Raw genomic sequence first — 114300 nt, forward strand, 5'->3', positions numbered from 1 at the left:
CCCGTGCTGGATTAAGCGTCACGGTATATGAAGCCAACGACACCATCGGCGGGGCCGCCAGAACGCAGCCGCTGAATGGTTCTGCAGCGAAATTCGATTTGGGCAGCGCAGTGCATCCGATGGCCATGCAATCCCAAGCCATGCATGAACTGGGCGTCCACGACAAGGTGGAGTTCATCGTCCCCGAGCTGTCCTTCGCCCATGTGCTGGATCGCCGGACTGCCTACGCGTACAAGGATCTGGAACGCACCGGGCAGGAACTTGGAGGCGCGGACGGCGAGATGTACACCCGGCTCCTGGGCCCGCTGGTCAAGCAGATTGACGGGGTCAGCCAGACACTGCTCAATCCTCTGCTGAGGGTTCCCTCGAACCCCGCAGCGTTGGCGACCTTTGCCGTGAGCACGGTGGCGGGCATGGCCGTCAAGGAACTCTTTTCTGGAAAGTTTGAACGCGCCGCCGCGCTCTACGCAGGCTGTTCCGCCCACGTTGCGGGAGGCTCTCGCGGACCGGCCAATGCCGGGGCAGGACTGTTCCTTGCAGCAACAGCGCACGGCAAGGGATGGGCCATCCCGCGTGGAGGTTCCCAAGCCATCAGCGACGCCTTGGCCGAAGAAGCGATGGCTCATGGAGCAAAAATCCTTACCGGCACCCGCGTCAACCATGTTGATGAGCTTTCTGCGCAGAGCATCCTCTTCGATACCTCCGCCGAAAACGCTGCCAAGCTTTCAACAGGACACCTGCCTGAACGGCTCTCGCACGCGTTGAGCAGCATCCGGCGCTCGCCGGGAAGCTGCCTGGTGCACTACGTCCTTTCGGCACCGGTTCCATGGCGCGACGAGACTCTGGGCAAGGCCGGCACCGTGCACCTGGGCGGCACCGCGGCGCAGGTCGGGAAGGCCGAACGCGCCGCAGTGCGCGGGGGAGCGGCGAAGCCGTTCATGATTGTTGCCCAGCCCTCGCAATTTGATGATTCGCGGGCACCGCAGGGCCAGCACGTCATCTGGGCCTACTGCCACGTGCCACTGGATTCTCCGGTAGACATGAGCCGGGAACTGAAGGAAATGATTGAACAGGCAGCCCCTGGTTTCAGCGAGACAATCATTGAATCCCATGTTGTCACCGCCCAGGACTTGGAAGTGCAGAACTCGGCACTGGTCGGTGGCGATCTTTCCGGGGGAACCATGGACCTGCTGGGCAGCATCAAGCGGCCTCGGATCTCGGCCGACCCGTGGTACCTGCAGTCCAAAGGACTGTACTTGGTATCCTCGGCTGCGCCTCCGGGGCCGTCGGTGCATGGCATGGGCGGATTCCTCGGAGCGCAATCGATGCTCAAACGGGAATACGGAATCGCAAACTGGAAATCGGTGAACTGAGAGGCAATGGAATCAGTGCTCGCGCAGCTCGTTGGCTGGGTCTTCCTGGCAGCACTCTGGTGGCTGTTTATCCGGCAATACCGCAAGGACCCACGCCGCTTGGGTCTGGCTGCACTTCTCTTGCCGCTGGTGTTCTTCACCATTTCGGCGGTCGTCGACCTGTTGACCAGTGTGATCCCCGGGTTTGGGTTCCTCTTCTCCATAGTGCTGGTGCTGACCCCGCTGATGGTCGTTGTCTTCGGTGCCGCGCTGATCTACAACGGGATCCTGATGTGCCGGCGCGAAGGAGCCAAACCTGCGAATCTGCTGTCATTGGCAGCCGGGCTATCCGTCTTTGTCCTGCCAGTCATTGCGGTGCTGCTGATTCGCATCGAATCCTGGTGGACCTATTCGCTGGCTTTCGTCCTGTTCATGGCCTCCGTCTTCACGGCGAGCTTGTTCGCCATGCTGTTGCTGTACGCATGGGTGCACGCCAGATACCCATCCAAGGGCGAAGCCGCCGCCGTGGTGGTCCTTGGTGCCCGCACAATCAACGGCAAGGTCACCCCGTTGCTGCGTGGCCGCTTGGACAAGGGCATAGACCTGCATCAACTGCAGGCATCTGCTCGCCCCTTCATGGTTCCGACCGGGGGACAGGGCCATGATGAGGAAGAACCAGAGGGCGTAAGCATGGCCCGCTACCTGCGTGAGCAGGGCATTGCCGATGAACAGATTCTGGTTGAAGACCGGGCCAGGGACACCCTTGAGAACCTGGAGTTCTCCGACGCCTTGGTCCGTGCCCAGCGTCCGGATGGCCAGCTGTGGTTGGTCACCAGCGACTATCATGCGCTGCGTGCAGCGATGGCGTCACGCAAGCTCGGCTTGGATGCCCGTGCCTTCGGCGGGAAAACGGCGGCCTACTACCGTCCGAGTGCCTTCCTCAGGGAATGCGTTGCGATCGTGCGGGATCAAAAGAAGCTGATGGTTTTGCTGGCCCTGCCCTTCGCATTAGCCGTCGCAGGGATGATGTTCGTGCTCACGACGACCTTCTAACTTCCTTGGCACCCTGGGACCATGCACCATCTGGTGCATGGGCCCAGTTTTCGCTTCCCTGCCATCACCCTTTTGGTTGAGCCATAAATCAGCACTGGGGGCGGTGAGAGCTGGGCTCGAATTCCTTAGGCTGGAAATATGATCCAGGCAGAGCAGTTGACGAAGAAATACGGTGGAAAAACCGTGGTCGATAATGCGTCGTTCACGGTCCAAGAAGGCATGGTGACTGGGTTCCTCGGCCCCAATGGTGCCGGCAAGTCCACCACCATGCGCATGATCGTGGGATTGGCCAAACCTACCAGCGGTGAAGTGCTGGTCAACGGGCACGATTTCAAAAAATCACGTCACCCGTTGACCGAAGTCGGCACCCTGCTGGAAGCTAAGTCGGTGCACAAATCCCTGACTCCGCTGGCGCATTTGCGTGCCATGGCGGCTACCGCGGGGATCCCGAAGTCCCGAGTGCACGAAGTGCTCGATCTGACTGGCTTGTCTAGCGTGCAGCGCAAGAAGGTCGGCGGCTTTTCGCTGGGCATGGGGCAGCGGCTGGGCATTGCCACGGCCCTGCTTGGAGATCCGCAGGTGCTGATCCTCGATGAGCCGGTCAACGGCCTGGATCCCGAAGGCGTGGCTTGGGTCCGCAACCTGGCCCGCCAGCAGGCGGCCGATGGCAAAACCGTTTTCATCTCCTCCCACCTGATGAGTGAAATGGCCCAGACGGCGGATCACCTGATCGTGATTGGCCGTGGCCGCATCATGGCCGATGCGCCGATCACTGAATTCATCGACAACGGTCTTGACCAGACCATTGTGCGTTCAGCCGACATTGAGATCTTGATGAATGCGTTGAATGGTGAAGGTATTCAGCTACGCCGGATTGATGAGCATGGCCTGGAAGTTACCGGCCCCGATTCAGAAACCATTGGCCGCCGTGCCTTGGAATACGGGGTGGTGCTCAGCGAATTGCGTCCGCTGCAACGCACCTTGGAAGACGCCTACATGGAATTGACCCGCGATGCCGTCGAATACCACTCGAACACAGTTGCCGAGACTGGCGGCGGGAAGTAAGGACATGTCTAACCATCTAGCAACCGCACCACATGGCAAGGTCACCCTCTTCGGCGTGCTGCGCAGTGAGTCCATCCGTTTCTTCTCCCTGAACTCCACCCGCATCCTGGTTCTCTTGGCCATCGTGTTCTATGTGGGCATTGCAGCCGTGGCCACTTGGGGCATTGGTTCGCTCAGTGCCAGCATGGGCGACACGGATCAGATGCCGGGCATGGAAGGCCTATCGGCCCCGGGATTCGCCGCTGAGCTCATCGGCTCGGGCCTGGTCTTCAGCCAGCTGATCCTCGGCGTGCTTGGTGTCCTGCTCTTCAGCGGTGAATTCACCACCGGTTCAGCGGTAAGCACGTTCCTGGCCAGCCCGCGGCGACTGCGTGTCCTGGCCGCCAAGGGCATCTTGATCATCCTGCTCACTGCCGTCGTCCAGATCATCAGCTCGCTCTTGGCCTTCGCGATCAGCAAGCCGATTGCCGAGAACTACCAGATGAATCTGGAATTCAGCAGCGATGCCTTCCAACGGGTGCTCTGGTACGGGACGCTGGCGGTGACCATGGCGGCGTTGATCGGTTTGGCGTTGGGGATGCTGCTGCGCAACTCGGCCGGCGGCATCACCAGCCTCGCTGCCCTGTTCTTCGTGCTGCCGATCATCCTTTCCATCCTGACCACCTTGACCGATTGGGCGCAGGATATCGCGAAGTTCACCCCTGACCAGCTGGGCATGGGGTTGGCGACGCCCGCAAGTGTTGTCACCGACTTGGAGACCTGGCAGCAACTGCTGGGCGTGGCGGGTTGGATCGTGTTTCCACTGGTGTTGGGTGCAATCCTGCTGACCAAGCGGGACATCAAGTAGCGCAGGGATTGATCAAGAAAACTAGACTGGAAACATGAGCCAACCGACGCTGCAGGAAACTGTGGTTTCCTTCGATGAACTGGCCGCCAAGCGCATGGGCCGGATACGCCGTTATTTGCGTACCCACCCGCGTTTGGTGGTCATCGGTGCGGTAGTCATCTATCTGCTGCTCACACTGCCCGGTGTCCTGGTCATGGCAGCGATGCCAGAAGCCAACGCCACCGGCCTGCTGGTCGTCACCCTCGCCGTCAGCGCTGCCTTGTTGTACCGGCGCCGGGCACCGATGACGGTGATCATCCTGGTGTTCATTTTCGAATGCCTGGCCCTGGTGATTGCTGGTCCGCAAGGTGGACTGGGCGGGGTAGGCATGATTATCGCCCTGTACACGGTCGCCACCAGCTATTCGGCCAAACGCACCATCCCGCTGGCCATCCTGGCCGGCAGCTTCCAGACGGTCCTGATGGTGCTGATGGGCTTCCCCGACATGGCCGGAATGGAATTCGACCCGCAAGATGGAATCGACGAAACCATCTTCACGCGCGTCATCATCGCCGTCTCGGGCAGCTTCGTCATCGGTTTCTACATTGCCGCAGCCGCGGTGGGCATGAATGTGCGCAACGCGCGCATCCACGAAGCTGAACTGAACCACTGGGCCTCGCAGGTCTCCGGACTGGCCCAGGTGCAAGAGCGCAACCGCATCGCCCGCGAAATGCACGACGTTGTCGCCCATTCGCTTTCGGTGATGATTGCCTTGTCAGAGGGGGCACGAGTGGTGGCCAAGCGCGATCAGGTCCGTGCCGACGAAGTGCTCAATGAGCTCTCTGGAACCGGTCGCGCCGCCCTGGCGGATATGCGCCGCATGCTGGGCGTGCTTCGCCAAGAAGAATCCGGAGAGCTGGCCCCGCAGCCTACCGGCGGGAACGTGGAGCAATTGCTCGAAGGATTCCGTACCGCAGGTCTGCCGGTCTCATTTACCCATACGGGCGATCCGCTGCCGGAGGACACCACCTTCCAGCTGACCGTCTTCCGTATCATTCAAGAGTCCCTGACTAATTCCTTGCGCTATGCCCGTAACGTAAGTGATGTGCAGGTTCGCCTGGAACGGCGCCGCGAAGAACTGCGCATGGAAATCATGGACAACGGAGATGCAACGAGAGTTCCGAGTATCGGCAGCGGACGCGGTCTGCGCGGCATGCGCGAACGAGCCGCGCTCTTTGGCGGAACGGTTGATGCCGGACCGGTAGCCAGTGGCGGATGGATTGTGAAAGCGGTCCTCAAGCTACCCGAATGCAGCTTGCAGAACGAAAACCAGAAGGCAGTGAAGGAATAAGCGTGGAAGACAAAATCAAGGTACTGCTGGTCGATGACCAGCCCCTCTTACGCATGGGATTCCGCCTCATCCTCGAAGGTGAAGACGACATCGTCATCGCCGGCGAAGCTGTCGATGGACTCGATGCCCTTGCCCAGACGGCCGCACTGAAACCCGATGTGGTCCTGATGGATGTGCGCATGCCCAAGATGGACGGCTTGGAAGCGACCGAACGCATCGCCAAGGACCATCCGGAAACCAAGATCATTATCCTGACGACCTTTGACCTGGACGAGTACGCCTTCTCAGGGCTGCAGGCAGGAGCCAGTGCGTTCCTGCTCAAGGACGTGGCCCCGGAAGAACTGGTCCAAGCGGTGCGCCTGGTAGCTTCCGGCGACGCTGTGGTGGCACCCCGGGTGACTGCCCGCCTGCTGGAAACCTATGTGCGCAACGCTGGCGCCGGGAACCGGAACCAGCCGGCCGAAACTCCGCATGACCCGCTGCTCGATGATCTCACCCCGCGTGAGCAGGAAGTGCTGCGTGCGCTTTCCGAGGGACTATCCAACGCCGAGATTGCACACCGTTTCTTCCTTTCCGAAGCAACGGTGAAAACCCACGTGCGGCGCATCCTGACCAAATTGCATCTGCGCGACCGTGTTCAAGCGGTGGTGTACGCCTACGAGACCGGGCTGGTCATTCCATCCCAAGGCCTGGACTACTAGGCATCGCTGAGGCAGCAAAATGGCCGCCGGGTGAAACCCCATGGGGTTCCGCCCGGCGGCCATGGAGCTTTCTAGCGCTTATTGGCCTTGCGCTGCTTCTTCGCCGTAGAGCGCAGCTGTATCACGCGGGCCACCCCGGCGATCGCGACCACTAGGGCGCCACCAATAGCGGCAAAGAACAATGCCAGCCCGAGGTTGACCTGTCCCTGATACGCGAAGTAGTTCAGGGTCACCTGCTCCTGGTTCTGGGCAATGAAGATGATCAGCAGGATCAGCACGAGCAAGCCGAAGATCGTAGCGGTCCAGATACGACCCAACTTGGTCGCTGGGAGCTTATCTGCACCGGCAGGTTTGGCCCGTTGGACCTTGGAATCCATCGGTACGGTGGTCTCCACTTCGACCTCGCGTGATTCTGCTGGAATGTTCTCTTGCTCTGGTGTTCGATCAGCCGTAGCCATGATGAACTCGCTTTCCTTGTCTCCGGGACTGCTTTCAGCTTCGTCGAGAGCGAGGTGCCAAGTCAAGACCCGGATAGGGGTGTCTGCCAGGTTGCCAGGGCGGAGGCAGGCTCAGCAGGACATCAGCAAATGTGGTTCAGGCTACTAAGCTGGGAGGCAACTCGACTTTTCAGGCGGGAACCAAAACCTGAAGAACCGTCTGACAAACATCTCTTGACAGAAAGAAGTGAGTAACCAGCCATGGCACAAGCCGCAGCAATGGCCCACATTGCAGATCTGGCCGAATACGTCGCAACCTCGCCATCGAGCTACCACGCCGCGGCCTCGGCCGCGCAGCGCTTGGACGCTGTTGGATTCACCGGTCTGGACGAAAAGCAGGCTTGGAACCTGGTCCCGGGTTCCTACTACGTGGTCCGCGACGGTGCGATCATCGCTTGGGTGCAGCCAGAAGCTGCCACTGCGACCAGCGGATTCCATATCCTCGGCGCCCACACCGACTCGCCGGGCTTCAAGCTCAAGCCGAAGCCAACCACCGGTTCCAACGGCTGGTGGCAGGCAGGGGTCGAAGTCTACGGCGGACCGCTGCTGAACTCCTGGCTGGACCGCGAACTGGTGCTCGCCGGCCGATTGGTACTCAAGGACGGTTCCGAGCACCTGGCGAAGACCGAACCAATCCTGCGCATCCCGCAACTAGCGATCCATCTGGACCGCCAGGTCAATGAGGGCCTGACCCTGGACAAGCAGACCCACACCAATCCAATCTTTGGCGCCGGCGATCTGGCGGATGCCGACATCCTGGCGATCCTGGCGAAGTCTGCAGGTGTCGACCCGGCCCAGGTAGCCGGCTACGACATCCTGACCGCGCCCGCGCAGCGCGGCGAGGTCTTTGGCGAGGGCAAGAACTTCTTCGCCAGCGCCCGGCTGGATAACCTCACCTCGGTGCACGCAGGCCTGATTGCGCTGACGGGCCATTCCCGCAAGCCAGCAGGCAACCGCATTGCCATGCTTGCTGCCTTCGACCACGAAGAACTGGGTTCCTCCTCGCGCTCGGGCGCTTGCGGCCCATTCCTGGAAGAGCTGATCAACCGCATCCAGGCATCCATGGATGCTTCAGTTGAAGACACCGCTCGCGCCCTGTCGAATTCTGTATGCCTGTCTGCCGATGCTGGCCACGCGGTTCACCCGAACTACCCAGAGCGCCACGACCCAGCCAACCGTCCGCAGCTGAATGCCGGCCCGCTGCTGAAGATCAATGCGAACCAGCGTTATGCCACCGATGCGGTGGGTGCTGCCGCATTCGCCAACTGGTGCGAGTCGGCGGGAGTTCCCTACCAGGAGTTCGTGTCCAATAACCGCGTACCGTGCGGATCCACCATTGGACCATTGACCGCGACCCGACTGGGCATTCGCACCCTGGATGTGGGAGTCGCGCTGCTGTCCATGCACTCGGCCCGCGAGATGTGCGGCGTTGACGACCCTTGGTATCTGTCCAAGGTCTCTCGCGAGTTCTTCGGAGCCTAGCAAGTCCAACCTGAAAAGCCGGCCTGCGGGCTGGCTTTTCGCCTCCCCGGGGGATCTTCGCCCGATGTGCCTAATCGATGGCATAATCGGCACCATGACGATCCTCAACCAGAACACGTTGATCTTCCAGCAGACGAAGAACATCTCGAAGAACGACTTCGCGATTCTTGATTCTTCCGGGATGCAGATTGCCCACGTGGATACCGGCGGAAGCGCGCTGGGCCGCATGTTCGTTGGGGCTCGCGAACTCACGGTCTTCGATGGACCAGGCAATCCGGTTGTCATCGTCAAGGACACGATGACCATGGGCCGCGATCGTTTTGAAATCCTTGATGGCAACGCTGCCCCGCTGGCCAGCCTGGTCAAGAGGATCACCTTCTTCAAAACAAGGGTCTCCATCTCGATGCTGGGCGAAGAGCTCGAATTACTGGGCAGCATCTGGGACTTCGACTTCCAGATCACCGGTCCCGGCGGGGTTCTGGGAACCGTGACCCGAGAATGGTCCGGGATGGGCAACGCATTGCTCGGCAAGTCGACCTATGCCCTGCGCTTGGCGGAAAACCTCAACGCACAGCAACGCCAGGCAGTGATCGGCTCGGTGCTGGCACTGGATTTGATCCGTGAAAAGCAACAGCGCAATTCTTAACGGAGCTGAGGTAGTCGCCGCCAGGAATACTTCTTCGTCGCAGGCCAGCCTTGGTTCTTGGCCGCTGTCGTGTTGCAGTCGGGTAACTGTCACGTCGATGTCGTGGTGCTTTCGGGGCGCCATTGGCTAGCGTAAGTGGCATGAATGAATCACGGATTGCAGAGCTTCGCCGTGCCAAGGGCTGGACGCAAGAACGTCTAGCCGCCGAAAGCGGCATCACTGTCAGAACGGTCCAACGGCTCGAAGCCGGAAATGATGCGAGCTTGGAGACTATCTCACTGGTCGCCAAGGCCTTGGAGGTGCCGGTTGGAGACCTGTTCAAAAGCGTCCAGACTCCGAAGTTCTCCGAGGCCGTGGATGGGCTTGAAGCGCGGGCCCAAGCAGATCAAGATCGTCGGGATTCGGCAACCAAGGGGATCCTGGCCGTGTTCCGCGGGCTGGGCATCCTGGTCACTTTCGGCACGGTCATCTTGGCTACCACCGGCAACTTTGGGTGGTACATCTGGTTGCTGATCCCGGTGTACTGGGGCGTCGGGCAGCTGCTGCTTGAGGCTGCTTTCCGTCTGAGCCTGGATGCCAAACTCGACGCCAAATACCCGCTGTCCACGGCAAATCGGAAACTGCTGGGCTAGGTCCATGCTGCGAAGCGCAAACCCAGGCACCGCCCATGAGGTTCCCACGGGTCGTTAGACCGACTGTTGCCCATTGATAACCTGCTGTTTACCCCCTGCTGGTCTGATCAATGACTATGAGTTCGAATTCCCTGCAGGTCAAGAATTTCCGCCCGGAGATCCAAGCGCTCCGCGCCTTGGCGGTTCTGCTGGTCGTCGCCTATCATCTTGAGCCATCCGCAGTTCCAGGCGGTTATATCGGGGTTGACATCTTCTTCGTCATCTCGGGCTTCCTGATTACCTCGCACCTGCTGCGTGAAGCCGAACGCACCGGCCGGGTCAGCCTCGCAGCCTTCTTTGCCGGCCGAGCGCGAAGAATCCTCCCGGCTGCCATGCTGGTGATCCTGGTAGTTGTCGTGGCAAGCCTGCTGATCTTTCCCAAAACCCAGTGGGGTGCCTTGGGCACCCAGGCCATCGCCTCTGCCTTCTCGGTGCAGAACTGGGTTCTCGCCGCCGACTCCGTCGACTACCTCGCTTCGGATCAAGCACCCGGGCCGTTGCAGCACTTCTGGTCCCTGGGCGTGGAGGAGCAGTTCTACCTTTTCTGGCCGTTGCTGGTTTTGGCCGTGTGCCTGTTGGCCAAACCGAATGCGGACGCTAGCAGTGGCGATGGATTTGCCCCGCGGCGCCGCATGCTCTGGATCATTTTCTCAGCCACCGCACTTTTGTCGCTGGGATACTCGGCCTATGCCGGTTACTCAGGCAATAGCGCCGGATACTTCATCACCACCACCCGCATTTGGGAACTGGCCGTCGGCGGACTGCTGGCCTTGGCAGTCCAGGCGCACGCCAACGGCGCCTTGAAGCTTCCACCGTGGGCAACCAGCTGGCAGTTCAGAAATCTTGCCGTACTCGTGGCTTTGGCGGCGATCTGCTTCGCGGCATTCAGCTACAACGCCACAACAGTCTTCCCGGGGATTGCGGCGGCCCTCCCGGTTCTTGGCTGCGCCGTGGTGATTGCCGCAGGCAGTACGCGAGGACCTGGTTCCCTGCACCCGCTGGTGAACTGGGCTCCCGTTCAATGGGTCGGCCTCGCCTCGTATTCGCTATATCTGTGGCACTGGCCGCTGATCGTATTCTTCATCGAACTGGCCGGGGGCAACCCGGACCCATTGCAGTCGCTGGCCTTGCTGGCCGGGTCCCTGCTCTTGGCTTGGGCCAGCTTGAAGTGGGTCGAAACTCCCATGCGCCACTTCCGCCCCATAGCCGGTTCTCCTGCCCGCTCCTTGATTGCAGGGGCGGCGATGGTCGGGCTGGCCGCGTCCATCGCGCTATTGCCAGGTGCCATGCAGCAGCATCTTGTGGGCCAGGAGCAGCGTGAGCTGGGCGCGATGATGCAAAACCCGCCAGCTGGTTTTGGCGCGGCCTCCGTGGGCCAGGGCGCACCTGCGTACCTTTCCGGCCATCGCCAGGTCGTCCCGCTTCCTGCGACGGCCGCCGAGGACCAGCCCGAACTGGGAGATTGCGTCCAGGAACCGAAATCCACGCAGATCAAGGAATGCGAATTCGGCAGCGAGGACGCCAGCTACACCGTGGCCCTGGTGGGTGATTCCCATGCAGCCCACTGGTTCGAGGCCGTCAGCCGATACGCCCAAAGCAAGGGCTGGAAAGTGGTGACCTATCTGAAGAATTCCTGCCCGTTCTCCGAGGCCCAGCGCAAGGCGGATCGGGATGGCAGCATCAACTGCGAAGAAGCCATCGACCAGACCATGGAAGCTCTGGCTGCGCGCGATGACATCAACGCGGTGATCACCTCGAGTTGGGGAGGAGCCACCTTTACCACTGACGCGGCACAGGGGCTGGCTTCGACGTGGTCCACCCTTGAAGACGCGGGCCTGCCGGTCTACGCCATTGTGGACACCCCGCGGCCGCCGCAGGATTCCTATGCGCGCGACTGCGTGGAAGAAAACGTGCAGAACCCGGATAAGTGCGCCTTCCCGGAAAAGGGAGCCTATGAAGTGGGCGATGCCACCAAGCAGGCCGCCGAACTGGAGCCGCGCGTCGAAGTGCTCGACTTCAGCGATTACTTCTGCATGGATGGAACCTGCCCGGCAGTGGTGGGGAATGTCTTGGTCTACCGGGACAAGCACCACATCAGCGATACCTACATGCGCACCTTGGCCCCGATCTTTGGCGAAAGGATCGAGGTTGCCTTGGATTCCGAGTAGCCCAGCATGATTTAGGACACCAAGGCTTATGCAAGTTCGGGTCTCTCGGGTAGGATTGGAAGGTCTGTGCCACTGCATGCCCGAAAGTTGGGCGTCTGGTGCACAGATAACGCAAGAACCTCCTGTTGCGGAAATACCGCGACCGTTTAGCCCAAAGGAGGTGGGTTCACATGCGTGCTTATGAACTTATGGTCCTCATTGATCCAGAGGTCGATGACCGCACCGTAGAGCCAACCATCGAGAAGTACCTCGAGGTTGTCCGCTCCAACGGTGGCACTATCGAAAAGGTTGATGTCTGGGGTCGTCGCAAGATGTCCTACGAGATCAAGAAGAAGGCAGAAGCCACTTACGTAGTGGTGAACTACACCGCAGAGCCAGCAGCTTCCGCTGAGCTTGAGCGCCAGCTCAAGATCAACGAACTGATCCTGCGCCACAAGGTCACCCGTCCGGAAGAGGCACGCGTTTAATTACGCGCAACCTTCCGTCGTAGGAATTAACGTTCAATCTTTTTAAGGAGAGTCAATGGCAGGCGAGACTGTTATTACCGTTATCGGAAACCTGACTGCCGATCCGGAGCTGCGTTTTACGCCGTCCGGTTCAGCCGTAGCGAACTTTACGATCGCTTCGACTCCTCGCACCTTTGACCGCCAGTCCAATGAGTGGAAGGACGGGGAAGCCCTGTTCTTGCGCGCATCGGTGTGGCGCGAAGCTGCAGAGAACGTTGCTGAAACGCTGACCAAGGGCATGCGTGTCATCGCCCAGGGCCGGTTGCGTTCACGTTCTTACGACACCAAGGAAGGCGAACGTCGCACCGTCATGGAGCTTGAAGTCGATGAAATCGGCCCATCGCTCCGTTTCGCGTCCGCCAAGGTCACCCGTACCCAGCGCTCCGGCGGTGGCAACGGTGGCTTCGGCAACGGTGGTGGAGGTTTCTCCAACGCACCGCAGCAAAGTGCACCAGCTCAGGCGCCGCGTCAGCAGCAGCCTCAGCAGGGTGGCGGATGGAATGCTCCAGCCGCAGACCCATGGAGCACCGGCGGAAACAACGGTGGCGGCTGGGGCAACCCGGGCGCAGACGAACCGCCTTTCTAAACAATATTTATTCACCATCCCGCAGATCACTCTGCGGGCTCCAAAGCTAAGGAGCTCCACGATGGCTAAGGCTGAAATCCGTAAGCCCAAACCAAAGTCCAACCCATTGAAGGCCGCTGACATCACTGTCATCGACTACAAGGACACCGCACTGCTGCGCAAGTTCATCTCCGACCGCGGTAAGATCCGCGCTCGTCGTGTAACTGGCGTTTCCGTTCAGGAACAGCGCAAGATCGCACAGGCAATCAAGAACGCACGTGAAGTAGCCCTGTTGCCTTACTCCGGCGCTGGCCGCGGCTAAGGAAGAGGGATAGCAAAATGGCAAAGATCATTCTGACTCACGAAGTATCCGGTCTCGGTGCTGCTGGCGATATTGTCGAGGTAAAGAACGGCTACGCCCGTAACTACCTGCTGCCACGCGGCTTCGCAATCGTCTGGACCCAGGGCGGTGAGAAGCAGGTGGAGTCGATCAAGGCTGCACGTGCTGCTCGCGCCGTTGCAAACCTTGAGGATGCTCAGGCACTTGCAGCTAAGCTGAAGTCCCAGCCGGTGAAGATCACCATGAAGGCTGGCTCGAACGGTCGCCTGTTCGGCACCGTTAAGACCACCGAAATTGCTGCTGCCGTAGAGGCTGCCGGTCTGGGTAAGATCGACAAGCGCAACATCGAGGTCAACGACCAGATCAAGTCGACTGGCAACTACACCGCAACCGTTCGCGTTCACGCTGACGTTCTTGCAAACCTGCGCCTGCAGGTTGTAGCTGCTGCCAAGAAGTAAGTCTTCTAGACTCAGCTTCTGTCCAAGAGGTGGCGTGCACTCCGCAAGGAGAGCACGCCACCTCTTGGCGTTAACCCGCCGTCCAGTCTGCTAGCGCCTTGGGTTCAGCCGTTGCTTGAGGTGCGTCCGCTGGACGCCGGGATTAACGGCTGATGGCCACGATGCATTGGCATCGCAGCCACCGATCGGGATTACAGTTTCTCAGTGCGCCATCCGGGATCCGCCAGTTTCATGGCGCATCTGAATGGCAGGGGCAAGCGCGAGCAGGCCGGCAACGACGCCGACGCCACCGCAGATCCACGACATCCAGGCGATACCAGCGGAATCCGTATACGATCCCATCCATGGCGAGGCGAATAGCAAGGCGCTGGCGATGGTCAGTGCCCATTCCATTGAAACCAGGCGTGGCATCATGACGCTCCAGACGCCGGTGATCACCATGAGCAGGCCGAAGGCCACCATCAGCATCATCGAAGTGCTGGTTCCATCGAGCCACGTGGTTGAAACTGCGGCCGCAATACCTGCCGCGACGCCGACCCAGTCTTGCCACCGAGTCCATTTCTTCATTGCAAATACCTCCAACATTCATCGCAGAGGGCTCCTAAGCGGGAGTCGATTTAAAGGTAGGCTCGCGATTGCCGATGCGCAATCCACTTTTGGGAGCATTTTGGTAAATCCTTGGCCCCCATGGCGCCATTTCCCGCCGGCCGCTGGCCGATGCCTTCCTGTTCCAGGATTCGTACCGCCTATGGCGCTTCGGGTCGCTCGTACTGTGGAGCCACCGCGGGTTTGCGCATAATTCACCAGATCGTCTCGCGCAAGGCGCGTCTTAATCGTTGGCGTTGGCTTCGCAGGATCGTAGCGTCGAAGATGAGTACGTCCAAAGCCAGCACGATCGAGAGAAACGGTGGAACAAATGGGTTTTGCGTATGCGGATCCTGAAGTATTGACCGAGGCGCAACGCGAAGCTGTGGCAGAGCATCAGCGCCGTGTCCAAAGCGACTCCCGGCGCCTGTCGTTGCGTGCGCTGCGCGAAGAAGCGGAGCTGAGCCAGGTAGAACTTGCCACCGTGCTGAAGCTGAGCGTAGACCGCATTGCCCGCATGGAGACCGGCGACCTGGACCGCGTCCAGCTGGCCACTTTGCGCCGCTACGCCGAAGCCATGGGTGCCCGCCTGCAAGTAAAGGCGATCCGCGAGGACATGCACGCCGAACTTGGCTAGCGATTCAAGCCCCCGGCAATCACTGCCAAGCCGCCATTCCTTTCCGACCGGTCAACGCAAATAGCGCGCACCTCGTCGATAAATATGCCACCCATCGCTCAGACGCGCCCAGTGAGGTCTGACTCACTGCGCCGACCAGCTAAAGTATTCCGGTGAGATGCGGGTTATAGACCTGTGTCACAAGGAAGTTCTGAAGGGGTTATTTTGCACGAACGTATTCACCACCGGGCCTTTGCTGATCGCTTGATGAGCGCCGAGCAGGCTGCAGAGTTCATCAAGCCGGGCATGACCGTAGCCATGAGCGGCTTTACCGGTGCAGGATACCCGAAGGCCGTGCCCGGGGCACTGGCTGCGCAGATGGAGCGCCAGCACGCTGCAGGCAAGGACTTCAAGATCAACGTGCTTACCGGCGCTTCCACCGCCCCTGAGCTTGATGGCGTGCTGGCCAAGGCCGAGGGCATGAACCTGCGCCTGCCATACATGTCCGACCCTGAGCTGCGCCGCCGCATCAATGACGGCAACATGGAATACATGGACATCCACCTGTCCCACGTTGCCCAGCACGCCTGGTTCGGCTTCTACGGCAAGATCGATCTGGCCATCGTCGAGGTTGTCGGCGTCACCGCCGAGGGCGATTTGATCCCTTCCAGCTCGGTGGGCAACAACAAGACCTGGCTGGAGATGGCCGACAAGATCATCATCGAGGTCAACGCCCAGCAATCCGCGGCCATGGAAGGCATGCACGATGTCTACTACGGCACCGCACTGCCTCCGCACCGCAAGCCAATCGACCTGAGAACCGTGCGTGACCGCATCGGCCAGCAGTACATGGACGTCGACGTCAACAAGATCGTCGCCGTCGTGGAAACCGACGCGCCAGACCGCCTGAGCCCCTTCGCCCCGGTGGACGAGACCAGCGAGAAGATCGCCGATCACCTGCTGACCTTCCTGGATTCCGAGATCCGTGCCGGACGCCTGTCCGAGAAGCTGCTCCCGCTGCAGTCGGGCGTGGGCAATATCGCCAACGCAGTGCTCGCTGGCCTAGCCCGTGGCGGCTACAAGGGCCTGACCGCCTATACCGAGGTCATCCAGGACGGAATGCTGGAGCTGATCAAGGACGGGACCATCGAGTTCGCCTCTGCCACCAGCTTCTCGCTGTCTTCGGAGGGCATCGAGGAATTCAACCGCAACGTCGACCACTACCGCGAGCGCATCCTGCTGCGCGCCCAGGAAATCTCGAACCATCCGGAGATCATCCGCCGGCTGGGCTGCATTGCGCTGAACGGCATGATCGAAGCCGACATCTACGGCAACGTGAATTCCACCAACGTGCTGGGATCGCACGTGATGAACGGCATCGGCGGCTCGGGCGACTTCGCCCGCAACGGCTACCTGTCGGTATTCATGTCCCCATCGACCGCCAAGGGCGGCAAGATCTCGGGCATCGTTCCTTTTGCTTCGCATGTGGACCACACCGAGCACGACACCATGATCCTGATTACCGAACAGGGCCTGGCCGACCTGCGCGGCCACTCGCCAAAGCAGCGTGCGCAGCTGGTCATCGATAACTGCGCCCACCCGGAGTACCGCCCGATGCTGCAGGACTACTTCGACCGTGCGTGCAAGGAAAGCTACGGCAAGCACACCCCGCATCTGCTGGGCGAGGCCCTGTCCTGGCACCAGCGCTTCCAGGAGACCGGAGACATGCGCCCGGCCAGCTAGTCGCCGGCCAGACGGGGCGCGATGCGCAGGATGCGGTCATCGCCCGCCCCTGGCTGGCCGCGCCCGTCGGTATTGTTGGTCAGCACCATCAGTGCGCCGTAAGGATCCACTAGCACGTCGCGTAGCCGGCCGAGCCGGCCATCGAGCAGTTCATGCTCGGTGGCCGGCTCGTCCAGTTCCACCGCGCGCAGCACTTCTCCGCGCAGATTCGCCAGATAGAGGGTGCCATCGAGGATCGCGATGCCGCTGGGGCTGGCCTCGGACGGGGACCACTGCGCAATCGGATCGGTGTACGACGGATTTCCGCCGCTTTTTCCCTCGGCTTCGGGCCAGCCGTAGTTTCCCCCGGCTTCGATGATGTTCAGCTCGTCGAAGGTGTTCTGCCCGAACTCGCTGGCGAACATGGTGCCATCAGCACCCCACGCCAAGCCCTGCACATTGCGGTGCCCGTAGCTGTAGACGAGGGAATTCTCGAACGGGTTGTCGTCCGGGACGCTGCCGTCAGGTGCCATGCGCAGGATCTTTCCGCCCAGCTGCTGCAGGTCCTGGGCTTGCTGGGGATTGCCCGCATCGCCCACGGTGGCATAGAGCATCCCGTCCTGACCGATGGCCAACCGCCCGCCGTTGTGGATGCTGGCCGAGGGCAACCCGTCAATCAAGGTGCGCGGGGCCGACAGTGAAAGATTCCCGGCGCTGCCTTGCAACGTGAACCGCTGGATGCGGTTGCCGAATTCCGCGGTGGAATACGCATAGAGCCGGTCCGGTGCGAGGAAGGCCAGGCCCAGCAATCCGCCTTCTCCCGTCGCTACGAGATCGTCGATCCGAGCCACTTCGCGGCCTGGTCCGGATCCTGGAATCTCCACGATCCGCCCAGAATTACGTTCGCTGACCAGCAGGCTGTCTTGGGCGTAAACCATGGACCATGGGGCGTCCAAGCCGGTGGCCAGGGGAGTTGGAACAGTTTGCGATTCGGTAGCTGGAGCTGAAGGCGGGGTTGGCGCGGAGCATCCGGCGAGGAACACTGCGCCGAGCACTAGGCAGGTACCCAGAATGCGCTTCATCGAGCTGCTATCCATGCGCTGGTTGATGGCGCGTCGGGCGATAAGTCAGTTCCTGGATCCGTCCGTCCAGCAGCTTGGACTCGACAAGTTCCAGATCGTAGTCATCGACCCCGCCAAGTACCGGGGCAGAACCGCTATGCCCGGTCAGTACCGGGAAGATGGTCACCTGGATGAAGTCCACAAGACCTGCCGCCAGCAGGGAATGGTTCATCGCCAAGCAGCCGTGGGAGCGCAGCGGCACATCTGAAGCTTCCTTGAGCTGTGCGACGACTTCCAGTGCATCAGCTCGCTCCAGCGTGGGGTTTGGCCAGGACAGCGGCTCTTCCAGGGTGGTGGAGATGACGGTGGCGGGCTTGTCGTGCAGGGCCACACCCCACGCGTCTTCAACCTCGGGATTCGCCTCGATTTCTGCCCAGAAGCGGCTGAAGAGACGGAAGGTGTTGGCTCCGAAAACCATGCGGCAAGCCGGAGTGTAGAGCGCGAGGCGGTGAGCTAACAGCTCTGGCCCCTGTTTTCCCCAGTAGCCGCCCCAATCGCCGGCGGCGCTGCCGAAGCCATCGAGGCTGCTGAACACATCGAAGGTATAGGTCGCACTCATGGCGAATCTCCTGGAGCTTGAGCGTTAGATGCCATCTACCGTACGCCCGTGCTCGCGGTGTGAAAACCAGCTAGGCCGGATTCTCAGGCAAATCCACATTCTGGGTGCGCAACTGGCCGCGGGATAGCTGCTTGCCGGTGGATTCATCGGTGATGATGACCTCCCAGAGCTGCTGGGTGCGCCCTTGGAGTAGCGCGGTGGCGATCACCTGGACCCGTGCTCCGGTGGAAGGGCGCAGGAAGTCGGTGGCGTTGTGCACGCCGACTGCGAATTGCCCGCGTTCGGCCACCGCGTAGCTGGCGCCCACCGATCCTGCGCTCTCGATGATCGAGGTGTACACGCCGCCATGGACTACGCCCCAGGGGGTGTGGTGGTTCTCGTCCAACTGCGCGTGGCCGCGTACTTCAGTGGCTGTGATTTCATCGAATTCCAGTCCGATGCTTTCGCTGAAACGGCTGGACTTGTTGGGAATCCGTGGTGCTGGGTTATCCAATTGGTGATCCTCGGGCTAGTTCGGTGTGCTGGCTTCTAGCGCCTGGGCGCGCAGGACATTCTTCTGCACCTTACCAGTGGAGGTGCGCGGCAGATCCTGCGGGAAGACGATGGTGCGCGGCACCTTGAAACCGGCCAGCTTTTCGCGGGCGAATTCAATCAGCGTTTGCGCGTCCAGGGAGGATCCGCTGGCGCGGATGACATATGCCACCGGACGCTCGCCCCATTTCTCGTCCGCTATGCCGATGACGGCCAGGTCCAGCACCTCAGGGTGCGAGGCCAGCGCCTGCTCCACCTCGATGGTGGAGATGTTCTCGCCGCCGGAAATGATGATGTCCTTGGCCCGGTCGCGCACCTGGATGTAGCCATCCGGGTGCATGACACCCAGATCGCCGGTGTGGAACCAGCCGCCATGGAAAGCTTGGGTAGTGGCCGCTTCATCGCGGTAGTAGCCGATCATGACGTTATTGCCGCGCAGCACGATTTCGCCCATGGTCTGTCCATCCGCCGGGACATCGTTCATGTTCTCGTCAACAATGCGTGCGGACTCGGCGGTAATCATGCCAACGCCTTGGCGGGCGAGCTTCGCGGCCCGGTCCGGGCCATCGAGGGCATCCCACTCATCCTGGTACTCGCACACCGTGTACGGTCCGTATACCTCGGTGAGGCCATATACATGGACTACCTCGATGCCCAGCTTCTGCAGCTTGGAGATGATTGCCGGGGACGGGGGAGCTCCTGCGGTGGTGATGCGCAGTGGCGCATCGAGCTGGTGGGCGCGGGTGGAGTCGGCGATGATGGAGCAGACGGTCGGAGCGCCGCACAAGTGGGTGGTTCCAAGATTCTCGATGGCATCCCAAACGGAATCTTCGCGCACGCCGCGCAGGCACAGGTGGGTTCCTCCCGCTGCGGTGACGGCCCATGGAGTGCACCAGCCGTTGCAGTGGAACATCGGCAGGGTCCACAAGTAGCGGGTCTTGGCCGTGAAGCCCTGGTGGTGCGCTTCGCCCAACGAGTTCAGGTAGCTGCCGCGGTGCGAGTAGAGCACGCCCTTCGGCTTGCCGGTGGTGCCCGACGTGTAATTGAGAGTGATCGGAGCCCGCTCATCGGCGATGGCGTAGGGAAGTCTTTCATCCGAGGCTTGTGCGATTAGCTCGTCCAAGGTGGCGTCCACGGGCACGTCCGGACGTTCTCCGGCGTACTGGTCATCGGTGATCTCGATGAGCGCCTCCAGCGTTGGGTTCTCGCGGCGCAGGGTCTTCGTGTTCTCCAACAGCTCTGTGTCGGCAAGCATCAGCTTGGCAGCAGAATGATCAATGATGTATTGCAGCTCGTGGGCCGAGAGTCGGGTGTTCAGGGCAACGAGGACTGCGCCTGACAGCGGTACGGCGTAATGCGCCATGAGCATTTCGGGAGTATTCGGTGCCAGCACGGCCACGCGGTCGCCCGGCTCAATGCGAGCCTTCAGCGCCTGGGCAAAGCGGTGCACCCGTGCTTCGAATTCTTCATAGGAGAAGATGCGAGTTCCATGGATGACGGCGGTCTTCTTCGGATAGGCCTCGACTGTGCGTTCCAAGAAACGCAGTGGGGTCAATTCTGAATGGTTGGCCTGAATCTCTACCATGGTGTGGCTATTCCTCAATCGTCATCGATGGTTACGGAGAACAATAAGCAGGAGTGTGACTCAATGCACTCCATGACCAATAGTGGCATGAACCTCAGCGTCATGCCGGGAAACCAAGTTTCATTACGGTGGGCGGTAGGGGATTCGCGCCAGGGCCCCGAGCCCAGGGGAGGCGTTAGTGTTCTGCCGAATCAAGGGCGGCGGAAGCCTGCTGCGATCATGGGGGCCGAGGGGTTCAAGAAGCGCGGCGCATAGCGAATAAAAGGCTGCCCAAGGACTTCTGGTGGGGCCTTGGATCGAATATTGCGTCGAATATTGCGATTTGCGAAGTGAAATGTTTGACGGCTGTTCGTCATGAGCCATATCGTTTTAAACAGAATCAAGAGCATCAGCTATAAGCCCTGGCTTGCTGATCGGCAACCCTCTCAACGGTAGTGGGGTGCTCCAGGTGAGGATTCGGTTCCACGCAAAATGTGCTGGAACAAGTACCGCACACGGCGCGGAACTTCAGCCCAAGCGGCTTCGAGTAACGAGAAGCCAATGCTTGCAGGCTACTGCGCGGTGGGCAAGACCCAAAGGAATCGAGCCATGTCATTGAATCTTGAACTTGACCCGTTGACCCTGCGCAAGGTTTTCGCTCAGCATCCATCAGGGGTAGCCGCCCTCTGTGCAGAACTGGATGGCGTGAAGACGGGACTTGTCGCTTCATCGTTTACCGTGGGAGTTTCCCTCGAACCTGCACTGGTGATGTTCGCCGTGCAGAAGTCCTCGAACACTTGGCCAAAGCTGCGCGAAGCTGGCCGCATTGGCGTCTCGGTGCTGAGCGAACGCAATGATGGTGTCTGCGCTCAGATTGCCTCGAAAAATGGCGACCGGTTCCGCGGAATCGATACCTATTCCTCGGATCAGGGCGCGCTCTTCGTCAACGACTCAACGTTGTGGTTGGAGACTTCGATCTACAACGAGGTCGAAGCGGGGGATCACTGGGTAGTCCTGATGGAAGTCCACGGGCACCGCACCTCCGAGCACTCGCCACAGATCTTCCATGATTCGCGGTTCCATTCGCTGCCGATTCCTGAGCTCGTATAAGCGCTTCGCATCTTCCAAAGCTCCGGCCAGATCAAAACATCGATCTGGCCGGAGCTTTTTGAATTCCGGTTAGGCGGGTTGAGCCGTTCCCCGCAGCCCTCGACACCGGCAATGCCCGTTCTCTCACGCCACCCAGAAGACGTGGCAAGATGGCTGGCAATCTCATGGCCTGCCTTCTTGGGCCAGCTGCCCCAGGCATTTGGCGATAACCTCGTCATCAAAGTATCTGTCGCGAGAAACCTTGAACTCGCCATATCCGCCACCCGTCTGGGCCGTCGAACAGAACCACGCAGATAGCTCATGGATCCTCGCTGCACGCTGGACCAGAGCGGCAGAGAATTGCCGGCAACCCTCGCATGGGGCTTCCGAGCCATGCAAAGGCTGCGCATCACAAATGAAACCGGCGCTTTATGGCGTCTTCACTGGCGCGCGTCGCGGACGCGAAGTGGCGAGAGTGCGCCGGCAGCCCAGTCGCTGATCCAGGTTCGCCCGCCGAGTCGTTGCACACATTAAGTTATCCACCGCCCCCGAACGCAGAAACCCTAGCCGATTGTGGACTACTGGAAGATCCGGCCTTGCTGGCGAATTTAATCCACGGTGACTTAGGGTTTTGTAAATTCACCAGTATCCACAAGGTTATCCACAAAACTGTGGACAAGACGTGGGCAAATGTGTACAAAGGCTGAAAAACCCCGGGAACTGGGCGATTAAGGGTGTTGATAACCTTGGGTCGGTTGGCGTGAGCTTCAATGAATTAAGTTTCTGTCCACAGGTGTGCGAATACAAACAACCAAGTCAACAGATATTAATGATACGTAGAGTGGGGTAATCCACAGAGTTCTCCCCAGACTGTGAACAGGGAAGTCCACAGGTAGAGGAGTGTTATCCACATATTCTGTGGATAATGAGGTTTACGCCTGTTAATAACAGCCCTAGTGTTGGGTTCGGGAGAGAAATATCCACAGGCGCCTGACATCCAAATGTCCGTATCGACTGACACGATGAAGCGTTGCCATGAGGCAAGGATAATTTTTCCCAGCGGGTCAATAGGGGATGGAAGTGTCTGCAATGAGTGCTGAGCCGGTTTACGAAGGACGAGATTCCGACGCAGGGCGCAAGCCGCCACAGGATATCGAGGCCGAGATGTCGGTCCTCGGTGGCATGATGCTCTCCAAGGACGCCATTGCTGACGTCGTTGAATCCATTCGCGGCACCGACTTCTACCGTCCCTCCCACGAATCGATTTACGAGGCGATTGTCGACCTCTACGGTCGTGGCGAACCAGCCGATGCGGTCACCGTAGCCGACTTGCTGACCAAGCGCGGCGAAATCTCGCGCATTGGTGGCGCCGCCTACCTTCACAATCTCATCCAGCAGGTTCCAACTGCAGCCAACGCCGGGTACTACGCAGAAATTGTGCGCGAACGCGCCGTGCTGCGCCGATTGGTTGACGCTGGAACGCGTATTGTCCAGATGGGCTACTCGCCAGATGGTGAAGTTGACGCAATCGTCAACGAAGCCCAGGCAGAGGTCTACAAGGTGGCCGAGAACCGCAGCAGTGAAGACTACGTGCGACTTTCGGACATCATCGAAGACACCGTTGATGAAATCGAGAACGCGGCCAACGCGGGCGATGGCATTACCGGTGTGCCCACCGGATTCTATGAATTCGACGAGCTGACCCAGGGCCTGAAGGGCGGCCAGATGATCATCATCGCCGCCCGTCCTGCGGTGGGCAAGTCAACCTTCGCGCTGGACTTCGCCCGTTCTGCTGCCATCAAGCACAATATGGCCACCGTGTTCTTCTCCTTGGAAATGGGCCGCAATGAAATTGCGATGCGCCTGCTCTCGGCCGAAGCATCCATCCAGCTCCAGGATCTGCGCAAGGGCTCGGTGGAAGACGCACAGTGGACCAAGATCGCCACGACCATGGGCCGGCTGAACGAAGCCCCGTTGTTCATTGATGATTCGCCGAACATGTCCATGATGGAAATCCGTGCCAAGTGCCGTCGCCTCAAGCAGCGCAATGAGCTGCGCATGATCATCCTGGACTACCTGCAGCTGATGAGCTCGGGCAAGCGTGTGGAATCGCGCCAGCAGGAAGTTTCCGAGTTCTCGCGTAACCTCAAGCTGCTCGCCAAGGAACTCGACGTTCCGTTGATTGCGCTGTCGCAGCTGAACCGTGGTTCCGAGCAGCGTACCGACAAGAAGCCAATGGTTTCGGACCTGCGCGAATCGGGCTCGATTGAGCAGGACGCCGACATGGTGATTTTGCTGCACCGTGATGACGTCTACGACAAGGAAAACCGTCCGGGCGAAGCTGACGTGATTATCGCAAAGCACCGTGCCGGTCCGACCAAGACCATCACCGTGGCCTTCCAGGGCCACTACTCGCGCTTCAACAACATGTCCACCGAGGGTTAGTCCCAGTCAGAACTCATATGGCACCTACTAAGCCAGCGAATTGCTGGCTATAGTGGGTGCCATGTTCGCTTCGATGCAGGCTTTGCTGTGGGGCACTGTGGCCGGCTCGGCCCTGTTGCTGGGATCCGGCGCGGCCTGGTGGCTGAAGATCCCCAAGATCTGGGTCAGCGCCATCATGGCCTTCGGTGCCGGGGTCCTGGTCAGCGCACTGGCCTTCGAGCTGGTGCTCGAAGCCTATGAAACCGGCGGCCTCGTTGCGACGCTGGGCGGCGTGATCGTGGGCGCTGCCTTGTATTTCGGCGCGAACCGGCTGCTGGCCTGGAGAACCTCAAAGCGGCAGGCGCAGCGCGCAGGAGAGCAGGAGTCATCGGGAACCGCGCTCGCGGTCGGTGCACTCATCGACGGCATTCCCGAGTCCGTGGCCCTTGGACTTTCCGTGGTCGCCACCGCGAGCATTAATCCGGCGATGCTCATCGCCATATTCATCTCCAATGTCCCCGAGGGACTGGCGAGTACCGCACAGATGAAAGCGTCCGGGCGCAAGGGGTCCTCGATCGTTTTGCTCTGGGGATCGATAGCCATTTCCTGCGGCATCGCTGCCTTCCTCGGAGCGCTGCTGCTGGAATCCATGCCCGGTGAAGTGCTGGCCTTCGCCACCGCGGTCGCTGCCGGAGGCATCTTGACGATGATCGCCGACACCATGATCCCGGAAGCCTACAAGGTGGAGCACGACTACACCGGGTTGCTGGTGACCTCGGGCTTCCTGGCGGCCTTCAGCCTGCACGTGATCGGCGGCTAGGGGAAACCTGAGATCATGGATGCATGCCCCTGAACCGCAGCAGCCAATCAGCCGAGCGCGCCGAGTCCACGATCTATGCTCCGCAGTATCTTGCCACCACCCTTGGCATGTTCGTGCTCGTCTTCCTGGTCGCTTTCGAATCCATGGCCGTGACCACGGTAATGCCACTGGTCAGCGAGCTGCTGGAGGGCGAACGCTACTTCGCCCTGGCCTTTGCCGCGCCAATCGCCAGCGGGATGCTGGGGATGGTTGCCGCCGGAGAAGTCACCGACCGGTGGGGGCCCAAGCACCCGCTGTCCATCGCCGTGGCCGTTTTCTGCATTGGGCTGCTGATCTGCGGTTCAGCCGAGAACATGCAGGTCCTGATTGCCGGGCGCATCTTGCAGGGAATTGGCGGTGGCGCGATCACCGTCGCCATCTACGTGCTCATTGCCCGCGCGTATCCTGCGCATCTGCATTCCAAGATCTTCGCCCTGTTCGCTACCGCCTGGGTGGTCCCGGCGCTGATCGGCCCCTGGCTGGCCGGCTTGATGGCCGTGCACCTCGGTTGGCGCTGGGTGTTCTCCGGCGTGGCGGTGCTGGTTGTTCTCGCGTTCTGCGGGATCGTGCCGGCGTTGAAGTCGCTGAGCTCCCAGCGCAATCCGGACCTGGGGCCGATTTCCAAGAAGCGGCTGATGCTGGCCGGCCTGGCTGGACTGGCTGTCATCTGCATGAACTTGCTCGGCAATGCGCAGGGCAGCTGGTCCCTTCTGGGACTGGTCTTGGCATTGGCGGTAGCCCTTGCAGCAATTCGCCCGTTGCTGCCCAAGGGCACGTTCAGCTTGGCCAAGGGGCTGCCGTCCACCATCATGACCCGCATCTTCGTGGCCGGGGCCTTCTTCGGCGTGGAAGTCTATCTGCCGTACCTGCTGCGCGAGGATTACCAGCTGGGTCCCGACCGGGCGGGCCTGATCCTGACGGCCTCGGCATTGTGCTGGTCGGTGGGTTCATGGCTGCAGGGAAAGCTGGGGGATAAGGTGGAATCCTCCACCTGCATCACCGTGGGTGCGATCGCCGGCAGCGTAGCGATTTCAAGCGCATTGGCCACCGCGATCTTCCATCCGCCGGTCCTCGTGCTGGTCTGCGGATGGGCCGTGGGCGGCTTCGGCATGGGGATGATCTTCCCGCGGCAAAACGTGAACATGCTGGCCCTGTCTGCCAAGGATGAACAGGGATTCAACTCATCGGCAATGACCGTGGCCGACTCCCTGGGCAACGCCGGAACCACCGCCATCGGTGGCGTCATCTTCGCGATGGCCGCCACCGGGATGGAGTTCATCTCGGTCTTCAGCTTCAGCCTCTTGCTGATTCTGGTCCTGATCGCGATCTCGCCGCGCACCAAACCTGTTGCGCAGCCAGCAGCCTGACTACGCTGGGATCATGGACACAGAGCTTCCCAAGACGAGCAACCCCGCCGCCAGGGCTTTCGAGCAGGCCGGCATCACCAGTCTCGAGCAGGCGGGGCAAGCCGGCACCGCGGCGCTGCTCGCGCTGCACGGCGTCGGCCCGAAAGCCATCCGCATCCTCCGCGACGAGCTGGCCGCACGCGGCCTCAAGATGAACCCCTGAGATCTCCGGTTTAGCCGCGCGGCAGGATGCCCAGGTGGTCCTTGTCCGGTTCCACGATATGCTGCGCATACTCGGTGTGCTTGGCAACGTAGGCCTTCACGTACGGGCAGACCGGAACGATCCTGGCACCGCTGGCGATGGTGTTCTCCAGCGCGAATTTCACCATGACGCTGGCTAGGCCCTGTCCGCCGTATTCCTCATCCACGGTGGTGTGGAAGAAGATCCGCTCGACGCCTTGGGCCCCATCAAAATCGCGGTAGTGCGCCGCTCCGATGATCTTGCCGTCATCGTCGAGGGCGAAGCGCTGGCGCTCGGGCAGGAATACTGGTTTGATGTCGCTCATTGGGAGTTCCTTATTGGTTAGGCGGGGTTCACGCGCGGGCGCAGGCGAACGGTGGGAAGTGCTGGAGCCGGCAAGGCTGCCGGAGTATTAGGCGGGAAAGGCCCGAAGCGATCCTCGGAGGCATCCCCGGGCTCGGCCCCGATCTCGGCCTGCCATTGCGCGCGGAACGCGAGGACTTCCTCATGGGTGCGGCCTACGAAGTTCCACCACATCAGGATGTCTTCCTTCAGCGGCTCTCCGCCGATGAGCAGCGCCAGAACCGGCTGGTCCCCGGACTTCAGGCGCAGGGTCGTGCATCCCGCACGCACGAACCCGAGATCGCGTGGAGCGAGTTCATGGCCGTTGACTTCAAGATTGCCGGAGTCCAGGAGGATCCCGTGCTCATGGTGCCCGGGGACAACCACTTCGATCTCGGTGTTCGGTTCAAGGCGCAGTTCGGCGCCACCGAGCTCGGTGTGCGTCTTCACCGGGGAGGTGGACGACTTGCCCGACACCCCGTAGGTGCCAAGGAAGACCGACAGCGACCAGCCGGGAGCGGTGAGCGCTTCCGGGCGGTAGTTCTCAAAAGTATGTTCCATATCCCGTGCATGACCCGGCAGCGCGGTCCATAGCTGGGCGCCGTGAAGGATGGTGGTGTCTTCGGTGAGGATCTCCGAATGGCTGATTCCGTGCCCGGCGGTCATCAGATTGACCTCGCCGGGTCGCACGGTCGCCTTGAACCCGGCCGAATCCATATGGTTGATCTCTCCGGTGAAGAGCCAAGAGACAGTCTGCAGTCCGGTGTGCGGGTGACGGGGCACGTTCATCCCGCCGGTGACTGCGACATCGTCAGGACCGTAATGGTCCAGGAAGCACCAAGCGCCGATCAGGCTGCGCTGCTTTTGCGGCAGTGTCCGGAAGACCGTCATTGCCCGCGGACCGCCCAAGGGCACTTCGCGTGGTTCCAGGATTTCAACCTCTGCCTGGGAACGCACTGCACTGCAGCCGATCTCCTCAGGCCGGTGCTCAAGATTGCTCATATGCCAAGGCTATTCACTGTGGCCCGCTTTGACTACTTGCGCCACCGATTCGAACGCAACTGGAATTGGCGCTGCGACCCGGGGCAGCTTTCGGCCCGGGCACGGTATTCTCGACCGCGGTACGATCAATGCAGTGGTATTAGGCATCTTTCAAGGAGCTTGCGACAACGTGGACAGTGCTATTCTTCGCGACGAAGATCTTCTCAAGCTGGAAAAGCAGGTGTGCTTCGGCCTGGCCGTAGCCTCGCGCTCGGTGATCTCGGCATACAAGCCCGTGCTGGATCCGCTGGGGCTGACGCATCCCCAGTACCTGGTGATGCTGGCCCTTTGGGACTTGGGGCCGATCAGCGCCCGTGCCCTCAGCGGGCATCTGCACCTGGATCCGGGAACGCTTTCCCCGTTGGTCAAGCGCCTCGAAACTGCCGGTTTGGTGGCAAAGACGAAGAACCCGGACGATGAGCGGGCCGTCATCATTCAGCCCACCGAGAAGGGTGCCGCGCTGCGTGCTGAAGCGGTGGAGGTGCCGCGCGAAATGATGGCCCGGCTTGCCCTGACCGACAAGGATGTGCTGGAGCTGCGCGGCATCCTGGACCGCATTATTGCTGCAGGTTCGAACGCTCCGAAAAGCTAGAACCCCATTTAGTTGGTGCACCAACTAATGACGTATGATTGAAGTGCCAGTGCTCGCAAACCCAATGACCGAAGAGGACGACGATCATGGATGAATCACCCCTGCCGATCATTTCCGATACCACCGGACTAAGCGTCGGCTACCGCATATTCTGGCGTCTGAAGTACTTGGGATTGTCCATCTTCGGTCCGGCCGAGCGCCGTGTCCTCGCCAGCCCTCGCGAACGCATCAAATGGGACCGCGCAATGAAGGTCATGCGCGCCCATGAAGCTGCCGGAACCTCGCCGGATGAGCAAACGCTGTACACCGCGAGCCGCATGGAGCCTCGCCGTCCGCAGGGGTAGTTGCCCCTGCGGGTGCACCTGATGGCGGGCCGCGATAATATTGACCTTATGGAATCGATGACTGAACTCGTAGTCGCCCGGCAATTTTCCGCACCGAAGAACGCCGTTTGGGCTGCCTTCGTCGAGCCGGAAATCATCGCCCAGTGGTGGGGTCCCGATGGCTGGCTTGTCGAGGAAGATTCCGTCGTATTCGAAGCCAAGGTCGGCGGCCGGCATGAGCTGAATATGGTGCAGGCTGATAACCCGGATGCCAAGGTGCCGCTCAAGGCGGTCCTGACGTCTTTCGACGAGTACGAATGCCTGGTCAGTGCCGACGGCCCGCACGAAATGACCTTGGACCTCGTGATCGAAACCCGTATCGAATTCAAGGAATTCGCCGGGCAGACGATGCTGACGCTGACCCAAACCCCATTGCCTTATGAGGTTATCGAATCCAGCACCAAGGCATGGAATTCCGCTTTTGCGAAGCTCGAAGCGCTGCTGGCGGAATTCTTCTAGGCCTTTAGTACGGCAGGGGAAGAACCAGCACAGCAGCTGCGAACGCCTGCCAGTTTCGCGCTCTTGCCGGCGGAGTCAAAGCGCAGCACGTGGCTGAAAGGCGTTTCGCTGCGGATACTGGCGCAGTTCTGGCAGGTTCATGCCGTGTAGCGCAACCAGAATCCCATGATGATCTGATGGCGCGGGGCATTGCCGCACGCAACCGGAGCATCGACTTGCACGCCAATTCCTTCCTCCGGTTGCCTGCGCCCTAGCCTCGCCCGATGTAGGGCATTCCGCCAGCAGTGATGGTGAATTGGTTGATGGAGGTACCGAGCGGAACCCCGGCGATGTACGCAACGGCCTCAGCGGCTTGGGCCAGCGGGAATGTCGGCTCGACGAGCCGCTGGCCGCCCGGTTGCAAGGCACCCTGGGTGGCACCGAAATCATCGAGCAGGTCACTGGCGGTGTTGCCGATATCGAGCTGCGTGGCCCTGATCCGGTGCTCCCGTCCATCAAGTTCAAGGCATTTGGTCAAGCCGGCGATGCCGTGCTTGGTGACGGTATAGGCAACGGAGTTCACCCGCGGAACCTGCGCTGAAATCGATCCATTGTTGATGATGCGTCCGCCGTCGTTGGCCTTGAAATGGGCAAAGGCCGTGCGGGCCGCGTTGATGGCCCCGGTGAGGTTGATCCGGCAAACCTCATCCCACTGGGCCGGACTCAGCTCATCGATGGCTGCCGAGGGACCGAAAATCCCGGCATTATTGAACAGCGCATTGACCGTGCCGAAACGTTGCGCCGCTTCGGCAAACAGGTGTTCCACAGCCTGCGGATCACTAACATCCGTGGGAACCACCAAGGCGGAACCGTGGCCTTGCGCCGTCTCATGCAGGTTAGCCGCGGTGCGCCCGGCGAGCACCACATTCCATCCCTGCGCCAGCAGCAGGCGTGCGGTGGCGCGGCCAATGCCTGATCCTGCGCCGGTGATGGCAATCGTGCGCGGGGCCTGCGGGACTCCAGATGCGTGGGACATCAATTCTCCTTGCGGAAAGCTCAACAGTGATCGGACGAGGCGCGTGGTCTCATCCTAGGAATTTGCGCCGCCAAACCCCAGTTTTCGCCTGCATGTTGCGAAGCGCCCCCGGCGCATTTCCCGGATCAGCCTGGCAAGCAACTAACCTTGAAGTGCTCGGTCCCCGCGACCCCGGCCGAACATTCCCTAAGGAGGCTTGTGTTCCTCGACGTGCTCTATGGCGTGCTGCCGCTGTTCTTCGTCATGCTCATCGGCTACGGCGCCAGCCATGCACCCAAATTCCCGGCCAGCGTGGAACCGGCACTGAATGTGTTCGTCTTCTATGTCGCCTTGCCGGCGCTGCTCTACAAGGTGGTAGCCCGGGCGGATATCAGCGAAGGCGTGCCGCTCGCATTCCTGTGGATCAGTATCGTCTCCGCGCTGCTTTTCGCCCTGCTCAGCTGGCTGGCTTTCCGCTATCTGCTACGCGCAAACCGGGCGCGGGCGCTCGCCGGCATGCTGACCACCAGCTTCGGCAACGTGTCGTACTTGGGAATCCCGATTATCCTCGGCGTCATGGGCACAGAAGCCGGGTTCGCCGCGGGCATGGGGCAACTGGTCCACAACATCATCTTCATGGTCGGATTCCCCATCCTCGCCCAAATTCTCTTGCCCAACGGCAAAGGAGGCCAGCATCCGGCAAGCGCCGTGCGCATCGCCCGGACCATCCGCAATGCCCTGGTTTACAGCCCGGTCACCTGGGCCATGGTCCTTGGCGGCACGGTAGCAATCCTCGGTGTGCCCGTACCACGGCCGGTGGACGACACCGTTGACCTGATATCCGCCGCGGCCGCCCCGGGGGCGCTCTTCGTCATCGGCATGTCGCTGAAGCGGACCATTGACCGTTCGCGTGCCAGGAAGCATGCACCGGTTGCTCCGGATGGCTCTGGGGCTGGCGGCAGCTGGGCGAGAACCTCCATCGCGGCCATGGTGCTGGGCAAACTCGTGGCGATGCCATTGCTGACGGTGGCCATGCTGCTTGTTTTCGCCCCGGATCTGGATCGCATCTGGTTCAATGCCGCGGTGCTCATGGCGGCCATGCCGGTCAGCGCAACCGCCTACATCATGGCCCAGAACGACACCGGGGATGGCGAGCCGACCGCGGTGGCCATCGTGATCACCTGCGTCCTGTCGGTCATTGCCTTGCCGGTGCTGGCTCAATTGGTACTGAAGTAGTCCCCGCGCTTTCCTTGACCTTTGCCCCGGTGCGGGGACAGTCTTGTAGCAGCACAGGCTAATCAGCCCGGAGTATCCAGCCCGAGAGATGAGATGCAGGGATTTGATGAAGAAGTTTTCGCTGGCCGCCATCGCCCGAACCCAGCTGAGGGAAGCCGCGGATGCAACCAATGGCCGAGCTGCCAGCACGGTTTTCGGCGGACATGAGCACACCCTGCGCCAAACCGTCATTGGGCTCACGGCCGGCACCGAGCTGCAAGAACATGTGAATCCCGGCGAAGCGACACTGCTGGTCCTCCAGGGCAGGGTCACCGTTTCATCCATGGGCAACCAGTGGGAGGGGCGCAGCCAGGATCTCATTGTGCTTCCCGAGGGGAGGCTGAAAATCAGCGCCACGCAGGATTCCAGCGTGCTGCTCACCGTAGCCAAGATCGATCGCTAGGGGACACCAAAATGCGGGCCAGTTCACATCCATGAACCGGCCCGCATCTGCAGGGGAGAAGGACTGATTAGACGCTGACCGCGTCCTTCTCCCGGTCTCCAGTGCCGCTTTCGCCGGCCGCGGCTTCGGCGTCTGCCAAGTCCCCGGCTTCAGCGTCGATGGCGTCGGCGGATGCCGCGGCTTCGCTCGCCTTGGCTTCAAGCGCCCGGCCTTGCAGCGCGGCGAGCTCCTCGGCGGAAACCGGGTGGCTGGAGGTCTGCACCGGCTTGAGCTGGTCGATGACCATGGTCACGGCCAGGCAGGCCAAGGCCCAAATGGCCAGGACCACCAGGTGGGAGCCGAGCCCGACCCCGTCGAAGTAGACGATCGCGCGGATGGCTTCGACGGCAGCCGGCATCGGCAGGATGTCGTGCAGGATGGTGAAGATGCGCGGTTCCATGTAGATGGACAGCCCGCCATTGGAGGCGGGGACGCCCAGGAACATCACGATCAGCATGGTCGGGACCAGGCAGACCATGCCCAGCAGGCGGTTGAATACCGTGGTGAGCATGGCCACCGCGAAAATCGCGAGCATGCCGACGCTGAACAGCTGCCCGAAGTGGCCCTCCACTGCCCCGGTGAACGGGCCGGCGATCAGGCAGAGCACGGCGGACATGAAGGCCGAGTACACGGCCACCAGCGGGACCAGTTTCTGCAGCGGGGCCATGTGCGGTGCCGCGGTGGCGCCGACCATGATGACCATGAAGCCTGCCATCACCCAGCCCATGCCCAGGTACATGGCCACGGTGCCCATATTGTCGTGCTCCGGAAGCGGGGCCAGCTCCTGGTGGTCCACGTCCATCTGCTGCGCTTGGCCGATCTGCGTGAACACCTGGACCACCAGCTGCGATGCGGCGTTGCCGGAAGCCTGGGCGGTATAGACGGCAGCTTCCGGGCTCTGCTCCGAAGGCAGCACGAAGGCCCCTGTCAGCTCCTGGGACTCGACCAGGTACCGGGCGTCAGCGGCATTGTCCATGGCGGTTAACTCGAACATGCCCTCCATGGATTCGTTCAGCGAATCCACGGTCTGCTGGGCCTGCTCCACGGAGGAGCCCACGACGGCTACCGGCATGTCGCGTGGCACCGGGGTCTGCATGGCGCCGAGCATCGAGCTGAGCATGATGGCGATCATGCCGAAGGGCAGCGCGGCCAAGGTGATGTAGCGCCACGCCTTGTTCTTGGGGCGCGGGCCGCCATGCAGGGAAGCGACATTGATCTGGGTGGGGATATCGCTCTTGCCCTTGGCGATGCGCAGGGCATCGAGCAGGGCGACCAGCAGCAGCGCCGCGACGGCACCGCCGGCGAGAATCAGGATATGCCGGGCCGCTCCGTCGCCGTTGAAGTACAGCACCGAGCGCATGGCTTCGCCCAGGGCCGGCATCGGCAGGAACTGGTGCAGGAACGGGAAGATCTTCGGCAGGGTGTAGACCGACATGCCCATATTGGAGGCCGGCTGGCCCAGCACCATGAACAGGAACATTCCGGGGATGACGGCCATGGCGCCGAATATGCGGGTCAGCAGCAGCTGCCCGGCGCCCACGGCGAAGACGCCCAAGGCCAGGGTCGACCACGCGGGCAGGATGCTCGCGGCAGGAATGACGCCCAGGATCGGGCCGCCGACGAGGATGCCCAGCCCGGAGAGCAGGATCGACCATCCGCCCAGCAGCGGCAGCGCGCGGCGGCGCTTGAGCAGTTCCGGGGAGTTCGAGAAGGCCATCGACCAGGGCATGTAGCCGGCAGTGATCATCGCGGTGGCCAGCAGCATGGCGCCCATGCCCATGGAGTCGTTCTCCGGAAGCGGCACCAGATCCTGGGAAGCCAGTTCCAGCGACTGCTCCATGATGACCGGCGTGAGCACGGCCGTGATGGCCGAGGTGGCTGACATGCCGGCGCCGCTGGCGGTGTACAGCGTGGCCGTATCGCCATCGAGGTCCACCGCAGCGGTGACTTCGCGGTCGTAGACCAGCTCGCGGGCTTCGCGGGCCGAGTCCACGAAGCGCAGGTCCACGGCCTCAGCATTGCTGTCCTCCAGCGCCCGGGCAAAGTCACTGGCCGCTGCGCTGCTGGTGGCCGAAATGGCCACCGGCATGTTCGCGGCCGACTGGTGGTGCATGGCCCCCAGGTAGCCCCAGATCATCATGCCCACGATCATCAATGGCATGATGAACACTGCGACAGTCCTGCCGATCTTTTCGGCCTTGGCGCGTTTGGCGGCCGCTTCCTGCTCGGAAAGAGGCTGCTTCTCGTGCTTGGCCCTGCGGGAGGGCGGCGGGTTTTCAGTGACTGCGGCGTCGTTGCTCAACTGCGCATGCTCCTTGGATTCTCGGTCTGCAGCGGGGTGCGAGGCAACCCGCCAAGGTCTTTAGTTGAATACTAACAACTAATTTACGCCACATGGCGTAAAATTGTCAGCAACTGTGCCGAGGTTCACTTCCTGGACGCCGGGACGAGATGATGCGAGGAAAGGCGGGAATGGTGAGCCGACACGGCGATAAGGCGCGGGAGGTCTTGCTCGATGCGGCAGAAGAGCTCTTCGCGAGCCACGGCATAGACGCCGTATCGAATCGGAAAATTACCGAGCATGCCGGTACTGCCAACCATTCGGCGATCAAATACCATTTCGGGAGCCGCGAGGACCTGTTGCAGGCCATGCTCCAGCGGGCGCTGGACGACATGCGCAGCTGCCGCAACCGCCTGCCATCCCTTGCTGGCGGACCGGAGGCGAGCCTGCGCGAGGTGGTCACCGTGCGGACCCTTCCCTGGATCTATTCCTTTGACGCGCTGCCGCGGCCCTCCTGGCGGGCGCAATTCCTCTACCAGGCACGGCTGCATCCAGGACTGCCGGCGATTGTGGGCGACAGCCTGCGCGACGAGGTGCTGAGCGTGGCGGGCCCAGGACGTGCTCGCAAGGAATTCGAGGGCATTCCGGAGGTCGTGGTCAGGTCGCGTGCGCTGATTCTCGGTCCGATGTTCCTGGGGCTGTGCGCGCAGTACGAGCGCACGGTCAATGAAGGCAAGCAGCAGGGCAACTGGGAATCGCTGGGCTACTTCCTGGTCGATTCCATGGTCGGCATGCTGGCGGCGCCAAGCACCGCTGCGGCCGACTTCATGGGATTCGGCGAGGACTAGCCGGGCTGGCGCGAGGCGCTGCAGCTGGAACTAGAAAAACGCAGAGGCCAGGTCCCGACGCCTCAGGGGTTGGCCTCTGCGTGGTCTTCAGGGGACGCTTAGCGTCCCGGGTGCTGGCCGAACAGGCGGCTCCACAGCGAGGGAGCCTCGCGGGTGATCCGCGGCTGGCGGGCAATATCCGGATCCAGGTTCTCGATGGGCTGGAACAGTCCGGTGCGCAAGGCGTCGGTGGTGGCAATGAGGCGCTGGCCCTCCGGTGTGCAGTTGATCTTGCTTGGGTTGATAGCGGTCATTGCGACCCTCCTTCACGATTTCGCATTTCCACAATATGGAAATTATCTTCTGTGTTGTGAAACCATTATGTGGGCTAGGTCGGAGCGTTTGCAATAGCTGGGCGCAAAATTATCTATCCACGATATGGAAACCGGCAAAAAGTCACACTTGTTAAAGTTTTTCCAGCTTTCGCTTGACTGCGACGCTGTGAGGTGGATTACAGTGGTGACACAAGGTTCCACGAAACCAGCATCGAGTCGAAGCCGAAGTCTCCTTCGGTGGTAAGGGTGTTCAGCCAAGGTCCGTGGAAAGAACGACCGTTTGAAAAGAGCTGATCACCCGATGCGTTTAGACGTATTCAACCAATTGCCCGCAGCCGAGGCCGCTGATTTCCTGCGCCCCTGCGTCGATGTCGACCGCTGGATCGATGCCCTTGTTTCCGCCCGTCCTTTCAGCAGCTTCGATGCGCTTTCCAGCTTTGCGCTGCAGGACGTCGCTCCCTTCAGCCGCGAGGAAATTGCCGCCGCCCTGGCCCACCATCCGCGCATCGGCGAACAGGCGCAGGGAAGCAGCAAGGAAGCGGACCTCTCCCGCGGCGAACAGGCAGGCCTGGACCTTGATGACGATGTCGCCGGCCGCCTGGCAGCAGCCAACCGGGCCTATGAGCAGCGCTTCAACAGGGTATTCCTCATCCGCGCCGCCGGCCGCAGCACCGAAGAAATCCTTGCCGAATGCGAACGCCGGCTGGCCAACGCAGAACAGGCTGAACTGCTTGAAGTAGCCGAGCAGCTGCGCCAGATTGCGCTGCTGCGGCTGGAGAACTCGGTGGACAACTAAGCCCATGCCCGGGGCGAACCCCTGCGCATTTATCGATACCAATCCCTCCGACAGCCAGGAGATGAACATGGCAGATGGAAATGGCGAACGCAGCCACATCACCACCCACATACTCGACACCGGGACCGGGAGGCCTGCCTCCGGTGTCAAGGCCACGCTGGAAGCCAAGACGGCATCCGGCTGGCAAGAAATCGGCTCGGGTTCCACGGATGCCGATGGCCGCATCAAGAACCTCGGACCGATACAGGTTGAAGCCGGCCGCTACCGGATTTCCTTTGAAACCGGCGGCTACTTCGGGAAGCAGGGAACGGAAAGCTTCTTCCCCGCGGTAAGCATCGATTTCTTCGTCAACGACGTCGACGAGCACTACCACGTACCTCTTCTTATCAGCCCGTTTGCATATTCCACGTACCGAGGGAGTTAGAACAATGACTACCGAAATCACCGCCCCAGCAGATACCAAGATCGTGCTGGGCTCCAACCAGTACGGCAAGGCCGAAGTCCGCCTGGTCAAGATCACCCGCGACACCGTGCGCCACCAGATCCAGGACCTGAACGTCACCAGCCAGCTGCACGGCGACTTCACCGCCGCGCACCAGGACGGCGACAACGGCCGCGTCGTCGCCACTGACACCCAGAAGAACACCGTCTATGGCCTGGCCCGCAACGGCGTGGGCGCCATCGAGGAGTTCCTGGTGCAGCTGGGAAACCACTTCACTGGCGAATTCGAGTGGATCACCGGCGGCCGCTGGGCAGCCCAGCAGTTCTTCTGGGACCGCATCAACGACCATGACCACGCCTTCTCGCAGAACAAGTCCGAAGTGCGCACCGCCGTGCTGGAAATCGACGCCGAAGGCAAGAAGTCCATCGTTGCCGGCCTGGAGGACCTCACCGTCCTGAAGTCCACGGGCAGCGAGTTCCACGGTTTCCCGGTGGACAAGTACACGACCCTGAAGGAAACCACCGACCGCATCCTGGCCACCGACGTGACTGCGCGCTGGCGCTACACCGGCCAGGCCATCGCCCAGGGCATCGACTTCGACGCGGTCTACACCTCGGTGCGCCACCTGCTGCTGACCCGCTTCGCCGACACTCACTCGTACGCGTTGCAGCAGACCATGTTCCAGATGGGGCAGGCAGTGCTCGAAGCGCATCCGGAAATCGCCGAAATCAAGATGTCCCTGCCGAACAAGCACCACTTCCTGGTTGACCTGGAAGTCTTCGGCCAAGACAACCCCAATGAGGTCTTCTTCGCCGCGGATCGCCCATACGGCCTGATCGAAGCGACGATCACCCGCGAAGGCACCGAGGCGAATCACCCCATCTGGGCCAATATTCCGGCATTTATCTAACTGAACGGCGTTGAAGGTGGGCCGGCGCTGGCACGCCGGCACACCTTTGGCAGCGACTGACGTAGGAGGTCAGCCTTGAGCGCTACACAAGATGAATCTATCAAAGGCAATCGTCCCGAGGACGCGAAGCTCCCTCTGGGGAAGTCCTTTGCCTATGGCCTGCAGCATGTCCTGACGATGTACGGCGGCATTATCGCCCCGCCGCTGATCATCGGAAACGCTGCCGGCTTGGCCCCGGACGAGGTGGGCCTGCTGGTCGCCTGCTGCCTGTTTGTCGGCGGGCTGGCCACCATCCTGCAAACCGTGGGCATCCCGTTCTTCGGGGCGCAGCTGCCGCTGGTCCAGGGCACGTCCTTCGCATCCGTGGCTACCATGGTGGCCATCGTCAACGGGGGAGGCGGAATCCAGGCGGTCTTCGGGGCCGTGCTCGTCGCAGCGCTGATCGGCTTCCTCATAGCGCCGTTCTTCGCCCGCATTGTCAGGTACTTCCCGCCGGTGGTCACCGGCGTGGTCATTACGATGATCGGCATCTCGCTGACCCCGGTCGCGGCCAACTGGGCCATGGGCGGGGACGCGAAGGCCGATGACTACGGGTCGCTGGCCAACATCGGCCTGGCCGCCGGAACACTGCTGGTGGTCCTGCTGCTGTCCAAGGTCGGCAATGCAGCGATTTCCCGCATGTCGATCCTGCTGGCCATCGTGCTGGGCACCGTCGCCGCAGCGCTGCTGGGCATGGCCGATTTCTCGCAGGTCGGGCACGGCGCGATCTTCGCCTTCCCGCAGCCACTGGCCTTCGGCATGCCGGTCTTCGAAATCGGCGGCATCATCTCGATGACCATCGTGGTGCTGGTGATCCTCACCGAAACCACCGCAGACATCCTCGCTGTGGGCGAGATCGCCGGATCGAAGGTGGATTCCAAGCGCATTGCCGACGGCCTGCGTGCCGACATGGCCTCTTCCGCAGTGGCGCCGATTTTCAATACCTTCACCCAGTCGGCCTTTGCGCAGAATGTCGGCCTGGTGGCCATCACGGGCATCACCAGCCGCTTCGTTGTCGCGGCCGGTGGCGGCATCCTCGTCGTGCTCGGCTTGCTGCCGATCCTCGGACGAGTGGTCGCTGCCATCCCGACTCCGGTGCTCGGCGGCGCAGGCATCGTGCTCTTCGGCACCGTCGCCGCTTCCGGGATCCGGACCCTGTCCAAGGTGAAGTACGACGGCATGAACCTGGTGATCGTCGCGGCATCGATTGCCTTTGGCTGCATCCCGATTGTGAAGCCGGACTTCTACGCTGGATTCCCCACGTGGTTCGAGACGATCTTCCACTCCGGGATTTCCTCGGCGGCCGTGATGGCCGTGCTGCTGAACCTGCTGTTCAACGAACTCAAGTTCGGGAATACAAAGGATGCATCGGTCTTCTCGGCGGCTCCGCCGCGCATGGTCAAGACCGAGGAGATCTGCGGATTGCTCGATGGCGACCACTACGTGGGCGGCAAGCTCATCGACAAGGAAGGCTACGAAATTCCGGTGGTCACACCCGATGAATTCGAGCAGATCCAGACCGGAGCCATCCAGATGCCTGTACCCAGGCCTGCCGAGACATCAGGGCACTGAGGAATCGGCCCCATCCGAACCCGACGTCTACGACGAGCTCGATGACGAGAAGTAGCAGCTAGCGCGAAATGCTCGCAAACTCCGGTTTGCGGGCATTTTGCGCGAGCTCGAGCAGTTGCACTTCACAGCGCGAACAGCCAGGGAGCACCGCCGGACGAGTTTTCCGGGCACCTTGCGCAGGGCTGGCCCAAGTGCTGGATTGCGTTGGAAGTTCCGTGCAGGCACCGGACCAGTCAGGGGCTCCTGTGCGGCAGCGGGAGCATCGGCGTTTTGCGAGGGTCTAAGCTAGATGACTGTGAGTTCAGCAAATCTTTCCATCGGCGTTGACATCGGTGGCACCAAAATCCTTGCAGCCCTTGTGGATCAAGAGGGGAACGCCTTCGGGCAAATCCGCCGCGAGACACCTGACCATGACGTGGCGGGGACCGAACGTGCCCTGGCTGAGATGATCCGCGAGCTCTCGAAGGGCAACGAAGGTCTTCCGGTGGGCATTGGCGCCGCGGGATGGATGGACCGCAAGGGGCAGAACGTGCTGTTCAGCCCCCACCTGTCTTGGCGCAATGAACCGGTGCGCGACCGTCTGATGCAGCTGGTAGGACATGAAGTGACTCTGGTCAACGACGCTGATGCGGCCGGCTGGGCCGAGCATCGTTTTGGCGCGGGCCGGGGCGAAAGCGACATGGTGTGCCTGACCCTCGGAACGGGGATCGGCGGGGCGGTCATCCTCGGAGGGCAAATCCACCGTGGCAAGTCCGGGATTGCTGGCGAATTCGGGCACCAGGTGATCGTTCCCGGCGGCCATCGGTGCGCCTGCGGAAACCGCGGTTGCTGGGAGCAGTACGCCTCTGGCAATGCCCTGGGCCGGGAAGGAGCCGAACTTGTGCGCAGCAAATCACCGGTGGCCTTCCGCCTGCGCGAGGCCGTGGGCGATGATCCGGACGCCGTTACCGGGGCGGAGGTAACTCGACTTGCCGCAGAGGGCGACCCGGCGTGCGCCGACCTCATTGCGGATATGGGCGAATGGCTCGGGTTGGGCATTTCGAATCTGGTCTCGGTTCTGGATCCGGGGACCATCGTTATCGGCGGCGGCTTGGGCGCGGCGTCGAAGCAACTGGTGGCCACCGCGGAGGAGACCTACCGCCGCACCCTCTCCGGCAGGGGCTACCGTCCCTTTGCGAAGATCAGCCAAGCCGAATTGGGTCCGGTGGCAGGCCTGATCGGGGCTGCTGATTTGGCGAGGTTCAATCAACAGCAATAAACATTGACAGGACATTAGGTCTTATCTAGGCTCAGTTTGTTATTCAACACGAGAGCGAGGTTCCGGCATGGTCCTGCCAGAGAAGCCGCCGCAGACCCGTGGCTGGCCGCTAGCAGTCGTTTTGGGAACCTACGCAGTCGCCATGTGCGGTACCACCATGCCGACCGCGCTGTATCCAATGCTCCAGGATGAATACGGCCTGAGCACCGCCGCCTCGACCCAGCTTTTTGCGATATACGCCCTGGTGGTGCTCACGGTGCTGTGCATCTTCGGTTCCCTCTCCGACGCCATTGGCCGCAAGCCCGTCATGATTCTCGGGTTGCTCTCCTCGGCCGCCAGCGGGATGCTTTATGCCGTGGCCACCGACGTTCCCATGCTGTTCATTGCCCGGGCCCTGTCCGGGGTGTGCGCCGGGCTGGTCACCGGAACGGCCACAGCCTATTTGGCGGATCTGGTCTCCAGCTCCGGACGCGGTGCCGCCATTTCCAGCCTGGCGAATATGGCGGGACTAGGCAGCGGGCCGGCCTTGGCGGCATTTCTGACTTTCTTCTTCCCGGCTACCCCCATGATCGCTTTCAGCGTGCACGCGGTGCTTTCGGGTCTGTGCATCGTGCTGCTGGCCATGATCCCCGACAGTGTTGCGCACCGCCGGGGCGGGTGGAAACTCAGCCTTCCGCTGGTGCCGCGTTTGGCACGACGGGACTTCTGCGTGGGTGGACTGATGACCCTGGGCTTTGCGGTCATGGGCGGCTGTACAGCCATGACGTCCATCCTGGTGGTCCGCGCCTTTGGGATTACCGACCTGCGCCTGCTGGGGCTCATCGGTTCGCTGATTTTCGCCGCCACTACCGTGGGCCAGAAAGCGGGCGGGAAGCTGGTCAGCGAAAAAGTGCAGCTGGGCTATGCCGGGCTGGCGGTGGGAGCAGTGCTGATAGCTATTGCCCCGAGGTTGGGCGGGGGCTTGGCGGTCACGGTGTACCTGGTTGGCCTAGTGGTTGCTGGACTGAGCCATGGTGCGCTGTTCCCGGTGGGACTGGGCATCGTACTGCGGCGCATCGAGCTGCGGCATCGAGGCAGCGCCAGCTCCGCCTTCTGGGTACTGGGCTACGCCCTGACCGCACTTGGGGCGCTGGGGCTGGGCTGGGTAGGGCAGATCAGCGGCGAATCGATGGCAGTGACCTGCTTCGGCGCAATCATCGCACTGTGCGCAATCGGGTGCGCCAGGCTTCATCGCCGCTGGGACGATTCTGCAAACTCGCGAATCCCTGCCGGACCCTAGGTCTGCGTGCGGCGGGCATTGCTGGCAGGACAGCCGAGCTCCAGACGAGCCCCGGCCTGCGTGTGGCAGAGAACACGTGGCTTGCCGGAATGAGGTGCAGCCGATCCTCGTTGGGCATTGATAGAAGAAAACCGTATCCGGCAATGGCCCGAACCAGTGGCCTCGGACAGATCTGAAAGGCAATCAATGACAGTTGCATCCCAGGAAATCCAGGCCGACACAGCAACGCTCAACGCCATTTTTGGCGAGGCACGCACCGCTAACGCGTTCACCGGAGAGGTTACCGAGGAGCAGGCCCAGGAAATCTACGAACTGGCCAAGTTCGGTCCAACCGCGTTCAATTCCCAGCCGCTGCGCGTCACCTACGTGCGGTCGGACGAAGCCCGCGCCACCCTGGTCGACGCGCTCTCCAACGGCAACAAAGCCAAGACCGCAGCAGCTCCGCTGGTAGCGATCCTCAGCTATGACACGGCATGGCACGAACAGTGGGACAACTTCCTGCCCGGCTACAACGCGCCCAAGGCCATGTACGATGCTGATGCGGACTTCACCGCATCCACCGGCAACAACAACGCACACCTGCAGGCAGGCTACTTCATGCTCGCCGCGCGCAGCTTGGGCTTCGCGGTGGGTCCAATGACCGGCGCAGACTTCTCCGCCATCGACGCATCGTTCTTCCCGGAAGGCGATCAGAAGAGCTTCCTGGTCGTGAATATCGGCCAGCCAGCCGCAAGCGAGATCGGCTCGCCAAAAGCACGCTTCGGCTACGAAGCAGTTGTCCGCACCGTCTAGGTGCATCGAGTACTTCGAAAACGGCATGCGCCAGAAGCCCGGAATTCACACGGTGAATTCCGGGCTTCTGCACGCCAGCGGGAGGATCCTAGGAGGTTGCGGCCAATGAAGCTTGCAGGGCTGCGTCGGCCTCAATGAGTACCTTGGCGGCGACTTCCAGGCCCTCAACGGCACCTAGCTCGGTGTCCTCGTGTTCGATGTTCACCATCATTTCCGGATCCACCTCGTGCAATGCGCGCAAGAACTCGGTCCAGAATGCGGTGCCATGTCCCTTGCCCAAAGCCACGAAGTCCCAGGCTGAATTCTTCGGCCACTCGTTCGCCCATTCATCCCCGCCGAGGTTGGTGCGTGGTTCGTCTTCGCCCAGTTTGCGGAAGCTGTTATCCAATACGCCCTGGATGGCCGCATTCGGATTGACGCGCACATCCTTGGCTGCTGCGTGGATGAGCCATGGGCCCAGGTCGCGGACAACGGCCACCGGATCCATCTGCTGCCAGAAGAGGTGCGAAGCATCCAGTTCAACTCCGATGTTGCTGGTACCGGCCCGCTTCAACAGCTCTCGAAAGCTTGCAGGGTTGAAGACCAAGTTCTGCGGGTGCAGCTCCAGAGCGACCTTGACTCCGTGTTCGACAGCCAGCTCATCGATTTCTTTCCAGAATTCCGCGGCAATCCCGAATTGATAGTCCAGCTGGTCCAGAGCTGCCGAATTCCAGGCATTGACTACCCAATTCGGGGTCGAAGCTTTGGGGTCTCCAGCGGGCAGGCCGGACATGGTGACCACGCGGGTCTGGCCTAGGCGCGCGGCCAGCTTGATGGAGCGGCGAATGTCCTCGGCGTGCTTCTGGCCGATTTCGCGATTGGGGTGCAACGGGTTGCCGTTGCAGTTCAGCCCATAGATTTCCACGCCGGTGCCTTCGAATTGGGCGAGGAAAGCATCGCGAGCGATGTCCGATTCCAGGATTTCATCGATGTTCGGCACGTGCACTGGGGGCAAGAAGCCACCGGTATTCAACTCGATGCCGGTCAGTCCCTGGGCGGCAATGACCTCCAGGGCTTCGGCCAGCGGGCGGTTGTGGAGGATTGCGTTGTAGACTCCGAGTTTCACAGTGAAACCTTCTTTCCGTCATTGGCAGCGGACTGCACGACCGCCTGGAGGACCTGCATATTGTGCACGCCCTCGTCGAATGTTGCGTTGATGGGAAGTGCAGTGCCCAGGCCGCAGACCTCGTCGAGGAAGGCGCGCGCCTGGTAGCCGAAGGCATCATTCTGGCCGAAGCCGACACCTGGCGCATCCATGGGCAGTCCGCCACTGAGGTAGGCGTGTTCCGAGCCGAGATTCACCGTGCGGTAGCCATTGGTTGCCGAAGGCCCCTCGGTGAGCATGATTTCGATTTCCGCTGGACGCAGCTGGCTGAAGCGTGCGGCGCCCTTCTCGCAAAAGACCTCGAAGGTCAGCGTATTGGGGTGGCCGGCTGCCACGCGGGAAACTTCCAGGCTGCCTGCGGCCCCGGCGAACTGTACGTTGAACGCCGCGTAGTCGTCGTTTTCTACCGGCTCGGACGTGTCGCTCAGTTCCACGAGATCGTGGCCGGTGACGGCGCCGGCTGGCAGGAAGCGTTCGGTGATGCTGGTGCTCAGCTGGCCGCCGCTGACCGAAAGAATCTCGCCGGCCAGGAATTCGGCAACGTAGGCCAGGTGGCTTCCCACATCGGCCAGTGCGCCCGAGCCTGGCTGGCCCTTGAAGCGCCAACTCATCGGTGCCTGCGGGTTGTGGCCGTAGTCGGTCCAGTAGCGTCCGGAGAAATGCAGCACCTTGCCCAGGGTGCCATCGGCGATCAGGTTCTGGATCGTGGCGATGCCCGGGGTGCGGCGGAAGGTGAAGCCAACGCGGGCCACGGAGTCGGCGTTGCGGGCCGCGGTGGCCATCGCTTCAGCTTCTTGAAGGGTGTCAGCCAGCGGCTTTTCGCACAAAACGTGCTTGCCGGCAGCCAGCAGGCCCTCGACTGCTTCACGGTGGAAACGGTTGGCAATAACTACCGAGACCACGTCGATATCTGGATCTGCGGCCACCTCTTGCCAGGAACCGAGCGCCTTTTCGTAGCCGTAGCGCTTGGCGACCTTGGCTGCGAGCTCGGTGTTCACGTCAGCCACGGCAACGTAGCGAAGCGGTGGCAAGTCGGAGCTGTAGAGGGTGGGTGCCGTGCGGTACCCAGCGATGTGGGACAGCCCGGCCATGCCGGCGCCAATGACGGCAATGCCGATGGTTTTTGTCATGGAATTCTCCTGGATGAAAGCTGTTCATGGAATATTTTGGAGCGCTCCAAAAGAGTCTAGAACCTATTTCAGATCGCGGTCAAGGGGTCTGCAGGAGAAGGTTTGGAAGCGGAAGGAATCAGGGCCGGCGTGGTGCCGCGCAGGTGCCGCGCTCGATGAGCATCGGCTCCATCAGCACGCGCTGGGCTTCGCGTTCGGGATTGGCGAGCCGGGAGAGCACCTGCTGGGCCACGTGCAATCCAAGCTCGTGGTTGCGGCTATCCACGGTTGTCAGGCGCAGCAGGTGGGTGCCGGAGAGCGGCGAGTTGTCGTAGCCGATGATTGACAAATCCCCAGGTGTCGACAGGCCGGCTTCCCGGGCGGCTGCCATGGCTCCCATGGCCATTGAGTCGTTGCCGGCCAAGATGGCCGTTGTTTCCGGGGCTTCGCCCAAAAGCTGCCGTGCGCACTGGTAGCCGGTGTCTTCGGTGGTCAATTCGCTGACCGAAACTATGCGCTCTTCGAGTCCCACGGCCTTCATTGCCTCCTGGTACCCGGCCAGGCGCAGCATCGAGGCTCCGCCGCCACCGGCGATGTGGCCAATATTCCGGTGGCCCAGCGAAACCAGGTACTCGATGGCTTGGCGTGCCCCGAGCCTGTCGTCACTGGAAGAAATGTCCGCGCCGCGAACCTGGGTGGCGCGATTGCCGGCCACAATGACCGGAACCTGCGCTGAAAAGCGCATGGCAGGAGTCGGTTCGGTGGCCAGTACCAAAGCCTCTACCCGGGTGCTGAGGAATCCATCGAGCGGGTCCGACTCGACGTGGGTGTTGAGTGCCCGGTCGGAAACTGCGATGCGCAATCCTGCGCTTGCCAGTCCTTCTTGGAGCCCGCGAAGAAGTTCCACGAACCAGACGTTGGTGTAGTCGTCGATGACTACGCCGACTGTCTGGCTCGTGCCGCCGGCAAGTGCCGTGGCGGCCTGGCTGGGGCGGTAATCCAGTTCCTTGATGGCGGCCAGTACTGCCGCGCGACGTGCTTCCGAGACGCTGGGGGAGCCGCGCAGCACCAGGGACACCAGCGACTTGGAAACACCTGCGGCCTGGGCAACGTCGTAGATGGTCGCTCGACGGCGTGCTGCGGCCACAGTTCCTCCTGGGGGTGTCGGTTGTTCTCGTTAAGAGCCTAGCGTTTTGCTCGAGCGCACGGCCGTTAGGGGGTGGATTCTACTCGTCGAACTTCGCGGGCCACGCCATGAAGCCAAGACATGGCATGTGGAAATTTTTTTATTTTCAACGTCCGAAACAGATGGAATACCCCGGAATTCCGCGGATTTGTCCACACCATGTTACTCATGTTGTAAATATGTCAGTACAAACCTTTGACAGTGCCGAATTCATGGTGCAAAGTATTTCTTGTGGCACCGTTCACATCTTCGGCAGTTGGCCGATCCCTGAACTTCTGACTCGAAAGGACGTCGATCTGCGTGACTTACGACGTACTCACCCTCGGACGCATCAGCGTCGACGTGTATCCGAATGACATCGGCGTTTCCCTCGCGGATGTGAACACATTCAGCAAGTACCTCGGCGGCTCCGCCACCAACGTCGCCGTGGCGGCCGCCCGGCACGGCCGAGCAGCCGGTGTGATCACCAAAATCGGCGACGACGACTTCGGCACATTCCTGGAACGCGAATTGGACCGCTTCGGCGTGGACCGCACCCAGGTAGCCCGCGACGCCACGTTGCAGACGCCAGTCACCTTCTGCGCCATCATGCCGCCGGACGACTTCCCGCTGTACTTCTACGGACGCTTCCCGATGGCGCCGGACTGGAACATCGACAGCAGCGACATCGACCTCCAAGCCGTCAAGGACTCCAGGATCTTCTGGAGCACCGTCACCGGCTTGAGCCGCGAACCTTCGCGCACCGCGCAATTGGCGGCCTATGCCGCCCGCCCAGCAGATTCCCTGGCCCAGGGTCAGTTCACCATTCTGGATTTGGACTACCGCCCGATGTTCTGGGACTCCGTGGAACAGGCCCGCGAACAGGTAGCGCGTGCCCTGCCATCGGCCACCGTGGCCATCGGCAACGACACCGAATGCTCGGTAGCCGTCGGCGAAGGCACCCCGGATGAGCAGGCCGACCGCCTGCTGGAGGCCGGAGTGCAGATTGCCGTGGTCAAGCTCGGCCCCGAAGGGGTCATGGCCAAAACCCGCACCGAGCGCGTGGTTTCCGCGCCGGTCCCGGTGCAGACCGCTAACGGACTGGGTGCCGGAGATTCCTTCGGCGGCGCCTTCTGCCACGGACTGCTCTCCGGCTGGCCGCTGGAACAGGTGCTTGACTACGCCAATGCCGCCGGAGCCATTGTGGCCTCGAAGGTTGCCTGCTCCGACGCCATGCCGGACCCGGAAGAAGTCAATGCCCTGCTGGCCGAGCGCGGCCGCACCGTCCCCGACTCCCAGAAAGACCTGGTCTAGAAATGAAACAGGCATCAGAGCTGCCAGTGGACCGGGAAGACCCGCGCCGCTACGAATCCATCACCCGCCAGCGGCTGGAAGACCCGGCCTCGGTGCAGCGCGCCGCTTCGCTGCGCCGGAAGCACGCCGGCCCGGTGCTGGGACGGCAGAACTTCATCATCGCCGCCGACCACCCGGCCCGCGGCGCCCTGTCCGTGGGCAAGCGCGCCACGGCCATGGCCGATCGCCGCCAGCTGCTGGACCGGCTGCAGATCGCCTTGCAGAACCCCGCCTGCGACGGGGTGCTGGCCTCACCCGATATCCTCGATGACCTGCTGCTGCTGGGCGCGCTGGAAGGCAAGCTGGTCTTCGGATCGATGAACCGCGGCGGGCTCACCGGCTTGGTCAACGAGATCGACGACCGCTTTACCGGGCACAGCGCGGCCGCCCTGGCTGCCCTGGGCGCCGACGGCGGCAAGATGCTCACCCGGATCAGCTACGAGGATCCGGACACCGTGAAAACCCTGGCCGCTACCGCCGACGCCGTGTCGGATCTGGCCCGGCACCAGCTGGTGGCGATGGTCGAGCCGTTCATCTCCAAGCGGGCCGAGGGCAAGGTAGTCAACGACCTGCGCCCGGAGGCAGTGATCAAGTCCATGGGCATCGCCTCGGGACTGGGCGAAACCAGCGCCTACACCTGGCTGAAGATTCCCGTGGTCCAGGAGATGGAACGGGTCATGGCCGCGACCACCCTGCCCACGGTCCTGCTCGGCGGGGATCCATCGGGCAGTCCCGACGAGGTCTTCGCCTCGTGGCAGGCGGCGCTGGCCCTGCCTTCGGTGCAGGGGCTGACCGTAGGCCGGACCCTGCTGTATCCCGAGGACGGGGATGTGGCCGCCGCCGTGGCAACCGCCGCATCGCTACTGGACACCACCGCAACCGTACGCAGCTGAGAAGGACGAAGCTCGATGACTACACGCACAATGACCGTTGCCCAGGCGGTCGTGGAATTCCTGGGCCGCCAGTACACGGTGGATTCTATCGGCGGCACGCACTACCGCGAACGGCTGATTCCGGGCATGTTCGGGATTTTCGGCCACGGAAATGTTGCCGGGGTGGGCCAGGCGCTGAAGCAGTGGCAGGCCAAGGACCCGAGCCTCATGCCGTACTACCAGGGCCGCAATGAGCAGGCCCAGTCGCACCAGGCCGTCGCCTACGCGCGGCACACCCGCCGGCGCGCCACCTACGCGGTCTCCACCTCCATCGGCCCCGGGTCCTCCAACTTGCTCACCGGTGCGGCACTGGCCACCGCCAACCGCCTGCCGGTGCTGCTGCTGCCTTCGGACACCTTCGCCACCCGCGCCGCGGACCCGGTGCTCCAGCAGCTGGAAATGCCGCACGGCTACGACATCACCGTCAACGACGCCTTCCGCCCGCTGTCCAAGTACTTCGACCGGGTCACGCGACCCGAGCAGCTGGCCAGTGCCTTGCACCACGGGTTGCGGGTGCTCACCGACCCCGCCGAAACCGGAGCGGTGACCATCTCCTTGCCGCAGGACGTGCAGGCCGAGGCCTTCGACTTCCCGGAAGAGCTCTTTGCCGAGCGCGAGTGGAAGATCCGCCGCCCGGCACCGGAATCCGAGGACATCGCGGCCGCCGCGGCGATGATCCGCAAAGCCAAGCGCCCATTGATCGTCGCAGGCGGCGGCGTGCTGTACGCCTACGCCACCGAGGAGCTGGCCGCCTTCTGCGAAGCCACCGGCATTCCCGTGGGCAATACCCAGGCCGGGGTGGGCGTGCTGCCGTGGGATTCCGAGTACTCCCTGGGCGCCATTGGCTCCACCGGCACCACCGCGGCCAATGCGCTGGCCGAGCAGGCGGATCTGGTCATCGGCATCGGCACCCGCTATGAGGACTTCACCACCGCCAGCCGCACCGCATTCCAGAACCCGGACGTGAAGTTCGTGAACATCAACGTCGCCGCGCTGGACGCCTACAAGCACGGCACCGTGCTGCCGGTGGTCGCCGATGCCCGCAAGGCGCTGATCGCGCTGCGCGAGGCGCTGACCGGGTACCGGGTCGAGGGGGCCCTGGAAGTCCAGGCCGCCACCGAGAAGCAGCGCTGGGACGCGACCGTTGATGCGGCCTTCGCCGAGCGGCTGAGCCCGCTGGTCAGCCAGAACGCCATCATCGGAGCGGTGAACCAGGCCATGGATCCACGCGATGTGGTGGTCTGCGCCGCCGGCTCGCTGCCCGGGGACCTGCACAAGATGTGGCGGGTCTCCGACCCGTTCGGCTACCACGTGGAATACGGCTTCTCCTGCATGGGATACGAGATCGCCGGCGGGCTGGGCATCAAGCGCGCCGCCCTTGCTGAAACCGCGCGAGGCTCCGAAGAGTCCCGCGACGTCGTGGTGATGGTGGGTGACGGCTCCTACCTGATGATGCACACTGAGCTGGTCACCGCCGTGGCCGAAGGCCTGAAGCTGATCACCGTGCTGATCCAGAACCATGGCTACGCCTCCATCGGAGCCCTGTCCGAATCACTGGGCTCCCAGCGTTTTGGCACCAAGTACCGCACGCTCGATGCCCAGCGCCACAGCTTCGATGATGGTGCGACCTTGCCAGTGGACCTGGCTGCCAACGCCGAGTCGCTGGGCGTGAAGGTCATCCGGATCGAGCCCGGGCCCCAAGCCATCGATGAGCTCTCGGCGGCCATCGCCCAGGCCAAGGCCGCGCCCGAGGGTTCGGGGCCGATCCTGATCCACATCGAATCCGACCTCTACGCCGATGCTCCCTCCAGCGAGTCCTGGTGGGATGTGCCGGTCAGCGAGGTCGCCGAGCTGGACTCCACCACCCAGGCCCGCAAGACCTACGCCGAGCACAAATCCCGCCAGAAGCCCCTGCTGGGCTAGGCGCACCGCACCAGACCAACTCGAATACCGAAAGACGTGAACCCATGACTGCTACCGCTACCGAAGTCACCGAAATCCTGCACTACATCAACGGCAAGCCCAGCGCCGGCACCGGCACCGCCACCCAGCCGGTCTACAACCCGGCAACCGGAGAAATCACCGGCCAGCTGCACCTGGCCAGCGGCGAGGACCTGCAGCAGGCTGTGGCCGTGGCCAAGGCCGCCTCCGAAACCTGGGGCGAAGTATCGATCGCCAAGCGCAGCAAGATCCTCTTCCGCTTCCAGCAGCTGCTCACCGAGCACACCGGCGAGCTGGCCCGCATCGTCACCTCCGAGCACGGCAAGGTCCTCTCCGACGCCGCCGGCGAGATCAGCCGCGGCATCGAAGTGGTGGAGTATGCCTGCGGCATCTCCCAGTCGCTGAAGGGCGAATACTCCGACCAGGTCTCCACCGGCATCGACGTGTTCTCCTTCCGCCAGCCGCTGGGCGTGGTCGCCGGCATCACCCCGTTCAACTTCCCGGTGATGGTGCCGCTGTGGATGGCACCGGTGGCCATTGCCACCGGCAACGCCTTCATCCTCAAGCCTTCCGAGCGCGACCCTTCGGCCGCCTTGCTGATCGCCGAGCTGTTCAAGGAAGCCGGCCTGCCCGACGGCGTTTTCCAGGTGCTGCACGGCGGCAAGGAAACCGTGGACGGGCTGCTCACCCACCCGGATGTGGATGGCATCTCCTTTGTCGGTTCCACTCCGATCGCCAAGTACGTGCACGAAACCGCCACCAAGCACGGCAAGCGCGTGCAGGCCCTGGGCGGAGCGAAGAACCACGCGGTGATCATGCCCGATGCCGATATGGACTTGGCCGCCGACCACATCAACGCCGCCGCTTTCGGCTCCGCGGGCCAGCGCTGCATGGCCATCTCCGTGGCCGTCGCCGTGGGCGATGCCGCCGACGGCCTGGTGGACAAGCTCGCCGAGCATGCCCGCAACGTCAACGTCTCGAACGGCTTCGATGAGACGGCGGATATGGGACCGGTGATCACCCCGGCCTCGAAGTCCCGCCTGCAGAAGATCGTTGGCGAGGCGCAGGAAGCTGGCGCCGCGCTGGTCATCGACGGACGCGACCTGGTGGTCAAGGACCACGAGAACGGGTTCTTTGTCGGCCCGACCATCATCGACAAGGTCAGCCGCGAGATGAGCGCCTACACCGAGGAGATCTTCGGCCCGGTACTGGTGGTGCTGCGCGTAGACAGCCTGGAAGAAGCCATCGAAGTGGTCAACGCGAACCCCTACGGCAACGGCACGGCCATCTTCACCTCCTCTGGCGCCCACGCCCGCACCTACACCCGCCGCATCCAGGTAGGCATGGTCGGGGTCAACGTGCCGCTGCCGGTGCCGGTTGCCTGGCACTCCTTCGGAGGCTGGAAGGACTCGCTGTTCGGCGAGCACCACATCTACGGCCCGGACGGCGTGCGCTTCTACACCCGGGGCAAGGCCATCACGCAGCGCTGGCCGGAGCCGGCCCAGGGCACGGCCGCCACCTTCAACTTCCCCTCCAACTAGGCACCTTGAACAGAAGATAAGGTACGCACCATGGCACAGAACATCACCATCGGGACTGCCCCCGACTCCTGGGGAGTCTGGTTTGCCGATGATCCCCAGCAGACACCCTGGCAGCGCTTCCTCGACGAAGTGGCTGAAGCCGGCTACAAGACCATCGAACTGGGTCCCTACGGGTACCTGCCCACCGACCCCGCGCAGCTGGCCGACGAGCTGGCCGCCCGCGACCTGAACGTCTGCGCCGGCACCGTCTTCACCGCCTTCCACCGCGGCATCGACGGCAGCGCCAGCGCCTGGGAAGAAGCCTGGGAGCCAGCCCGCAAGGTGGCCGAGCTGACCGCCGCCATGGGAGGCGAGCATATTGTGGTGATCCCTGCCATGTGGCGCGACGACGTCACCGGCCAGGCCATCGAATCGGGCACCCTGGACGGTTCGGCCTGGGATTCGCTGGCCAAGGGCCATGACCGGCTGGGAAGGATCCTGCAGGAGGAATTCGGCCTCAAGCAGCAGTTCCATTCCCATGCCGACTCCCATGTCTGCGGCCAGGGCGACATCGAGAAGTTCCTTGAGCTCACCGACCCGCAATTCACCACCCTGTGCCTGGATACCGGACATGCCGAATACGGTGGAGCTTCCAGCGTGGATTTGATCCGCCGCTTCCCGGAACGCATCGGGTACCTGCACCTGAAGCAGATCAACCCGGACATCCTGGCCACGGTCCGCGAACAGGACATGACCTGGGCCGCGGCCAACTTGGCCGGGGTGATGTGCGAACCGCCTTCCGGGTTGCCTGACCTCAACGAGGTCTTGAAGGAAGTGGAGAAGCTGGGCCGTCCGATTTTCGGAATTGTCGAACAGGACATGTACCCGGTGGCCGACTTCTCGGTGCCGCTGCCCATCGCCACCCGCACCCGCGACTACCTGCTCAGCTGCGGCTCGCGCAGCCGCGTCTAAGAAATCCCCACCTAGCCAAGAATTCTTGAAAGGACATATCGTGCCAGATAACCTGCGCGTCGCCGTCGTTGGAGCCGGGCGCATGGGCGCCGACCACATACAGCGGATCCACCACCGTATTTCCGGAGCCGAAGTCGCGGCCGTTGTCGATATCGACACCGACCGGGTCGCTGCGGCCATCGACGGGATCCCGGGTGCCAAGGGCTACGCCGACCTGTCCGCGGCGCTCGCCGGCGGCGAGGTCAACGCGGTACTGCTGGCGACCCCCGGCTTCCTGCACCACGATGCATTGCTGGCGGTGCTCGAGGCAGATATTCCGGTGCTGTGCGAAAAGCCGCTGACCCCCGATGCCGCTTCCTCCTGGGAGATCGTCGAGGCCGAGGCCAAGCTGGGCCGCAAGCGCATCCAAGTGGGCTTCATGCGGCGCTTCGACGCCGAGTACCGGCAGCTGCGCCAGCTGATCGAGGACGAGAGCCTGGGTGAATTGCTGGTGCTGCACCACCAGCACCGCAACCCCTCCACCCCGGAGGGCTTCACCAATGAGATGCTGATCAACGACTCGGTGGTCCACGAATTCGACGCCATCCGCTACTTCACCGGTGACGAGATCACCTCGGTGCAGGTGCGCTTGGGCAAGGCCACCCGCAATGCTCCCAACGGCCAGCACGACCCCCAGCACGTGCTGCTGGAAACCTCGACCGGAGTGCTCGCCGACGTGGAGATCTACGTCAACGCGAAGTTCGGCTACGAGGTGGCGACCCAGGCTTCCTTCGAGGAGGGCATCGTGTCCATCGGCAATGACGCTGGACCGTATGTGCGTACCGCCGGGCAGTGGGGCGGCAAGGTCACCCCGGGCTTCGAGGAGCGTTTCGGCGCCGCCTACGATACCGAAATCCAGTCATGGGTGGACGCCGCGCTGCGAGGCGAATTGGGCGGGCCCAGCGCCTGGGACGGCTACGCCACCGCGGCCTGCTGCGAGGCGGGAGTCGAAGCCCAGCGCACCGGCGAAAAGGTGGCAGTCAAGCTGAACAGCAAGCCGGATCTCTACAGCTAAGGGCATCATGAAATACGCACTGGACCCGACCCCGTTCCATTCCACCCATTCGCTGCTCCAGTTCCCGGAACTGGCAGCGGAGCTGGGCTATGACAGCATCCAGCTGACACCGCATGCGGACATGATTCCGTTCTTCACCCACCCCAAGGCCGACGATGACCTGGTCGCGCAGCTCGCGGCCCGTTGCCGGGCTTCCGGGGTGGAGATCGCTTCGGTGCTGCCGGTACTGCGCTGGGCCTCGCCCGATGAGAATTTGCGCCAGGCCGCGGTGCGCTACTGGAAGCGCGCCATCCAGATTGCCGTGGATCTCGGCGTGAACCAGATGAACACTGAATTCTCCGGGCGGCCGGAACGCGCCGAGGAGTCCGAGGCGGCGTTCTACCGCTCCATGGAAGAGCTCGTGCCAATCATTGAGCGCGAGGGCATCAATGTGGCCATTGACCCGCATCCGGATGATTTTGTCGAAGAAGGCCTGGCCGCTTGGCGGGTGATCCGCGGGGTGAACTCGCCGAATCTGTCCTTCGTCTACGTTGCTTCGCATTCCTTCCACATGAAGGACAAGCCGCTGGATATCATGCAGGCAGTGGGAGAGCGGCTGCGCGTGGTGCACGTGGCGGACACCATGAACCATCATGCCTCGCACGGGTTGCGCTACATCACCAACCCGCCGGGCAATGCGGTGCGCGTGCACCAGCATCTGAAGCTTGGCGATGGCGACGTGAACTGGGACGAATTCTTCTCCGGCCTCGTGGCCAACGGATTTGCCGACCGCCAGGACAGCGTGATGGTCTCCTGCGTTTTTGCCGAGAACGAGAACGCCGTAGCAGTCGCCAAGTACCAGTTGGAGCAGATGCGCAGCCGCGTTGACGCTGCCCGTGCCGTGCGCGCCTAGCCAAACCGGCTTCCCGAGCCGAATTGCAACATGACGAAAGCCGAATCCGCAAGGGTTCGGCTTTCGTCGTCCTGCCAGGGGCCATCCTGCGCAGAAGGCGGATCCAGCAAGAGCCGCAAAATGCCGTGATGATCTGTGGGCATGGTCCCGGGAAGTGGCGGACCGGGAGGCTGCGGCAGTCCAAAAAGCAGTATCCGCCAGGACAAAATGTCCAAGAATGCTTGCCCAGAAAACACTGATGACGTATTGTCCTTACATAAGGGCTGTGAAGCCCATCACTTTCAATTATCGACGGGGCCGGAATAATGCTCAATGGCCCCCGCCGCACCGAGTGGAGGAAGCCGGATCGCAGTTGATCCGATGGATGGCCGCAGGCCAGCCACGCTTCCACCCGGGCAATCCAAAGGAGTCCCCATGTCCAGTGCGCAGAGTGCTTCTGCAGAGTCGAGTCTGCCGCCCCTTAGTCCGGGCCCCCATGCAAAACGTCTCGGTTTAATCTCCATCGTTGCCTGTTTCGGCGGCCTGCTTTTCGGCTATGACACAGGTGTTGCCAACGGTGCTGAAGGCCCGATGGCCGCCGAGCTGGGCCTGAATCTCCTGCAGATTGGCGTGGTGATCAGCTCGCTGGTCTTCGCCGCCGCAATTGGCGCACTGGTCGGTGGGCAGATCGCTGACGTGTGGGGCCGGCGGAAAACCATCATCATGCTGGCAGTCCTCTTCTTCGCGGGAAGCCTGCTGGTTGTCTTTTCGCCTGCTGGACCGGAACTGGGAACGTTCTCGCCCTTTGGCTACAGCGTGCTGATTGCCGGACGCATCATGCTCGGATTGGCCGTCGGCGGCGCATCTACGGTCGTACCGGTATACCTGGCTGAACTGGCACCGTATGAAATTCGCGGCTCGATCACCGGCCGCAATGAGTTGGCCATCGTCTCGGGCCAGCTGGCCGCCTTCGTCATGAACGCGATCATTGGAACCGTTCTGGGCGGGACCGTGGATGGCATCTGGCGTATCATGTTCGCGATTTGCGCCTTGCCGGCATTGGCGTTGTTCTTCGGCATGCTGCGCATGCCTGAATCCCCTCGCTGGCTCGTGGAAAAGCGCCGCTATGCCGAGGCGTTGCGGGTGCTCAAGACCGTGCGCTCGCCTGAACGCGCACTGGCCGAAGTCCACGAGATCGAGATTGTCGCCGACGAGGAAAAGCTGGCTAACAAGCCGGTGGGCATCAAAGCGGTGCTGAAGAACAAATGGCTGATGCGCATCATCGCCATCGGCATCGGCGTTTCCATGACTCAGCAGCTCACGGGCATCAACTCGATCATGTACTACGGCACGCGCGTGCTGGAAGAATCCGGGATGTCAGAGCAGCAGGCAGTACTGGCGAATATCGCCTTTGGCGTGGTTGCTGTCATTGGCGGAATTATCGCCCTGCGCAACATGGACCGCATGGACCGCCGCAAGACGTTCCTGATTGGCCTGTCGCTGACCACCACCTGCCACCTGCTGGTGGCTATCGCGGGCATGCTGCTGCCAGTTGGCAGCCCGATCCGGCCAGTGGTGATCCTGATCCTGGTGGTTGCCTTCGTGATGTCCATGCAGACATTCCTGAACGTGGCCGTCTGGGTATGGCTGGCTGAAATCTTCCCGCTGCATATGCGCGGACTGGGCATTGGCATCTCGGTGTTCTTCGGCTGGACGACCAACGGCGTGCTGGCGCTGTTCTTCCCATCGCTGGTCTCCGGGATCGGGATTACCGGGTCCTTCTTCATCTTCGCTGGCATCGGTGTGCTGGCACTGTTCTTCGTAGCCACGCAGGTGCCTGAAACCCGTGGACGCTCGCTGGAAGCGCTGGAAGAGGATGTTTCCACCGGAGCGATCTACCACGTCAAGCCTGTGGTCAACGCCTGAATCCCGGCGCATCGCTGAGCTGGCAAGCCCAGCCCCCGCCGCATGGCAAGGGGCTGGGCTCGCCGCTATGCCCGGGGCCTTGCCGTGCTGCCTCGCACTACCAGCTGCGGGGCATGGGTGCTGGAAGCGCCCGGGGCGTTCAGGGCCGCGTGCATGGCGGCTTGGGCCAGTGCCGCGACATCTTGCCGAACGCTGGTCAGATCGGCGTGCGCCAGCCTGGCGAATTCACTGTCGTCATAGCCGACCAGGCAGATCTGTTCGGGAACATGCAGGCCGGCAAGGTCGATTGCTTGGCGGGCGCCGAGTGCCGCACGGTCATTGAAGGCCAGTACCGCTGTGGCGCGTTCGGCTGGGGGAGTTGCTGCCAGGTATTCGCGCAGGACCGTGAAAGCGGTGGCGTCATCGGGGCCAGCTGGGAGCACTTGGCCGTGCGCGTTGGCGCGGGCGGCGGAGTCGGCAAAGGCATCGCGCCGCTGTTGTGCCGCGATGGCAGATCCGCCATCCAGATGCAGCAGCCGGGTGTGGCCGAGCTGGGCCACATGGCGGACGGCTTGTTCAACGCCGGCAGCCTCGTTGGTAATGACGGATGGGATGCCGTCAATCGTGCGCAGCAGGCTGATTATGGGAAGCTGCTTGGAGGCGTGGACCAGTTGAGCCGGCGGAAGTTCCGGGAACAGGCCGATCACCGCTTCGACTCCCGCATCGATCAGCGTATTGAGCACTCGGCGTTCATCGCGGTGCTTGCCGGTAGCGCCCAGGATGATCTCGAAGCCGTTCTGGTCTGCCTGCTCGTACAGGGCATCGGCCAATTCCGCATGCAACGGTTCTCCCAGCGCCAGGGCCAGACCGATGGTCCGGCTGCGGCTGCTGCGCAGCGACCGCGCGCGCGAATCCGGGCGGTAACCCAACTCCGCGGCCGCCTGCTTGACTCGGGACCGGGATTCTTCGCTGGCACCCTCGGCACCGCGCATGACAATCGAGGCCAGCGCTACCGAGACCCCAGAGGCGCGGGCGACGTCGGCCAGTGTGGGGCGTTTTGCAGGGGGTGTCGGCATGGGCGGAACTTTCTTCTAGAACGTTATAGACAGTTGCTATCCAGTGTGCCATGATTTTCCTGAACACTAAATCTAGAACGTTCTAGGAGAGACTTCATGGCTTACCAGACCCTGCCAGAAACTTCAGTAAAGCCGCTGCGCCTGGCCGTTATCGGTACCGGGTGGATCGGAGCATTCCACGCCCGCACCGTGGCGCAGCATCTGCCGGATGCGCTATTGCATGTCATAGCGGACCCGGCGCCGGGCCGGGCCGCTGAACTGGCCGCTGAGCTTGGTTGCCCGAACTACACCGAAGACATCGCCGACGTGCTTGCCGACGACAGCGTGGACGCCGTGGTTATCGGGGCGCCTTCGAGCTTCCATGCCGGCTTGATCGCCCAAGCCGCCGCAGCCGGAAAGCACATCTTCTGCGAAAAGCCGGCAGCGCACGCGTTGTCGGACTTGGACGCCGCGCTTGACGCCGTGGAGGCTTCCGGGGTGCTGCTGCAGATCGGTTTCAACCGGCGCTTCTCCCGGGACTTCGCCGTTGTGGCGGAACAGGTGCATTCCGGAGTTATTGGCACCCCGCAACTGCTGCGCTCGCTGACCCGGGATCCAGAAGTGGCCGGCGGGCTGCCCAACGCGGCAAAGATCCGTTCCCACGTCATTTTCACTGAAACCCTGATCCACGATTTTGACACCCTGAACTGGTTGAACCCGGGAGCCGAAGCAGTGGAAGTCCACGTCATGTCCGATGCGCTGGTGGCCCCTGAGCACCGGGGCTCCGGTTTGCTGGATACCGCCGTGGTGAGCCTGCGCTACTCCAATGGGGCAATCGCCGTGGCCGAGGCGAACTTCTCGGCCAGCTACGGCTATGACGTGCGCGGAGAAGTCTTCGGTTCAAAGGGCATGGTGCAGGCAGGCAATCCGGTGCAGCTGGCCGCGGCCAGCTTCGACAGCCAGGGAGCGCATGCGCCAACCGAACGGTTGAACATCGAGCTATTCGCCCAGGCCTACCGCGAGCAGCTCTCGGTCTTCGCCCGCAAGATCCGGGGCTTGCGCGAGGATACGGCTGATGCGGCCCTGGCGGTCCCCACCGGCGCCGACGCCCGCGCAGCCCTGCGCATCGCACTGGCGGCCTTGGAATCCGCAGAATCCGGGCTGCCGGTCAAGTTGGAATCCGCCACCCGCCTTGCGGTGAACCCATGAACGGGCAACTGGCGGTCTGTGCCGAAATGGTCTTCCTGGACCTTCCGCTGATCGACCGGGTGAAGCGCCTGGACGAGGCCGGCTTTGAAATAGAACTCTGGGATATCCGGGGCAAGGACCTGCCGGCGTTGGCGGCCACCGGCGCCCGTTTCGGCTCCATGACAGGCTACAGCGCTGGCAGCCTCTGCGATCCGGACAGCGCGGGCGAAGTTGTTCGCACCGCCAAGGAATTGATCCCGGCAGCCCAGCAGCTGGGCATCCACCGGCTAGTTGTGCATCCGGCCCAGCTCGTTGACGGGCAGGCGGCCAGCCCGCAATTCCGGGCTACCGGAGAGATGTGGCTCACCGCAGCGCGAACGCTGGAAGCACTGGGCCGCATCGGCGAAGAGCACCAGGTCACCTTCATGCTGGAGAACCTGAACACGATCCTGGATCACCCTGGAATCCCGCTGGGACGCGCCAAGGACACGATGTCCCTGGTCAAGGCCGTCGGGCACCCGAACGTGAAGATGATGCTGGACCTGTACCACGCCCAAATTGGCGAGGGGAACCTCATCGAACTGGTGCGCTCGGCGCTTCCGCACATTGGGGAAATCCAGGTCGCAGACGTACCCGGACGGTGCGAGCCGGGCACCGGGGAGATCAACTATCTGGCCGTCGCCCGTGTGCTGGCCGAGCTGGGTTATTCTGGCCCGATCGGCATGGAGGCCTACGCCAGCGCAGATTCCGAAGGAGCCATCGCGGCCTTTGCCCAGGCGTTTTCACCGCTGTCCAAGCCCGTGGCGCGCTAGCATCATGCACCGAGCATCGGAATGAGAGTCTAAAGCCCAGTGGCGGCAGCAGGAAAACCTGCTGCCGCCACTTGGCGTGCGTTCCGAGAAGCTACGCGCCAGCGCCGAAAGGCAAGCGCGAATCCATGCTCTGCGAATCCCAAGTCTGGCGGATCCAGCCGTGGTGGGGATCATCGCTGATCAGCCAATCGCGCACCCGCCCCGGGCCGGCCATGACGTTCAGGTAGTAGAGGTCGTATCCCGGCCCGGCCATGGCCGGACCATGCCAGCCGTAGGGGACCAGGACAACGTCCCCGGTGCGGACCTCGGCATTTACATCGATGGGGCGTTCATCCGAAGCATAAACGCGCGCGTAGCCGATGGGATCGCTTGCCGCCTCGGCGGGCATGCCCTGGGCTAGCTGCGTCTCGAAGTAGTAGATTTCCTCGAGGCTGGTTTCGCCTTCCTTCTCCTGATCATGCTTATGCGGAGGGTAGGAAGACCAGTTGCCCGCCGGAGTGATGACTTCGCAGACGATGAATCGGTCCGCTTCCAGGGCGGCCGGGGTGCCGAAGTTGTGGACCTGGCGGGAGCAGTTTCCTGCGCCGCGCAGCTCCACAGGGGTCTCTTCTGCCCTGATCAGCCGGGTCGGGTAGGACTGCTTGGCCGGGGCCAGTGCGACGGCGACCCGGCCCCCTTTGGCGGAGCTGATGGACAGCGCCGTGTTGATGCCGGTGTAGAGGACATCAGCAGGTCCAGCAAAGACTGATTCGCGACCCTTGAGAACATGTTCGGTTCCTGCCATGGCGACAGTGAATGATTCGCCGCTGAGCGGGACCACGATCCGTTCTTCGCTGCAGGCCTCCAGTTCAACTGTTTGGCCAGGGGCCAGCTCAGCTACCTTGAGTCCGGTGTGTGCCCAGCCGTCTATGGAAACGGCTGAGTCATGGGCACCGAGCGAGATGCTCCATTCTCCGTTAGCGGCCGAACCTGCAGGGTAAATCCAATCGGTCATCAGTCGATCCTTTCGACGGCGGGGGACAGGTGCCTAGCGTTGCACCAAGGTCATTTCAAAACTGTAGGCGTCTGCTCGATAAACATGGGAGCCGGTTTCCACGTTGCGCCCAGTGTCATCCACCGCGGTGCGCTGCATGGTCACCAGGGCCGAACCGGCCGCTGCGTCCAAGGTCTTGGCCTGGGCTTCATCTGCGGTCGTGGCCCCGATGCGCTGCTGGGCCAGGCGGAAGTTCACCCCTGCTTCGCGCAGGAGCTCGTAGAGTCCATGGGCCTGCAAGGACTTTTCGTCCAGCTCGACAATGTCGTCGCGAACCCAGTTCTCCATGAGGGCCAGCGGGCTGCCTCCGGCAGAACGCAGCCGGGTGAAGTGGTAGACAGAGACGTCCTTGGGCAGCGAAAGAAGATCCTGGATCTCCGGCGGAGCGGGAATGTGCTCGAAGCTGAGCAGGGTGGTAGAAGGCTTCTTCCCGGCGCGCTCAAGGTCGTCATTCAGGCTGGACAGCTCAAGATGCCGGCGGATCTGGCTGGAAACAACCTGCGTTCCCACACCGCGCTTGCGCACCAGCAGGCCGGACTGGACTAGGTCATCCATGGCCTTGCGAATGGTGGGCCGCGAAAGCCGCAGCCGCTGGGCCAGCTCGATTTCATTTTCCAGTCGAGTGCCCGAGGCCAGCGACCCGTCGCGGATCGCGCCTTCGATGCCTTGCGCTACCTGGTGGTAGAGGGGAATGGGCGAAGATCGGTCGATCTTGATGCTCAGTGGTGTGCTCACAGTTGCTCCTTGCCGGCGACTTTGTCATGATATGTCGCTTTGACAGGACAAACTATATATGAAAGTTCACGATTTTGGCATCCTTTGGCTGGAACTCCATTCGTTCCAAAGCATTCTCCACGCTAGTTGGTGATCCCCAGCGGCGTTGCCAACTGCGGGGTTTGAGTCAGACATGCGGTCCGACAAGGGGGATTGGACAACAGGTTTGATTGTCCAATTGTCCTGATAAAAAATTCGGCAGATTCCATTGCCCGAGGATTCCAGTGGCACATATGGTTTTTTGGAACGGTCCAAGACCTGAGGCGAGCCACGGCGGCCACAGGGAATCACGGCGTTAAACGCCGCAGGCAGGAGAAAATCATGAATGAACAGCGCAGCATCGGCGTGGGGCTGATCTCGGTGGGTTGGATGGGCAAGCTGCACGCTCGCGCCTACAGTTCGGTGCCCTATGCTTATCCAGAGCTGGGCATCAAGCCAAGACTGGTCATAGCCGCGGACACCGAGCAGTCGCGAGTCGACTTCGCGATCTCGACACTGGGCTTCGAGCGCGGAACACTGGACTACCACCAGGTGCTAGCCGATCCCGAGGTGGATGTAGTCTCGATTTGCGCTCCGAATTTCCTGCACGCCGACATGGCGATCGCCGCAGCAGAGGCCGGCAAGCACTTCTGGATCGAAAAGCCCGCCGGCCGAAGCCTGGCCGAAACGCAGGCTATCGAGCAAGCCGCCATCCGCAATGGTGTGGTCACTTCGGTCGGGTTCAACTACCGGCATGCGCCAGCTATCGCACGCGCCCGCCAGCTGGTGCAAGAAGGCCGGCTGGGATCCATCACGAATGTCCGCGCCAGCTTCCTTGCCGGATATGCGGCAGACCCCCGGGCCGCTCTGTCGTGGCGCTTCAACCGGGAGCTGGCCGGCAGCGGGGTGCTCGCTGACCTGTTCAGCCATGCAGCTGATCTATGCAGCCATGTTGTCGGCCCCATCCAGGGCATTTCCGCATCTACCAATGTCATGATCCCGTCCCGGCCGAAACTATCCATGGGCCAGGGCACGCACTTCGACCTGATCGAAGGCGGTGAGCAAGGTGAAGTCGAGAATGAGGATTACGCCGCAGCGTTGGTGCGTTTCAGCCCAGAAGGCGTGGCGGACCGCGCGATCGGAACTATCGAGGCATCCCGGGTGGCTGTGGGACCGCAGTGCGGTTACCGACTGGAAATCTACGGCACGGAAGGTTCGGTCAAGTGGGATTTTGAACGCATGAATGAACTGGAAGTCGTGCTCGGTCGAGACAATGAAGAGCAGGGATTCACGACGGTGATCGGCTCGCCAAAGCATGGCGAATACTCCCGGTTCCAGCCAGGCCCAGGGAACGCGATGGGCTTTGACGACCTCAAGACCATCGAGGCCAAGAAGTTCCTGCTGGCTGTCGCCGGTGGAGAGAAAACGAACTCCACCATCGCCGATGCGGTGGCCGCAGCCGCAGTGGTCGAAGCGGCCGAAGCATCTGCCGCAAGCGGCACGTGGCAGGCGCTGGATGAGCCTGTGCGCGCTGCGAGTGTGCAATACTGACCGCCATGCCTGACTCGTCGCGCCTCCGCCCCACGATCCGGGACGTCGCCAAGCATGCCGGGGTCTCAAAATCCTTGGTCTCCCTGGTGCTCTCGGATCCTAGCAAGGTCAGTTCGATGCGGCGTTCGCTGGTCGAGGACTCCATCCGCGAGTTGGGCTATCAGCCCAACCTGGCAGCGCGCTCGCTTTCGGCCGAGAACCGGCATGCCATTGGCGTCGTCTTGGGGGAACTGCATAATCCCTGGGTTCTGAGCGTCGCGGAAGTGGTTCGCGAACAGTTGCAAGCAGCAGGGCTTGACGTGCTGTTCAGTGTGGCCGCGATTCATGACGGGCAGGGCGTTGGGCCCTCGGAATTGCAGACCTTGCGCGATTTGCGGGTCAGCGGAATTCTCGTCGTCGGATCAGCCGATGACGCCGTCAGCTTCGAAGCCGCCTTGGGTGAGACTCCCGCTGTATTTGTTGGCGGCGGGCGCCAGGCCCAATCAGGCACTGGCGCGGTTTCGGTTAATGATGAGCAGGGCTTCGGTTTGGTGATTGACCACTTGGTCGATTGCGGAAATGCGCGGATTACCCATATAGCCGGTGGCGCTGGTCCGGTTTCTGCGACGCGCGAAGCTGCCTATCATCGGGCGATGCTGCGCCATGGCTTGCGCCAGCATGTACAGGTGGTGGAAGCCGGGCCAACGATTCAGGCCGGGCATGAAGCCGTAGCGCGGTTGCTGGCCTCGGGGGCACGGCCTGAATCGCTGGCTTGTTTCAATGATCTTTCCGCCATTGGGGCGCTGCAGGCTCTGGATGAGGCTGGCGTGTCTGCGGCGGTGACTGGCTACGACAATATTTCCCTATCGTCGCTGGGAAGAATTTCGCTGACCAGCATCGGCTCGGATTCGGAAGATCTCGGTCGCAGCAGCGTGCGGCTGCTGCTCCAATTGATGCGGAATCCGGAAGGAAAATTTGCACGTCAGTTGATGATTCCACCGCGGCTTATCGTGCGCTCCTCGTCGCAGCTGCACCGTTGAACCCTGTGAAAGCGGCGTTTCGCCGTGCTTGTCAAGGTCGGCAAATTACTCGTCTTCACATCCTTATGTCTTAACAAAGTCTTGACGGATCGCTTTTCGTCACGCACACTTTAGGCATCTTGTGATTCAAGTCACGGAACATCTTGTTAAGGCGGCCCGCCCCAGGGGACAATCGGGGTGCGCCGGGGATTCCTGAAGGGGAAACGAATATGGGAAAGCCAATTTGGCGCAAACTCGCAATCACGCTCGCCATCATTCCAGCATTGGGGCTGGCGGCTTGCTCGTCCACTGGCGGGCGGGCACCGGAACCGGAAAGCAATGCCGGTGGCGGTGCAGTGGCGGCTACTGACCGCATCAAAATCGCGGTTATCACCCACGCGCCTCCGGGAGACACCTTCTGGGACATCATCCGCAAGGGGGCCGAAGAAGCTGCCGCCAAAGACAACGTGGAACTGCAGTACTTGGGTGACCCGGATGGCGGGCGCCAGTCCCAGTTGATCGAGCAGGCAATTGACCAGGGGGTGGACGGCATCGCCGTCACCTTGGCCAAGCCCGACGCCATGGCTGGAGCGCTCAAGAGAGCCGCGGATGCAGGAATCGCGATCGTCAGTTTGAATGCCGGCGAGGACCAATTCAAGGACTTGGGAGCATTCGCCCACTTCGGTTCGGACGAGCAGCTGGCCGGCGAAGCCGCCGGGGACAAGCTCAAAGCGGAAGGTATTCTGAAGCCTATTTGCGTCATTCAGGATCAGGGGCATGTCGGCCTCGAAGCGCGTTGTGCCGGCGTGAAAAAAATCTTGCCGGACACCGAGGTGCTATACGTGCAGGGCACCGACATGACCCAGGTTGAATCTACGACAACCGCAAAGCTCCAAGCCGATAAGCAAGCCGACGCGATCATCGGGCTGGGCGCACCCATCACAATGACACTGCTCAAGGCCAAAGCCACGGCGAAGTCCGAGGTCGAGGTAGCTTCCTTCGACATGAACTCGCAGTTGGTTGAAGAAATCACCAAGGGCAATGTGATGTTCACCGTTGACCAGCAGCCTTGGTTGCAGGGCTACATGGCAGTTGATGCGCTGTGGCAGAACAACCGTGGCGGCTTCACCATTGGCGGTGGACAGGCGACGTTGACCGGCCCGGCTGTTGTAGACAAGGCCGTCGCTGAGCAAATTACCAGTTTCGCCCAAGAAGGCGTCCGCTAGCCACATCCCCTCGGCGCGCGCCTGATCTGCCGGTAGCGGCGATCCGGCGCGCAGCCTGGACACGGAGGAAATCCCATGTCATCAATAACAGCTTCACCCTCTCAAAAGAGAAAAACTCCGGCTCTGGACGAGCGCGTCGGCAAGAAAAGCGCATTGTCGATCCTTCTGGGCCGTCCGGAAATCGGGGCACTCGTGGGCGCCATCGCCCTCTTCGTATTCTTCGCCGTCGTCGCTCCGGTCTTCCTGGCTCCCGCATCCTTGGCCACCGTCCTCTATGGGGCTTCGACCATCGGCATCATGGCCGTTGGCGTGTCACTGCTGATGATCGGTGGCGAGTTCGACCTATCCACCGGTGTGGCCGTCATTTCTTCGGCGCTCAGTGCATCGATGATCTCCTGGTACTTCGGTCTCAACGTCTGGGTCGGCATTGCCTTGGCCCTGGTCGTCTCGCTGCTGATCGGTTTCATCAACGGAATCATCCTGATCAAGACCAAGCTGCCATCCTTCATCGTGACGCTGGCCAGTTTCTTGATGCTCACCGGCCTGAATCTGGGCCTGACGCGAGCCATTGGCGGCTCGGTGTCCTCTCCATCTATTGCGGATATCGAAGGATTCCAGAGCGCAAAGGCGGTCTTTGCCTCTTCAGTCAATATCGCCGGGATCGACGTCAAGATCACCGTGTTCATCTGGATCGCCATGGTGATCATCGCTTCCTGGATCTTGCTCCGAACCAAGATCGGGAACTGGATCTTCGCCGTAGGCGGGGATGAGAAGGCCGCTCGCGCCGTCGGCGTTCCAGTGGTCCGCACCAAGATCGGACTCTTCATGGCCGTTGGATTCTGCGGCTGGGTGCTGGGCATGCACAACCTCTTCGCCTTTGACTCGGTGCAGTCCGGCGAAGGCATCGGCAATGAATTCCTCTACATCATTGCCGCGGTCATCGGCGGCTGCCTGCTCACCGGCGGTTACGGTTCAGCCATTGGCGGCGCTATCGGGGCGTTCATTTTCGGCATGGCGAACAAGGGCATCGTGTACGCGGAATGGAATCCGGACTGGTTCAAGTTCTTCCTTGGCCTGATGCTGCTCTTGGCTACGGTGGTCAACATCGTGGTGAAAAAGCGTGCGGAATCCAGCAAATAGGAAGCCAAGGACAAAAATCATGAAGACTCGCAAGAATAAGAAGACCGAAGACCTGCTCGAGAAGCTCGAGCCCAAGATCAGCGACAACCTGCTGACCCTCAAGGGAGTTGGCAAGCACTACGGAAGCATCATCGCCCTGCGCGGTGTCGACATGGTGGTGGATCCGGGCAAGGTCACCTGCGTTCTCGGGGATAACGGCGCCGGCAAGTCCACGCTGATCAAGATCATCGCCGGCTTGCACCAGCACGATGAAGGAGAGTTCAGTTTGCATGGCTCGGCCATCAAGCTCAAGAGTCCCCGCGTCGCACTGGATGCCGGCATCGCCGCGGTGTACCAGGACCTGGCGGTCGTTCCTTTGATGCCGATCTGGCGCAACTTCTTCCTCGGCTCGGAACTGACCACCGGGGTTGGGCCGTTCAAGAAGCTTGATGTGCAGAAAATGAAGGACATCACCAAGCAGGAGCTCTCCGACATGGGCATTGATCTGCGTGACGTCGAGCAGCCGATCGGCCAGCTGTCCGGCGGTGAACGCCAGTGCGTAGCCATCGCTCGCGCGGTATATTTCGGAGCCAAGGTCCTGATCCTCGATGAGCCCACCGCCGCCTTGGGCGTCAAGCAGTCCGGCGTGGTGCTGCGCTACATCCTCCAGGCGCGCGACCGCGGGTTGGGTGTCATCTTCATTACGCACAACCCGCATCACGCGTATCCGGTAGGGGACTCGTTCCTGTTGCTGAAACGCGGCCGCTCCATCGGGTACTACTCGAAGTCGGAAATCACCGTCGAAGAGCTGACCGCCCAGATGGCCGGTGGCGCTGAACTCGCTGAACTGGCTCATGAGCTTGAACAGCTCGGTGGACATGATGAAGAGCTGGCAGAGGCAGAGGCGGGCGCGAACTCTCAAGCAACAGCCTGACCCAACCGCAGCTAAGGCCTGGGCTTCTTCGCGATGGTGAAGAAGCCCAGGCCTTAGCTGTCCCAGTGCTTAGAGCGAGTAGTCAATCATTTCACTATGGCCAGTAGCGATGGAACGCACCGCGGCCTGGGCGATGGCCTGGGATTTGAGCCCCTCACGCAACGTGACAGGTACTTCCCGGTCTTCGTCCAGTGCCTGAACGAAGGCTCCCAAGCTGGCGGCATAGGTTGGCTGGACCCTGTCGAACCAGTTGCCGTGCAGCCCGTGGGATTGCGCGTGCTGCCCCTGGAACAGGCTGACGTGCCCCGAGGGTTGCCGTTCAGATGCGGCCATGGCTTCAGACCCCAGCGCTTCGATGCGTTCGTCATAGCCGTAATTCGTATGGCGCACACAATCTATTTGGGCCATCGCTCCACTAGGGAACTGCAGCGAACTGATCGAAGTGTCCACATCGCCAAATTCCGCAATCTCCGGGGCGGACAGGGCCGAGCCGAAGGCGTGCACCTGCAGGGGATCCTGGCCTGATATCCAGCGTGCCAAATCATAGAAGTGCACGGCCTGATCGCGGAACTGGCCGCCAGAATTTTTCAGGTAATCCAGTGGTGGCAATGCTGGGCCACGCGAAGTCAACTGGAGCAAAGCCAGATCGCCGATTCGCCCGGAGTGCACGAGCTCCTTGAGCTCTGCGTGAGCGCGATCGAAGCGCCGGTTGAAATTGACCATGGCCTTGATTCCTGAACGTTCAACGTAGGCTACCGTCGCCTTTGCCGTTTCCAAGTCGAGGTCGATTGGCTTTTCGACGAGAGCCGCCAGGCGCGCATCGGCTGCAAGGCGGAGGTTCTGGGCGTGGGAATCCGTTGATGACGCGATGAACACTGCGTCCAGGCCGTCATTGCCGAAAATCTGGTCGAGCGTTGCTGCTGCCTTGGCGCCATGTCGCGAGGCCAGAGCAGCAGCTCGCTGAGGGTCAATGTCGTAGACCAGTTTAAAGTCGATCTCCGGGTGTGCGGCCAAGTTGTGTGCATGCACCGAGCCGATGAAGCCGGCGCCGATCAGGGCGAATCTTTGCATTGAAGGCACCTCGTGAAGTTGGTTGAAGTCAGGAGACCATGATGTCCAGAAGATTGTGCATGGTGCTGGCAACCTTGTGGAAGTCGTGCTCATTGGCGCGGTCAGAGAACATCTCGGAAACCCACCAGCCGTCATAGCCGGTGGACTTGATCGCGTCCACCCACTGCTGCAATGGGATGGCGCCACCGCCGATGACGACATTGCGGTGCACGTCCTGGGCCGGAACCTCATGGCGCCGATCCAGATCCAACCCGTCGGAAATATGGGCCGCCTTGATCAGTTCCTTGGGCAACGCGGCCACTTCTTCCAAGGTGTCCCCGACGGTCCAGAAATGCCAGGTGTCCAAGGCGATGCCAACGTTCTCGCGGCCGCAGCGCTCAATAATTTCCAGGGCTTGCCGACACCGATTGATATTGGACCAAGCCAGCGGTTCCAAGTAGATCTCCAGCCCGTGTTCTGCGGCGATCCCGGCGGCAGCAGATACATTATCGGCGGCAATGGCCATGGCTTCCGGTTCCGAGAGGCCGAGTGTCCCGCGGTAGCGATCATCAGATGCTGCGAGTTTTCCGGACTTGAAATCCTTGACCACATTCCAGTCCACTGGCCCGGTGCACATTTGCAGGATCGGTGCGCCGACCACTGTGGCGATTTCGGCCATCCGCCTGACTTCCCGGAGCATGTCATCCCGTGCGGTGCCTTGGCGTTCAAGGTCAAGGACTGCGCCGATTCCTGTCACTTCAAGGCCCGTGAGCATTTCTGGAAGCGTGTGCACAGAAAAGCCGGCATCAAGATAGCGATAGAGTTTCGGGCTTTGCAGCTCGATGCCGCCGAATCCGGCCAACCGTGCCGTTGCAATGTCGGTGGCAACATTCCCGTAGAAACTTGTTGTGACATTCATGGACAGTTTTGCCATTGGTCCTCCTTGGCGTGTGGAATGCATGCGTGGAAACGAAATGTACAGTTGTCAGTACAAAGGTGCTTCCAAGATCATATGCCCACTGCTCCCCGGAAAGTAATACGCCCGGGCATATTCTCCATGAGTTTTTTCCGAGCCGCCGCTAGGCTGGTCTGCGAGTGCAGGATACGTCTGTTCATCACCGGTTTTTCAATGGTTCAAGGCGAAAGTGCGTTATATACCTTCAAGGGAATGCAGTAATCCGGCTCGCTGATTGACTGGATATTCGCCCGCGACAGTGGCTGTTTCGAAGGTGTTTGCAATAATGACCGTTGTGAACATTGCTCAGCCCGGTGAAGGGCGCCCAGGAAACCGGCCCCCGTCGATGGCGGATGTGGCGGCCTTGGCTGGGGTGTCCCATCAGACGGTTTCCCGCGTGCTCAACGACCATCCAAACGTCAGGGCGGGAACCCGCGACCAGGTGCTGGGTGCCATCCGGCAGCTGGGTTATCGCCGCAACCGAGCCGCGCGGGCACTGGCCACATCGCACTCGAGCACTATCGGCATTCTGACCATCGGCAGCGAATTCTTCGGACCGCAATCCACCGTGCTGGCCATCGAGGCCGCTGCCCGTGCGCAGGGATATTTCGTGACCGTTACCGCACTGGATCGCTATGACGCGCACAGCGCGAGCGAAGCCCTCAGCCACCTGGTGGACCAGGGCGTTGATGGCGTGGTGATGGTTGCGCCCTTCGAAAAGGTGATCGATGCCCTGGATGATGCTGCCCTGACGATTCCAGTGGTGGTCGTGGCCGCTCGCACGGAGGTTCCCGACGCGGATCCGGCGCATTACGTGTACATCGACCAGCGTGAAGGCGCGCGCTTGGCCACTGGTCATCTTCTGGCCCTGGGGCACCGCAAGATCGTCCACGTGTCCGGGCCGACCGGCTGGTTCGACGCCACCGAACGGCAGATCGGCTGGCGGGAAAAAATGCTGGAAGCCAATGCCCCGATTGTTGAGGTGCCAGCTGAATCCTGGCAGGCCCAGAGCGGCTATGAGGCAGGCCAGCGTCTGGTTGACCCGATACGCGCCGGCGAAGTTACGGCAGTATTCGCAGCGAATGATTACCTTGCCACCGGTGTTCTGCGTGCTTTCTGGGAAGCCGGGCTGGAAGTGCCCAATGACGTTTCGGTTATCGGTTTCGACGACCTGCAAATCTCCAATTTCCTGATCCCTTCGCTGACCACGGTTCGCCAGCCTTTCCGCGATGTCGGCCATGCTGCGCTGATGGAATTGCTGGAAGGCGCCACGGCTGACAGGGTCCCGAAAGTGATTGCGCCAACGCTGGTAATCCGGGCGAGTACCGCACCGCCCAACGCCCGCTAGCCAAGCGCTTCATTCGCCGAGTCCGGGATCCGGTATTGCGGATCACAAATTGTTAGCGCTAACATTGGATCGAGGTTTTGTTCTGCCAGCGCATTTTTCGCGAGTGGAGCAGGAAACGATGGCTATGGCGCTGCTCACCGAGCTGTGCGAACGGAGATTTCATGGCAACACAGCTCAACGGGCCAACCGCCCGCGAGATCATCAGCACCGGCGAAGCCGTGCTGGGCATCGAGTTCGGTTCAACGAATATCAAAGCCAGCCTGATCGGCCCCGGCCACCAGCAGCTTGCCAGCGGAAGCCACGCCTGGGAGAACCAGTACGAAAACAGGAATTGGACCTACTCCCGCGAAGCCATCGTCGCCGGCCTGCAGAACTGCATGGCCCAAGTGCTGGCCGATGCCCAAGAGCGCCACGGAGTACGCCCAACGCAGCTAGGAGCCGTTGGAATCTCCGCGATGATGCATGGCTACCTCGCCTTCGACGCCGACCGGGAACTGCTGGTTCCCTTCCGCACCTGGCGCAACACCTCCACGGCAAAAGCGGCGGCGATGCTCAGCGAGGAACTGGACTTCAATATCCCGCAGCGCTGGTCCGTAGCGCACTACTTCCAAGCGCTGCTCAACGGCGAAGAGCACGTGTCGAAAGTTTCCCGCCTGAACACGCTGGCCGGATTCGTGCATGAGCTTCTCACCGGAAATTTTGTGCTTGGCGTGGGCGATGCCGCGGGAATGTTCCCCATCGATTCAGCCACCGGCAGCTACGATGCACGGATGCTTTCCGCCTTTGACGCGGTGGCTGCCCGGCATGGCGCGACCGCAGGGCTTTCCTCAATGCTGCCCGCGGCACTGCCCGCCGGTGCAGATGCTGGCACGCTTAGCGAAGCCGGGGCCTTGCTCCTGGACCCCACCGGCCAGCTCCAGCCTGGCAGCCCGCTGTGCCCACCGGAAGGAGACGCCGGAACCGGCATGGTGGCCACCAATTCGGTAGCCCAGCGCACCGGCAACATCTCCGCCGGAACCTCCATTTTCGCGATGGTGGTCCTCGACGCGCCGCTCAAGGAAGTGCACCACGAAATCGACGTGGTCACCACGCCCGATGGGCATCCGGTTGCCATGGTCCACTGCAATAACGGCGCCAGCGAATTTGCCGCCTGGGCCCAGGTCTTCGGGCAGTTCGCCCGGGCGCTGGGCAGCGACGCCGACGACAACGCGGTCTTCGAAACCCTGCTGCGTTCGGCCCTTCAGGGTGCTGCCGATGGTGCGGGGCTCCTGGCCTACAACAATCTTTCCGGCGAACCGGTAGCGGGTCTTGCCGAAGGCCGTCCGGCCATCCTGCGCACCCCGGACTCCACGCTGAACCTGCCCAACTTCGTGCGTGTTCAGGTGTACGCCATGTTCGCCACGCTGAGCCTCGGACTGCGCGTGCTGGCCGCCGAAGGCGTCGAGGTCAAGCAGATGTTTGCCCATGGCGGCATCTTCCGCACCGCCGGGGTGGCCCAACGGCTGCTGGCCGCTGCGATCAACACTCCCGTCCTTGTCGGGGACAGCGCCGGACACGGAGGTGCATGGGGCATCGCCGTCCTGGCAGCGTACCGGCGCCGAGTCCTCGATGGCCTGCAGCAGTCCCTGCCTGAATTCCTGGATTCCGAAGTCTTCGCCGGTGCCGCTTTGAGCCTCGCGGAGCCGCAGGCCGATGACCGTGCCGGCTTCGAGGCCTACCTGGAAACCTATGAAGCCGGCCTGGCCATTCAGCGCACCGCCATTACCGCCATCTAGGCATCGCACACAGTTTCGGACGAAAAGAGAAACCGATGAATCAACCACGAATCCTGGCGGATTACCCGCAGTCAATGCAGGACGAGGTGGCCACGGTCCGCCAGATTGTTGCCGACCTGCACGCCGAATTGCCGCGCTATGAGCTGGTGGTCTGGACTGCCGGCAACGTGTCGCAGCGCGTGCGCCACCCGGAAATCGCCGACGGCTCCGCGGACCTGTTCGTGATCAAGCCATCGGGCGTCGCCTACGACGAGCTGACCGCGCAGTCCATGGTGGTCTGCACCTTGGACGGCAAGCTGCTCGATGGCACCCGCGCCCCGTCCTCGGACACCGCGGCCCATGCCTACACCTACGAGCACATGCCGCAGGTGGGCGGCGTGGTGCATACCCACTCCACCTACGCCACCGCATGGGCGGCGCGCGGCGAGGAAATTCCCTGCGTGCTGACCATGATGGCCGACGAATTCGGCGGCCCGATCCCGGTAGGCCCCTTCGCCATCATTGGCGATGATTCGATTGGCCGCGGCATCGTGTCCACGCTGAGCGAGTCCCGCAGCCCGGCCGTGCTGATGCGCAACCACGGTCCTTTCACGATCGGAAAGGACGCCAAGGCCGCAGTCAAAGCCGCGGTGATGTGCGAGGAAGTGGCTCGAACCGTGCACATCTCGCGCCAGCTGGGCAACCCGGTCGCGATCGACCAGAAGCATATCGACTCGCTCTACGAGCGCTACCAGAACGTCTACGGACAGTAAGGACATCATGGCTAAGGCATATAACACCCAAGAAATCTGGTTCTTCACCGGCAGCCAGGACCTGTACGGCGAAGAGACGCTGCGCCAGGTGGCGCAGCAGTCCACCGAGGTCGCGCAGGCGCTGGATGCGTCCGCCGACGTTCCGGCAAGGATCGTGTGGAAGCCGGTTCTGAAGGACTCCGAATCCATCCGCCGCGCAATGCTGGAAGCAAACTCGGATGACAAGGTGCTGGGCGTCATCACCTGGATGCACACCTTCAGCCCGGCCAAGATGTGGATCAACGGCTTGAAAGCCCTGCAGAAGCCGCTGCTGCACCTTCACACCCAGGCCAATGTCGAACTGCCCTGGGATTCGATCGACTTCGACTTCATGAACCTGAACCAGGCCGCCCACGGCGACCGCGAGTACGCCTACCTGGCCACCCGCCTGGGCGCGGCCCGCACCACCGTGGTCGGCCATGTCTCCAACCCGGCCGTATCCCGCCGCGTGGGCACCTGGATCCGCGGCGCTGCCGGCTTCAACGCCGTGCAAAACCTGAACCTGGTCCGCTTCGGCGACAACATGCGCAACGTCGCGGTGACCGAGGGGGACAAGACCGAGGCGGAGATCCGCTTCGGCGTCTCGGTGAACACCTGGGCCGTCAACGACCTGGTCGAAGCGGTCCAGGCCGTGGCCGAGGCCGACATCGATGCGCTGGTCGCCGAGTACGAGCGCGAATACGAAGTCGTGCCCGAACTGCGCGCCGGCGGTGCCCGCCACGAGTCGCTGCGCTATGCCGCATCCCAGGAAATTGCGCTGGAAGCCTTCCTGTCCAAGGCCGGCGCCATGGCGTTCACGACCAACTTCGAGGACCTGGGCGGGCTCAAGCAGCTGCCGGGCCTGGCTGTGCAGCGCCTGATGGGCAAGGGCTACGGCTTCGGCGCCGAAGGCGACTGGAAGACCGCGGTACTGGTGCGTGCCGCCAAGGTCATGGGCGAGGGCCTGCCGGGCGGCGCCTCGCTGATGGAGGACTACACCTACGACCTGACTCCCGGCAAGGAGCTGATCCTCGGCGCCCACATGCTCGAGGTCTGCCCGTCGCTGACCACCTCCAAGCCGCGGGTTGAAATCCACCCGCTGGGCATCGGCGGCCGCGAGGATCCGGTGCGCATGGTCTTCAACGCGGACGTTGCCGAAGGTGCGGTGGTCGTGTCCATGGCCGATATGCGCGAGCGCTTCCGCCTGACTGCCAATGTGGTGGATGTGGTCACCCCGCCGGCGGACCTGCCGAATCTGCCGGTGGCGCGCGCGGTGTGGAGCCCGCGGCCGGACTTCAATACTTCCGCCGAGTCCTGGCTGGCTGCCGGCGGTGCGCACCACACGGTGATGTCCACGGCCGCGGGGATCGAGGCTTTCGAGATCTTCGCCGAAATCGCAGGCACCGAGCTGCTGGTTATCGATGAGGAAACCACCCGCCGGAACTTCGCGCAGCAGATTCGCGTGAACCAGAGCTACTACCGCTTGGCGCAGGGTTTCTAGCGGTTCGAAGGACACCTGCCCAGGTAATGCGCGCCCCGTTGCGGGGCGTGCATTACCAATGAGTAAGGAATCTTAATTTATTTACATAGAGGGTGGCTGAAATCACTGTGTTAGCGCTAACATAGTGTGAGTCCAGTCTCACTCGCAGATATGGCAACCTTTCAAGGAGGAAAAGATGGCATGGAATAATTGGACCCGCAAGGCCGCGGCGACCATGGGATCGCTGGCACTGGTCGGCGCATTGGCAGCGTGCAGCGGCGGTGGCGCTGGCGGCGGAGCAGGAGCCGGCGAAGGCGAGTCGACTGCACCTGAGGACATCCAGGTGGGCGTGGCAATGCCAACTGAGACTTCCGAGCGCTGGATTGCCGACGGCGAAGCCGTCAAGTCCCAGCTGGAAGCCGCTGGCTTCGAAGTCGACCTGCAGTTCGCGAATGACGACATCCCCACCCAGCAGCAGCAGATCGACCAGATGATCACCAAGGGCAGCGACATCCTGGTAGTCGCCTCCATCGACGGCACCGCGCTGTCCACCCAGCTGCAGGCCGCAGCGGACCAGAACATCCCGATCATCTCCTACGACCGCTTGATCAACGGCACCGAGAACGTCGACTTCTACGTCACCTTCGACAACTACAACGTCGGCGTCCAGCAGGCAACCTCGCTGCTGACCGGCATGGGCCTGGCCGATGAGGAAGGCAAGCGCACCAGCAAGGAGGGCAAGTTCAACGTCGAGCTCTTCGCCGGTTCGATCGACGACAACAACGCGCACTTCTTCTGGAAGGGCGCCATGGATACCCTCAAGCCCTACCTGGATGACGGCACCCTGACGGTCAAGTCCGGGCAGACCAAGATCGAGCAGGCAGCTACCCTGCGCTGGAGCCAGGAAGAAGCCCAGTCGCGCATGGAAGACCTGATCACCGCCCACTACCAGGGCGGCAAGACCAAGATCGACGGCATCCTCTCGCCATTCGACGGCATCTCCCGCGGCATCATCACCGCACTGTCCAACGCCGGCTACGGCAAGACCATCGAGGCCGGCCTGCCGATCATCTCGGGCCAGGATGCAGAAATCGCTTCGGTGAAGCTGATCGACGATGGCGTGCAGTACGCAACCATCTTCAAGGACACCCGCAAGCTGGCTACCCAGGCTGTCGAGGCAGTGAAGTCCTACGCAGGCGGCGGCGAGCCGGAAGCCAATGACACCGAAACCTACGACAACGGCAAGAAGGTTGTTCCTTCCTACCTGCTGGATTCGGACATCGTCGTCAAGGACAACATCACCTCCCTGCTGGTCGACTCCGAGTACTACACGGCCGAGGAAGTCAAGGCCGGCCAGACCAAGTAGTCTCCCAGGCCGCAATCCGGTGGGCGGGAGGGCAAGCCGCCCTCCCGCCCACCGGATGCACCGCTCACAGCACACACCAAGGACGTCTGCACTATGGACACCACGATCCTGCACATGCAGGACATCACCAAGACTTTTCCCGGAGTCAAGGCGCTGGACGGCGTCAACCTTTCGGTTAGCAAGGGCGAAATCCACGCTATCTGCGGAGAGAACGGCGCCGGAAAATCCACCCTCATGAAGGTGCTCTCCGGGGTCTACCCGCACGGCAGCTACGAGGGCCAGATCATTTTCGAAGGCGAAGAGCTCAAGGCCTCGAACATCAAGGACTCCGAAGCCCAGGGCATCGTGATCATCCACCAGGAGCTGGCGCTGGTGCCGTACCTGTCGGTGGCCGAGAACATCTTCCTCGGCAACGAAACCGCGCGCGGCGGCTTCATCGACTGGAACGAGACCAACCACCGCGCCGCGGACCTGCTGGCCCGCGTGGGCCTGGACGAACTGCCGGTCACCCCGGTAGGCCAGCTGGGCGTGGGCAAGCAGCAGCTGGTGGAAATCGCCAAGGCGCTGAGCAAGAACGTCAAGCTGCTGATCCTGGACGAACCGACCGCCGCGCTGAATGACGACGACTCCGAGCACCTGCTGAACCTGCTGCGCGGACTGCGCGAACAGGGCATCACCTCGATCATCATTTCGCACAAGCTCGGCGAGATCGAGGACATTGCCAACACCACCACGATCATCCGCGATGGCCAGTCCATCGAGGCGCTGGACATGGCCGATCCCGAGTCCAACCAGAACCGCATCATCCGCGGCATGGTGGGCCGCGAACTGTCCTCCCGCTACCCGGAACGCGTACCGCAGATCGGCGACGTGGTCTTCGAGGTCCAGGACTGGTCGGTCCAGCACCCGGTCCAGCAGGACCGCACCGTGGTGGAAGGCGCCAACCTGGAGGTCCGCGCCGGCGAAATCGTCGGCATTGCAGGACTGATGGGCGCCGGGCGCACCGAATTGGCGATGAGCATCTTCGGCCACAGCTATGGCCGGAACATCACCGGCACGGTCAAGATGGACGGCAAGCCGGTGGACACCTCCACCGTGGGCAAGGCCATCAAGGCCGGCATCGCCTACGTTTCCGAGGACCGCAAGAAGTTCGGGCTGAACCTGATCGAGGACATCCGCGTGAACACCACCGCGGCCGGCCTGGACAAGATCTCCTCCAAGGGCTTCGTGGACGGCAACAAGGAGATCCAGATTGCCGAGCACTACCGCAAGTCCATGCGCATCAAGACCCCGAACGTGATGGCGAAGGTCGGGAACCTATCGGGCGGCAACCAGCAGAAGGTCGTGCTGGGCAAATGGCTGCACACCGCACCCGAGCTGCTGATCCTCGACGAGCCCACCCGCGGCATCGACGTCGGCGCCAAATACGAGATCTACACCATCATCAACGAGCTGGCGGCTGCCGGCAAGGCCGTGCTGGTGATCTCCTCCGAACTGCCAGAGCTCTTGGGCATCTGCGACCGCATCTACACCCTGGCCTACGGCCGAATGACCGGCCAGCTGCCCAGCAGCGAAGCCACCCAGGAACGCCTCATGGAACTCATGACCATCGAGAAGGAAAGCACCCGATGACCATCACAAGCGAGCTGAAGGATATCTTCACCAAGAACCTGCGCACCTCGGGCATTTACATTGCCTTCGTGCTCATCGTGGTGCTGTTCACCATCCTGACCAACGGGCTGCTGCTCAGCCCGATCAACATCACCAACATCATCTTGCAGTACTCCTACGTGCTGATCCTCGCCCTGGGCATGATCCTGGTGATCGTCGCCGGGCACATCGACCTGTCGGTCGGCTCCCTCGTGGCGCTGACCGGTGCGGTCTCCGCGGTCATTGTCATCAAGGGGGATCTGCCCTGGTGGGTCGGCATGCTCGCCGGCATCGCCGTGGGCGCCCTGTGCGGCCTGTGGCAGGGCTTCTGGGTGGCGTACGTGGGCATTCCCGCGTTCATCGTGACCCTGGCCGGCATGCTGCTCTTCCGCGGCCTGACCTACGAAGTGCTGAGCAATGTGTCGCTCTCGCCGTTCCCCGGCGAATACGGCCAGATCGCCGGCGGTTTCCTCAACGGGCTGCTGGGCGGCAACGGATTCGACCTGTTCACCGTGATCATCGGCGTGATCGCCGTGGCCGGACTGTTCGTTTCGCAGTGGCGCAACCGCGCTGGACGCGCCAAGTACGGCCAGAGCGTTGAATCCATGGCCATGTTCCTGGCCAAGAACATCATCTCGGGCATCATCATCCTCTGGTTCTTCTGGCAGATCGCCACCAGCCGCGGCATGCCGATCGTGCTGATCATCCTGGCTGCCCTGATCCTGGGCTACCACGTGCTGACCACCAAGACCGTTTTCGGCCGCCACGTCTACGCCATCGGCGGCAACCTGTCCGCCGCGAAGCTTTCGGGCGTGAACGTGAAGAAGATCAACATGTGGATCTTCATCAACATGGGCCTGCTTTCGGGCGTGGCCGGCGTGGTCTTCTCCTCGCGTTCCAACGGCGCCCAGCCGGGTGCCGGCAACATGTTCGAGCTGGACGCCATTGCGGCCTGCTTCATCGGCGGCGCTTCGACCACCGGCGGCGTGGGCCGGGTGACCGGCGCGATCGTCGGCGGCCTGGTGATGGCGGTGCTCTCCAACGGCATGCAGCTGATGGGCGTGGGCGCCTCCACCCAGCAGATCGTCAAGGGCGTTGTGCTGCTTCTGGCAGTCGCCTTCGACATCTACAACAAGCGCCGCGCGGGCGCCGGCAACTAGCCTGCCACTGGTGCCATGGGCCCTCCCGCACGCGATTGCGGGAGGGCCCATGCGTGCCCGACGTTTTCGATGGCCCAGCAAGAAGGATGAAGACATGGACCGCCTCGCACTGCCCCTGAAGGACACCGCCAATGGAACGGTGCTGACGCTGCAAGTCCATGGCTTCACCGCGCAAGTGGCCACGGTGGGCGCCACCCTGGTTTCCCTCCAGTACGGCTCCCGCCCGCTGGTGCGCGCTTTCGACCCGCACGGGCCGCGCCCGGTTTTCGCGGGCGCCATCCTGGCCCCGTGGCCCAACCGGGTGATCGACGGGGCCTACAGCTGGGAAGGCCAAGAGCTGCAGCTGCCGATCACCGAGCCGGAGCGCGGCCATGCGCTGCACGGCCTGGTGATCGATACCGGCTTCGAGATCATCGAGCACCGTGCCGACTTCGCCCAGCTGCGCACCGTCATCGCCCCGAGCGCCGGCTATCCGTACGAGGTGCAGCTGGTGATCGGCTACCGGCTGGAGGCCGGCGGGCTGCGCACCGTCGCTGCCGCCACCAACCTCGGGACGGGCACCGCGCCCTTCGGCTGGGGTTCGCACGCCTACCTGGTCGCCCCGGGCAAGAAGGCGGATGAATGGACCTTCACCCTGCCAGCTGGCAAGGTGCAGCTGACCGAAGGCCCGCGCCTGCTGCCGCGCGACACGGTTCAGGCCGCCGGCACCGAGCTGGATTTCCGCACCCCGAAGCCCATCGGGGATCTCTTCATCGACCATGCCTACACTGGCCTGGCTGCCCGCGCGGACGGTTCTTTCCGCGCGGAGATCACCGACGCCGGGGGCGTCGGATCGCACATCACCTGGGACGAAGCCTGCCCGTGGGTCCAGATACACACCGCCGACCGCGATGATCCGGCCCTGGACCGCACCGGCCTGGCCATCGAGCCGATGACCTGCCCGCCGGGCGGCTACAACTCCGGCCAGGACGTCATCGCCCTGGCACCGGGCGCCAGCCACGAAGCCAGCTGGCTGATCGGCCCGGTCCAGCCGCGCTAGCACCCCAGGCGCCACCCACCTTTGGAACCACCACGAGTCAACTGGAGAGATTGCAATGCCGCAGGGCTCCGCAGCACATGAACCGACCCACCGGGTCCATCACCTGGCCGATGGCCGCGAGGCGATCTTCTTCGCCGACGCCAATGCCGCCGTGCCCGAACCGGTGGCCGACACCCGGCCGCTGGATCCGCGCGGGGAGCCTGGCGAACTGCGCTACGACCGGCTGACCGGGGACTGGGTGGCCGTAGCGGCCCACCGCCAGTCGCGCACCTACCTCCCGCCCAAGGAAGAATGCCCGCTGTGCCCCAGCGTCCACGGGCGGCAGAGCGAAATCCCTGCCGAGGACTTCAACGTGGTGGTTTTCGAGAACCGCTTCCCGTCCCTGGGCCCGGCACTGGGCCGGATTCCAGCGGCCGCACCGGTGCAGCAGCCGGCCCCGGCCTACGGGCGCTGCGAGGTCGTGGTGTTCACCCCCGAGCACACCGGTTCCTTCGCATCGCTGGATGATGCCCGGGCGCGCACCGTCATCGAGGCCTGGGCGCAGCGCACCGCCGCCCTGTCCGCCATGGAGGGCATTGCGCAGGTGTTCGTCTTCGAGAACCGCGGCCAGGATATCGGCGTGACCCTGCACCACCCGCATGGGCAGATCTACGCCTACCCGTACCTGGCGCCAACCGCCGCCAAGATGGCCGGCCAGGGCATCGCGCACCTGGAGAAGACCGGGCGCACCCTGATGGGCGACATCCTGGACTTCGAGCGCAAGGAGGGCACGCGCATGGTCGCCGAGGGCGAGCACTTCTCCGTGTTCGTGCCCTACGCGGCCCGCTGGCCGCTGGAAGCGCACCTGGTGCCGCACCGCCACGTGCCGGACTTCGCCGCGCTCAATGCGGACGAAAAAGCCGAGCTGGCCGTGATGTACCGGGACCTGCTGCGCGGATTCGACGCGCTGTACCCGACGCCCACCCCGTACATCGCCGCCTGGCACCAGGCTCCGCTGGAGCCCGTGGCCCGCAAGGCCTCACGGCTGCACCTGCAGCTGACCAGCCCGCGCCGGGCCGCTGACAAATTGAAGTTCCTGGCCGGATCGGAAGCTGCCATGGGCGCTTTCATCAACGACGTCCCGGCCGAGCAGACTGCTGCACGGCTGCGCGAGGTCATGCCATGAGCCGCAGCGGAACGAAGGAAACCGCGGCGCGCGTCAACGCCCTGCGCGAGAAGTTCACCAAGGCCTACGGCCACCACCCGGAAGGCATCTGGCGGGCCCCGGGACGGGTGAACCTGATCGGCGAGCACACCGACTACAACATGGGCTATGTGCTGCCCTTCGCCATCGACAAGAACGCGCTGGTGGCCGTGCGCCGCAAGTCGCAGCTGGAGCCGGGCAGCCAGGTGCTGGATTTCGCCTCCACCTACGGGGCGGGCGACGAACCGCCGGTCACCTCCATTACCCTCGATGAGCTGGTGCCCCGCGCGGTGCCCGGCTGGGCCGCCTACCCGGCCGCCGTGCTGTGGGCGCTGAGCCAGCTCGATGGCGTGCACATTGGCGGGCTGGAGCTGATGGTGGACTCCGATGTCCCGGTGGGCTCGGGCTTGTCCTCTTCGCATGCCCTGGAAGTGGCGACCATCGTGGCGCTGGACGATCTCTACGGCCTGGGCCTGTCCAAGGTGCAGATGGCCCAGCTGACCCAGCGTGCCGAGAACGAATTCGTGGGTGCTCCGACCGGGATCATGGACCAGAGCGCCTCGCTGATGTCCCATGCCCAGCATGCGCTGTTCCTGGATTGCCGATCCATGGAATCCCAATCCGTGCCGCTGCCGCTGGCGCAGCATGACGCGGTGGTCCTGGTCATGGACACCCGCGTAGAGCATTCGCACGTGGATGGCGGCTACGCCGCCCGTCGCACCAGCTGCGAGCAGGCCGCCGCGGTGCTGGAGGTAGCATCGCTGCGCGAGGTGCACAGCATCGAAGAGCTGGAGGCCATTGGGGACCCGGTAGCCAAGCGCCGCGCCAAGCACATCGTGACCGAGAACCGCCGCGTCCTGGATACTGTCCTCGCGCTGCGCGAAGGCGACCTGCCCGCGGTGGGCAAGCTGCTTTGCCAGTCGCACGAATCCATGCGCGACGACTACGAGATTTCCAGCGAGGAACTGGACGCCGCCGTGGAAGCGGCCATGGCGGCCGGGGCGATCGGAGCCCGGATGACCGGTGGCGGTTTTGGCGGCAGCGCCATTGCCTTGGTCAAGCGCGAGCAGATCGAACCGGTCTGCCAGGCCGTCCGCGAAGCCTTTGACCAGGCCGGCTATGTCGAGCCGGCCATTTTCACCGTAATTGCAGACGAAGGAGCAGGCCGGGCATGAGTTGGCTAGTGACCGGCGGAGCCGGATATATCGGATCCCACGTGGTGCGTTCGCTGTCCGCGGCAGGCCTTGAGCCGGTCGTCGTGGACTCGATGTCCAGCGGGGTGCACGGCTTCGTTCCCGAACAGGTGCCGTTCTACCAGCTGAACATCCTGCAGACCGAAAAGCTCGTGGAAATCATGAAGCGCCACGAGGTCACCGGGGTCATCCACTTGGCCGGCTACAAGTATGCCGGCGAATCGGTGAAGCACCCGCTGCTGGCCTTCGAGCAGAATGTCACCGGCACCGCGCACCTGCTCGAAGCCATGGCGTCCTCCCGCGTGCACAACATGGTCTTCTCCTCCTCGGCAGCCGTCTACGGCACCCCGGACGAAGATGTGGTGACCGAATCCACCGGCACCTTCCCCGAATCCCCGTACGGACAGAGCAAGCTCGTGGGGGAATGGCTGATCCGCGACCAGGCGGTGGCTACCGGGCTGAAGCACACCTCGCTGCGCTACTTCAACGTGGTCGGCTCGGGCAGCGAAGAACTCTACGATGCCAGCCCGCACAACCTGTTCCCGCTGGTGTTCCAGGCGCTGAATGCCGGAAAGACGCCGAAGATCTTCGGCACCGACTACGACACCGAGGACGGCACCTGCGTGCGCGACTACGTGCACGTCGCCGACCTGGCGCTGGCGCACGTGGAGGCGGCCAGGAAACTGGAAGCCGGCGAGGTATTGGAGCCGGTCTACAATTTGGGCTCCGGCGATGGCGTCTCGGTGCGCCAGATCATGGATGCGGTAGCGAAGGCCACCGGCATCGGTTTCACCGCGGTGGAAGAAGCGCGCCGCCCGGGCGACCCGGCGCGCATTGTCGCCGACGGGAAGCTGGCCGCCCGCGACCTTGATTGGCAGATGCGCCATAGCCTGCAGCAGATGGTCCACAGCGCCTGGAAGGCTTCGGCCCAGCGCGGCTGATTGCGCCAAGCTGAAGCGCAGCGGCCTGGAAAACTAGCTGGTGCGCAGCGTGGCCGCGATCTGGTCCATGGTCTGCGCAATCGCCAGCGATTCAGCCAGCGGCATGACCGGGGATTCGGCCAGGCCCAGGGCAATGCACTGGGCCACGTGGGCCGCTTCCCAGCCCAAACCGGCAGTAGGCGAGGTTTCCGTGAACTCGCGGCTGTCGGCGATCTTGCCGTCGGCACTGCGCAGCACCAGCCCGGAACCGCAGCAAATCGGGCGCTGGAGTTCCAAGGTGCCCTGCGTGCCGGCAATCCATGCGCCCTGCGGCGAATCGGTTTCGATGCTGCTGAAGACCATTGCCGTGGAACCGTCTACATTGGAAAGGACCGCGGTGAAGGTAGCGTCAACCCCGGTTTTGGCCATGCGTCCCGAAGCGTGCAGGAGCTGCTTGGCAGGGGAGACCATGGCGCTGAAGGCAATAGGGTAGACGCCGACATCCAGCAGGGCCCCGCCGCCGAGCGCCGGGTCGTAGATGCGCGAGTCGTAGTCGACCTCGAACTTGGCGCCGAAATCAGCCTGGACGGTGATGATCTGCCCCAGGATTCCGGACTTGACGACCTGTGAAACCACATTGCCGATGGGCAGGAATCGTGACCACATGGCTTCCATGGCGAAAACTCCGGCAGCCTTGGCCGCCTCGATGATCCGGGAAGTTTGCCCGGCGTCCAGGCTCATTGGCTTCTCCACCAGGACATGCTTGCCCGCGGCGATCGCCTCGAGCGCAAGTTCCGCGTGGCCGCTGTGCGGGACGGCGATGTAGACGACATCCACCCCAGGGTCCCCGAGCACCTCGGCATAGGAGCCGAAGGCCCGGGTTCCGGCGTCTCCGTAGGTGCGTGCGAACTGCTCGGAGCGGGCCAAGGTGCGCGAGCCGACTGCTGCGAGCCGGCTGGCGGTCAAGTCGTTCAGCGATGCGGCAAACTGCGAGGCGATCCACCCCGGCCCGAGGATGCCCCAATTCAGCGCAGGAGCCGAGGAGGGATGGGGCAGCGTGGATTCGGGTAAGGCTAGTGGCACTGAAGGCTCCGATGGCAGGCAAAATTCATGGTGGATCCTAATCAGACTAGTGGAAGGCGCAAGGCGGGGGAAGAGCAGTATTCCAACGACTATTCACCGATCAGCAGCATCTGGGGTTAGCGGTATGCGGCCCCAGGGCATCCTCGGTTAATCAGTGTGCATCCTCGTGACCGCCAAGGGCAGCGTCCGGGCCACGGTTGGCAGGCCGGCAGGCGGGCCGCGAGTAGTGCTGGCGATTCATCTGGCGACCGCAACACCGCTACGCTTCTGCCTCGCTTTCGCTGAATTCGCGACTAGATCCAGCGGAATATCCCTGCTATCGCGCAGCGGGCGGGCGGTAGCCTCGCGGGCTTCTCGCACTTAGCGGTGGGCCATGGCATCGAAAAGCGCACGGGCGGAAACTCGGATTGGGCGAGCACATCCCCTCAAGGGTCCTGCTGGAAGCGCGCAGTAATATCCGGGATCCCATCCTCGCCGCCGGCGCCAGCGATGGGCTGGCTGGTAAGCCTCAATTGCTGAGCCAACCGCCTGGCTACAGGTCGACCGCGTTGGCCAGCACCGGCAGCTGCTTGCGAGCGGCCTGGACCTGACTGAGATCCAGATCGACTACCAGCAGCTCGGGTTCTGCACCGGCCCGGGCAATAATGCGTCCTAGCGGATCAACCACCACCGAATGCCCGACGCCCAAAGGCGCGGTACCGGTGATCTTGCGTCCAATGCTTTCAGGATCAGCCTGGTCCACTGCCACCACGAACGTCGTCGCGTCCAAGGCGCGGGCCTGCGCAAGGGTGGTCCACTGCTCGGCCTTGCCCTCGCCCTGGCCCCACGAAGCGCTGACGATATTGACCGCTGCACCAGCCTTCGCATGGCGGGTGAACAAGCGCGGGAACCGCAAGTCGTAGCAGGTGGCCAAACCGATCGTCGTTCCCTCATGCTCGAACTGCACCGGAGAAGTTCCGGGCGTCACCGAATCCGACTCGGCATAGCCGAAGGCATCGTAGAGGTGGATCTTGTCATAGTGGGTATCTACGCCTTCACCGGCGACCAGCAAGGTGTTGCGTACCCGGCCGCCTTCACCGGGGGTGAACATGCCCACGGCAATGGTGATGCCTATATCCCGCGCCTGCTGGCGGATCAGTGTAGCCCAGGGCCCATCCAGCGGTTGCGCGTACTTGGCGAGATCGTGGCCGAAGGAAACCTGCATGGCCTCGGGGAAGACCACCAGCGAGGCGCCTGCTTCCTTTGCCCGGCGCGCATGATCGCGCACTGTTACCAGATTGCGCTGCGGATCAGCGGTGCTCAGAACCTGCGCCAAAGCGATTCTCATGGGATAGTCCTTTCCTGCTGCCAGCTGCTGGCTATGCGCTACCTTCACGACTCTACGCAGTAGCGATCAGCGAAGCTACATCCGGGCCATCTGCACCTCTTCACGGCCCTTGGACACCGACATCACGTCCTTTTGGCGCTCACCGTCCACCTGGGCAGCCAAGGCATCCAGCTGCGACATTGATTCCAGGGATAAGCGGACATCCAGCGCCCCCAGATTATCCTCGAAGTGCGCGCTGAAGCGGGTCCCCGGAATCGGGGAGACGGCCACATTGAATGCGCGTGCTTTTTCATAAACCCACGCCAGTGACACCTGGGCGGTTGAAACACCTTCGCGCTGGGCCACCTCCGCGATGACTTGCCGCAATGGATGGTTGTGCTGCATGCGGGCCGCTTCAAAGCGCGGGAAGTTATGGCGGATGTCGTTGGCTTCAAGCTGCTGCAGGGAATCAACTTCTCCGGTGAAGTACCCGCGACCCAGCGACGCGTAGGTCACCAGGCCCACGCCGAGTTCACTGGCGGCTGGCAAGAGCCATCTTTCGATGTCCCGGCTGAAAATCGAGTACTCCATCTGGATCGCGGAAATTGGATGCACCTTGTGGGCTCGGCGCAGCTCCTCGGAAGTCACTTCGGACAAGCCGATGTGCCGGGCCTTCCCTGCTTCGACTAGCTCCTTGTAGGCTCCGACAGTCTCCTCGATTGGCACCCGGGAATCCACCCGGTGGTAGTAGTACAGGTCAACGTGGTCTACGCCCAGCCGCTGCAGGCTCGCATCCATGCATTTCTTGATGAAGTCCGGGTCGCCATTAGCGCGTGGGTCTCCCGGATTCTTCGGACGCACGATGCCCGCCTTGGTTGCCAGGGTGACTTCGCCGCGACGGGTTTTGAGCACCTGCGAGAGCAGGGTTTCGTTGTGCCCTTCGCCGTAGATGTTGGCGGTATCCAGGAACGTGACTCCGCGATCAAGAACATGGTTCAAGGTGCGCAGGGATTCGGCATCGTCGGCCGATCCGTAGGGCCCGCTCAGGGACATGCAACCAAAACCCTGCGAGGTGGCTTCCAACCCCTGGCCGAGGTCGATGCTGTTTGCGATCTGCTGTGCCATGGTGGTCCTTCGAGTAGTCAGTTTCTCTCTTCTTGAGCCTAGCGAAGCAGGATTCAGCGGTCATCATGTTCCGTGATTTATTGAGTTCCGTGAACTGCGGCCGAAACGACACACCGTAGCTAAAGTGGCAATGACCAGCATAAAGAGACTGTGTCTCACTTCTGCCCTTGAATCTCAGAGTAAAATTCTTGCCATGGGAAGCGTGGTTCGCGATCGAGTGCGCGAAAAGATGAAAGTCGAGTTGGCGGAACAGGTTTATGCCGTGTTCGCCGAACGCGGCATGGAGAACGTCACCGCCCAGCAGGCAGCCCAGGCAATCGGAATATCCCGTGCCACGTTCTTCCGGTACTTCTCGTCAAAAGAGGACGCGGTAGTTACTGCGTTGCGTTCCATGACCGCGCACTTCTCCGACATGGCCAGCTCCATGTCTTCGCATCCGGGCGAGAGCTTGTTGGAGCTTTTGCGCCGCAGCTTTGAATCGGCAGTAGTATTCGCTGAGCAGGATCCGGTGGCGATGCAGGGCCGCATTGAGCTGGTCAGGAGCACCCCTGCGCTCCGGGCCAGCTGGCAGGAATCCCGGCGAGAGCAGCAGGTAGCGCTGGCCCAGGCGCTGTCGCCGTTCTGCGCGAACCAGCGGCTGGCTGAAACCGCCGCGTTGCTGGGTCTGGCCCTTTACGACCATGCACTGACCCGTTGGGTTGGGACGGCGGGCAGTACACTTCGCGAGATCCTCGATGAAGCCTTCGACTTCGCGGCCATGATCGATGACAACTGGGCGGAGAAGCGCTAGCAACCGCTACAGGCTACGGCAAGCGAAGCACCTTGATCGCCTCGGCCAAGTACGGTTCCGGGCTGGGGTCAGCAGATTGCGCCCAGCTGATCCATGCTGCAAAAGTCACCGTGCCGAAGGCCAGCGCCAGATAGGGCGCCGTCTGCGCGCTGACCCCGCCTTCCGAGAAATGCCGCAGCACCCGCTCGTTGTCCTTGCCCATCCGCATCGAGGCCTGGGCCAGGAGCTCGGGCTGGTCAGCGATAAGCCGCAGGCGTCCTCGCGTGACCTCCGGATCCGGCAGCGAATCGAAAGCTGCCACCGCAGCAGCGTGCATGGCACCCACCAGGTCGTGGCCCTCCTGCTTCGCCGAGGCGAAGGCGCCGTCTGAAATGGCCGAAGCTTCCAGCAGGCCGCCCCACACCAAATCCGCCTTGGAAGCGAAATAGCGGTAGAGGCTCTTGCGTCCGATTCCCGCTTCTTCGGCAATTTGCGCCATCGAGACTTCGCCATAGCCATGCTTGGCGAAGAGCGCCAGGGCGGTGCGGGCCACGGAGTCGGGATCAATGGACTGCGGGCGCCCAGGCAGGTGCGTGGCAACGGAATCTCGGGTGTCAGGCATATCCCAATTATGGCCCATTGAGTTAAGACACAGTGTGTCATAACATGAAACTACCAATTCATCGGCAACCAGAAGGAACGGTTATGGGCATGGAAAACGCATGGCAGGAAAAGGTCACCGCAGAACGTTTTGCCGGCAAGACAGTGGTGGTCACTGGCGCCGGTTCGGGCATCGGCAAGGCCACCGCGCTGCGCGTGGCCAAGGAAGGCGGCAAGGTGATCGCCGCGGACATCAGCCGCGAACGGCTCGATGAGCTTGTTGCCGAGAACCCGGATCTGGACGTTGCCGTTGTGGCCGGCGACATCACCGACCAAGCGGTAGTGGACCAGGTAGTGGCAGCTGGCGAGGGGCGGATCGATGCGCTGGCCAACGTCGCCGGCATTATGGACAAGTTCGAGCCGATCCACGAGATCGAGGACTCGACCTGGGAACGGGTCATGAATGTGAACGTCAATTCCGTTCTGAAGCTGACCCGTTCGGTGGTCCCGCTGATGCTCGAGGCCGGCCAGGGCAACGTGGTCAATGTGGCTTCGGAAGCTGGCCTGCGCGGCTCGGCCGCCGGCGTCGCATACACGGCCTCGAAGCACGCGGTCATCGGCATGACCAAGAACTCGGCTGTCATGTACGGCAAGAAGGGGCTGCGTTTCAACGCAGTGGCTCCGGGTGCGGTGCAGACCAATATCGAGGCTCCAATGGCCTCCGAATTTGCCCAGCAGGTAATCCCTCCGCTGATGGGCATCATTCCGGGCATGGCTACCGCAAGCCAGCTCGCCGCCTCGATCACCTTCCTGCTCAGCGAGGACAGCACCAACATCAACGGCGTGGTCCTGGCTTCAGATACCGGCTGGAGCGCCATCTAGCAAGGCCTGCCTGGAGACGAGTTTCCCTGCCAGCAGGTGGAACGGCCATCGGCCGGGGTGCACTGGAAAGCTCCAGTGCACCCCGGCCGATTAGCTCTCAAGGTCCCCGCAGTTTTCCGTGCGGCAACCGCCTGACTCAGCTGCGCGCTTCTGCGCGTTCCTCATCGGGGTAGCTTTTTTGCGTGGCCGCAGCTGCTTCGGCTTCGGTTGCCGGGCTCATATCGAACTTGAGCAGGGCCTCCGGGGTGGGGCCACCGCCGAACTTCGGTGAAGGCTGGCCGCCGTTGGCTACGCGTTCGGCCTCCATGGCTTCCCATTCCTCATCGCGTCCGAGCATGCGGGCCGAGTCCTCATTGGTGATTTCCCCGGCGAAGGCGCGCTTCATTGCCTCGCGGTCGAACTGCCCTTCCCATTTGGCGACCACGAAGGTGGCCACGCAGTTGCCCAGCAGGTTCACGGCAACGCGCATCGAATCCATGATGCGGTCCGCGCCCAGCAACAGGGCCACGCCGGCCACCGGGAAGATGCCCAGGGCGGCTGCCGTCGCCGATAGGGCCAAGAACGAGGATCCAGGGACGCCGGCCATGCCCTTGGAAGTCAGCAGCAGGATGCCCAGGGCGGCAAGCTGCTGGCCAAAGCTGAGATTGTGGCCGAACGCCTGGGCCAGGAACAGCAGCGAGATGGACAAGTAGATGGCCGCACCGTCGAGGTTGAAGGAATATCCGGTCGGGACCACCAAGCCGGTGGTGGCGCGGGAGCATCCGGCGTTGGTCAGCTTGGTCATGATGCGAGGCATCACCGACTCGGTTGATGCGGTGCCCAGGGCCAGCAGGAATTCCTCGCGGGTGTACTTGATGAATTGCCACAGCGGAACCCGCGCAAATCCCCAGGCGATCAGGAAGAGGATGCCGATGAACAGCAGGGCCGCGGCGTAGCAGGCGAGAATTAATTTCGCATAGGTGCCCAGTGTCTCGATGCCGTATTGGCCGATGATGAAGCCCATGGCGCCGAAGGCACCCAGGGGTGCGACCCGCATGACCCAGCTCATGACCTTGAAGATCAGCTCCAGGACGTTCTCGAACACCGCGAGCAGTGGTGCGCAGCGTTCCTGGCCGACCACCACGATGGCTGCGCCGAAGAAGACCGAGAAGAACAACACCTGCAGCAAGTTATTATCCGCGAAGGCGCCGATGACGCTGACCGGGATGATTCCCAGGATGAAGTCGGCGGCCCCCTTGGCCTCTCCGGATTTCTCTTCGATGGCCCCGGCGTCGAGGGATGACGGGTCGATGTTCAACCCGGCGCCTGGCTGGAAGAGGTTGGCAATGATCAGGCCGAAGACCAGGGCGAAGAGTGTGGCGCAGGTGAAGTAGACCAATGCCTTGACGCCAACGCGTCCCACTGCCTTGACATCGCCCACCGCCGCAATGCCGGTGACAATCACCAGGAAGATCAGCGGGGCGATGATCATCTTGATCAGCATGATGAATCCGTCGCCCAGCGGGCGCAACTCGGATCCGACCTTCGGCAGGAAGTGGCCGATCAAGACGCCGGCGACGATTGCGACGCCAAGCTGGAAGAACAGGGAAGTGTAGAAAGGTTTCTTGGGGGTTGGCTCAGCGACCCGGAAGTCGTCTGCGGATTTGATTTTCATGGCTGCTCCTGAGGATGGACTCGCTCCGAGGTATGTGCCCGTGGCTTGGATGGTGTCAACTGTAAGGCACGTCACAATATTCCGCAATGAAAAAAGATAATTTCGTTATGCGGAATGGATTCCTTCTGGATTATGGAATTAATCCGTGTTTGATAGGCATTTATCTGGCTCCGAGTACCGCTGTGCCGATGGCGGCAGCGTTGGGCGTGTCACGCGCCATCGGGGGCTCGTGCTGTGCCGCGCGGGGCCGGCGAGGAATGAACCCGGGGGTACCGCTGTTCTTGATGCAGGGATCCCGGTTATTGCGCGTCGGGCAATCGGGCTGTGTCGCCCGGGCTGGCCGCCGTAAGCTGACCCTACCTGGAAGTCGCGGATGGCTTACTGGGATCATGGACAAAGGTGGAACCCACCGATTACTTCCAGCAGGATTGAGAGCACTCACTTATGAGCATGGAAAGCGCCGCCTGGCATTCGCTATGGAAGCTGTCAGGAGACAAGGGCAAGGCCTACGCTCCAACCACGCCTAAGCGAGTGCTGAAGTTCGCAGCCAGCTACAAGTCCCGGCTGCTGGTCTTCGTCGTCTTCTCCATCTTCGCCGCAGTCCTGGCCGTGATCACCCCGGTGCTCGCTGGACGGGTGGTCGACGAAGTCGTCGCGCAATCCGGGGTGCGGACGATCATCAACTTGGCTCTGGTCATGGCGGGGATCGCGATCCTGGATGCGGTGGTGTCCGTAGTGGTCCGCTGGTTCTCCTCGCGCTTGGGCGAGGGCATCATCTATGACCTGCGCACCGCAGTCTTCGACCATGTGCAGAAGATGCCGGTGGCATTCTTCTCGCGCACCAGGACCGGTGCGCTGGTCAGCCGCTTGAACAACGATGTCATCGGCGCGCAATCCGCCTTCGCCGGAACCCTTTCCGGGCTGGTCTCCAATACCGTGGCGCTGGTGCTCACCGCTGCGGTCATGTTCACCACCTCGTGGCAGGTCACGCTGATCGCTCTGGTGCTGCTGCCGATTTTCCTCTTGCCCGCCCGCCATTTCGGCAGGTCCGTGGCCCTGCTGCGCCGTGAATCCGCGGACCTGAACGCGACCATGGGCAACCAGATGACCGAGCGCTTCTCCGCCCCCGGCGCCACCTTGATCAAGCTTTTCGGCCGTCCCAAGGACGAGTCCGAGCAGTTCGCGCTGCGTGCCGGCAAGGTGCGGGATATCGGCGTCAAGATGGCCATGCGCCAGTTCTACTTCGTCGCCGCACTGACCCTGGTTGCGGCCCTGGCACTCGCCCTGGTCTACGGTCTGGGCGGCATGTACGCGGTACGTGGCGATCTGGCCGCCGGCGACGTGGTGGTCCTGGGCATGCTGCTCACCCGCCTCTACACGCCGCTGACCGCACTGGCCAACGCGCGCGTGGAAATCACCAGCGCGCTGGTCAGCTTCGACCGGGTCTTCGAGGTGCTGGACTTGGAGCCGCTGATTGCCGATGCCCCGAACGCCCGCCGCCTCGAGGCCGGGGCGGTGCCGGTGAGATTCAACCACGTGAGCTTCTCCTACCCGAGCGCCGACAAGGTCTCGCTGGCTTCGCTGGAAGAAGTCGCCATCCTGGACACCCGCGGCGGCGAAGAGGTCCTGCACGATATCGACTTCGAGATCCCCGCGGGCCAAACCTACGCGCTGGTCGGCTCCTCGGGTGCGGGCAAGTCCACCATCGCCTCGCTGCTGGCGCGCCTGTACGACGTGGATTCGGGCAGTGTTGAACTGGCCGGCGAGGATATCCGCCAGCTTGAGCTCGATTCGCTGCGTTCGACGGTGTCCATGGTGACCCAGGACGGGCACCTCTTCCACGAGAGCATCCGCTCCAACCTGACGCTGGCCCGGCCCGAAGCGACCGAAGAGCAGATCTGGGAGGCGCTGGAGCGTGCCCGGCTGAAGCCGGTGATCGCTTCCTTGCCCGATGGCCTGGATACCGTGGTGGGCGAGCGGGGCTACCGGCTTTCCGGTGGCGAACGCCAGCGCATGACCATTGCCCGTCTGCTGCTGGCAGCACCCCAGGTAGTCATCCTGGATGAGGCGACGGCGGCCCTGGACTCGTCGAATGAAGCGGCGGTGCAAGCGGCGCTGGGCGAGGCGCTGGCAGACCGCACGGCGCTGATCATTGCCCACCGCCTGTCGACCATCCGCTCGGCGGACCAGATCCTGGTCGTGGAGGGCGGGCGCATCGTCGAGCGCGGAACCCACAGCGAGCTGCTGGCCTTTGGCGGACGCTATAGCGAGCTGCACGAAACCCAGTTCGCGCAGTAGCACGCCTGTTCGCCGGCTCCATAGGTGTTCCGGCACCAGCGCGAACTGAGATGCCCGCCTGGGCGGTCGATGCCATCGACTGCCCAGGCGGGCATCTTTGCTTGCGTGCCGGAATCGCCAAGCGCGGCTAGTCCGCCGCGGCCACCAGCTGGCGTCCCAGCTCGCGGGCCGCCTCCTGCAATACCGGCACCGCGCTGTCGATGAAGGCCTCGTCAACGCGGGTCACCGGCCCGGAAACCGAGATGGCCATCGGCGTTGGCGCGCCCGGTACTGGCACGGCGATGCAGCGAACCCCTAGTTCCTGCTCTTCCTCGTCGATGGCGTAGCCGCGTTCGCGGGTGGCCTCGACATCGGTGAACAGCTTGCCCAGGGTGGTGATGGTGTTCGCGGTCTTCGGGGGCATGCCCGCCTGCGAGACCAAACGCTGCACGCGCTCGTCATCCAGCACCGAGAGCACGGCCTTGCCGACCCCGGAATTGTGCAGCATGGCGCGGCGTCCGACTTCGGTGATCATGCGCATCGAGTGGGCTGACTGCACCTGGGCGATGTAGGTGACCATGTCTCCGTCGAGCACCGCGATATTCGCCGATTCGCCCAGCTTCGCGACCAGATCCTTCAGCGCAGGGGAGGCCAAGGCGCCCAGCTGGCGGTTGGCTACCTCGCCCAGCCGGATCAGCCGCGGGCCCAGTGAATAGCGGCGGTTGGGCAGCTGGCGCACGTAGCCCACTCCGACCAGGGTGCGCAGCAGGCGGTGGATGGTCGGCAATGGCAGGGGAGTATCGGCGGCAAGCTCGCTGAGCGCGGCTTCTCCGCCGGCACGGGCGATGACTTCCAGGAGCTCGAAAGCACGTTCGACGGACTGGACGCCGCCGGTGGTGGACTTGCTGGAAGTCTGCGTCATCTTTGCTCCTAATAAAGGCACTGGTTTCGGAAGAGGGCTACGCATTACTTCTACGATGCGAAATCCTAGTCCCAAGAATAGCGCAGAATCAGGCTTTTCTTCCACGATCCGATATTAACTCGGCAAAAAATCGTGCCGGGCGCCACAAAACACTCTTGCATTTTCATTTTGAGGATAATAGTATCCACTATACGGAAACTTTTACAGGAGGATCAGATGGCAGCACCAAGCCCGGGATATTCACTCACGCTTCGCGTCCAGACACCTGCGTCGATTACCGCTACCAGCGAGCTGGCCGGCGCGGTCGGTTCGGCCGGCGCGCACATCACCGCCCTGGATGTCACCGAGTCCAACCACACCCACATGGTGGTGGACGTTTCCTGCAACACCACCGACGTGGCCCACGGCGAGACCGTGCGCGCGGCGCTGGATAACCTCGATGGCGTAAGCGTGCGCAACGTCTCGGACCGCACCTTCCTGATGCACCTTGGCGGCAAGCTCTCGGTGACCCCCAAGGTCGCCCTGCGCAACCGCGATGACCTCTCCCGCGCCTACACCCCGGGTGTCGCCCGCGTCTGCATGGCCATCGCCGAGAACCCTGCCGATGCGCGCAACCTGACGGTCAAGCGCAACACCATCGCCGTGGTCACCGACGGCTCGGCCGTGCTGGGGCTGGGCAATATCGGCCCGGCCGCAGCCCTGCCGGTCATGGAAGGCAAGGCGGCGCTGTTCAAGCAGTTCGCCGATGTCGATGCCTGGCCGGTCTGCCTGGACACCCAGGACACCGAGGAGATCATCATGATCGTCAAGGCGCTGGCACCGGTCTACGGCGGGGTGAACCTCGAAGACATCGCCGCCCCGCGCTGCTTCGAAATCGAGGCCCGGCTGCGCGAAGAACTGGACATCCCGGTCTTCCACGACGACCAGCACGGCACCGCAATTGTCACCCTGGCCGCGCTGCTCAACGCGGTGAAGGTCGTGGACAAGAAGATCGAGGACCTGCGCATCGTGGTCTCCGGGGTCGGCGCGGCCGGCAACGCGATCATCCAGCTGCTCATGGCCCGCGGCGCGCAGAACATCATCGCCTGCGGACGCAGTGGCGCGATCACCCGCAACGAAGCCTACGCCGATGCGCACCGCACCTGGCTGGCGGAAAACACCAATCCGCAGAACTTCACCGGCACCCTGAAGGAAGCCATCGCCGGCGCGGATGTCTTCATCGGCGTCTCGGCCCCGAACGTGCTGGACGAAGCCGATATCGCAGCCATGAACGAGCGCGCCATCGTCTTCGCCATGGCCAACCCGGATCCCGAGGTGGACCCGGAACTGGCCGGCCGCCACGCGGCGGTGGTCGCCACCGGGCGCAGCGACTTCCCCAACCAGATCAACAACGTCCTGGCATTCCCAGGTTTCTTCCGCGGGCTGCTGGATGCAGGCGTCACCGAGATCACCGACGCCATGCTCCTGGCCGCCGCGGACGCCATTGCCGCGCGGGTCAGCGAATCAGAGCTGAACCCCGGATTCATCATCCCGTCGGTATTCGACCCACAGGTCGCCTCCGATGTGGCCATGGCAGTGCAGGACGCAGCCGCCGCCAAGTAGGCGCTGCGCAGCAAGACCTTAGGGTGCATGTCAACGCACCCTTCATTGGAACAGAGCACAAGAAGTTAAGGAACAACCCATGAGTATTGAAATCACCAGCATCCCCGACGTCGCCGATGCCCAGCAGATCCTCTCGGGCGAAGCGCTGGCCTTCATCGAGAAGCTGCACCAGAAGTTCGCTGGCACCCGCGATCAGCTGCTGGCCGCACGCGGCGTGCGCCGCCAGCAGTTCTCCGATGCCAAGTCCATCGACTTCGATCCGCAGACCGAATCCGTGCGCACCGGCGACTGGAAGGTCGCCGAAGCCCCAGAGGCGCTGCGCGACCGCCGCGTGGAGATCACCGGCCCGGCCTCCCCGGCCAAGATGGCCATCAACGCGCTGAACTCCGGCGCCAAGGTCTGGCTGGCCGACCTGGAAGATGCTTCCACTCCGAGCTGGTTCAATGTCATCGATGCGATCTCCAATCTCTCGGCCGCCGCCCGGGGCACCTTGGCCTTCACCGATGCGAAAACCGGCAAGTCCTACGCACTGCGCACCGACGCCCCGCGCGCGGTCGTGGTGGTCCGCCCCCGCGGCTGGCACCTGCCGGAGAACAATGTGCTCATCGACGGCAAGCCGGCGGTCGGTGCACTGGTCGACTTCGGCCTGCACTTCTTCCACAATGCCAAGGTGCTCGCCGAATCGGGACAGGGCCCGTTCTACTACCTGCCGAAGATGGAGCACTACCTGGAATCGCGCCTGTGGAACGAGGTCTTCACCTTCGCCCAGGCCGAGCTGGGCATCGCCCACGGAACCGTGCGCGCCACCATGCTCATCGAGACCATCCCGGCCGCCTTTCAGATGGAGGAATTCCTCTACGAGCTGCGCGAGCACGCCTCTGGCCTGAACGCGGGCCGCTGGGACTACCTGTTCTCCATCATCAAGACCTTCCGCGAAGCCGGCGAAGCGTTCATCATGCCCGACCGCTCGGCCGTGTCGATGACCGCGCCGATGATGCGCGCCTACACCGAGCTGCTGGTCAAGACCTGCCACAAGCGCGGGGCTTTCGCCATGGGCGGCATGGCGGCGTTCATCCCGAACCGCCGCGAACCAGAAGTTACCGCCGCCGCCTTCGACAAGGTCCGCGAGGACAAGTCCCGTGAGGCCAACGACGGATTCGACGGCTCCTGGGTCGCCCACCCTGACCTGGTTGAGCTGTGCAAGGAGATTTTCGACGCGAAGCTCGGTGAGAAGCCGAACCAGATCGACCGCCAGCGCCCGGAGGTCGAGGTCACCGCGGCCCAGCTGCTGGACGTGGCCAGCGCTCCTGGCGATGTCACCGAGGCCGGCGTGCGCGCCAACCTCTACGTGGCCGTGAACTACGTGGCCGTGTGGCTCTCGGGCAACGGCGCGGTCGCCATCCACAACCTGATGGAAGACGCCGCCACCGCGGAGATCTCGCGCTCGCAGATCTGGCAGCAGATCCGCAACCAGGTGGTCGCCGCCGACACCGGCAACACCATCACCGCCGAACTGGTTGCTGGCATTCTCGCCGAAGAGGTTGAACGCCTGCGCGCGGAGGTCGACAATGAAGAGCACTTCAACGCCTACTACCAGCCGGCAGCGGAACTGATCGCGAAACTGACCAGCGGCAAGGACGAGGATTTCGCGGACTTCCTCACCACCCCAGCCTACGAACTCTTGGAAAAGGAATACGTGACCAAGCCATGAGCAACACCTTCGATGAGTCCACGCTTGCCAGCGTAGAAGCAAAGCTGGCCGCCACCGACCGGCTGCTGGAAACCTCCTACCCGGGGGATACCGGAGCCCGCCAGCCGATCCATACCGTGTACGTCCCCGGGGACAAGTACACCGTGGACCTCCCAGAACGTTGGGGCCACAACGCAGTAGCCACTGCCGGAGGACTGATTGGCCTATCCGCCTTGGCGGCCAAGCTCAAGCTGGCCGAACCAGAGCGCTTGGCGGAACTGGTTGGCGCGAAGCTGGCAAGCGAACCCATCGAAGATCTGCGCCTCGATTTCGAGGACGGCTACGGCAACCGCACGGATGCCGAGGAGGACGCCGCAGTGCTTGCCGCGGCCGACTCGGTATCCGCCGCGGTGGCCGCCGGCAAAGCCCCGGCCTGCATCGGCATCCGCTTCAAATGCTTCGAAGCACCCACCCGGGCCCGCGGGATCCGCACCCTGGACCTGTTCATCACCCGGCTTCTGGCCAACGGTCCGCTGCCCGAGGGCCTGCGCCTGACCCTGCCCAAGGTGACCACCGTGGCCCAGGTCGAGTCCATGGTCTACCTGGCCGAGAAGCTGGAAGAAGCCCACGGGCTGGAAGCCGGACGCATCCGCTTCGAAGTGCAGGTGGAAACCCCGCAGGTCATCCTGGCCGCCAACGGAACCCATCCGGTGGCTCAGCTGATCGCCTCGGGCAAGGGTCGGGTATCCTCGCTGCACTACGGAACCTACGACTACTCCGCGTCGCTGGGCGTGGCCGCCGGATACCAGTCCATGGAGCACCCGGTAGCGGACTTCGCCAAGGACGTCATGCAGGTGGCCGTAGCCGGCACCGGGGTGGAACTGTCCGACGGCTCCACCAACATCATCCCGGCCGGCGACCCGGAGAACATTGCGGCCGCCTGGGAACTGCACGCCCGCCTGGTCTCCCGCCACCTGTCCCGCGGCATCTACCAGGGCTGGGACATGCACGAGAATCAGCTGGTCACCCGTTACCTGGCCACCTTCGCCTTCTTCCGCGAAGGCCTGCAGGCAGCCGGAACCCGGTTGCGCAACTACGTCCACCAGATCAACTCGGCCATCATGGACGAGCCGGCCACCGCACGGGCCCTGGCCCGCTACATCCACCGCGGGGTGGCCTGCGGTGCGGTCAGCGCCGACGAGGTCACCGAACTAGCCCAGATCACCCTGCCCGAACTCGAGGCGATCGCCTTGAACCGCTCCCACGCCTAAGGACAACACCATGACTGTTCCAGCCATCCAGAACTCCTCGTCGTACTACTCGGACTTCGGCGGCCACCCGCCGCAGAGCGATCTGCTCACCGACCGGGCCATCGTCACCGAGGCCTATACCGTGATCCCCAAGGGCGTGCTGCGCGACATCGTCACCAGCGTCTTCCCCGAGTGGACCAACACCCGTGCCTGGGTGCTCAACCGCCCGGTCGCCGGCGGGGCCACCACCTTCTCCCAAGCCATCGTGGAAGTTGCCCCGGGCGGCGGCGCCACCAAGCCGGAGCCGCAGGCCCAGGTGCAGGGATTCATCTTCGTGCTCACCGGGCAGCTGACCCTTCTCATCGAGGGCACCGAACATGTGCTGGTGGACGGCGGCTTCGCCTACCTGCCAGCCGGCGCTACGTGGTCCGCCCGCAATGACGGCACCGAGACCACCAGCTTCCACTGGCTGCGCAAGCGCTACGAAGTGCTTGAAGGCGTCGCCGCACCGGCTCCCGTGGTGGGCAATGAGCGCGACATCGAACCTGGCCCGATGCCGGGCACCGATGGCAAGTGGCGCACCACCCGCATGCTCGATCCCAACGACGTGGCCTTCGACTTCGGCGTGAATATCGTGACCTTCGAACCGGGCGCATCCATCCCGTTCGCCGAAACCCACGTCATGGAGCATGGCCTGTACGTGCTTGAAGGCAAGGGCGTGTACCGGATGAATGGCGACTGGGTCGAGGTCGAAGCCGGGGACTACATGTCACTGCGCGCCTTCTGCCCGCAGGCTTGCTACGCCGGCGGCCCGGAGAACTTCCGGTACCTGCTCTACAAGGACCAGAACCGCCAGATCGCGTTGTAAGCGTTCATTTCCAGAGACTGCCGGGGCCGCACCCCGCGCTGACCCGCCGGCCATCGGCGCACCGTGTCCATTTCATGTTCCAGTGATGTTTCTTTTGCTCGGACATGGTGGGCTGACGGCAGGGTCGCGCGGGATGCGGCCTTCGGTTTTGGCGACCCGGGGCTGTTTCGTGAAGATCCAAGGATCACTTGGAACCGCTCATCGAAACCATCGGCAATACCGGGCGTCATCCCGGCAATCGCGGGGAGCACGGAATCGTCCAACGTTGGACGGGTTGGAATTGGGACTCATCACTGGAGTCGCGGGCAGCACTTGAGTTATTTCCGAAGGCTTGGCCTGTTTGGGACGTGCCCCTATGCACCGGGCGCGAACTGGATGCGAACGCGGCTCGATGTTGCAGGTCGAGACGGGGCAGCGGATGCCCTCGTTGCCAACTCGCAGGCATCAGTGCCGCAGCAGCTAGAACTCTTCAGCGTCAACCTTGGCCGGAGCATCTGCTGCATCGCTGCTCAAAATCAACCGCCGTTCCAAACGGGTGAGATTTCCCGGCGAAGGATCAAGTCGTGCTGGTTCCAAGGCGGCCGCTAATGCCGCGCCAACCGCTTCCTCGTCCAAGTTCATTCCCACGGCGACCAGCGCGTCATTGGCCGGATCGCTGTGGGCCGCTGCTTTCGCGAAATGGATCTGCCGGCCCACCATATTGACCAGGAAACGCTGCGTGCCGCGATCGGTGCGCAGTTTTACATGCCCCTTGAGCCGGTAGGCCGCAACCGGCGGGTGCTCCAGCAGGTCCAAGAGGGCACCCGGATCCGCCGCTTCGGGGCAGCGCACCGTCACCGCGTTGGCGTGCGGAGCATGCTCGTGGTCGTGGTGCGGGCGGGAGGCAGCCGCCAACGGCAACTCGTCGATCGGGTCTTCGTTCAGGGCGATGTCGAAGACCAGCTCGGGGTCTATGGCGGCGTGCGACGCCGGGATGATGGCAACGTGCGGGTTGATTTCGCGGATCCGTCCGCTGATCCTGGCCAGGACCGCGTCGCGGTGTTCCGGGGCAATGCGGTCCAGCTTGTTGACCACCGCCATGCTGGTGGCGCTGAAGCGGGCCGGGGCCATCGCCGCGGTATCCACGGTGTGCTCATGCTCCACCGCGTCGATCACGTCGATGATGCCGCCGAAGCGTACCCCGTGGGCCTTGCCGAAACGCAGCAGCCGATCCACGTTCAGCGGGTCGGCCGCGCCGCTGGCCTCCACGATGATGGCATCCAGGCGCAGCTTCGGCTGGCCCAGCTTCTCCAGCAGCTCGTCCAGGCCGCTGCTATCGGACAGGCAGCAAACGCAGCCGCCGGCAATGGATTCGGCCGCATCGATCTGGCCGGTGATCAGCCCGGTATCCACGTTGACCTTGCCGATGTCGTTGATGATGACCCCGACGCGGGTACCCGGGCGGGTCAGCAAGCGGTTGAGCAGGCTGGTCTTGCCTGCACCCAGATATCCGGTGAGCACGATGACAGGGATCAATGCCGGCTCCTTTTCACTTCGACAAGCGGGCCGAATCCATTCTCCTTGCAGGGCCAACCGTTGCCGCGTGCTGACACGCCTGCCAGAAGATGGTTACCAGGAAGGCAAAACCGGAATCGGGCCATCGGCCTCGATATGCCGGGCCTGGCCGCGGGCCAGCCATTCGATCAAGCCTTCGCGGTCCGAGCGCACCTTCAGCGCGCCATCGCCGATGACCCATTCGTCGCCCTCTTCGGTCACCAGCGTCATGCCCGGAGCGTTCTTCACGCGCATAGTCCGCACGGCGGCCTCGACGGCGTTCTCCTGGGAATCCGGATCGGCTTCCTCGATGGTCCACGCGGTATCCAGATCATGGTGGTGGATGACCACCTCTGAGATGCGCAGGGCCACGATGGAGGTCGCCGGAATGATCTTGCCGTGAAGGTCCACCTCTTCCACGGCCAGTTCGCCGCTGAGCCGTTCGCACTGCTCGGCGAAGTATGCGGCGGCGTCCTGGAACTTCTTGACCAGTTCCTCGCGCGGCAGGGCCGCCAGCTCGTCGATCTCCGCGTCGCGGGCCTCGCGCGAGGCGTAGAGCTCCTGCGGTTCTCCGCTGGTGGCCCAGTCGATGAGCTTGACCAGGCTCCGGCCGTTGGAGGCCAAGTGCGCAATGACCTGCGCCCGGCTCCAGCCTTCGCACAGCGAGGCGGCGGCCATTTCTTCGGTGGACAGGGTTTCGATCGTGGCCGACATCATCGCGGTTTCGCGGTTGAGTCGTGACAGGTCCGAGTGCAAACGAGCAGTATTGATCATGAAGTCACCCTACCAACGCGGGCGCTCCAGCAGTACGGGTTACGCCATAGATATCGAAAGCGACTCGATTCATATCCGCGCCGTGCGGGCCCTGGCGGTGCCTGGCTGCGACGGCAGGAAGCTGTCCAGCAGAACACGTGCCAGGCATGCTTCTTCAGGAACCAGCAGCCACGTAGCCTAGGGGGAGAAGCAAACGACCAGGAAAGCAGTCCGATGGCGAAGAAAAAGAAGAAGCAGAAGCCCAAGCAGGGGCATCCGGCACGCCTGCAAGAGGGCGTCGTCTCCCTGGACCGGGTGAAGGTGGGGCGCGGCCTGGACGCGCTCACGCCGCAGTTCGTACGCTGGTTCTCCGAGAACCGCGATGACCCAGAACTGGCCCTGATGGTCCTTGCCGCAGTGCGCGAAACCCTGGGCATCTACGCCGAAGTCGTCGGCCTGGACAAGGTTACCGATTTTGATCCGCCCAAACTGCTGGCAGTGCTCAGCTCGATGATTGAATTCGAAGAGGCCGAGAATCCCGATGCCGCCGATAATGGGCTGGGAACCATGATCTATATGGCCTGGGCGGATTACGTCGAGTTCTTGCGCGATGCCGGTCTGTGGGAGCGCGAGGCCGAAAGCCTGGAGTGGTTCCGGAAGTCGCTGGAAGCCCAGGATCCATTCGCCGGTGATGACGGCATCGATGAAAACGATGAAATTGACGAGATCATGGCATCTGACGAGGCCTCTCAAGCGGCCCTGGCTGAAATCGCCGCCATGCGGATCAGCAAGCTGGGCCGTGCCTTCTTGGCTTGGACCCTCACCGAGGGCAAGAATCTGTGGGCCAGCTTGCCGGCGTCTGAATTCTTGGAAACGGCCGCAATAGCGCTCGCCGACCAGCTGCCTCCGGAAGTCCACGAATCGCGCAGGGGCCTGATGGTTGCGGTCGTGCTCTCGGCACTGGAATCGGTCAGCGCCATCAAGCTGCCCGAACAGGGCAAGCCGGAGCGCGGCGTGACGTACGAAGACATCATGCAGCATGAAGACGCCGACTCCTTCGAGCCGAACTTCTACTTCATCCAGGCCTGCCTGGACTCGTTGCTGGAAAAGCCGGAAGGCGGCGATGACGCCAGCCTTGAAGCCTGGGGGCTGGCAGCGTTCTGGATCGTCGAGGGGATCGAAGGCAACCCGCATCGCGTGGCTGACCCGCGAGATGATCAATGGTCGCCAAAGGTATGGGAAACCGCGCATGTGCGCATGCATGAACTGCGCGTACTTGGCCTTATCGAAGATGGCGAAGCGTACTCGGTGCCCACTATCGTCCGCCTGGCGATTACCGACGTTGAACAGGATCTGCTCGATGAGGATGAATTCGACGACACTGATCTCGACGCGATGTTCGGGCCGGACGATGACGAGCCGAAACGCCTGAAGCGCGAAACACCGTATACCGGCAAGGTGCTGCAGCTGAAGCTGACCCTCAAGGACGCCAAGCCGCCGATCTGGCGTCGCGTGCTGGTGCCCATGGACCTGAACCTTGGCGACCTGCACGACATCATCCAAGCGAGCTTCGACTGGTACGACGGGCACCTGCACAGCTTCTACGAGGGTGGCTTCGGCGGCACTTCATATGGTCCAGAGATTGACGACATGGACTACCAGAAGAACGAAGCGGAAACCCTGGTTTCCTCGTTGCTGCAGAAGGAAAAAGACCGCCTGGATTACCTGTACGACTTCGGGGACAACTGGGAAGTGCGCATCGACGTCGAGAAGATCCTGGATGCCGATGGCGGCCAGCTGCCGCGATGCACCGGCGGCCGGCGCATGGCTCCGATGGAGGACAGCGGCGGGATCGGTGGCTGGGAAGCCAAGCTGGATATTCTCGATGATCCGACGGACCCGGAGTACGAGGAAGTGCAAGACTGGCTTTCGAACTTCGGTTACGAAGAGGAATACGAGATCGATCCGGCGTATTTCAACAAGGACGAAGTCAATGCCCACCTGGAGTTCGAGTTCTAGGCGGCTGATTCAAGCCAGTGAAAATGCCCGTGGGTTGCCAAACTTTCAAACTTGGCAACCCACGGGCATTTTTGGTTTTCGGCTGGTTGGCCCTCTGGCCTAGTCGTCGTCTAGCGCGGCTCCATGCGGCGTCGCTCCGCCTTCATCGGTCCAGTCCTGGCCAACTTCATCATTCAAAGCAGGGTCGGAAATGGTATCGGGCTCTTCGGCCTCTGCCTTGTGCAGTCGGGCTTCAGGGTTGTTCTCGCTCATAAATCCATCCCTCTCGTTGCTTGGAATGCCAACCTAGCAAGAACCGCTGGGCATCAGAAGCTGCAGAACCCGCTTTTCAGGAACCCCTAAGGTAAACGTCAGCGCGCTTGGCTCGGGGCCACAGTCGATGCACGGATAACGAGCTTGGGAGTGAAAACGAATTGCTCGCGGACCGCTTGATCGCCCGCTTCTGCTTCGCGCAGCAAGACGTCGACAGCGGTTCGCCCGATTTCTTCTGCTGGCTGGCGCACGGTGGTAATCGGGATGACGGCCGACTCGGCGAAGTCGATATTGTCGTATCCCACCAGAGCAATATCCTCGGGAACACTGAGTTCGCCGGACATCACCAGGGCCTGCAGTATGCCCAACGCGAGCAGGTCGTTGGCCGCAAAGATCCCGTCGGGGCGCTGTGCAGGATCCATGGCAAGAATACGCTCTCCGGCTGCCCGTCCTTCCAGCACAGTCAGGTTCTTGGTAGGCATGTGCTCCAGCACGGCATCCGGGGCTTGGGCCAATACCGATTGGGCTCCCGTTAATCGGTGCTGGACCTGTTCGATGCTCTGCGGTCCGCCGACGAAGGTGATCCGCTTTCTGCCAATGTCCAGCAGGTGCCGTACGGCAATTCTTCCGCCTTCCACATCGTCCACGGAGACCGATGAAAAGCTGCGGTCGCCACTTCCGCGGTCCACCAGCACCACTGGCGTGCCCGCTTCGCGGATCCGCCAGAGCCGGCTCAAGTCGCTGTGCAAGGGGGAGATGAGTACTCCGGCGACGCGTTGCTCTTCGAAGAGATCCAGCAGTTGCTGTTCGGTGCTCAGGGAATTGTCGCTGGCTCCCATCAGCACGGTGTAGCCGTTGTCCAAGGCACGATGCTGGGCGCCCTGGGTGACGTCCATGAAGAACGGGTTGCGTGCATCGAGGACGACGAGCCCGAAGCTCCGGCTGCGGCCGGCACGCAGTTGCCTGGCCGCATCGTTGCGGACAAAGCCGAGCTTCTCGATGGCTGCGGTGACCTTGGAAACGGTGTGTTCGGAAACAACCTGGGGCCGGTTGAGCACGTTGGAGACGGTGCCTACAGAAACGCCCGCCTCGGCGGCAACTTCCTTGACGCTGACGGCCACAGAGCTTTCCTGTTCTTCGGTGAGTTGTTCTTCTGCGAGTATAACTGGCGCACGGATGGGAACTGGAATCCCAACAGCTTTTTGAAAGGATTCAAAAGAATGCGGCATTCGATCGACCGACCGCTTGCAATTCAAGTGTGACCTGCTCTACACTCGAATTTCGAAGCGATTGAAACGATTCATTTTTGTGCAAAGCGAATCGGATCGCACAGTTTTGCCCACCCAGTTCCAGCGCTCCGGAAGAGTAGTACGATGCGAGTTTGCTTTCAATTGCAGGTCAATCCCGACCTGATCGACGAGTATGTGTCGCGCCACCGGGAAGTGTGGCCGCAGATGCTCCAAGCCATCGAAGAAGCCGGGCGTCGCAACTACTCACTCTTTCTGCGCGAGGACGGGTTGCTGATCGGCTATTACGAAACCGATGACGACAGCGCTGCCCAGGCCGCCTTGGACTCCGACCCGCGCACCGCAGCGTGGGAAGCGGAAATGAGCCGATTCTTCCTCAGCCTGGGCGGCCGGCCAGATCAGCAAGCGCCGCGTCTGCGCGAGGTCTTCAATCTCGAAAACCAGCTGGCCGCACTTGCCGCATCCCAGCAGTAGTAGCCCGCAGAATTACTAGAAATGGAGAGTTCCATGAGCTCGAAGCTGAGCCCTGAGCACCTGCAAATCCTTGACCGCCTTGCCATCGAAGTCCCTTCCTGGGCCTATGGAAATTCGGGCACCCGCTTCAAGGTCTATTCGACCCCCGGGACCCCGCGCGATCCCTTCGAAAAAATCGCCGATGCGGCTGAAGTCAACCGATTGACCGGACTGGCTCCCTCGGTGGCCCTGCACATTCCGTGGGACAAGGTCGAGGACTTCACCGTGCTGCGCGAGCATGCAGAAGGCCTGGGCGTCAGCCTCGGAACCATCAATTCGAATACCTTCCAGGATGACGATTACAAGTTCGGCGCCTTGACCCATGAGGATCCGAAGATCCGCCGCAAGGCAATCGACCACCACCTCGAATGCATCGACGTAATGGATGCCACCGGAAGCCAGGACCTGAAAATCTGGCTGGCAGAGGGCTCGAACTATCCAGGCCAAGCGGATATGCGCGGGCGCCAGGACCGGCTAGGCGATTCGCTGGCCGAAATATATGCGCGGCTTTCCAGAGACCAGCGCCTGGTGCTGGAGTACAAGTTCTTCGAACCGTCCTTCTACCACACCGACGTGCCCGACTGGGGAACGTCCTATGCCCAGGTTGCGGCCTTGGGGGATCGGGCCATGGTTTGCCTGGACACCGGGCACCATGCGCCAGGCACCAATATCGAGTTCATCGTGATGCAGCTGCTGCGGCTTGGCAAGCTCGGATCCTTCGACTTCAATTCCCGCTTCTACGCGGATGACGACTTGATCGTTGGCTCGGCAGACCCGTATCAGCTGTTCCGCATCATGGCCGAGGTGATCCGCGGTGGCGGACTGGACCAGGACACGCCTGTGGCCTTCATGCTCGATCAGTGCCACAACGTGGAAAACAAGATCCTGGGCCAGATCAGAAGCGTCCAGAACGTGCAGGAAATGACGGCCCGGGCGTTGCTGATCGACCGCGTAGCGCTGACTGAAGCACAGATTTCCGGTGATGTCCTGGCCGCCAACGAGATCTTCATGGATGCCTTCTACACCGACGTGCGGGCCGACCTGGAAGCATGGCGCGCAACGCGCGGCCTGCCAGCCGATCCGATGCAGGCCTTCCGCACCTCCGATTACCAGAGCCGAATCGAAGCATCGCGCGCTGGTGGCGTGCAAGCAGGATGGGGAGCCTGATCATGAACACCGCAGCAAAGAAGCGCGGCATCTCCGGGTGGAAAGCCACCATTGCCGTAGCCATGAGCAATTACATAGAAGCCGGAGCCATCATTGCGCTGGCCACCAGCCTCAGCCTGTGGCAGGGCGCGTTCGGATTCGACGACGCGCTGGTCGGTGTCATCGCTGCCGTGTCGGCCAACGCGTTCGGCGCGGCCCTGGGTGCACTGATCGGCGGACCGCTCTGCGACCGTCTGGGCCGCAAGTTCATCTATACCTACGACCTGATCGTGTTCATGGTCGGCGCCCTGATGATCACCTTCTCCTCCGGTACGAGCCTGCTGATCATCGGCGTGGTCCTCATGGGCATTGCCGTGGGCGCAGGCGTTCCAGCCTCCTGGACCTACATTGCCGAGGAGGCTCCGCAGGAATCGCGTGCTGCGCACGTGGGCACCGCTCAGCTGGCGTGGTCGATTGGCCCAGCCATCGGTTTCGCGCTGGCGATCCTGGTTGAGCCTTGGGGCGTGAACGGCTCCCGGGCAATCTTCTTCCATCTTTTCCTGATCGCCGCTGTCACTTGGTGGGTCCGCCGCGGATTGCCCGAGTCCAGGAGGTGGAAGGAGCAACGTGCCGCGGAAACGGCTGCTGGCGTGAAAGCCTCGTTCTTCTCCGGCATGCGCGGGCTGCTGGCCGACCGCCGCAACTGGAGCGCGCTCTTCTTCCTGCTCGGCGTCTATGGGCTATGGAATACCGTGGCAGGGCAGGCTGGCATTTTCCAGCCTCGCGTCTATGCTGCCGCTGGCGTTGAATCCGCTACCCAGCAGAACCTGCTCCAGGTGCTGGTCTGGGTGCTGACCGCCGCCGCAACCTATTTCGGATTCATGAAATACGGAGACCAGGTCTCGCGGCGTTGGCTCTACTTCGGTGGCGCCCTGCTGGGTGTTGCGGCCTGGACCGTGCTGATCTTCGCTCCTCCAGGTGCCTTCTCCCTGCTGTTCTACGCAGTGGCCTGGGGCATCTCGGCGGGTATCGGCGCGCAGGCTTTCTACGGGCTATGGACCGCGGAGCTCTTCGCCACGCGCTACCGCGCCAGTGCACAGGGCGTGCTGTTCATGCTTGCCCGGGTGCTTGTCGGCCTGCTCTCGTTGGTGTTCCCGGTACTGCTCACCAACCTGGGCTTGGAAAAGCTTGGCCTCCTGATCATCGGCCTGCTGGTCGTCGCGTTGCTGATCGGCACCATTTGGGCGCCGGAAACGCGAGGCAAGTCGCTGGAAGAGATCGAACTGGAGCGCTATGGATATGAAACCAGGGCCACCAAAGTCGACGCCTGAGAACCACTGCCCCCATGCACATTAACGAGTCGGAAGACAAGAACACCATGAGCAACACCATCGCGACACGCACCACCGCACAGGAACTGATTCAACGATCCAACCGGTTGGGTGCAGACAAGAAGAACACCAACTACGCCGGTGGAAACACCTCGGCCAAGGGCACCGCGAAAGACCCGGTCACCGGTGAGCAAATTGAGCTGCTCTGGGTCAAGGGATCGGGCGGGGACCTCGGCACGTTGACCGAAAAGGGGCTGTCGACCCTGCGCCTGGACCGCATGCGCTCGCTGGTGGACGCCTACCCGGGCGTGGAGCGCGAAGACGAGATGGTCGCGGCCTTCGATTACTGCCTGCACGGCAAGGGAGGCGCCGCGCCATCCATTGATACCGCAATGCATGGGCTGGTCAACGCAAACCACGTCGACCACTTGCACCCGGACTCCGGCATTGCCATTGCCACTGCCAAGGACGGCCGGGAGCTGACCGCAAGGATCTTCGGCGACAAGGTGGCTTGGGTTGACTGGCGCCGCCCCGGATTCCAGCTGGGACTGGATATTGCCGCGATCAAGGACGCCAATCCGCAAGCCGTGGGCTGCATCCTCGGCGGCCATGGCATCACCGCCTGGGGAGATACCTCCCAGGAATCCGAGTCCAACTCGCTGTGGATCATCGACACCGCCGCTGCCTACCTTGACGAGCACGGCGCACCGGAGCCCTTCGGTCCTGTGGTTCCCGGATTCGAGCCGCTGGACGAGGAGGAGCGCCGGACCCGCGCCGCCGCATTGGCCCCGAGCATCCGCGGCCTGGCCAGCACCGACAAGCCCATGGTGGGGCACTTCAGCGATGACCAGCGAGTCCTGGATTTCCTCTCGCGCCAGAAGCTGGCGCAGCTGGCGGCCCTGGGCACCAGCTGCCCGGACCACTTCCTGCGCACCAAGATCAAGCCGATGGTGCTGGATCTTCCCGCTACCGCAGGCGTATCGGAGCAGATCGCTCGCCTGGAAGAACTGCATGCGCAGTACCGTGCTGACTACCAGGCCTACTACGAGGCCCACAAGGACCTGGACTCTCCGGCGATGCGCGGGGCCGACCCGCTGATCGTGCTGGTCCCGGGCGTCGGCATGTTCTCCTATGGGGCGAATAAGCAGACCGCACGGGTCGCTGGCGAGTTCTACCTCAATGCCATCAACGTCATGCGCGGCGCCGAAGCGGTCTCCAGCTATACGCCGATTTCCGATGCCGAGAAGTTCCGCATTGAATACTGGGCGCTGGAGGAAGCCAAGCTGCAGCGCATGCCCAAGCCCAAATCCCATGCCGGGCGCATCGCCCTGGTCACCGGTGCCGCGTCGGGCATCGGCAAGGCCGTGGCGCAGCGGCTGGCAGCCGAGGGAGCCTGCGTGGTCATCGCAGACCTGGACCTGGACAAGGCGCAGGCCGCCGCGGCGGAGCTGGGTACAGCAGATGTGGCCGTTGGCGTCGCCGCCAACGTGGCCGATGCGCACGCCGTGCAACGTGCCATCGATGAGGCGGTGCTGGCATTTGGCGGATTGGACCTGGTGGTGAACAACGCGGGCCTCTCGCTTTCAAAGCCCTTGCTGGAAACCACCGAGGCCGACTGGGACCTGCAGCATGATGTGATGGCCAAGGGATCGTTCCTGGTTTCCAAGGCCGCGGCCAAGGTGCTGATCGAGCAGAAGCTCGGCGGCGATATCATCTACATTTCCTCCAAGAACTCGGTCTTCGCAGGTCCGAACAATATTGCCTACTCGGCCACGAAGGCCGACCAGGCGCATCAGGTGCGCTTGCTGGCCGTAGAATTGGGCGAGCATGGCGTGCGCGTGAACGGCATCAACCCCGATGGCGTAGTGCGCGGCTCCGGGATCTTCGCCTCCGGCTGGGGTGCCCAGCGTGCGGCGACCTATGGCGTGGCAGAGGAGGATCTGGGGCAGTTCTACGCAAACCGCACGATCCTGAAGCGCGAGGTCATCCCGGAGAACATTGCCGATGCCGTGTTCGTGCTGACCGGGCCGGAACTGACCCGGACCACCGGATTGCACATTCCGGTGGATTCCGGAGTGGCGGCAGCCTTCCTGCGATGAGCAAGCAAGCAGAGAGCGCGCCGGTCGCAGCTATCGACCTCGGCGCCACCAGCGGACGTGTCATGATCGGCCAGATGGTGGACGGGAAGCTCCAGCTCACTGCCGTCCACCGTTTCGCCAACGGACCGGTTCCGCTGTCGAGCCTGGAACCAGGGGCGCGGCAAGAAGCGCTGGCCTGGGATATCGATGAGCTCTGGGCGCAAATTCGCCACGGCCTCTCGCTGGCTTTCGCGCAGCGCGGGGATATCGCCAGCATCGGGGTGGACTCCTGGGCGGTGGACTATGCGTTGCTCAAGGACGGCAAGCGCCTGGGAGAAGTGCGGCATTACCGGGATCCGCGCAATGAGCGCGCGGTTGCTGCGCTGGAACAGAAATTCAGCCGGCGCGAGTTGTTTGCACGCAATGGGCTGCAATTCCTTCCGTTCAACACCGTGTACCAGTTGCAAGCCGAGAAGTTGGAAAACCGGTTGGCGAACGCCGAGGCGCTGCTGCTGGTTCCCGACTATTTCAACTGGATGCTCACAGGGCATCGGCGCAGCGAGTGGACGAACGCTTCCACTACCGGGTTGCTGAACCACAGCACCGGTACATGGGACGAGGATCTGGTTGCTGAACTGGGGCTTTCGGGAAAGCTCGCGCAGCTAGTGCACCCTGGCCAGCCGGTGGGCGCACTGCTGCCCGAGCTGGCTGCGGAATTCGGAGCCAGCCACGAAGTCCAGGTAGTGGCGGTCGCTTCCCATGACACGGCCAGCGCAGTGGTCGCGACCCCGCTCTCCAGCGGGCAATCCGCCTATATCTCTTGCGGAACGTGGGGATTGGTTGGTGTGGAGCTGGACCGCCCGGTACTCACCGAGCAAGCGCATCAAGCGGGATTCACCAACGAGCTGGGGCTGGATTCCAGTGTCCGGTTCCTGAAGAACGTCGCCGGAACCTTTCTGCTCAGCGAGTCGATCCGCCAATGGAACGACGACGCGGAAGCCGCCGGAAGGGAAGAAACCAGCTTGGAGCAGCTCCTTGCCGAGGCCGCGGAATTGCCTGTTCCGCAGGTGCTGATCGATCCTCAAAGCGAGCGGTTCCTGGCTCCTGGCCAGATGGCCCAGCGCATCTGCGATGCGGTGGAAGCCGCCGGCGGGCAGCGCCCGTGCTCACCTGCCGAAGTGATCAGGGTGGTCGTCGAGTCGCTGGCTCAGAGTTTCGCCCGCCAAGCTGCAGAAGCCGCGCGGTTGGGTGGATTCGAGCTGGAGAACATCCATATTGTCGGAGGCGGCTCGCAAGGCCAGCTGCTGTGCCAGCGCACTGCAGACCATGCGCGCGTGCCGGTCATTTCCGGACCCGTGGAATGCACCGCCCTGGGCAACGTGCTCGTGCAGTTGCAAGCGGCTATGCCTGCGGGCGGTGATGCATTGAACCTGCGCGACGTGGTGCGCGACTCGGTGCCGCTAGGCGCCTACGCCCCGTCGCAGGCCCTGAAGCTGGCCTAGATCCGTGTGGGATATCTAGGCCGTCGTTGACCCTCCAGCCCGATGGGGCTGGAGGGTCGAACTTTTTACACCTTGCGCTGCACGAATACCACGGCATCCTCCAGGGTCGCCGGATTGCCATCGGGACCGATGATGGTGCGTTCGCGGACCTCGGCGCACAGCACCTCCCACTGCGCCGGATCCAGAGCCAAAGCTTCCAGTTCCTCTTCGGGGCTGGGGAACACGGGCATCTGGTGATCGGGCTTGCTGGCGAAGGACGGCATCGATGCATGGGACAGGGCCAGCAGGTGGCCGCCGGGTGCGACCAGGGTCGCTGCCTTGCGCAGGAAGCTGGCGCGAGGGAATTCAAAGGGTGCCTGGAAGAAGCTCAAGGTCACCAGGTCGAAGGTTTCCCCGGTATTCCACGCAGCCAGATCCGAGGCGATGAAGCGGGTCTGCCCCGCGTCCAGGCCGTGCTTGGCCGCTTCTTCCTGCGCGCGCTTCACCGCGGTGGGCGAGATGTCGACTCCGGTAGCCTTCCAGCCGTGGGTGGCCAGCCACAGCGCATCGCCTCCCTCCCCGCAGCCGATATCCAGCGACGTGCCGGGGGCCAGCGGGGCGACAAGGTTCTCGATGACCTGGTTGACCTTGCCTGACCAGACCCGCTCGGACTGGCCGTAGTGGTTCTCCCAGAAGGCGACATCATCATGTTCTTTGGTGTGGTGTTCGTGGTGGTGGCTCATTTTCGTTGTTCCCCATTCGTCAGTAAGGCCGTTGTTATCGACCCTACTGACGATCGACCCCATGCGCGATCAGTTTTGCGCCAGAGGCAAGAATCGCTGCTCCTACCTTGCACTGACCTTGCCGAAGAGCCGGGCAATGGATGCGAGGATCATTGGCCGGCAGGCCAGCCAGGCGCCGGCGATTACGAGCAGCGAGAGCGCGAAGAAGAGCAGTCCGGTCCAGTTATCCGCGTACGCGGCTGGATCCGTGGAACCCTGGGCCGCGTACATGTGGTTCAGGTTGCGCAGCGCCCCGGTGGAGAACACCAGGATCACGTGCACGAGGATGAACACAGCGAAGTACAGCATGGTTGGGAAGTGCAGCGCGCGGGCAACCTCGATCGGGTACTTCGCGGTCAATGCTGGCATGTTCTTCGGCCAGAAGGCGCTGAGCCGGAAGCCGGTGATCGCCGCGACCGGGGCCGCGATGAATACGGTGGTGAAGTAGGCCAGCTGCTGCAGCGAGTTGTAGTTCACCCAGCCGTTTTCGGTGGGCCAATCCAGCGTCAGGTACTGCAAGGCCGCCGAAATCGCGTTGGGGAAGACCTCCCACGACGTCGGGACGATGCGCATCCAGTGGCCTGTGGCGAACAGCAGCACGAGGAACACCAGGCCATTGATGATCCACAGCAGGTCTAGACCCTGATGCAGCCAGAGGTTGATGCTCACCTTCGGGCTGCGCTTCGAGGACCAATAGGCAGGCGGCTTCTTCTGGTGCCTGACCAGCATGCCAGAACGGATGATCAGGACCATCAGGAAGAAGTTGAAGAAGTGGTTCCATGCCAGCCAGCCAGGGAACCCGAGAGGTGCCGAGTCCGGCAGGTGGTACTCACCCGGGTAGCGTTCCATGAATGACTCCACGGCATCGATGCCGGCAATGCCGCGGGCAACGAGCACCACGGCGGTGGCGATGCCCAAGGCGCAGAATGCGCCAAGGATTCCAGCCAGCACCCACTGCTTGGTCGTCAGCGGGCCATGCTTGGCCGCTTCTTTCTTGCTCTTTGCCGCTGCCTGGGGTGCCGGCTTGGTCGCGCGCCCGGCGGCCGGCGCGTTACTTGCCGCGGCTGCTGGCGCGGCAGGTTCCTGCGCACCCATGCGGGTACGGGCAGGAGCAGCCTGCGCCTCGGCGGCCGCAGGCTCCGAGGCCAGCGCGGCGCCGGATGCCTGGGCCACCGGATCTGCGGGTGCTGGCTCTGCCCTCGGCGGGGTGGCCGGTGCGGCCTGGGCCTGGGCAGCTTCCGCAACCGGTGCCGGCGGGAGCGCAGGCGCTGGAGCCGCTGGAGCTGCGGCAACAACGGGAGTTGCCACGAATGAACTTGGCGGCCACGGTTCTGCACCGGCGGTGCGCGGCAGGCCACGGCGAACTGCTGGTGCCCCGGCACTGGAAACCGCTGTGGCCGGGGCGGTACCCGCGGTGGCAACTGGTTCGGGGGCCGCCGGCGCTGATTCAGCTACCGGTTCGGCAACCGGTTCGCCAACTAGCTCGGCAACCGGCTCGGGTGCTGGTGCAGCGGAAGCGTTCTGCGATGCGGCTGGAGCGTTCGCGGCGACCGGCGTTCCCGCAGGCGGCCACGGCCCGCCGCCGGCAACCCGTGGCAGGCCCTGGCGAAGAAGCCCGGCAACCGCGCCCTGATCTGCAACAGGTTCCGCGGCCGGTGCGCTGGCTCCGGAACTAGCAGATGCTTGGCCAGGCGTTGGTTCCGCAGGCACCGACGGGCCAACGGGCTGGTCGAGAACTGGTTCTGCAGCATCCTCGACCGCGCTAGGCCCTGCCGGGACCGCGGCGCCTGCAGCGGGAGCGAACAGCTCGGCTGGCGGCCAGGGATCGCCGCCTGCCACGCGCGGCAGCCCCTGGCGGATGGATTGGTTTGGTGCGTTCATGGCGATCAGGCCTTGCGTGCTTCCAAGGCGGAAATCAGCTGGGGCACGACCTTGAAGACATCCCCCACCACGCCGAAGTCGGCGATCTCGAAGATCGGCGCATCGGCATCCTTGTTGATGGCGATGATGGTCTTGGCGGTCTGCATGCCCGCCTTGTGCTGGATGGCTCCGGAAATGCCCAGTGCCACGTACAGCTGGGGAGAAACTGCCACGCCGGTCTGGCCCACCTGGGCGGCATGCTCGACGTATCCGGCATCCACCGCCGCACGCGACGCGCCCACGGCAGCGCCCAAGGCATCGGCCAGCTGGTGCACCAGGTCGAACTGCTCCGCGCT

105 protein-coding genes and 1 riboswitch (2 of these 106 running past the window's edge) are annotated in these 114300 nt (G+C 62.7%); of the genes, 73 read left to right on the top strand and 32 right to left on the bottom strand.

The features are described from left to right. From ACIOJF_RS07000 to ACIOJF_RS07025, 6 genes are all read left to right on the top strand, one after another. Positions 1 to 1373: the 3' portion of an NAD(P)/FAD-dependent oxidoreductase gene (locus ACIOJF_RS07000; protein ID WP_105656599.1), read on the top strand. Its footprint begins 61 nt before the window's first position; only the last 1373 of its 1434 coding nucleotides appear in the window; its start codon lies beyond the left edge, outside the window; it ends in the stop codon at positions 1371 to 1373. Positions 1374 to 1379: 6 nt separating this feature from the next. Further along, a complete protein-coding gene (locus ACIOJF_RS07005; protein ID WP_105656598.1) occupies positions 1380 to 2405 on the top strand; it encodes a YdcF family protein in 1026 nt (341 codons plus the stop codon). 138 nt (positions 2406 to 2543) lie between these two features. Next, positions 2544 to 3470 carry an ABC transporter ATP-binding protein gene (locus ACIOJF_RS07010; RefSeq protein ID WP_105656597.1) on the top strand — a complete coding sequence of 309 codons (927 nt, stop codon included), beginning with the start codon at positions 2544 to 2546 and terminating at the stop codon, positions 3468 to 3470. A 4-nt stretch (positions 3471 to 3474) separates the two neighbouring features. Then, positions 3475 to 4317 (top strand): ABC transporter permease, encoded by an 843-nt coding sequence (locus ACIOJF_RS07015; protein WP_332486909.1) that lies wholly within the window; start codon positions 3475 to 3477, stop codon positions 4315 to 4317. Positions 4318 to 4351: 34 nt separating this feature from the next. Further along, complete coding sequence (locus tag ACIOJF_RS07020) at positions 4352 to 5647, top strand: sensor histidine kinase (RefSeq protein WP_105656595.1); 1296 nt, start codon at positions 4352 to 4354, stop codon at positions 5645 to 5647. Continuing rightward, positions 5605 to 6348, top strand: coding sequence for a response regulator transcription factor (locus ACIOJF_RS07025; RefSeq protein WP_105656594.1), 744 nt, complete (start codon positions 5605 to 5607; stop codon positions 6346 to 6348). The genes ACIOJF_RS07020 and ACIOJF_RS07025 overlap by 43 nt, the downstream gene beginning before the upstream one ends. Before the next feature lie 71 nt (positions 6349 to 6419). Here the strand turns inward: ACIOJF_RS07025 and ACIOJF_RS07030 are convergent, their stop codons facing one another. After that, positions 6420 to 6806 carry a lipopolysaccharide assembly LapA domain-containing protein gene (locus tag ACIOJF_RS07030; RefSeq protein WP_133833776.1) on the bottom strand — a complete coding sequence of 129 codons (387 nt, stop codon included), beginning with the start codon at positions 6804 to 6806 and terminating at the stop codon, positions 6420 to 6422. A 240-nt stretch (positions 6807 to 7046) separates the two neighbouring features. Between ACIOJF_RS07030 and ACIOJF_RS07035 the strand changes: the two genes are divergently transcribed. From ACIOJF_RS07035 to rplI, 8 genes are all read left to right on the top strand, one after another. Next, entirely contained in the window at positions 7047 to 8327 is a 1281-nt protein-coding gene (locus tag ACIOJF_RS07035) for a M18 family aminopeptidase (protein ID WP_105656592.1), read from the top strand. Positions 8328 to 8421: 94 nt separating this feature from the next. Then, the gene (locus ACIOJF_RS07040; protein WP_166650745.1) at positions 8422 to 8973 is read left to right on the top strand and encodes an LURP-one-related/scramblase family protein; all 552 of its coding nucleotides are present in this window, start codon (positions 8422 to 8424) and stop codon (positions 8971 to 8973) included. Between the two features lie 140 nt (positions 8974 to 9113). Further along, positions 9114 to 9605, top strand: a complete 492-nt coding sequence (locus tag ACIOJF_RS07045) for a helix-turn-helix domain-containing protein (RefSeq protein ID WP_105656590.1) — start codon at positions 9114 to 9116, stop codon at positions 9603 to 9605. Between the two features lie 116 nt (positions 9606 to 9721). After that, positions 9722 to 11812, top strand: a complete 2091-nt coding sequence (locus ACIOJF_RS07050) for an acyltransferase family protein (RefSeq protein WP_402741404.1) — start codon at positions 9722 to 9724, stop codon at positions 11810 to 11812. A 170-nt stretch (positions 11813 to 11982) separates the two neighbouring features. Then, entirely contained in the window at positions 11983 to 12279 is a 297-nt protein-coding gene (rpsF, locus tag ACIOJF_RS07055; protein ID WP_060703203.1) for a 30S ribosomal protein S6, read from the top strand. 55 nt (positions 12280 to 12334) lie between these two features. Next, a complete protein-coding gene (locus ACIOJF_RS07060; RefSeq protein WP_013350684.1) occupies positions 12335 to 12904 on the top strand; it encodes a single-stranded DNA-binding protein in 570 nt (189 codons plus the stop codon). 61 nt (positions 12905 to 12965) lie between these two features. Beyond that, on the top strand, positions 12966 to 13205 hold the full coding sequence (gene rpsR / locus ACIOJF_RS07065) for a 30S ribosomal protein S18 (RefSeq protein ID WP_013350683.1): 240 nt from the start codon (positions 12966 to 12968) through the stop codon (positions 13203 to 13205). A gap of 17 nt (positions 13206 to 13222) precedes the next feature. Beyond that, on the top strand, positions 13223 to 13681 hold the full coding sequence (gene rplI / locus ACIOJF_RS07070; RefSeq protein WP_105656588.1) for a 50S ribosomal protein L9: 459 nt from the start codon (positions 13223 to 13225) through the stop codon (positions 13679 to 13681). Positions 13682 to 13882: 201 nt separating this feature from the next. On the opposite strand, the gene ACIOJF_RS07075 is transcribed toward rplI, so the two are convergent. Then, the gene (locus ACIOJF_RS07075; RefSeq protein ID WP_402697035.1) at positions 13883 to 14248 is read right to left on the bottom strand and encodes an SPW repeat protein; all 366 of its coding nucleotides are present in this window, start codon (positions 14246 to 14248) and stop codon (positions 13883 to 13885) included. A 349-nt stretch (positions 14249 to 14597) separates the two neighbouring features. On the opposite strand from ACIOJF_RS07075, the gene ACIOJF_RS07080 reads away from it, so the two are divergent. Both ACIOJF_RS07080 and ACIOJF_RS07085 read left to right on the top strand, forming a co-directional pair. Continuing rightward, complete coding sequence (locus tag ACIOJF_RS07080) at positions 14598 to 14903, top strand: helix-turn-helix domain-containing protein (protein ID WP_402697037.1); 306 nt, start codon at positions 14598 to 14600, stop codon at positions 14901 to 14903. 204 nt (positions 14904 to 15107) lie between these two features. Further along, positions 15108 to 16625 carry an acetyl-CoA hydrolase/transferase family protein gene (locus ACIOJF_RS07085; protein ID WP_402697039.1) on the top strand — a complete coding sequence of 506 codons (1518 nt, stop codon included), beginning with the start codon at positions 15108 to 15110 and terminating at the stop codon, positions 16623 to 16625. On the opposite strand, the gene ACIOJF_RS07090 is transcribed toward ACIOJF_RS07085, so the two are convergent. From ACIOJF_RS07090 to ACIOJF_RS07105, 4 genes are all read right to left on the bottom strand, one after another. Then, positions 16622 to 17686 (bottom strand): PQQ-dependent sugar dehydrogenase, encoded by a 1065-nt coding sequence (locus tag ACIOJF_RS07090; protein WP_402697040.1) that lies wholly within the window; start codon positions 17684 to 17686, stop codon positions 16622 to 16624. The genes ACIOJF_RS07085 and ACIOJF_RS07090 overlap by 4 nt on opposite strands. A gap of 7 nt (positions 17687 to 17693) precedes the next feature. After that, positions 17694 to 18284 carry a dihydrofolate reductase family protein gene (locus tag ACIOJF_RS07095; RefSeq protein ID WP_402697042.1) on the bottom strand — a complete coding sequence of 197 codons (591 nt, stop codon included), beginning with the start codon at positions 18282 to 18284 and terminating at the stop codon, positions 17694 to 17696. A 70-nt stretch (positions 18285 to 18354) separates the two neighbouring features. After that, on the bottom strand, positions 18355 to 18777 hold the full coding sequence (locus ACIOJF_RS07100; protein ID WP_402697044.1) for a PaaI family thioesterase: 423 nt from the start codon (positions 18775 to 18777) through the stop codon (positions 18355 to 18357). Positions 18778 to 18792: 15 nt separating this feature from the next. After that, positions 18793 to 20400: a long-chain-fatty-acid--CoA ligase gene (locus ACIOJF_RS07105; RefSeq protein ID WP_402697046.1), complete on the bottom strand. Its 1608-nt coding sequence runs from the start codon at positions 20398 to 20400 to the stop codon at positions 18793 to 18795. A gap of 377 nt (positions 20401 to 20777) precedes the next feature. After that, positions 20778 to 20894, top strand: a riboswitch (SAM riboswitch). A 94-nt stretch (positions 20895 to 20988) separates the two neighbouring features. Here ACIOJF_RS07105 and ACIOJF_RS07110 point away from each other — a divergent pair. The 5 genes from ACIOJF_RS07110 to ACIOJF_RS07130 all read left to right on the top strand — a co-directional run bounded on the left by ACIOJF_RS07110 (position 20989) and on the right by ACIOJF_RS07130 (position 26320). After that, positions 20989 to 21489, top strand: a complete 501-nt coding sequence (locus ACIOJF_RS07110; protein ID WP_402697048.1) for a flavin reductase family protein — start codon at positions 20989 to 20991, stop codon at positions 21487 to 21489. Between the two features lie 1068 nt (positions 21490 to 22557). Further along, positions 22558 to 23913 carry a replicative DNA helicase gene (gene dnaB / locus ACIOJF_RS07115; RefSeq protein WP_105656572.1) on the top strand — a complete coding sequence of 452 codons (1356 nt, stop codon included), beginning with the start codon at positions 22558 to 22560 and terminating at the stop codon, positions 23911 to 23913. A gap of 61 nt (positions 23914 to 23974) precedes the next feature. Then, a complete protein-coding gene (locus ACIOJF_RS07120) occupies positions 23975 to 24712 on the top strand; it encodes a ZIP family metal transporter (RefSeq protein WP_402697050.1) in 738 nt (245 codons plus the stop codon). 23 nt (positions 24713 to 24735) lie between these two features. Continuing rightward, complete coding sequence (locus tag ACIOJF_RS07125; RefSeq protein ID WP_402697052.1) at positions 24736 to 26118, top strand: MFS transporter; 1383 nt, start codon at positions 24736 to 24738, stop codon at positions 26116 to 26118. A gap of 13 nt (positions 26119 to 26131) precedes the next feature. Then, positions 26132 to 26320, top strand: a complete 189-nt coding sequence (locus ACIOJF_RS07130) for a hypothetical protein (RefSeq protein WP_105656632.1) — start codon at positions 26132 to 26134, stop codon at positions 26318 to 26320. 10 nt (positions 26321 to 26330) lie between these two features. Here the strand turns inward: ACIOJF_RS07130 and ACIOJF_RS07135 are convergent, their stop codons facing one another. Both ACIOJF_RS07135 and ACIOJF_RS07140 read right to left on the bottom strand, forming a co-directional pair. Further along, positions 26331 to 26663 (bottom strand): GNAT family N-acetyltransferase, encoded by a 333-nt coding sequence (locus tag ACIOJF_RS07135; RefSeq protein WP_105662222.1) that lies wholly within the window; start codon positions 26661 to 26663, stop codon positions 26331 to 26333. A gap of 17 nt (positions 26664 to 26680) precedes the next feature. Continuing rightward, entirely contained in the window at positions 26681 to 27682 is a 1002-nt protein-coding gene (locus tag ACIOJF_RS07140; protein WP_402741405.1) for a pirin family protein, read from the bottom strand. Positions 27683 to 27851: 169 nt separating this feature from the next. On the opposite strand from ACIOJF_RS07140, the gene ACIOJF_RS07145 reads away from it, so the two are divergent. From ACIOJF_RS07145 to ACIOJF_RS07155, 3 genes are all read left to right on the top strand, one after another. Beyond that, positions 27852 to 28313 (top strand): MarR family winged helix-turn-helix transcriptional regulator, encoded by a 462-nt coding sequence (locus tag ACIOJF_RS07145; protein ID WP_105656568.1) that lies wholly within the window; start codon positions 27852 to 27854, stop codon positions 28311 to 28313. An 86-nt stretch (positions 28314 to 28399) separates the two neighbouring features. After that, complete coding sequence (locus tag ACIOJF_RS07150) at positions 28400 to 28657, top strand: hypothetical protein (protein ID WP_286134083.1); 258 nt, start codon at positions 28400 to 28402, stop codon at positions 28655 to 28657. 57 nt (positions 28658 to 28714) lie between these two features. Beyond that, the gene (locus ACIOJF_RS07155) at positions 28715 to 29155 is read left to right on the top strand and encodes an SRPBCC domain-containing protein (protein ID WP_166650752.1); all 441 of its coding nucleotides are present in this window, start codon (positions 28715 to 28717) and stop codon (positions 29153 to 29155) included. A gap of 250 nt (positions 29156 to 29405) precedes the next feature. Here ACIOJF_RS07155 and ACIOJF_RS07160 read toward each other — a convergent pair whose 3' ends face one another. After that, a complete protein-coding gene (locus tag ACIOJF_RS07160) occupies positions 29406 to 30170 on the bottom strand; it encodes an SDR family oxidoreductase (RefSeq protein WP_133833833.1) in 765 nt (254 codons plus the stop codon). Positions 30171 to 30368: 198 nt separating this feature from the next. Here ACIOJF_RS07160 and ACIOJF_RS07165 point away from each other — a divergent pair, with 198 nt between their 5' ends. Both ACIOJF_RS07165 and ACIOJF_RS07170 read left to right on the top strand, forming a co-directional pair. Continuing rightward, the gene (locus ACIOJF_RS07165; RefSeq protein ID WP_402741406.1) at positions 30369 to 31385 is read left to right on the top strand and encodes an AEC family transporter; all 1017 of its coding nucleotides are present in this window, start codon (positions 30369 to 30371) and stop codon (positions 31383 to 31385) included. Positions 31386 to 31491: 106 nt separating this feature from the next. Further along, the gene (locus ACIOJF_RS07170; protein WP_133833835.1) at positions 31492 to 31827 is read left to right on the top strand and encodes a LuxR family transcriptional regulator; all 336 of its coding nucleotides are present in this window, start codon (positions 31492 to 31494) and stop codon (positions 31825 to 31827) included. A gap of 67 nt (positions 31828 to 31894) precedes the next feature. On the opposite strand, the gene ACIOJF_RS07175 is transcribed toward ACIOJF_RS07170, so the two are convergent. Next, positions 31895 to 34168 (bottom strand): ABC transporter permease, encoded by a 2274-nt coding sequence (locus tag ACIOJF_RS07175; protein WP_402741407.1) that lies wholly within the window; start codon positions 34166 to 34168, stop codon positions 31895 to 31897. A 170-nt stretch (positions 34169 to 34338) separates the two neighbouring features. Here ACIOJF_RS07175 and ACIOJF_RS07180 point away from each other — a divergent pair, with 170 nt between their 5' ends. Beyond that, entirely contained in the window at positions 34339 to 34995 is a 657-nt protein-coding gene (locus tag ACIOJF_RS07180) for a TetR/AcrR family transcriptional regulator (RefSeq protein WP_181148786.1), read from the top strand. 98 nt (positions 34996 to 35093) lie between these two features. On the opposite strand, the gene ACIOJF_RS07185 is transcribed toward ACIOJF_RS07180, so the two are convergent. After that, positions 35094 to 35288: a hypothetical protein gene (locus ACIOJF_RS07185; RefSeq protein WP_105656560.1), complete on the bottom strand. Its 195-nt coding sequence runs from the start codon at positions 35286 to 35288 to the stop codon at positions 35094 to 35096. 322 nt (positions 35289 to 35610) lie between these two features. Here ACIOJF_RS07185 and uraD point away from each other — a divergent pair, with 322 nt between their 5' ends. From uraD to ACIOJF_RS07220, 7 genes are all read left to right on the top strand, one after another. Continuing rightward, positions 35611 to 36105 (top strand): 2-oxo-4-hydroxy-4-carboxy-5-ureidoimidazoline decarboxylase, encoded by a 495-nt coding sequence (gene uraD / locus ACIOJF_RS07190; RefSeq protein WP_105656559.1) that lies wholly within the window; start codon positions 35611 to 35613, stop codon positions 36103 to 36105. 67 nt (positions 36106 to 36172) lie between these two features. After that, a complete protein-coding gene (gene uraH / locus ACIOJF_RS07195; protein WP_105656558.1) occupies positions 36173 to 36529 on the top strand; it encodes a hydroxyisourate hydrolase in 357 nt (118 codons plus the stop codon). A gap of 4 nt (positions 36530 to 36533) precedes the next feature. Further along, positions 36534 to 37457, top strand: coding sequence for a factor-independent urate hydroxylase (pucL, locus tag ACIOJF_RS07200; RefSeq protein ID WP_105656557.1), 924 nt, complete (start codon positions 36534 to 36536; stop codon positions 37455 to 37457). Between the two features lie 75 nt (positions 37458 to 37532). Next, positions 37533 to 39068 carry a nucleobase:cation symporter-2 family protein gene (locus tag ACIOJF_RS07205; RefSeq protein ID WP_105656556.1) on the top strand — a complete coding sequence of 512 codons (1536 nt, stop codon included), beginning with the start codon at positions 37533 to 37535 and terminating at the stop codon, positions 39066 to 39068. Positions 39069 to 39363: 295 nt separating this feature from the next. Further along, entirely contained in the window at positions 39364 to 40326 is a 963-nt protein-coding gene (locus ACIOJF_RS07210; protein ID WP_286134082.1) for an ROK family protein, read from the top strand. Between the two features lie 67 nt (positions 40327 to 40393). Continuing rightward, positions 40394 to 41605, top strand: coding sequence for an MFS transporter (locus tag ACIOJF_RS07215; RefSeq protein WP_105656554.1), 1212 nt, complete (start codon positions 40394 to 40396; stop codon positions 41603 to 41605). Between the two features lie 186 nt (positions 41606 to 41791). Continuing rightward, positions 41792 to 42397 carry a malonic semialdehyde reductase gene (locus tag ACIOJF_RS07220; RefSeq protein WP_105656553.1) on the top strand — a complete coding sequence of 202 codons (606 nt, stop codon included), beginning with the start codon at positions 41792 to 41794 and terminating at the stop codon, positions 42395 to 42397. An 88-nt stretch (positions 42398 to 42485) separates the two neighbouring features. On the opposite strand, the gene ACIOJF_RS07225 is transcribed toward ACIOJF_RS07220, so the two are convergent. From ACIOJF_RS07225 to ACIOJF_RS07235, 3 genes are all read right to left on the bottom strand, one after another. Further along, positions 42486 to 43502: a sugar phosphate isomerase/epimerase family protein gene (locus ACIOJF_RS07225; RefSeq protein WP_402741408.1), complete on the bottom strand. Its 1017-nt coding sequence runs from the start codon at positions 43500 to 43502 to the stop codon at positions 42486 to 42488. Continuing rightward, positions 43499 to 44671, bottom strand: a complete 1173-nt coding sequence (locus tag ACIOJF_RS07230; protein ID WP_105656551.1) for a Gfo/Idh/MocA family protein — start codon at positions 44669 to 44671, stop codon at positions 43499 to 43501. The genes ACIOJF_RS07225 and ACIOJF_RS07230 overlap by 4 nt, the downstream gene beginning before the upstream one ends. 118 nt (positions 44672 to 44789) lie before the next feature. Next, complete coding sequence (locus ACIOJF_RS07235) at positions 44790 to 45797, bottom strand: LacI family DNA-binding transcriptional regulator (protein ID WP_402741409.1); 1008 nt, start codon at positions 45795 to 45797, stop codon at positions 44790 to 44792. Between the two features lie 339 nt (positions 45798 to 46136). Between ACIOJF_RS07235 and iolC the strand changes: the two genes are divergently transcribed. The 8 genes from iolC to ACIOJF_RS07275 all read left to right on the top strand — a co-directional run bounded on the left by iolC (position 46137) and on the right by ACIOJF_RS07275 (position 56384). Beyond that, positions 46137 to 47129, top strand: coding sequence for a 5-dehydro-2-deoxygluconokinase (iolC, locus tag ACIOJF_RS07240; RefSeq protein ID WP_105656549.1), 993 nt, complete (start codon positions 46137 to 46139; stop codon positions 47127 to 47129). Between the two features lie 2 nt (positions 47130 to 47131). Further along, positions 47132 to 48061 carry a deoxyribose-phosphate aldolase gene (locus ACIOJF_RS07245; RefSeq protein ID WP_105656548.1) on the top strand — a complete coding sequence of 310 codons (930 nt, stop codon included), beginning with the start codon at positions 47132 to 47134 and terminating at the stop codon, positions 48059 to 48061. A gap of 30 nt (positions 48062 to 48091) precedes the next feature. Beyond that, positions 48092 to 50023 (top strand): 3D-(3,5/4)-trihydroxycyclohexane-1,2-dione acylhydrolase (decyclizing), encoded by a 1932-nt coding sequence (gene iolD / locus ACIOJF_RS07250; protein WP_105656547.1) that lies wholly within the window; start codon positions 48092 to 48094, stop codon positions 50021 to 50023. 44 nt (positions 50024 to 50067) lie between these two features. Further along, positions 50068 to 51582: a CoA-acylating methylmalonate-semialdehyde dehydrogenase gene (locus ACIOJF_RS07255; RefSeq protein WP_105656546.1), complete on the top strand. Its 1515-nt coding sequence runs from the start codon at positions 50068 to 50070 to the stop codon at positions 51580 to 51582. A 30-nt stretch (positions 51583 to 51612) separates the two neighbouring features. Then, positions 51613 to 52533, top strand: a complete 921-nt coding sequence (locus tag ACIOJF_RS07260; protein ID WP_105656545.1) for a sugar phosphate isomerase/epimerase — start codon at positions 51613 to 51615, stop codon at positions 52531 to 52533. Between the two features lie 40 nt (positions 52534 to 52573). Next, on the top strand, positions 52574 to 53587 hold the full coding sequence (locus ACIOJF_RS07265) for a Gfo/Idh/MocA family protein (RefSeq protein WP_105656544.1): 1014 nt from the start codon (positions 52574 to 52576) through the stop codon (positions 53585 to 53587). A 7-nt stretch (positions 53588 to 53594) separates the two neighbouring features. Beyond that, the gene (locus ACIOJF_RS07270) at positions 53595 to 54479 is read left to right on the top strand and encodes a sugar phosphate isomerase/epimerase (RefSeq protein WP_105656543.1); all 885 of its coding nucleotides are present in this window, start codon (positions 53595 to 53597) and stop codon (positions 54477 to 54479) included. Positions 54480 to 54893: 414 nt separating this feature from the next. After that, complete coding sequence (locus ACIOJF_RS07275) at positions 54894 to 56384, top strand: sugar porter family MFS transporter (RefSeq protein ID WP_105656542.1); 1491 nt, start codon at positions 54894 to 54896, stop codon at positions 56382 to 56384. Positions 56385 to 56449: 65 nt separating this feature from the next. Here the strand turns inward: ACIOJF_RS07275 and ACIOJF_RS07280 are convergent, their stop codons facing one another. Next, a complete protein-coding gene (locus tag ACIOJF_RS07280; RefSeq protein ID WP_105656541.1) occupies positions 56450 to 57439 on the bottom strand; it encodes a LacI family DNA-binding transcriptional regulator in 990 nt (329 codons plus the stop codon). Positions 57440 to 57535: 96 nt separating this feature from the next. On the opposite strand from ACIOJF_RS07280, the gene ACIOJF_RS07285 reads away from it, so the two are divergent. Together ACIOJF_RS07285 and ACIOJF_RS07290 are read left to right on the top strand one after the other, a co-directional pair. Beyond that, positions 57536 to 58627 carry a Gfo/Idh/MocA family oxidoreductase gene (locus ACIOJF_RS07285; RefSeq protein WP_105656540.1) on the top strand — a complete coding sequence of 364 codons (1092 nt, stop codon included), beginning with the start codon at positions 57536 to 57538 and terminating at the stop codon, positions 58625 to 58627. Continuing rightward, the gene (locus ACIOJF_RS07290; protein ID WP_105656539.1) at positions 58624 to 59418 is read left to right on the top strand and encodes a TIM barrel protein; all 795 of its coding nucleotides are present in this window, start codon (positions 58624 to 58626) and stop codon (positions 59416 to 59418) included. The genes ACIOJF_RS07285 and ACIOJF_RS07290 overlap by 4 nt, the downstream gene beginning before the upstream one ends. Positions 59419 to 59509: 91 nt before the next feature. Here ACIOJF_RS07290 and iolB read toward each other — a convergent pair whose 3' ends face one another. After that, a complete protein-coding gene (gene iolB / locus ACIOJF_RS07295; protein ID WP_105656538.1) occupies positions 59510 to 60412 on the bottom strand; it encodes a 5-deoxy-glucuronate isomerase in 903 nt (300 codons plus the stop codon). A 33-nt stretch (positions 60413 to 60445) separates the two neighbouring features. Beyond that, positions 60446 to 61186, bottom strand: coding sequence for a GntR family transcriptional regulator (locus ACIOJF_RS07300; protein ID WP_332486354.1), 741 nt, complete (start codon positions 61184 to 61186; stop codon positions 60446 to 60448). A gap of 360 nt (positions 61187 to 61546) precedes the next feature. Here ACIOJF_RS07300 and ACIOJF_RS07305 point away from each other — a divergent pair, with 360 nt between their 5' ends. The 5 genes from ACIOJF_RS07305 to ACIOJF_RS07325 all read left to right on the top strand — a co-directional run bounded on the left by ACIOJF_RS07305 (position 61547) and on the right by ACIOJF_RS07325 (position 67032). Next, the gene (locus ACIOJF_RS07305) at positions 61547 to 62755 is read left to right on the top strand and encodes a Gfo/Idh/MocA family protein (RefSeq protein WP_133833851.1); all 1209 of its coding nucleotides are present in this window, start codon (positions 61547 to 61549) and stop codon (positions 62753 to 62755) included. Positions 62756 to 62760: 5 nt separating this feature from the next. Next, positions 62761 to 63774 carry a LacI family DNA-binding transcriptional regulator gene (locus ACIOJF_RS07310; RefSeq protein WP_402741410.1) on the top strand — a complete coding sequence of 338 codons (1014 nt, stop codon included), beginning with the start codon at positions 62761 to 62763 and terminating at the stop codon, positions 63772 to 63774. A gap of 209 nt (positions 63775 to 63983) precedes the next feature. Further along, on the top strand, positions 63984 to 64979 hold the full coding sequence (locus tag ACIOJF_RS07315; protein ID WP_402741411.1) for a substrate-binding domain-containing protein: 996 nt from the start codon (positions 63984 to 63986) through the stop codon (positions 64977 to 64979). A gap of 75 nt (positions 64980 to 65054) precedes the next feature. Next, positions 65055 to 66119 carry an ABC transporter permease gene (locus tag ACIOJF_RS07320; protein ID WP_402741412.1) on the top strand — a complete coding sequence of 355 codons (1065 nt, stop codon included), beginning with the start codon at positions 65055 to 65057 and terminating at the stop codon, positions 66117 to 66119. A 19-nt stretch (positions 66120 to 66138) separates the two neighbouring features. Beyond that, the gene (locus ACIOJF_RS07325) at positions 66139 to 67032 is read left to right on the top strand and encodes an ATP-binding cassette domain-containing protein (protein WP_105656532.1); all 894 of its coding nucleotides are present in this window, start codon (positions 66139 to 66141) and stop codon (positions 67030 to 67032) included. Between the two features lie 69 nt (positions 67033 to 67101). On the opposite strand, the gene ACIOJF_RS07330 is transcribed toward ACIOJF_RS07325, so the two are convergent. Next, positions 67102 to 68103, bottom strand: coding sequence for a Gfo/Idh/MocA family oxidoreductase (locus ACIOJF_RS07330; protein ID WP_105656531.1), 1002 nt, complete (start codon positions 68101 to 68103; stop codon positions 67102 to 67104). Positions 68104 to 68131: 28 nt separating this feature from the next. Further along, positions 68132 to 69016, bottom strand: coding sequence for a sugar phosphate isomerase/epimerase family protein (locus ACIOJF_RS07335; protein WP_402741413.1), 885 nt, complete (start codon positions 69014 to 69016; stop codon positions 68132 to 68134). A gap of 307 nt (positions 69017 to 69323) precedes the next feature. On the opposite strand from ACIOJF_RS07335, the gene ACIOJF_RS07340 reads away from it, so the two are divergent. The 11 genes from ACIOJF_RS07340 to galE all read left to right on the top strand — a co-directional run bounded on the left by ACIOJF_RS07340 (position 69324) and on the right by galE (position 82942). After that, positions 69324 to 70385 carry a substrate-binding domain-containing protein gene (locus ACIOJF_RS07340; protein ID WP_402741414.1) on the top strand — a complete coding sequence of 354 codons (1062 nt, stop codon included), beginning with the start codon at positions 69324 to 69326 and terminating at the stop codon, positions 70383 to 70385. Between the two features lie 161 nt (positions 70386 to 70546). Continuing rightward, complete coding sequence (locus tag ACIOJF_RS07345) at positions 70547 to 72160, top strand: xylulokinase (protein ID WP_402741415.1); 1614 nt, start codon at positions 70547 to 70549, stop codon at positions 72158 to 72160. Positions 72161 to 72195: 35 nt separating this feature from the next. Further along, positions 72196 to 72912, top strand: coding sequence for an L-ribulose-5-phosphate 4-epimerase (locus ACIOJF_RS07350; RefSeq protein ID WP_105662251.1), 717 nt, complete (start codon positions 72196 to 72198; stop codon positions 72910 to 72912). 7 nt (positions 72913 to 72919) lie between these two features. Further along, positions 72920 to 74431 (top strand): L-arabinose isomerase, encoded by a 1512-nt coding sequence (gene araA / locus ACIOJF_RS07355; RefSeq protein ID WP_402741416.1) that lies wholly within the window; start codon positions 72920 to 72922, stop codon positions 74429 to 74431. 175 nt (positions 74432 to 74606) lie between these two features. Further along, entirely contained in the window at positions 74607 to 75776 is a 1170-nt protein-coding gene (gene chvE, locus ACIOJF_RS07360) for a multiple monosaccharide ABC transporter substrate-binding protein (RefSeq protein ID WP_105656525.1), read from the top strand. Between the two features lie 93 nt (positions 75777 to 75869). Beyond that, complete coding sequence (gene mmsA / locus ACIOJF_RS07365) at positions 75870 to 77408, top strand: multiple monosaccharide ABC transporter ATP-binding protein (RefSeq protein WP_105656524.1); 1539 nt, start codon at positions 75870 to 75872, stop codon at positions 77406 to 77408. Beyond that, positions 77405 to 78586 (top strand): multiple monosaccharide ABC transporter permease, encoded by a 1182-nt coding sequence (gene mmsB, locus ACIOJF_RS07370; protein WP_105656523.1) that lies wholly within the window; start codon positions 77405 to 77407, stop codon positions 78584 to 78586. Before mmsA ends, mmsB begins: the two co-directional genes overlap by 4 nt. A gap of 94 nt (positions 78587 to 78680) precedes the next feature. After that, on the top strand, positions 78681 to 79625 hold the full coding sequence (locus tag ACIOJF_RS07375) for an aldose 1-epimerase family protein (RefSeq protein WP_105656522.1): 945 nt from the start codon (positions 78681 to 78683) through the stop codon (positions 79623 to 79625). Between the two features lie 55 nt (positions 79626 to 79680). Continuing rightward, the gene (gene galT / locus ACIOJF_RS07380) at positions 79681 to 80790 is read left to right on the top strand and encodes a galactose-1-phosphate uridylyltransferase (RefSeq protein ID WP_105656521.1); all 1110 of its coding nucleotides are present in this window, start codon (positions 79681 to 79683) and stop codon (positions 80788 to 80790) included. Next, on the top strand, positions 80787 to 81983 hold the full coding sequence (gene galK, locus ACIOJF_RS07385; protein ID WP_105656520.1) for a galactokinase: 1197 nt from the start codon (positions 80787 to 80789) through the stop codon (positions 81981 to 81983). The genes galT and galK overlap by 4 nt, the downstream gene beginning before the upstream one ends. Further along, entirely contained in the window at positions 81980 to 82942 is a 963-nt protein-coding gene (gene galE / locus ACIOJF_RS07390) for a UDP-glucose 4-epimerase GalE (protein ID WP_105656519.1), read from the top strand. The genes galK and galE overlap by 4 nt, the downstream gene beginning before the upstream one ends. A gap of 33 nt (positions 82943 to 82975) precedes the next feature. Here the strand turns inward: galE and ACIOJF_RS07395 are convergent, their stop codons facing one another. The 3 genes from ACIOJF_RS07395 to ACIOJF_RS07405 all read right to left on the bottom strand — a co-directional run bounded on the left by ACIOJF_RS07395 (position 82976) and on the right by ACIOJF_RS07405 (position 86435). After that, positions 82976 to 84004 (bottom strand): Gfo/Idh/MocA family protein, encoded by a 1029-nt coding sequence (locus ACIOJF_RS07395; RefSeq protein WP_181148785.1) that lies wholly within the window; start codon positions 84002 to 84004, stop codon positions 82976 to 82978. A gap of 532 nt (positions 84005 to 84536) precedes the next feature. Beyond that, entirely contained in the window at positions 84537 to 85331 is a 795-nt protein-coding gene (locus tag ACIOJF_RS07400; RefSeq protein WP_105656517.1) for a carbon-nitrogen hydrolase family protein, read from the bottom strand. Between the two features lie 75 nt (positions 85332 to 85406). Next, entirely contained in the window at positions 85407 to 86435 is a 1029-nt protein-coding gene (locus tag ACIOJF_RS07405) for an aldo/keto reductase (RefSeq protein WP_105656516.1), read from the bottom strand. A gap of 193 nt (positions 86436 to 86628) precedes the next feature. On the opposite strand from ACIOJF_RS07405, the gene ACIOJF_RS07410 reads away from it, so the two are divergent. Then, entirely contained in the window at positions 86629 to 87225 is a 597-nt protein-coding gene (locus ACIOJF_RS07410) for a TetR family transcriptional regulator (protein ID WP_181148784.1), read from the top strand. A 13-nt stretch (positions 87226 to 87238) separates the two neighbouring features. Here ACIOJF_RS07410 and ACIOJF_RS07415 read toward each other — a convergent pair whose 3' ends face one another. Beyond that, positions 87239 to 87826 (bottom strand): TetR family transcriptional regulator, encoded by a 588-nt coding sequence (locus tag ACIOJF_RS07415; protein ID WP_105656514.1) that lies wholly within the window; start codon positions 87824 to 87826, stop codon positions 87239 to 87241. Positions 87827 to 87915: 89 nt separating this feature from the next. Here ACIOJF_RS07415 and ACIOJF_RS07420 point away from each other — a divergent pair, with 89 nt between their 5' ends. Further along, on the top strand, positions 87916 to 88686 hold the full coding sequence (locus ACIOJF_RS07420) for an SDR family NAD(P)-dependent oxidoreductase (RefSeq protein WP_353615983.1): 771 nt from the start codon (positions 87916 to 87918) through the stop codon (positions 88684 to 88686). 136 nt (positions 88687 to 88822) lie between these two features. On the opposite strand, the gene ACIOJF_RS07425 is transcribed toward ACIOJF_RS07420, so the two are convergent. Further along, complete coding sequence (locus ACIOJF_RS07425; RefSeq protein WP_105656512.1) at positions 88823 to 90340, bottom strand: cation:dicarboxylate symporter family transporter; 1518 nt, start codon at positions 90338 to 90340, stop codon at positions 88823 to 88825. A gap of 444 nt (positions 90341 to 90784) precedes the next feature. Here ACIOJF_RS07425 and ACIOJF_RS07430 point away from each other — a divergent pair, with 444 nt between their 5' ends. After that, the gene (locus ACIOJF_RS07430) at positions 90785 to 92638 is read left to right on the top strand and encodes an ABC transporter ATP-binding protein (RefSeq protein ID WP_105656511.1); all 1854 of its coding nucleotides are present in this window, start codon (positions 90785 to 90787) and stop codon (positions 92636 to 92638) included. 127 nt (positions 92639 to 92765) lie between these two features. Here the strand turns inward: ACIOJF_RS07430 and ACIOJF_RS07435 are convergent, their stop codons facing one another. Beyond that, entirely contained in the window at positions 92766 to 93539 is a 774-nt protein-coding gene (locus tag ACIOJF_RS07435) for an IclR family transcriptional regulator (protein WP_105656510.1), read from the bottom strand. 216 nt (positions 93540 to 93755) lie between these two features. Between ACIOJF_RS07435 and ACIOJF_RS07440 the strand changes: the two genes are divergently transcribed. The 4 genes from ACIOJF_RS07440 to ACIOJF_RS07455 all read left to right on the top strand — a co-directional run bounded on the left by ACIOJF_RS07440 (position 93756) and on the right by ACIOJF_RS07455 (position 98949). Next, positions 93756 to 95141 carry an NAD-dependent malic enzyme gene (locus tag ACIOJF_RS07440; protein ID WP_105656509.1) on the top strand — a complete coding sequence of 462 codons (1386 nt, stop codon included), beginning with the start codon at positions 93756 to 93758 and terminating at the stop codon, positions 95139 to 95141. Between the two features lie 79 nt (positions 95142 to 95220). Continuing rightward, the gene (gene aceB, locus ACIOJF_RS07445) at positions 95221 to 96852 is read left to right on the top strand and encodes a malate synthase A (protein ID WP_105656508.1); all 1632 of its coding nucleotides are present in this window, start codon (positions 95221 to 95223) and stop codon (positions 96850 to 96852) included. Then, entirely contained in the window at positions 96849 to 98102 is a 1254-nt protein-coding gene (locus ACIOJF_RS07450) for a DUF6986 family protein (protein WP_105656507.1), read from the top strand. Before aceB ends, ACIOJF_RS07450 begins: the two co-directional genes overlap by 4 nt. Before the next feature lie 10 nt (positions 98103 to 98112). Continuing rightward, complete coding sequence (locus ACIOJF_RS07455) at positions 98113 to 98949, top strand: bifunctional allantoicase/(S)-ureidoglycine aminohydrolase (protein ID WP_105656506.1); 837 nt, start codon at positions 98113 to 98115, stop codon at positions 98947 to 98949. 459 nt (positions 98950 to 99408) lie between these two features. Here ACIOJF_RS07455 and ACIOJF_RS07460 read toward each other — a convergent pair whose 3' ends face one another. Both ACIOJF_RS07460 and ACIOJF_RS07465 read right to left on the bottom strand, forming a co-directional pair. Further along, positions 99409 to 100464, bottom strand: a complete 1056-nt coding sequence (locus ACIOJF_RS07460) for a GTP-binding protein (RefSeq protein ID WP_105656505.1) — start codon at positions 100462 to 100464, stop codon at positions 99409 to 99411. Positions 100465 to 100557: 93 nt separating this feature from the next. Then, positions 100558 to 101256, bottom strand: a complete 699-nt coding sequence (locus ACIOJF_RS07465) for a maleylpyruvate isomerase family mycothiol-dependent enzyme (RefSeq protein ID WP_105656504.1) — start codon at positions 101254 to 101256, stop codon at positions 100558 to 100560. 213 nt (positions 101257 to 101469) lie between these two features. On the opposite strand from ACIOJF_RS07465, the gene ACIOJF_RS07470 reads away from it, so the two are divergent. Next, positions 101470 to 103254, top strand: a complete 1785-nt coding sequence (locus ACIOJF_RS07470) for a plasmid pRiA4b ORF-3 family protein (protein WP_105656503.1) — start codon at positions 101470 to 101472, stop codon at positions 103252 to 103254. A gap of 99 nt (positions 103255 to 103353) precedes the next feature. Here the strand turns inward: ACIOJF_RS07470 and ACIOJF_RS07475 are convergent, their stop codons facing one another. Next, positions 103354 to 103506: a hypothetical protein gene (locus ACIOJF_RS07475; RefSeq protein WP_166650735.1), complete on the bottom strand. Its 153-nt coding sequence runs from the start codon at positions 103504 to 103506 to the stop codon at positions 103354 to 103356. 98 nt (positions 103507 to 103604) lie between these two features. Continuing rightward, positions 103605 to 104627 carry a LacI family DNA-binding transcriptional regulator gene (locus tag ACIOJF_RS07480; RefSeq protein WP_208294242.1) on the bottom strand — a complete coding sequence of 341 codons (1023 nt, stop codon included), beginning with the start codon at positions 104625 to 104627 and terminating at the stop codon, positions 103605 to 103607. A gap of 252 nt (positions 104628 to 104879) precedes the next feature. Here ACIOJF_RS07480 and ACIOJF_RS07485 point away from each other — a divergent pair, with 252 nt between their 5' ends. The 5 genes from ACIOJF_RS07485 to ACIOJF_RS07505 are packed head-to-tail and all read left to right on the top strand — an operon-like array spanning position 104880 to position 111323. Continuing rightward, complete coding sequence (locus ACIOJF_RS07485; RefSeq protein ID WP_105656501.1) at positions 104880 to 105227, top strand: L-rhamnose mutarotase; 348 nt, start codon at positions 104880 to 104882, stop codon at positions 105225 to 105227. A 33-nt stretch (positions 105228 to 105260) separates the two neighbouring features. Further along, on the top strand, positions 105261 to 106433 hold the full coding sequence (gene rhaI, locus ACIOJF_RS07490; RefSeq protein WP_402741417.1) for an L-rhamnose isomerase: 1173 nt from the start codon (positions 105261 to 105263) through the stop codon (positions 106431 to 106433). A gap of 2 nt (positions 106434 to 106435) precedes the next feature. Then, positions 106436 to 107743: an MFS transporter gene (locus ACIOJF_RS07495; protein ID WP_208294243.1), complete on the top strand. Its 1308-nt coding sequence runs from the start codon at positions 106436 to 106438 to the stop codon at positions 107741 to 107743. A gap of 47 nt (positions 107744 to 107790) precedes the next feature. After that, positions 107791 to 109842 carry a bifunctional aldolase/short-chain dehydrogenase gene (locus tag ACIOJF_RS07500; RefSeq protein WP_133833975.1) on the top strand — a complete coding sequence of 684 codons (2052 nt, stop codon included), beginning with the start codon at positions 107791 to 107793 and terminating at the stop codon, positions 109840 to 109842. Beyond that, on the top strand, positions 109839 to 111323 hold the full coding sequence (locus ACIOJF_RS07505; RefSeq protein WP_105656499.1) for a rhamnulokinase family protein: 1485 nt from the start codon (positions 109839 to 109841) through the stop codon (positions 111321 to 111323). The genes ACIOJF_RS07500 and ACIOJF_RS07505 overlap by 4 nt, the downstream gene beginning before the upstream one ends. A gap of 65 nt (positions 111324 to 111388) precedes the next feature. Here ACIOJF_RS07505 and ACIOJF_RS07510 read toward each other — a convergent pair whose 3' ends face one another. From ACIOJF_RS07510 to ACIOJF_RS07520, 3 genes are all read right to left on the bottom strand, one after another. Continuing rightward, on the bottom strand, positions 111389 to 112045 hold the full coding sequence (locus tag ACIOJF_RS07510) for a bifunctional 2-polyprenyl-6-hydroxyphenol methylase/3-demethylubiquinol 3-O-methyltransferase UbiG (RefSeq protein WP_105656498.1): 657 nt from the start codon (positions 112043 to 112045) through the stop codon (positions 111389 to 111391). A 102-nt stretch (positions 112046 to 112147) separates the two neighbouring features. Further along, on the bottom strand, positions 112148 to 113965 hold the full coding sequence (locus tag ACIOJF_RS07515) for a cytochrome b/b6 domain-containing protein (protein ID WP_402741418.1): 1818 nt from the start codon (positions 113963 to 113965) through the stop codon (positions 112148 to 112150). A gap of 5 nt (positions 113966 to 113970) precedes the next feature. After that, positions 113971 to 114300: the 3' end of an electron transfer flavoprotein subunit alpha/FixB family protein gene (locus ACIOJF_RS07520; RefSeq protein WP_105656496.1), read on the bottom strand. It continues 651 nt past the right edge of the window; only the last 330 of its 981 coding nucleotides appear in the window; the start codon falls outside the window, past its right edge; its stop codon occupies positions 113971 to 113973.

The sequence above is a fragment of the Glutamicibacter sp. NPDC087831 genome (assembly GCF_044742845.1).
In the GTDB taxonomy this organism is placed as follows: domain Bacteria; phylum Actinomycetota; class Actinomycetes; order Actinomycetales; family Micrococcaceae; genus Glutamicibacter.

Coding starts and splice junctions, on each gene's coding strand:
- ACIOJF_RS07005 (WP_105656598.1), top strand. CDS start 1,380: ATGGAATCAGTGCTCGCGCAGCTCGTTGGCTGGGTCTTCCTGGCAGCA.
- ACIOJF_RS07010 (WP_105656597.1), top strand. CDS start 2,544: ATGATCCAGGCAGAGCAGTTGACGAAGAAATACGGTGGAAAAACCGTG.
- ACIOJF_RS07015 (WP_332486909.1), top strand. CDS start 3,475: ATGTCTAACCATCTAGCAACCGCACCACATGGCAAGGTCACCCTCTTC.
- ACIOJF_RS07020 (WP_105656595.1), top strand. CDS start 4,352: ATGAGCCAACCGACGCTGCAGGAAACTGTGGTTTCCTTCGATGAACTG.
- ACIOJF_RS07025 (WP_105656594.1), top strand. CDS start 5,605: ATGCAGCTTGCAGAACGAAAACCAGAAGGCAGTGAAGGAATAAGCGTG.
- ACIOJF_RS07030 (WP_133833776.1), bottom strand. CDS start 6,806: ATGGCTACGGCTGATCGAACACCAGAGCAAGAGAACATTCCAGCAGAA.
- ACIOJF_RS07035 (WP_105656592.1), top strand. CDS start 7,047: ATGGCACAAGCCGCAGCAATGGCCCACATTGCAGATCTGGCCGAATAC.
- ACIOJF_RS07040 (WP_166650745.1), top strand. CDS start 8,422: ATGACGATCCTCAACCAGAACACGTTGATCTTCCAGCAGACGAAGAAC.
- ACIOJF_RS07045 (WP_105656590.1), top strand. CDS start 9,114: ATGAATGAATCACGGATTGCAGAGCTTCGCCGTGCCAAGGGCTGGACG.
- ACIOJF_RS07050 (WP_402741404.1), top strand. CDS start 9,722: ATGAGTTCGAATTCCCTGCAGGTCAAGAATTTCCGCCCGGAGATCCAA.
- rpsF (WP_060703203.1), top strand. CDS start 11,983: ATGCGTGCTTATGAACTTATGGTCCTCATTGATCCAGAGGTCGATGAC.
- ACIOJF_RS07060 (WP_013350684.1), top strand. CDS start 12,335: ATGGCAGGCGAGACTGTTATTACCGTTATCGGAAACCTGACTGCCGAT.
- rpsR (WP_013350683.1), top strand. CDS start 12,966: ATGGCTAAGGCTGAAATCCGTAAGCCCAAACCAAAGTCCAACCCATTG.
- rplI (WP_105656588.1), top strand. CDS start 13,223: ATGGCAAAGATCATTCTGACTCACGAAGTATCCGGTCTCGGTGCTGCT.
- ACIOJF_RS07075 (WP_402697035.1), bottom strand. CDS start 14,248: ATGAAGAAATGGACTCGGTGGCAAGACTGGGTCGGCGTCGCGGCAGGT.
- ACIOJF_RS07080 (WP_402697037.1), top strand. CDS start 14,598: ATGGGTTTTGCGTATGCGGATCCTGAAGTATTGACCGAGGCGCAACGC.
- ACIOJF_RS07090 (WP_402697040.1), bottom strand. CDS start 17,686: ATGAAGCGCATTCTGGGTACCTGCCTAGTGCTCGGCGCAGTGTTCCTC.
- ACIOJF_RS07095 (WP_402697042.1), bottom strand. CDS start 18,284: ATGAGTGCGACCTATACCTTCGATGTGTTCAGCAGCCTCGATGGCTTC.
- ACIOJF_RS07105 (WP_402697046.1), bottom strand. CDS start 20,400: ATGGTAGAGATTCAGGCCAACCATTCAGAATTGACCCCACTGCGTTTC.
- ACIOJF_RS07110 (WP_402697048.1), top strand. CDS start 20,989: ATGTCATTGAATCTTGAACTTGACCCGTTGACCCTGCGCAAGGTTTTC.
- dnaB (WP_105656572.1), top strand. CDS start 22,558: ATGAGTGCTGAGCCGGTTTACGAAGGACGAGATTCCGACGCAGGGCGC.
- ACIOJF_RS07120 (WP_402697050.1), top strand. CDS start 23,975: ATGTTCGCTTCGATGCAGGCTTTGCTGTGGGGCACTGTGGCCGGCTCG.
- ACIOJF_RS07125 (WP_402697052.1), top strand. CDS start 24,736: ATGCCCCTGAACCGCAGCAGCCAATCAGCCGAGCGCGCCGAGTCCACG.
- ACIOJF_RS07130 (WP_105656632.1), top strand. CDS start 26,132: ATGGACACAGAGCTTCCCAAGACGAGCAACCCCGCCGCCAGGGCTTTC.
- ACIOJF_RS07135 (WP_105662222.1), bottom strand. CDS start 26,663: ATGAGCGACATCAAACCAGTATTCCTGCCCGAGCGCCAGCGCTTCGCC.
- ACIOJF_RS07140 (WP_402741405.1), bottom strand. CDS start 27,682: ATGAGCAATCTTGAGCACCGGCCTGAGGAGATCGGCTGCAGTGCAGTG.
- ACIOJF_RS07150 (WP_286134083.1), top strand. CDS start 28,400: ATGGATGAATCACCCCTGCCGATCATTTCCGATACCACCGGACTAAGC.
- ACIOJF_RS07155 (WP_166650752.1), top strand. CDS start 28,715: ATGACTGAACTCGTAGTCGCCCGGCAATTTTCCGCACCGAAGAACGCC.
- ACIOJF_RS07160 (WP_133833833.1), bottom strand. CDS start 30,170: ATGTCCCACGCATCTGGAGTCCCGCAGGCCCCGCGCACGATTGCCATC.
- ACIOJF_RS07170 (WP_133833835.1), top strand. CDS start 31,492: ATGAAGAAGTTTTCGCTGGCCGCCATCGCCCGAACCCAGCTGAGGGAA.
- ACIOJF_RS07180 (WP_181148786.1), top strand. CDS start 34,339: ATGGTGAGCCGACACGGCGATAAGGCGCGGGAGGTCTTGCTCGATGCG.
- ACIOJF_RS07185 (WP_105656560.1), bottom strand. CDS start 35,288: ATGACCGCTATCAACCCAAGCAAGATCAACTGCACACCGGAGGGCCAG.
- uraD (WP_105656559.1), top strand. CDS start 35,611: ATGCGTTTAGACGTATTCAACCAATTGCCCGCAGCCGAGGCCGCTGAT.
- uraH (WP_105656558.1), top strand. CDS start 36,173: ATGGCAGATGGAAATGGCGAACGCAGCCACATCACCACCCACATACTC.
- pucL (WP_105656557.1), top strand. CDS start 36,534: ATGACTACCGAAATCACCGCCCCAGCAGATACCAAGATCGTGCTGGGC.
- ACIOJF_RS07215 (WP_105656554.1), top strand. CDS start 40,394: ATGGTCCTGCCAGAGAAGCCGCCGCAGACCCGTGGCTGGCCGCTAGCA.
- ACIOJF_RS07220 (WP_105656553.1), top strand. CDS start 41,792: ATGACAGTTGCATCCCAGGAAATCCAGGCCGACACAGCAACGCTCAAC.
- ACIOJF_RS07230 (WP_105656551.1), bottom strand. CDS start 44,671: ATGACAAAAACCATCGGCATTGCCGTCATTGGCGCCGGCATGGCCGGG.
- ACIOJF_RS07245 (WP_105656548.1), top strand. CDS start 47,132: ATGAAACAGGCATCAGAGCTGCCAGTGGACCGGGAAGACCCGCGCCGC.
- iolD (WP_105656547.1), top strand. CDS start 48,092: ATGACCGTTGCCCAGGCGGTCGTGGAATTCCTGGGCCGCCAGTACACG.
- ACIOJF_RS07255 (WP_105656546.1), top strand. CDS start 50,068: ATGACTGCTACCGCTACCGAAGTCACCGAAATCCTGCACTACATCAAC.
- ACIOJF_RS07260 (WP_105656545.1), top strand. CDS start 51,613: ATGGCACAGAACATCACCATCGGGACTGCCCCCGACTCCTGGGGAGTC.
- ACIOJF_RS07270 (WP_105656543.1), top strand. CDS start 53,595: ATGAAATACGCACTGGACCCGACCCCGTTCCATTCCACCCATTCGCTG.
- ACIOJF_RS07275 (WP_105656542.1), top strand. CDS start 54,894: ATGTCCAGTGCGCAGAGTGCTTCTGCAGAGTCGAGTCTGCCGCCCCTT.
- ACIOJF_RS07280 (WP_105656541.1), bottom strand. CDS start 57,439: ATGCCGACACCCCCTGCAAAACGCCCCACACTGGCCGACGTCGCCCGC.
- ACIOJF_RS07285 (WP_105656540.1), top strand. CDS start 57,536: ATGGCTTACCAGACCCTGCCAGAAACTTCAGTAAAGCCGCTGCGCCTG.
- ACIOJF_RS07290 (WP_105656539.1), top strand. CDS start 58,624: ATGAACGGGCAACTGGCGGTCTGTGCCGAAATGGTCTTCCTGGACCTT.
- iolB (WP_105656538.1), bottom strand. CDS start 60,412: ATGACCGATTGGATTTACCCTGCAGGTTCGGCCGCTAACGGAGAATGG.
- ACIOJF_RS07305 (WP_133833851.1), top strand. CDS start 61,547: ATGAATGAACAGCGCAGCATCGGCGTGGGGCTGATCTCGGTGGGTTGG.
- ACIOJF_RS07310 (WP_402741410.1), top strand. CDS start 62,761: ATGCCTGACTCGTCGCGCCTCCGCCCCACGATCCGGGACGTCGCCAAG.
- ACIOJF_RS07315 (WP_402741411.1), top strand. CDS start 63,984: ATGGGAAAGCCAATTTGGCGCAAACTCGCAATCACGCTCGCCATCATT.
- ACIOJF_RS07320 (WP_402741412.1), top strand. CDS start 65,055: ATGTCATCAATAACAGCTTCACCCTCTCAAAAGAGAAAAACTCCGGCT.
- ACIOJF_RS07325 (WP_105656532.1), top strand. CDS start 66,139: ATGAAGACTCGCAAGAATAAGAAGACCGAAGACCTGCTCGAGAAGCTC.
- ACIOJF_RS07330 (WP_105656531.1), bottom strand. CDS start 68,103: ATGCAAAGATTCGCCCTGATCGGCGCCGGCTTCATCGGCTCGGTGCAT.
- ACIOJF_RS07335 (WP_402741413.1), bottom strand. CDS start 69,016: ATGGCAAAACTGTCCATGAATGTCACAACAAGTTTCTACGGGAATGTT.
- ACIOJF_RS07340 (WP_402741414.1), top strand. CDS start 69,324: ATGACCGTTGTGAACATTGCTCAGCCCGGTGAAGGGCGCCCAGGAAAC.
- ACIOJF_RS07345 (WP_402741415.1), top strand. CDS start 70,547: ATGGCAACACAGCTCAACGGGCCAACCGCCCGCGAGATCATCAGCACC.
- ACIOJF_RS07350 (WP_105662251.1), top strand. CDS start 72,196: ATGAATCAACCACGAATCCTGGCGGATTACCCGCAGTCAATGCAGGAC.
- araA (WP_402741416.1), top strand. CDS start 72,920: ATGGCTAAGGCATATAACACCCAAGAAATCTGGTTCTTCACCGGCAGC.
- chvE (WP_105656525.1), top strand. CDS start 74,607: ATGGCATGGAATAATTGGACCCGCAAGGCCGCGGCGACCATGGGATCG.
- mmsA (WP_105656524.1), top strand. CDS start 75,870: ATGGACACCACGATCCTGCACATGCAGGACATCACCAAGACTTTTCCC.
- mmsB (WP_105656523.1), top strand. CDS start 77,405: ATGACCATCACAAGCGAGCTGAAGGATATCTTCACCAAGAACCTGCGC.
- ACIOJF_RS07375 (WP_105656522.1), top strand. CDS start 78,681: ATGGACCGCCTCGCACTGCCCCTGAAGGACACCGCCAATGGAACGGTG.
- galT (WP_105656521.1), top strand. CDS start 79,681: ATGCCGCAGGGCTCCGCAGCACATGAACCGACCCACCGGGTCCATCAC.
- galK (WP_105656520.1), top strand. CDS start 80,787: ATGAGCCGCAGCGGAACGAAGGAAACCGCGGCGCGCGTCAACGCCCTG.
- galE (WP_105656519.1), top strand. CDS start 81,980: ATGAGTTGGCTAGTGACCGGCGGAGCCGGATATATCGGATCCCACGTG.
- ACIOJF_RS07400 (WP_105656517.1), bottom strand. CDS start 85,331: ATGAGAATCGCTTTGGCGCAGGTTCTGAGCACCGCTGATCCGCAGCGC.
- ACIOJF_RS07405 (WP_105656516.1), bottom strand. CDS start 86,435: ATGGCACAGCAGATCGCAAACAGCATCGACCTCGGCCAGGGGTTGGAA.
- ACIOJF_RS07410 (WP_181148784.1), top strand. CDS start 86,629: ATGGGAAGCGTGGTTCGCGATCGAGTGCGCGAAAAGATGAAAGTCGAG.
- ACIOJF_RS07415 (WP_105656514.1), bottom strand. CDS start 87,826: ATGCCTGACACCCGAGATTCCGTTGCCACGCACCTGCCTGGGCGCCCG.
- ACIOJF_RS07420 (WP_353615983.1), top strand. CDS start 87,916: ATGGAAAACGCATGGCAGGAAAAGGTCACCGCAGAACGTTTTGCCGGC.
- ACIOJF_RS07425 (WP_105656512.1), bottom strand. CDS start 90,340: ATGAAAATCAAATCCGCAGACGACTTCCGGGTCGCTGAGCCAACCCCC.
- ACIOJF_RS07430 (WP_105656511.1), top strand. CDS start 90,785: ATGAGCATGGAAAGCGCCGCCTGGCATTCGCTATGGAAGCTGTCAGGA.
- ACIOJF_RS07435 (WP_105656510.1), bottom strand. CDS start 93,539: ATGACGCAGACTTCCAGCAAGTCCACCACCGGCGGCGTCCAGTCCGTC.
- ACIOJF_RS07440 (WP_105656509.1), top strand. CDS start 93,756: ATGGCAGCACCAAGCCCGGGATATTCACTCACGCTTCGCGTCCAGACA.
- aceB (WP_105656508.1), top strand. CDS start 95,221: ATGAGTATTGAAATCACCAGCATCCCCGACGTCGCCGATGCCCAGCAG.
- ACIOJF_RS07450 (WP_105656507.1), top strand. CDS start 96,849: ATGAGCAACACCTTCGATGAGTCCACGCTTGCCAGCGTAGAAGCAAAG.
- ACIOJF_RS07455 (WP_105656506.1), top strand. CDS start 98,113: ATGACTGTTCCAGCCATCCAGAACTCCTCGTCGTACTACTCGGACTTC.
- ACIOJF_RS07465 (WP_105656504.1), bottom strand. CDS start 101,256: ATGATCAATACTGCTCGTTTGCACTCGGACCTGTCACGACTCAACCGC.
- ACIOJF_RS07470 (WP_105656503.1), top strand. CDS start 101,470: ATGGCGAAGAAAAAGAAGAAGCAGAAGCCCAAGCAGGGGCATCCGGCA.
- ACIOJF_RS07475 (WP_166650735.1), bottom strand. CDS start 103,506: ATGAGCGAGAACAACCCTGAAGCCCGACTGCACAAGGCAGAGGCCGAA.
- ACIOJF_RS07485 (WP_105656501.1), top strand. CDS start 104,880: ATGCGAGTTTGCTTTCAATTGCAGGTCAATCCCGACCTGATCGACGAG.
- rhaI (WP_402741417.1), top strand. CDS start 105,261: ATGAGCTCGAAGCTGAGCCCTGAGCACCTGCAAATCCTTGACCGCCTT.
- ACIOJF_RS07495 (WP_208294243.1), top strand. CDS start 106,436: ATGAACACCGCAGCAAAGAAGCGCGGCATCTCCGGGTGGAAAGCCACC.
- ACIOJF_RS07500 (WP_133833975.1), top strand. CDS start 107,791: ATGAGCAACACCATCGCGACACGCACCACCGCACAGGAACTGATTCAA.
- ACIOJF_RS07505 (WP_105656499.1), top strand. CDS start 109,839: ATGAGCAAGCAAGCAGAGAGCGCGCCGGTCGCAGCTATCGACCTCGGC.
- ACIOJF_RS07510 (WP_105656498.1), bottom strand. CDS start 112,045: ATGAGCCACCACCACGAACACCACACCAAAGAACATGATGATGTCGCC.
- ACIOJF_RS07515 (WP_402741418.1), bottom strand. CDS start 113,965: ATGAACGCACCAAACCAATCCATCCGCCAGGGGCTGCCGCGCGTGGCA.